A 113142-nucleotide genomic window follows, 5' to 3' on the forward strand; every position below is an offset into this window, starting at 1 on the left:
AGGGCAAGCCGCGACGCCGCAGTATGTGGTGACCGTGGCCGGACCGAAGCAGTACCGCCTTTCCGACGAAGCGCGCAGGACGATGGACCCGGTGGCCGAGGACACCCAGCTGTTCCAGGTGCTGAACATCGACCCGCAGCACCTGCGCTATGAAGCACGCACCGTGACCGGCCGTCTTTACGATGCCTTCGAATTGCGTCGTGATGCCAAGGGTGGAAAGCAGCGCACGGAGTTGACCGAAGGCCGCATCACGCCACGCGACTGCCCGCGTGCGCAGACCGCCAAGGGTCGCGCCGACCGCTGCTGGGAATGAGGAGACGCCGATGACCACACCCCGCCGCATCATTCCATTGGCTGCCATCGGCGCGTCCCTGCTGTTGCTGGCCAGTGCGGTAACCGCCGCCGATACCGTGCTGCATCCCTTCCTGGTCGCCCAGCCGGCGCAGGCCCCGCAGGAAGTGAACCTGGCGGTGGAGATCCCGGCCGGCAGCTTCACCAAGTACGAGATCAAGGAAGACGGCCTGGTGCACGTGGACCGCTTCCAGTCGATGCCGGTCGCCTATCCGGCCAACTACGGCTCGATGCCGCGCACCCTGGCCGGCGACAACGATCCGCTGGATGCACTGGTGTTGACCCGCGAACCGCTGCATCCGGGCGTGATCGTGCGTTTCCGGCCGATCGGTTACCTGAAGATGATCGATGGCGGCGAGCACGACGAGAAGATCATCGGGGTGCCGACCGACAAGGTCGACCCGACCTACGCCAACATCCGCGACCTGGCGGACCTGCCGGAGGCCGAACGGCAGCGGATCGAAGCGTTCTTCCGCGTCTACAAGGACCTGCCGGCCGGGCGCAACCCGGTGCAGCTCAATGGCTGGGGCAACGCCGCCGAGGCACGGTCAGTGATCCGCGAGGCCATGCAGCGGTTCAAGCGCTAGAACCCCGCCGTGGGTGGGTGGCCGGACGCGCGCATCACCTTCACCGCCCCTGGCTATCATGTCCGCCTTCCACATCGAAGGCGGTGCATGTGTCGGTAGCGTTGGTATGGTTCCGCCGTGATCTGCGGCTGCAGGACAATCCGGCCCTGCAGGCCGCGCTGGATGCGGGTCACGACGTGGTGCCGGTCTATCTCCACGCGCCGCACGAGGAAGGGGACTGGGTGCCTGGCGCGGCCTCCGATGCATGGCGCCACCGTTCACTGGGTGCCTTGGACGCCGACCTGCGCACGCGCGGTTCCTCGCTGGTGCTGCGTAGCGGTGACAGCCTGCCGGCCCTGCAGTTGCTGATCGGGCAGACCGGCGCCGAGGCGGTGTACTGGAACCGCAAGTACGAGCCGGCCACCCAGCCACGCGACGCCACCATCAAGCGCACGCTGCGTGAGCAGGGCATCGACGCGCAGAGCTGCAATGGCAGTCTGTTGTTCGAGCCCTGGGACATCGCGACACAGCAGGGTCAGCCGTACAAGGTGTTCACTCCGTACTGGCGCAACGTACTCAGTCATTGGCGCCTGCCGACGCTGAGTGCCGCGCCGAAGGCACTGACCGCGCACTCGGTCGACGGCCTCGCATTGGACGAGCTGCGGCTCGCGCCCACGCTGGACTGGGATTCCGGCTTCTGGGAGCACTGGCAGCCGGGCGAGGCCGGCGCGCTGGAGGCGTTGTCCGTGTTCGAGGACGGCGCGTTGCGCGGTTACCGCGAGCAGCGTGACCTGCCGGACCGGGTCGGCACCTCGCGGCTGTCGCCGCATCTGCATTTCGGCGAGATTGCACCGTGGCGCATCGCGCATGCGCTGGAGAGATTGCGCAGTGCCGGCACTGACGCCGACATCGACGGCTATCTGCGCCAACTGGGCTGGCGCGATTTCGCCTACCACCTGTTGCATCACTTCCCGAAGACGCCGACCGACAACCTCAATCCGCGTTTCGACCGCTTCCCTTGGGCCACGCCCACTGCAGCGCAACTGCATGACTGGCAGCGCGGCAACACCGGCGTGCCGATCGTCGATGCGGGCCTGCGCGAGCTGTGGCACACCGGCTACATGCACAACCGGGTACGGATGATTGTTGCCAGCTACCTGTGCAAGCACCTGCGTGCGCACTGGCTGCAGGGCGCGCGCTGGTTCTGGGACACCCTGGTCGATGCCGACCTGGCCAACAACACGATGGGCTGGCAGTGGGTGGCAGGCACCGGCGCCGACGCGGCCCCGTACTTCCGGGTGTTCAACCCGGTCACCCAGGCCGAGAAGTTCGATCCGCAGGCCCGCTACATCAGCCGCTGGGTGCCCGAACTGGCGGCGTTGCCGGTGAAGGCGCGCTTCGCGCCATGGCAGAACCCGCAGCTGCTGGCGGCGCATGCCCCGGGCTATCCGCGTACGCCGCTGGTGGATCTGGCCGCCGGCCGCGATGCTGCGCTGGCCGCCTACCGGCAGACGGGGGCTGGGTAAAGCGCGGGCTGAGCGTTCCAGTCAGTTAGCTGAACGCGGCCCTGTTGCGGCGACCGATCATCATCCCGACATCGCATCGGGCTGTTTATTCTCTCTGCGCCCGTAAGCCGCCGACCCGACCGGAAAACAAGGAGAACCACATGATCCGCAACACCACCCGCAACGTCGCACTGGCCCTGATGAGTGCGGCCGTCCTGTCGGCCTGCGCCACCGGCGGCTCCTATGTGCAGAGCGACCAGTACGGCAACCCGACCGAACAGCAGAACCGTACCGGCCGCAACGCGCTGATCGGTACCGCCATCGGTGTGGCTGCCGGCCTGCTGACCGGCGACAGCGCCACCGAGCGTCGTCAGCACGCACTGATCGGTGCCGGTATCGGTGCGCTCAGCGGCGCCGCCGTCGGCCAGTACCAGGATCGCCAGGAACGCGCGCTGCGCGAGCGCACCGCCAACACCGGCATCGATGTGCAGCGCCAGGGCGACAACATCATGCTGAACCTGCCGGACGGCATCACCTTCGACTTCGGCAAGGCCACCCTGAAGCCGCAGTTCTACGGCTCGCTCAACGGTGTGGCCGGTACGCTGCGCGAGTACAACCAGACCATGATCGAAGTGGTGGGCCACACCGACAGCATCGGCAGCGACGCGGTCAACAACCGCCTGTCGAAGGAACGCGCCGATTCGGTGGCGCAGTACCTGATCGGCCAAGGCGTGCAGAGCGTGCGCATCGAAACGCTGGGGGCCGGCAAGTCGTATCCGATTGCCGACAACAGCACCGATGCCGGCCGTGCCAAAAACCGTCGCGTTGAAATCCGCGTGATTCCGCTCAAGCAGTAACGCGTAGCGTTGTTGCTGTTCCGGCCTGGCCGGAACGAAAATGCCGCCCTTGCAGGCGGCATTTTCTGTAGGTGCCGAGCTTGCTCGGCACGCCGATAGCGCGTCCGGTTGCGGCTTCTCCGAACGGCGCCGACCAAGGTCGGCATCTACCGAAAGCCACGCAGCCGGAACGAAAATGCCGCCCTTGCAGGCGGCATTTTTGTGGGTGCCGAGCTTGCTCGGCACGCCGATAGCGCGTCCGGTTGCGGCTTCTCCGAACGGCGCCGACCAAGGTCGGCATCTACCGAAAGCCATCGGCCGGAACGAAAATGCCGCCCTTGCAGGCGGCATTTTTGTGGGTGCCGAGCTTGCTCGGCACACCGACAGCGTTCCCGTTCGCGGCTTCTCCGAACGGCGCCGACCAAGGTCGGCATCTACCGGACGCCCGGCGCAGTCGGAAGGAAATGCCGCAACTCATCTCCTGGTAGATGCCGACCTTGGTCGGCACCGTTCCAACCGCAGTCGGGCATGGCTCGACTCTACAGAAGCCGGTTACACCGCCGAGGCGGCGACCTTCTCCAGGATGCGCTTGCCGCTGCTCTCCAACGCCGCGTCTTCCTGGGCCTTCTGCTGCTGTGCCAGCTTCGCACCCGGGCACTGCGCCAGCATGTAGTTGGCGTCGAAGTTGAGCTTTTCCACCAGGAAATCGACGAACGCCCGCACCTTCGGTGAGACCAGGCGGCCACCGGCGAACACGGCGTTGAAGTCCACTTCCGGGCCGGTCCAGCCGGCCAGCACGCGCCGTACCATGCCGGACTCGACGAACGGCTTGGCCATCACATCACCGGTCAGCAGCAGGCCTTCGCCACACACCAGTGCACCATTAAGCGCAGACATGTCGTTGGCGGTCATCAGCGGGGTGACCGGGAAGTCACGCAGCTCGCCGCCGTTCTCGCCCAGCTGCCAGGTGAAGCGCGGTGAATTGCCAGTGTGATACGGCTTGCGCATCGCCAGGATGCGATGGAACTGCAGTTCTTCCGGATGCAGCGGCTCACCATAGCGCTCGATGTAGGCCGGGCTGGCGAACACCTGCGTGCGCAGGCTGCCCAGCTTGCGCGCGACTAGGTTGGAATCGGGCAGGGCGCCCACACGCAGCGCCAGATCCGCTTCGCCGGCAATCAGGTCCAGCTTCTCGTTGCCCATGTGCATGTCCAGGCGGATTTCCGGATACTGCGCATGGAACTGGCCCAGCAGCGGGGCGATCCAGGTGATGCCGATCGAATAGGGCACGGTGAAGCGCAGCCAGCCGCGCGGGCCGGACTGCAACTGGCTCACCGCGCTTTCGGCTTCTTCCAGCTCGCGCGCGATGCGCTGGCAATGCTCGTGGTAGATCGAGCCGGCTTCGGTCAGGCCGAGGCGGCGGGTGGTCCGGTGCAGCAGCCGCGCGCCCAGGCGCGTTTCCAGCTCCTGCACTTTGCGGCTGACCGTGGTCTTGGGCAGGCCGAGCGATTTGGCAGCGGCAATGAAACTGCCTTGCTCGACCACCTTGACGAAGATCAGCGTCTCGTTGAGATCGTGGGACATGGTCGGGGATCCTGGACGTCGGGGATGGGACAATCGTGACAGAACGATTGGACCGGGAGCGGGATGATTATTCCCCTTAATCAGGACTAATCAAGTAAAGGTTTGAGGTCTATCGTGGCGCCATTCGTGAAATGGAGCCCCCTCGCCATGAGCCTGCGCAACATTCTTGCCCGCTTCCGGCATGTCGGCCAGAACACCCTGGACCTGGCGATGACCGTCGAAGCCCGTCCGAGTTCCTTGGTACACAAGGACTTTCGTGAGTTTACCGCGCCCATGCGTCAGCAGCGTGGCGGTGCCATCCGCCTGGCCCCGCACAAGGGTGACCGGCTGCGCCGGATCGGGACTATCCCGGATTTGGGAGGAAATGTCCCGTGAATGGGATACTGACGCCCGAAGTCCTGGTCCTCGGCGGCACCGGTGCCGTCGGCCAGGGCGTGGTCGGCGCATTGCTGGAAGCCGGCAGCCCGGTGCTGGTGGTTGGCCGCGACCCGGGTCGGCTGGCGGCGCTGCATGAGCAGTTCGCTGATGAGCCTGGCCTGGAGACGCTGCTGGGCTCGCTCAGCGATGACGGCTCGGCACGTGCCTTGGCCGAACGCATCGCGCAGCGCCCGCGTCCGCTGGCGGCGGTCATCGCCGCAATGGGTGGCCCCTACCGTCGCGGCCGGGTGACCGACCGCAATGGCGATGAGCTGTTGGGGGCGATGCAGGCCGACCTGATGCCGCACGTGCACGCGGTGCGTCACCTGCTGCCACTGCTGCAGGACAACGTGCATGCACGCCGCTACGTGATGATCGGCAGCCCCGCCAACGCCAAGCCCTGGGCGGGCTACGGCGAGACCTCGATCACCACCGCCGCGCTGCGCATGTACGCGCAGGTGGTGCACCAGGAAGCGCAGGCACTGGGTGTGCGCGCGCAGATGCTGGAAGTCTGCAGTCCGGTGTGCACCCCGGCCAACGCGGCCAATGCGTGCATCGAGTGGCCAAGCTCGTTGCTGGTCGGTCGTCGTGTGGTCTCCCTGCTGGACGGCTGCCGCGACAACCGCGCCATCGTCCGCTGCGACAGCAGCGATGCCGAACTGCCTCGCGGCCTGCTGCACCTGGATGTCCCTCCACTGTGGCGCGATACCGCGGGCATCGCTTGACCTCGACCATGGTTGAGGTCGCAGTATGCGCCGCCGATTTTTGCAACACGTTCTCATATAGCTGTACCACCCCTCCGTACGGATGCATGCCATGACTTCCCCCAATACCACCCCACATCGTTTCGGCCATCGCATCGCGATGGTCGGCGTGTCGATCCTCGCCGCGGCCGTGCTTGCGGCCTGCAGCGGCGGCCATGCCGAAGAGGCCGGTGCTCCGCCGCCGCCGCAGGTCAGCGCCGCGCCGGTGCTGGTCAAGCAGGTCAGCCAGTGGGACGAGTTCAGCGGCCGCGTCGAAGCGGTGCAGAGCGTTGAACTGCGCCCGCGCGTGTCCGGCTACATCGACAAGGTCAACTACGTCGAAGGCCAGGAAGTGAAGAAGGGCGAAGTGCTCTTCACCATCGACGCGCGCAGCTACCAGGCCGAGTACGATCGCGCGGCCGCCGAGCTGGCCCGCGCCCGCACCCAGGCCACGCTGGCCCGCAGCGAGTCCGAGCGTGCCAAGCGGCTGTCCGAGCAGCAGGCGATCTCCACCGAGACCGCCGAGCAGCGCCGCGCGGCTGCCGACCAGTCCGGCGCCGCCGTGCAGGCCGCGCAGGCGGCGCTGGATGCCGCCCGCCTCAATCTGGAGTTCACCAAGGTGCGTGCGCCGATCGATGGCCGTGCCGGCCGCGCGATGGTCACCGCCGGCAACCTGGTCACCGCCGGCGACAGCGCCAGCGTACTGACCACGCTGGTCTCGCTGGATACCGTGTTCGTCTACTTCGATGCCGACGAAAGCACCTTCCTGCGCTACGCACAGATGGCACGCAAGGGCGAGCGCCCCAGCGAGCGTGACAGCGCGCTGCCGGTGAAGGTCGGCCTGTCCGGGGAAGAGGGCTACCCGCATGCGGGCAAGGTCGACTTCCTCGACAACCAGGTGGCCCGCAGCACCGGCACCATCCGCGTCCGTGCGCTGCTGGACAACGCCGACCGCCAGTTCACGCCGGGCCTGTTCGCCCGCGTGCAGCTGCTTGGCAGCGGCCAGTTCCAGGCCATGCTGATCGATGACAAGGCCGTGCTGACCGACCAGGACCGCAAGTACGTCTACGTGGTCGACAAGGATGGCAAGGCCCAGCGCCGCGACATCCAGCTCGGCCGCACCGCCGACGGCCTGCGCATTGTCGAGCACGGCCTTGCCGCCGGCGACAAGGTGATCATCGACGGCGTGCAGAAGGTCTTCATGCCGGGCATGCCGGTGCAGGCCAAGGCCGTGGCGATGCAGCCGCAGGCTGCGCCGGCACCGGGCCGCGATGCCACCGCCGCCCTGAACCACTGATCCGCCGGCTCCTGATCCGCGTCCCCGCTTAGCTGCCGGCGCCAGCGGCAGCCTTCCCTGCCTTCGTCATCCCGGCGAGGGGCAGGGTGGCTGTTGCCCGCCGAATGCCTTTCCCAGGAATTCCTCCATGGACTTTTCCCGTTTCTTCATCGACAGGCCGATCTTCGCGGCGGTGCTGTCGATCGTGATCTTCGCCGCAGGCCTGATCACGATTCCAATCCTGCCGATCAGCGAGTACCCGGAAGTGGTGCCGCCGTCGGTGGTCGTGCGCACGGTCTATCCGGGCGCCAACCCCAAGGTCATCGCCGAGACCGTCGCCACGCCGCTTGAAGAAGCCATCAACGGCGTCGAAGGCATGATGTACCTGAAGTCGGTTGCCGGCTCGGACGGCGTGCTGCAGATGACCGTCACCTTCCGCCCCGGTACCGATCCGGACGCGGCGGCGGTGAAGGTGCAGAACCGCGTGGCGCAGGCGCAGGCGCGCCTGCCCGAGGACGTGCGCCGGCAGGGCGTGACTACGCAGAAGCAGTCGCCAACCTTCCTGATGGTGGTGCACCTGACCTCGCCGCAAGGCAAGTACGACACCCTGTACCTGCGCAACTACGCCCGCCTGCACGTCAAGGATGCGCTGGCGCGTATTCCGGGCGTGGGTGACGCGCAGATCTTCGGTGGCGGCGACTACGCCATGCGTGCCTGGCTGGACCCGGACAAGGTGGCTTCGCGTGGCCTGACCGCCAGCGACGTGGTGCGTGCCATGCGCGAGCAGAACGTGCAGGTTTCGGCGGGCCAGCTCGGCGCCGAACCGTTGCCGAACAGCCAGTTCCTGACCCTGATCAACGCCCAGGGCCGCCTGAAGAGCGAAAAGGAATTCGGCGACATCGTGCTCAAGAGCGGCACCGATGGCGAGATCGTGCGCCTGGCCGACGTGGCCCGCCTTGAACTGGGTGCCGGTGACTACACCCTGCGCTCGCAGCTGGATGGCAAGAACGCGGTCGGTATCGGTATCTTCCAGTCGCCCGGTGCGAATGCGCTGGAGATTCGTGACCAGGTCATCTCGACGATGGACGAGATGCAGAAGACCATGCCGGCCGACGTGAAGTACGAAGCGGTGTATGACACCACCATCTTCGTGCGCGACTCGATCAAGGCCGTGGTCTCCACGCTGCTGGAAGCCATCGCCCTGGTGGTGCTGGTGGTGATCCTGTTCCTGCAGACCTGGCGTGCCTCGATCATCCCGTTGATCGCGGTGCCGGTGTCGGTGGTGGGTACCTTCGCCGCGTTGTACCTGCTGGGCTTCTCGATCAACACGCTGAGCCTGTTCGGCCTGGTGCTGGCGATCGGCATCGTGGTCGACGACGCGATCGTGGTGGTGGAGAACGTCGAGCGCAACATCGAGGAAGGCCTGTCACCCACCGCGGCGGCCCACCAGGCCATGCGCGAGGTCTCCGGCCCGATCGTGGCGATCGCGCTGGTGCTGTGTGCCGTGTTTGTGCCGATGGCCTTCCTGTCCGGCGTCACCGGCCAGTTCTACAAGCAGTTCGCAGTCACCATCGCCATCTCCACGGTGATCTCGGCGATCAACTCGCTGACCCTGTCGCCGGCCCTGGCCGCGCGTCTGCTGAAAGCCCATGGTGCTCCGAAGGATGCGCCGAGCCGCCTGATCGACCGCCTGTTCGGCTGGGTGTTCCGTCCGTTCAACCGCTTCTTCAAGTCCAGCTCGGAGAAGTACGAGCGTGGCGTAGCCCGCATCCTCGGCCGTCGTGGCGCGGTGTTCGTGGTCTACGCGATCCTGCTGGTCGGTACCGGCGTGATCTTCAAGCTGGTGCCGCCGGGCTTCATCCCGACCCAGGACAAGCTGTACCTGATCGCCGGTGTAAAGCTGCCGGAAGGTTCGTCGATCGCGCGCACCGATGAAATGCTGCGCAAGGTTGCCAAGATCGCCCAGGAAACCGATGGCGTGGCCCACACCATCTCGTTCCCGGGTCTGAACGCGCTGCAGTTCACCAACACGCCGAACACCGGTGTGGCGTTCATCCCGCTCAAGCCGTTCGCCGAGCGCCATGGCCGCACCGCCGCACAGATCAATGCCGAGATCAACCAGAAGATCGCCGGCCTGCAGGAAGGCTTCGCGTTCGCGATGATGCCGCCGCCGATCCTCGGCCTGGGCAACGGCAACGGCTACCAGATGTTCATCGAGGACCGTGGCAACCTGGGTTACGGCGCGCTGCAGAATGCGGTGCAGGCAATGCAGGGCACCGTTGCGCAGACGCCGGGCATGGCCTTCCCGATCAGCAGCTACCAGGCCAACGTGCCGCAGCTGGATGCCGAAGTGGACCGCGTCAAGGCCAAGGCGCAGGGCGTGCAGCTCACCGAGCTGTTCGACACCCTGCAGACCTACCTCGGTTCGGCCTACGTCAACGATTTCAACCAGTTCGGCCGTACCTGGCAGGTGATCGCCCAGGCCGACGGTCCGTTCCGCGAGACGGTCGAGGACATCGGCAAGCTGCGTACCCGCAACGACCGCGGCGAGATGGTGCCGATCGGTTCGATGGTCACCATCAAGCAGACCTTCGGCCCGGACCCGGTGCTGCGCTTCAATGGCTATCCGGCAGCAGACCTGGCCGGTGAGGCCGACCCGCGCCTGCTGTCCTCGGCCGAGGCGATGAACAAGCTGACCGAGATCGCCGGCAAGGTGCTGCCGGTGGGCATGACCACCGAATGGACCGACCTGAGCTACCAGCAGGCGACCCAGGGCAAGGCGGCCTTCATCGTGTTCCCGGTGGCGATCATGCTGGCCTTCCTGGTGTTGGCCGCGCTGTACGAGAGCTGGTCGCTGCCGCTGGCGGTGATCCTGATCGTGCCGATGACCCTGCTGTCCGCGCTGTTCGGCGTGTGGCTGACCGGTGGCGACAACAACGTGTTCGTGCAGGTCGGCCTGGTGGTGCTGATGGGCCTGGCGTGCAAGAACGCGATCCTGATCGTCGAATTCGCCAGAGAGCTGGAGATGGGCGGCAAGGGCATCGTTGAAGCCGCGCTGGAAGCCTGCCGCCTGCGTCTGCGCCCGATCGTGATGACCTCCATCGCCTTCATCGCGGGTACCGTGCCGCTGGTGCTGTCGCACGGCGCGGGTGCCGAGGTGCGCTCGGTGACCGGTATCACCGTGTTCGCCGGCATGCTGGGCGTGACCCTGTTCGGCCTGTTCCTCACCCCGGTGTTCTACGTGGCCCTGCGCAAGTTCGTCACCCGCAACGGCGGTGGCCAGCTGGTGCAGCACGGCGAGCCGACCATCCACCACTGACATGGAACCCCGTCGCCGCCGGTCAATGGCCGGCGGCGGCTTCCCCCTCACAAGGCATGCATCCATGAATACCCATCAGAACAAGATCGCGCTGGTCACCGGCGCCACCCGTGGCATCGGCCTGGAAACCGTGCGCCAGCTGGCCCAGGCAGGTGTGCACACGCTGCTGGCCGGTCGCAAGCGCGATACGGCGGTGGAGCTGGCACTGAAGCTGCAGGCTGAAGGCCTGCCGGTCGAAGCCCTGCAACTGGACGTGACCGACGCGGCCAGCATCGCCGAAGCGGTGGAGCAGGTGCGCCAGCGTCACGGCCGCCTCGACATCCTGGTCAACAATGCCGGCATCATGATCGAGAACCCGGCGCAGGCGCCGTCGGAGCAGTCGCTGGACACCTGGAAGCGTACCTTCGACACCAACGTGTATGCGCTGGTCGCAGTAACCCAGGCATTCCTGCCGCTTGTCAAGCAGGCCAAGTCCGGGCGCATCGTCAACGTGTCGAGCATGCTCGGCTCGCAGACCCTGCACGCGGATCCCTCATCGGGCATCTACGACTTCAAGATTCCCGCCTACAACGCGTCCAAGGCCGCGGTGAACAGTTGGACCCTGAGCCTGGCCTACGAGCTGCGCAACACCCCGATCAAGGTCAATACCGTGCATCCGGGTTACGTGAAGACCGACATGAACGGCGGCAACGGCGAAATCGAAATCGCCGAAGGCGCGCGCTCCAGCGTGCAGATGGCGCTGATCGGCGAATCCGGTGCCAGCGGCAGCTTCACCTACCTGGGCGAGGTGCTGCCATGGTGATCCGCACGTTGGCGATGGCCGTCTCCAGCCTGGTGCTGGCAGGCTGTGTCAGCGTCGGCCCCAACTACAAGGCCCCGGTGCAGGAACCGGTGGTCCTGCAGAGCGCACAGCAGCCGGTCTTCAGCAGCGTTTCGCCGGTGGCCAGCTGGTGGGCGCAGTTCGATGATCCGGTGCTGGAACAGCTGGTGCATGGCGCCCTGTCGGACAACCTGGACCTGCGCGTGGCCGTGGCCCGCGTCAGCCAGGCCCGCGCGGTGTTCGTCGAAAGCCGTTTCGACCAGGCGCCGCACATCACCGCTGGCGGCAGCTACGACCGCCGCAAGCAACCCGATCCGCAGCTGGGTGGGCAGCGGGTGTTCAGTGAAAGCTACCAGCTCGGCTTCGACGCCGGCTGGGAGCTGGATCTGTTCGGCCGCAAGCGCCGTGCCGCTGAGGCCGCACGCGCCGACCTCGGTGCCGAGCAGGCCAACCTGGCCGATGCGCAGGTACTGGTCGCCGCCGAAGTGGCACGCAATTACTTCGAGCTGCGCGGAACGCAGAAGCGCATCGCGGTGGCCCAGCACACGCTGGAAAACCTGCGCGATACGCAGAAGCTGACCGAGGCGCGCTGGGAACTGGGCGCGGGAAGCGAGCTGGATGTGCAGAGCAGCCGCGCCCGCCTGAAGGCGATCGAGGCCGACATCCCGTTGCTGGAAGTGGCCGAGGCGCAGTCGCGCAACCGACTGGCCGTGCTGCTCGGCCAGCGCCCGGAAGTGCTGACCGACATGCTCGCGCCGCACGACGTGCCGGCCTTCGCCAAGGCGCTGCCGCTGGGCGATACCCGCGAACTGCTGCGCCAGCGCGCCGACGTGCGCGCGGCCGAGCGTCGCCTGGCCGCTGCGACCGCACGCGTGGGCGTGGCCACCGCGGACCTGTTCCCGCGGTTGTCGCTGTCCGGCTTCGTCGGGTTCCTCGGCGGCGATGCCAGTGGCCTGGTCAATGGCAACAACAAGGCCTGGTCGCTGACCCCGTCGCTGAGCTGGGCAGCATTCGACTTCGGTACCGTGCGTGCACGCCTGCGTGCCAGCAAGGCTGAAGCCGAAGGCGTGGCCGCGCAGTACGAGCAGGCCGTGCTGCTGGCGCTGGAAGATACCGAGAACGCGCTGACCCGCTATTCCAAGCAGCAGGCACGGCTGGCGATCGTGGTCGAGCAGGCACAGGCCGCACGGCGTGCCGAATCACTGGCACAGATCCGCTATCGCGAAGGCTCGGAAGACTTCCTGACCCTGCTGGATGCGCAGCGCACGCAGCTGGCGGCCGATGACGCCCTGGCGGCGGCCGAGTCCGAAGTCAATGTCAGCGTGGTGGGCGTGTACAAGGCGCTGGGCGGCTGGGGGCAATCACCGCAGCAACCGAGCGTGGCGCAGGTGCAGTAACCGCAGGGGACGGAGGCAGTGCTTCCGTCCCCTCCTGCTTTCAGGGCCACTGATTGGCAGGCACCTCGCGCTCGCGCATGCGCACGATGCAGAAGCGATGGCCGGTCGGTGCTTCCATCACCCACCAGCGTTTGACGAAGCCTATCCGGCGCGCGCCGAGCTTCTCCAGGCGGTCGGCCTCGGCATCGATGTCGTCGCTCTCGATGTCCAGGTGCACCCGTGACGGGTGATCGACCCGCTGGACTTCCACGTTCAAGCCCGCCGGTGCACCCAGCAGGTCGGCATACTCGGCGCCCCCTTCGACACGCGCCGCCTGTGCCTGCAGGCCGAGCGCGGCGGCCCAGAAGCCGGCACCTGCGTCGGCGGGAAGGTCCTGGCAGTCGATGATGAATCCAGCCAGCCGGCTCTGGTGGGCCATGTCCTGCTCCGCAGTTCGGGGGAGGAGGCAGGGTAACGCGATGCGTTCCGCGTACATCTTCACCTTCGTGACGTTTCTGACTCTGCCGGAATCCCGGCCCGACGTGTAACAAGTGGGTCAGGCACTCGGGAGGACAGGCGATGGCGGATGGAAGGCGGGATACCCAACGGATGTTGTTCGGCGATCCGGGTCCACCCGGTGCGGGTCTGTCAGTGGCGGTCGTGGTGCTGCTGGTGCTGGCGACGATGGCGGCGGCGGTCGGTTTCCTGCGCCTGCAGGATTCGATGTTGGGGCTGGGCCTGATTGGCGTGGCCGTGTTCCTGGCGATCGGGGCCCGCATCTGCCAGGCGCGCGACCAGCATCAGGCGCTGTATCGCCTGCTGTCGCGGCAGCCACCGCCGTAGCGGCGGCTGCCGTGGCTGCTCAGTGCCTGGGCCAGTCCAGTTCGACCACCAGCGGGAAATGATCCGATGGCAGCACGCCACCGATGCGGCGGTCATCGGTCAGGAAGCTGCGCGCATGGAAGCCGCGCACCAGGACCCAGTCCAGCTGCACGGTGGCCTTGCCGGTGAAATCGTGGAAGGTCAGCCGCGGGCCCTGCGGAGCCTTCACCTGGGTACGGGTGTCCTGCAGCACGCGGGTGAATGCCTTGTAGGTGTCGCCGCCGGGTTCGCTGTTGAAGTCGCCGGTCAGCACGACGGGCAGATCGGCCGGCAGGTTGGCCACGCGCTTGCCGATCAGTTCGGCACCCCTGACCCGCCGCGGCTCGTCTTCGTCGCGGTAGGGCAGGTGGGTGTTCATGAAGTAGAAGCGGCGGCCGTCGTCGATGCGGCGGAACAGCGCCCAGGTGACCATGCGTGGATACAGGTTGCCCCAGGTGATGCTGCCGGGCACATCGGGCGTATCGGACAACCAGAAGTTGCCTGATTCCTCGATCGCCAGCACCTTGCTGTCGTAGAACACGCCCATGTGCTCGTCGCCGCTGCCGCCGCGGCGGCCCTCGCCGAACCAACGGTAGCCGGGGAGGTGTCCTGCCAGGTACTCGGCCTGCTCCTGCACCAGTTCCTGGGTGCCGATCACCGCCGGGTGCGCATCGAGGATGACCTTCACCATCGCGTCGCGACGGTCGGGCCAGCGCTTGCCCGGCTCGGTATCGGCCGGGGTGCGCACATTGAACGACATCACCTTCAACGGCGCGGGGGCTGCGGCCCAGGCGCTGGTCGCAGGCAGGGCAAGCGCCAGCAGCGCAGACAGTACAGGGCGACGGAAACGCGACAACATCGTGGAATCCCTCCATTCCATGAAAACGGTTTCATGGAGCATCGCACGGATTGCCTGTTCATGGCTGTGCGCGCGCTGGCGGTATCCGCCTGTCGCTGCGGCGTATTCAGCAGGGCCTTTGACAGCGCATTGACCCGCCCGCGCGGGCCTGCGTGCTAGAACGGCGCTGCCGGCCACTGAACCCGGCACCGCAGCAACCATCAACGGAACCACAAGGAGCTGTGCCATGACACGATTGATTCGCGCCCTGCAGGTGTCGCTGAACCTGCGTTCGGACAATTCCACGCAGTGCATCCGTTCCAAGTATCGCTACTGGAATATCTTCTGACCGGAAGGACTCCACGTATTCGATGACATCGCCAGGGAGGGTCGATGATCTTCCCTGGCATTGGAGGCAGGGCATGGATGAGCGTGCAGCGGATGCGGAAGTGGTTTCCATCGACGACCTGCTCGAACGCGTGCGTCGCGAAGGGCCGGTACTGCGCTTCAACAATGATGTTGTCGGCATCTTTGATCCGGCCTTGGCGGTCAGGATCGACAAGGCCAACACCGACCAGCACACCGTACCGGATTCACTGATTGATTTTCTTGGGCTGCGCAGTGGGAGGGACCCCGTTGCGTGGCGCGAGGTGCGGGCGTTGCTGAGCGAGCAGGCCGGGCGGCTGGCCAGTCCCGGCCACATGCGCGACCTCTACACGCGCATGCATGGCTTCCTTGCCCAGCGCGCGGACAGGCCGCATGACCTCAGCGAACTGAGCTGGTGGACGATCTCGCAGTCGCTGTTGCCGATGCTGATCGACGGCCTCAGTCGATCCGACGTCGATGCGCTCATCGGTGAGCAGAAGACCCGATACAACGCCATCGTGCTGCAGAACTTCTCGTTCTGGCGGCGGATCATCGACTTCCATCTTTCCCGCCGCGCGGCGCGCACGGTGTCGCGGCACATCCGGCGTCGTGCGCGCCAGACCGTGCCACGCGAGGACTTCCTGCAATCCCTGCTGCCGCTGGTGCAGCGGGTCGGGGTGGACCGCGTGGCCTATCTGGTGTCGATGGTGCTGGCCGGCATGTCGGGCCTGCCGGGCATCACGGCGGCCAGCCTGCTGTACGCGATGCATCGATTTCCGCACTGGCAGGCGCGCATCCGCGAGGAAACCTCGGCGCTGAGCCTGGAGCAGTTGTATGCGCTGCCGATCAAGTCGCTGCCGTGCACGTCGCGTTTCGTCAAGGAAACCCTGCGGCTGTGGCCGGGACTGTTCGCGCTGCATCGTCCGGCCTCGCATGATATCGATATCGAGGGCGTGTGCATCCGCAAGGGCGGGGCATACGAGTTGTCGTCCTACTTCCAGCATCATTCGCCGGAGTACTGGCAGAACCCGGACAGCTTCGATCCTGATCGCTGGTTGCCGGAGCGACGCCAGGCCAACAAGGGCGCCTACGTGCCCTTCGGATTTTCCTCGCGGGCCTGCATCGGCAGTGCGGTCGGCCACGCGCAGCTGCTGCTGTTCTGCGCATTGGTGACCCGCGATTTCGAGTTGACGGTGCAGGATGAGCCCACGCCGTGGATGCAGCTGGAAGGCTTCGCCATTCCGGTCGATTTCATCGGTACGCTGACGCCGCGGCACGCCTGACAGCATCTGTACTGCCTGGCTCAGTCTTCAATCTCGCCACGGCGGCCTGCCGCGCGCACCGCCTGCGCGGTGGTGGCCACGCCGAGCCGTTGTCGCGCTCGCCGCAGGTGGTTCTCCACCGTGCGTGCAGACAGCCCCAGCGTGGCCGCGATCTCCGCCTGGCGCCGTCCAGCGGCGACCCAGCGCAGCACCTCGCGTTCGCGTGCGCTCAACGCGCCTGCGCGAACATCCGCGGGCGCCTCGGCGAGCTGGCGCGCCGCACGGAAGGCTGACGTTCCGACCATTTCCAGCAGCAGGCGCGCGCTGGCGGATGCATCAATCGAGGTGCCGGCGAAACTGACCGCACCCTCCAGGCCGGTCGGGCCGAACACCGGCACCTGCAACCCATGCAGGCCATCGCCGCGCGGCTGCTTCACCACCTGATAGCGTTCGCCGCGCACGCCCTGGCGCTTGCTCCAGAAGAACGGCGCATTGCTGTCCAGTACATGGCGGTTGACCGGGCAGGCATGCAGGTAGCGGGCGAGTGCGGTATCGCTGCCGTCGCCGAACCAGTCACCCTCGATCCAGTACACGCGCTGCGCGTCGCGTTCCAGCCCGGTCCCGGTGGCAAACACCAGCAGTCGATCGTAGCCCAGGGGTGAGGCGGCGGCGCGCAGCACGCCGCCCACCGCGGGCAGTGACCGCGCCTGTTCCAGTTCCAGCAGCGGGGGCACCAGCGCAGGCATGGGTTCAGCGCCCCGCCAGTGCATCGAGCAGCGTACGTGCGGCCAGCTTGCCAAGCGCGTTGCCGGCCAGCGGGCTGTCGCCGGTCAACAGCAGGCGATCCTGCAGCACGCTGCCATCAATCCCCTCGTTGACGATCTGCACGCCCTGCTGCGCCAGTCGTTCACCGAAGAACCAACGCAGCTGCCCCGGCATGTAGCCGATCTCCGGTGTCTGCCGGTCCATTGCGTCGGGGAAGGCGCAGATGCGGTAACCACGGAACAGCGAGCCACCGTCGGCTTCGTCGACGCCCGCCGCCAGCAGCGCCGCCGGGCCATGGCAGAGCGTGATGATGTGGCGCTGCCCGGCCATGGCCCACTGCAGCGTGGCCTTCACCGCCGCGCTCTCCGGCAGGCCGATCAGTGCGCCGTGGCCACCGGGAATGAAGATGGCGGCATAGTCCGAATCGGCTCCCAGGCCGGCCACCACCTCATCCAGCTGCAACGGCTGGCGGAAGCGCGCCTCATAGCGTTCGTACAGGGCGCCGATCTCGCGGTCCTCGCGCGGGAAGGCCCACCATTCGAACTTGACGGCGTTGCCGGACAGCGTCGCCACGTCTATGTCGAAGCCGGCCTTGTCCAGGTGGTACATCGGCAGCAGGGTTTCCACCGGATGGTTGCCGGTGGAGAACAGATGGCCATTGGCGGTCGGCAGATAACGCTCGTCGGCGGCGATCATCAGCACCTTCCAGCGGCCGTCGCGGCGTGCATCCGGATAGTCGGCCCCGGACAGGTCGCTCTGGGGCGAGGTGAACTGCGACAGCGAGTACGGCGACGGGAAGAAGGCATCGCGCTCGGCCGGATCGGGGCTGGGCTGGCGGCTGGGCTCTTGCGTGTTCATGCGGACCTCCGTTGGGGGAAAGTGAGCCCAGCATAGGAGGCCGCGTGCGCAGGCGCGATGAGGGATTCCCCTCAATGGACCACCACCCGGATGCTGCATCGCGCCACCGGCCCGGTTGGACAGCGGGATTATGTCGTGTTATCTAGCCGGTGCCGGGATAATCCCGGCATAACCACACAGCAAGCAAAGGAATGAAAATGAAAAGATTCGCCCGAGCATTGCGCGTCACTCTGAATATCCATCCGAACGAGAAGAGCAGTGTGTGGAATACCTGGCCGCTCTGGGTCGAGTTCTGATCCCGCGGGGCAACCCCGCGATTGAGCGGTAGCAAGACGAAGGGACTCGTCTTTCGAGTCCCTTCCTGCCGGAGACGCACTGCATGCAAGGGATGTCGAATGAAGGCAGCGCCATTGCTGCCGAGCGCCTGGCTGCGCGCGTGGAGCGCGAAGGGCCGGTGCTGAAACTGGAAACCGGCGGTATCGGGGTGTTCTGCCCGGAACTGGCCGGCAAGGTCGACAAGGAGAATTCCGAGCACCTGTTCGTGGTCGAGTCGCTGGCCGACCTGTTCCGCCGGCACGAACGCGTGCGCTGGACCGAAGTGCGCAGCCTGATTGCCACGCGCAGTGCTGAGCTCACCAGTGCACAGACTCTGGAGGCGCTGCAGTCGCGCATGCGGCAGGCATTGGACGCACTGTGCGGGCGCGAGCTGGATGCCACGCCAGCCGTGTGGAAGGTGATGGCGCATCCGCTGGTGCCACTGGTGATCGATGGGCTCGACGCGCGCGGCACCGCGGCCATCGAACGCGCCCTGCATCTGCGCTATACCACCCAGGTCGAGCAGGTCATCCATCGGCGTCATCTGCTGCGCAACTTCCTCATCGGTCGCGGCGAATCGCGGGCGATCGCCGCCGAACTCAAGCGCCGGGTCCGCAGCGGACGTTCGGCGCTGGACTACGCGCAGTCATTGCTGAGCCTGCGCGAGCGCATCGGCCTGGACAAGGTCACCTACCTGGTCACCGTGCAGCTGATCGCCATTTCCGGCGTGCCTGGCATGATGGCCGCCTGCCTGCTGCTGGCGATGCAGATGCATCCGCGCTGGCGCCAGCGCATCGAGGAGGAATTCGCGCCGCTCTCGGATGCGGAGATCCATGCGCTGCCGATGGCCAGGATTCCCTGCACGATGCGCTTCCTGAAGGAAGTGATGCGACTGTATTCCACGCCCTTCAACAACCGTCGGGTGGCCGCCTGCGATCTGCAGGTGGAAGGGCAGGCCATCGCCGAGGGCACGGTGTTCGAGCTGAGTTCGTTCATCCAGCATCGCTCGGCGAAGTACTGGGATGATCCGCTGCAGTTCGATCCCGATCGCTGGCTGCCCGAACGGCGCAAGCGCACCGCCGGCATCTATGTGCCTTACGGCTTCCCCACGCGCTCCTGCGTGGGGTCGGCGGTGGGCAACGCGCAACTGGTACTGCTGTGTGCGCTGCTGGCGCGCGAATTCCGTTTCACCCCCAGCGCCGACTACCGGCCCGAGGTGCGCATGGAAGGCTTCGCGATTCCCGCGGCGCTGCACGGCACGTTCTCGCGCCATACGGCCGGTGCCTGATCTGCAGGGGCGGACGGCTTACTTTGCCGTACGCCCGTGTTCCTGCATGTCCTCATGCAGGATCCGCCGCAGCTCGACGATGGCCGGCGTGGCTTCCTGCACGCTGTGACCGGACACGATCACCTTCTCCGAAACGGCGTGTGGCAGGTGCGAGCTCCAGTAGGGCACCAGCCCGTCATCGGTTTTTTCCAGTGGGCCATCGGCCTTGGCGCGGGCGATGATCGAGTGGTAGTGCACCTTCGGTGACATCGGCAGGTCGGCCACGGCGCGGACGAACGGGTCGTCCTTGTCCAGGTTCTGGATGCTGTTCATCTGGTAGCCGTGCTTGCCATCGTTGCGATCGATCTGGCCGTCGTTGGCCAGCGTCGCCACGTCCTCCAGCACGGTCAGCGGCAGCCGTACCAGGCGGCCGATCCAGCGGCCGAGGCGGGTACCGGCCACGTCGGTGCCGCGATGCGGTGTGGCGATGAAAACCACCCGCGATACTTCCGGTTCCGGCAGGAAGGTCAGTACCGGCGCGCCCTTGGTGCGCAGCAGCTCGCGCTGGGCGGGCGTCATCTGCGCGGTGGCCAGCAGGGTGTCGACCAGGTGGTCGCCGGAGGAAGAGACCATCAACCGCGCGATCACCCCGCCCATGCTGTGCCCGACCAGCACCATGTCATGCGAGGCCTGCGCCTTGCCGCTGGGGTCGAAGTGCTTGAGCACTTCGGCCAGCGTGTGGCGCATCGCATCGTGGCTCATCGCGATGGGCATGTTGGTCGGGTAGTAGAACTGCCAGACCTGGAAGTCCTGGCGGATCTCGTCGTCGCGCATCAGTTCGTTGGCCACGTTCACCCAGGCCTCGGGACTGCTGGCCAGGCCATGGATCATCAACAGCACGCGGCGGTTCGGGTCGTAGGGCTGCATCATGTACAGATGCGGCGCGTCGATGCCGCCCTTGCCACCAAACAACGAGCGCAGCGACTGCTGGCTGAAGTTGGAGCGCGCCAGCCACAGTGCGTAGCCCGCAGTGAAGTTGGCCGCCAACGGCACCTGCTGGCCGTGCAGGGTTACTTCCGAGACCTGGTAGGGATCGTGGATCTCCAGTTCCGGCTCGTCGTCGTGCAGCACTTCCCACAGGTTCTTTCCCGAGAAGCGCAGCAGCACCGTCATCGAAGGCGAGGGCATCTCGCTCCAGCTCTGCGCGGCCGTGGTGCTTGCCTGCGCGGCGGGCGTCGCTGCCGAAGGCGGGGTGGCCGTGCTGCCAGCCGGATCGTCCATCACCGCCACCAGCTCGGCACCGAAGCCATCGCGGCGATGCACGCTGCGCAGCGTACCAGTGAACGACAGCGAGGCCGCCGGTACCAGCTCGGTGGGGGTGCGTGTATCCAGCGGCGATGCTTCGCCCGAAGGGGCCAGCACGAAGGTCCAGCGGCCGAGCTGGAAATGGCTGGCCTGGCTGTGCACGCGCCCGGTGGCGTACGCGTTGTACAGCTGCACCGAGGCTTCCTGCACAGCCAGGTTGTAGTAGTCGCGCACCTGGGTCTGGCGGTCCTCGAAACCACGCTGGTTGGCGGTGCGCTCGGTGAAGAACAGATAGGCATAGGCCTGGCGCGCGACCTGCATCCACGCATCGAGGCGCGGCTGGAAGTCGGCATCCAGTTCGGTGATTGCGGTCTTGGCGCGGCCGGATGCCGAGTACTCACGCTTCGGCGCCGGCAGGGTCATCGCATGCTGCAGCCACAGCTCGGCCAGGCTGGAGCGCTTGTCTTCCTCGCGCACCACGATGCTGCTTTCCATGGCCTCGATGCAGGGCAGGCCGGGCTTGGCACAGACGCCCTCATCGAGCCCGGCCACGCGCAGGGTCTCGGTGGTCGCCGCGCTGAGCTTGCCGGAGGTGAGGATGTCACCGCGCTTGAGCGCGATGTACTGGCCGGGCGTGACCGAGGCGACCTGCACCGACGGCCCGAACTGGCGCAGCGTCGCGCAGCCCCCCAGGGTGAGCAGCACGGTGATGATGAGGGTCGTGCGGCCGATGAAGCCCATGCCCGTGGTAGCCATACGATGCTCCTGCGCGGTGGCGTCACTCTAGCGGCCGGCCTGTCAAAGCGGAATAGACCGAACGGTCGGTTTGGGCCTGGCCGCCGTGGGCGATTCAGCCATTCCCGTGTGACACTGCGGCGAATGGAAGGGACACGGTGATCGCGATGGCCTGGCTGGAAACCCGCATTCCCCCGCCCGTGGTGATGCTGCTGTTGGCCGCTGCGGGCTTTGCAGCACGCTGGCTGTGGCCGGGTTTCCACCTTCGGGTGCCGGTGCCGGTTCTGCTCGCAGGCGTGACGGTGACGCTGGGTGTCGTGCTCAATCTGCTGCCCAAGCTGTCTTTCCAGCGCGCCGGTACCACCGTCAATCCTCTGCGACCTTCGGCGTCGAGCGCGCTGGTTACCAGCGGAATCTACCGCCGCACGCGCAATCCGATGTATCTGGGCCAGGCGTTGGTCCTGCTTGGCGCCATGGTGTACCTGCAGAACCTGATCGCGCTGCTGGTGGTGCCGCTGTTCCTGGTGTACATCACCCGGCTGCAGATCCTGCCGGAGGAGCGGGCATTGATGGCCCGCTTTCCCGAGGCGTACGCGCAATACCGTCATCGCGTGCCGCGCTGGCTGTAGCGTCGGCTACGCCATCAGCGGCTGATCTGGCACTTCACCGCAGCCGAATAACCCTCGTAGTCGTCGCCCGCGATCACGTGCAGGGTGTGGCGCTTGTCAATGCGCTTCACGTACGACGGCTCTTCGGTGTTGGCATGCTCGTTGACCTCGGTCACCGACCAGGCCTTGGCCAGGCGCTTGGAATCGACGCCGTTCAAGTACACGAAGAGGCTCTTCTCGCCTTCGGCCACGTTTACATCGGCACTGGTGACCGTGCCGCCAAACAGCGCGACCGGCTTGTCCTCCGGCTCGAAGGTGCCGCCCGGTTTCTTGGCCAGGCCGGCGGCCTGCAGCGCATCGATGGCGTCGGCCGCACTGAAGTTCGAGCCGGCCTTGCAGGCCAGCAGCGCTTCCAGCGTGGCGGTGCCGGGGGGCGCGATGGCCGGCGCCGCAGCGTGCGTGGCTGAGGCTGCGGCGAGGGTGGTGAGGAGCAGGACGAGCGTGGTTGTGGCGGTTTTCATTGCAGATCCTTCTGGCGGCAGCAGGCCGGGGCAATGCAGCGATGGAGCGAAAGCTCCATCCCGATTATGCCCCACGCTTCCCGCACGACGAGCAGGCACAAAAAAGCCGGAACCCCCTCGACGGGAGATCCGGCTTCTTGCGGCCTCGACAGGCCATACAGATGGTGGAGGTGGGCGGAATTGAACCGCCGTCCGAAGGCACTCCATCCCCAGCACTACATGCTTAGCTCACCGTTGGATCTCGTCCCCGAACAGCACGGTGCGCAAAGCGCATCCGGGAACCAGCCTGTTGTGTTCTAGTGCCGGACTGACAGGCAGCCATCCAGCGCGATTCCATGATAGTGACTCTACACCGCGAGCATGGACACAAGCGGTTTCGAGGCTTAGGCCTTAAGCGGCCAGAGCGTAGTTGTCGTCGTTGGCAACTAGAGTTTTGCAGCTGGATTTACGAGGAAAGCTACCCCCTCGGCATGCGCCAGGCGACTTCACAACCCCCGTCGAAACCAATGCACCCCCGGTTTCTTCAAGTTCTGCAAGGTACAAGGCCTGTTTCGTGTCGCCACGGCCAGTGCCTGCCCAACGCGGCCAATGCTACGCCAAAACAGCTGAACAGTCACCGTGGCAATCCACAACATGTTGTAGAGCCAGCGGCATAGCGGATTGGTAACGTCACTGGCACGAATTTGCGACACACTGGCGGCGACCATCCGGGCCAGGACAGACACGGAGACTGTGGGTGACCGATGCAAGCCAACAACGCAGCCTGCGGCAGCTGATCGGGCCGGTCGGTGCCGACTACCAGCGGCGCGCCCTGCCGCCCGGCTGGGTCTGGGCAGTGCTGGCGGTGTTGCTTGCGGCCACCGCGCTGACCGAGCTGCCGGCGACTGCGGCCGCGGCATTGGTGGCCAGTGCGGTGGTTGTGCACTGGTCGCAGCGCGGTCGCATCCATTGGCTGGGCTGGCGCCTGCCGGGCCTGGCAGTGTTGGCGGCCCTGCTGTGGGGGCCGGAAGTGCTGTCGCAATGGTTCGAGCACGGGTTGGCCGTGGTCCTGATGTCGTTGGCCAGCCTCAGCATCGGCGTGCATGTATGGCAGTCCCGACAGATGGCGCGGCAGCTCCAGGGCGCGGCCGATTCGCTGGATGACGCCCAGCTGCTGGCCCTGCTGCCGGCCGACGCGGCCCAGCTGGCGCAGCGGTGGCGCGCCGGCGATGACCGGCATGCGCCGGAACTGGCAGTGGTGATGCACCTGGCCGTGATGCACGCAGCGCTGGCACCGCGAATGCGCGGGCAGGGCGTGCTGGCAGGGTGACCGGTCGGCGGTTTCCGCCGCCGCGGTCAGGAACCTGACAATGGCTTGCGCAGGTAGATCCGCTCGTGCCCGGGCGGGCAATCGGGCAGCCGCCCATAGACGGTATAGCCCTGCCGCAGGTAGAAAGCTTCGGCCTGCCAGTCGAAGGTATCCAGCATCACGTTGCGGGCGCCAAGCTGGCGCGCGGCGGCTTCTGCTTCCGCCAGCAGGCGCTGGCCGATGCCTTGCCCGCGCAGTTCCGGATCCACCCACAGCACATGTACCTGCAGCCAGCCGGCACAGACGTCGGCCAGAACACCACCGCGCAGCGCGCCGTGCTCGTCATGCCAGGCCAGGCGGACTGGAGTCTCATCGAGTGAATCGCCGCCGTGGGCCTGGTTGAAGGCCAGCAGGCGCGCGCACAACGTGCGCGTTTCATCGGCGCTGGCAGTCACCATGGCGCCGATGGGGGCGGTCATGCGTCGCGGTTGCCGCGACGCATCACACGCTGCTTCTCGATCGCCCAGTCGCGGTCCTTGGCGGCATCGCGCTTGTCGTGGGTCTGCTTGCCCTTGGCCAGCGCGACTTCGAGCTTGATCTTGTTCTTGCTCCAGTACATCGCAGTGGGCACGATCGTGTAGCCATCGCGCTCGACCTTGCCGACCAGCTTGTCGATCTCGCTCCGGTGCAGCAGCAGCTTGCGCTCGCGCCGGTCATTGGCCACCACGTGGGTGGAGGCCTGGATCAACGGGGTGATCTGCGCGCCGATCAGGAAGATCTCGCCGTGCTTCACATAGGCGTAGGCGTCGATGATGTTGCCGCGGCCAGCGCGGATCGACTTCACCTCCCAGCCCTGCAGGGCCAGGCCGGCCTCGAAGCGCTCTTCGATGTGGTACTCGTGGCGGGCACGCTTGTTCAACGCGATGGTTTTGTTGGCCGTCGCGCTCTTTGCTTTATCCTTGCCGCTGTTCTTGCTCATTTCCGTATTGTCTCCGATTCGGGCCCGCCCGGTCGATTGCCGAAACGTCCTGTATTCATGCCTACTATCCGCCGCAGCGCCCTGGTCGAACATTCGGCCGCGCGCATGTTCGACCTGGTCAACGACGTCCAGGCCTATCCGCGCCGTTTCCGCTGGTGCTCGGCTGCCCAGATCCTGGAGCAGGGCGAGGACCGCCTGGTGGCGCGCCTGGACCTGGGCCTGGGCTCGTTCAGTACCTGGTTCCAGACTGAAAACACCCTGCAGCGCCCGCACAGCATCGACATGCAGCTGCGCGATGGCCCGTTCAAGCAGCTGCACGGCCGCTGGGAATTCCATGCGCTGGCCGAGGATGCGTGCAAGGTCACCCTGACCCTGGAGTTCGAACCCAGCTCGCGCCTGCTCGGTCCGGCCCTGGCGATCGGCTTCCAGGGACTGGCCGATCGCATGGTCAATGATTTCGTCCGCGTCGCCGACGAGGGCTGAGCGATGATCGAGGTCGAGGTGGTGCTGGCTTGGCCGGAGCGCGTGCTGTCGCGCCACCTGCAGCTGGAAGAGGGAGCGACCGTGGCCGACGCCATCGCCGCCGCTGCGCTGGAAGGTAGTGCCGACTGTCCGGCCGCCGCGGTGCATGGCGTGCTGGCCCGTCCACAGCAGGCGCTGCTGGACGGGGACCGCATCGAGCTGCTGCGCCCGCTGCTGGCCGACCCCAAGGACAACCGCCGGCGTCGCGCGCTCGGCGGTTGATCCCGGCAACCCGTCCCTGCGGACGGGCAGGCCTCAGCGGCCCTTCTTCTTCTTGTCCTTCGGCAGGTTGCGGCCGAACTGGCGCACCGTCTGCTGGGCCAGGGCCTTGTCGTTGCCCGGGAAGTAGTCGCCTTCCCAGCGGGTAACGGCGTCATTCTCGAAGAACACCACGAAGTTCTTCACTTCGGTGCGGCCGAGGCGGTTCACGCGCTGGCTGGAGGTGTAGTCCCAGCGCTGGGCGTGGAACGGGTCGGGGATGGACGGGGTGCCCAGCAGCGCGGTGACCTGCTGCTTGCTCTGCCCGACCTGCAGCTTGGCCACGGCATCTTCCCGGATCAGGTTGCCCTGATAGATGGGTTGCTTGTAGATGATGCCGCACCCGGTGGTGGACAGGGCGACGGCGGCGACCAACAGGAGATTGCGCATCGGGACTGGCGGTTGGGGAAATCAAACCGATGATACACTCCCGGCGTGCCACCGCGACCCAATCCGAGGCAGCTGGCGCTAAATCGCCAATGAACGGAGACCTATGGAAACCCACGACCTGCGTAAAGTCGGCCTGAAGGTGACCCATCCGCGGATGCGGATCCTGGCGCTGCTCGAACAGCGCAATGCCCAGCACCACCAGCACCACATGACCGCCGAGGACATCTACCGCCAGCTGCTCGAGCATGGCGACGAGATCGGCCTGGCGACGGTCTACCGGGTGCTGACCCAGTTCGAGGCCGCCGGCCTCGTGCTCAAGCACAATTTCGAGGGTGGCCAGGCCGTTTACGAGCTGGACCGTGGTGGCCACCACGACCATATGGTCGACGTGGACAGCGGCAAGATCATCGAATTCGAAAGCCATGAGATCGAGGAGCTGCAGCGCAAGATCGCGGCCGATCACGGCTATGAGCTGGAAGAACACTCGCTGGTGCTCTACGTGCGCAAGAAGCGCAAGTAGGCCGTTCCGGCCAGCCGCTAGCGACGAAACCCCGGGCTTGCCCGGGGTTTTTCGTTGCCGGGGTCAGGGCCCTTTCCCTCCAGGAAAGGGGGCCGGCCCCGGGCGCTCTGCGGGGTCGGATCCCTTTGCGCCAGCAAAGGGCTCTGACCCCTTGCAACCGAGCAGGATCTCCAGGTCCACCGCCTCGGCCATCGCCCGGTTGCCGGCATCCCCCGGGTGGAGGTGGTCGCCGGAGTCGTAGGCGGCGGCCATCCGTGACGGATCGGCCGGGTCGCGCAGCGCCGCGTCCAGGTCGATCACCGCGTCGAACGGGCTGTTGCTGCGCAGCCACGCATTGAGCTGTTGGCGCAGGGCCTCCTTGTCCGGGTGGTAGTAGTCGTCCAGCGGCGTGCCGGGCAGGGCGCCCGCGAACGGCATCAGGGTGGCGCCGAATATGCGTAGACCCCGCCGATGGGCCTGTTCGGCCAGGGCACGATAGCCGGCCTGCAGCTCGGGCAGGCTGGGCCGGGGCTGCGCGCGGGCGAAGGCAGTACCGGGCCAGCTGATGTCGTTGATGCCGATCAGCACGATGACGCTGGCGACGCCGGGCTGATCCAGTGCGTCACGCCGCAGGCGGGCCAGAACCGACTCGCCCATGCCGTCGCTCAGCAGCCGATTGCCGGAAATGCCCGCGTTGACCACCGCGACGCCGCGCGGTGCCAGACGCGCGGCCAGATGGTCGGTCCAGCGCTGGTCCTGGTCGAGGCTGGCGGTGGCGCCGTCGGTGATCGAGTCGCCAATCACCACCACGCTACGCGCACTGGCGGCGGCCTCGACCTCGATCCCGGTGAGGAACAGGCGTGCGGTAGTGGAACTGGCACCCTGCAGGTCGCGCGCCCGGGCCTGATTGCCGCCGGCGATCCAGCTGGTCTGGCGGCCGTCCCAATGGAACGCCTGCACCGGCGTCGGCCCCGGCACGAAGACGCTGACCTGCAGCGCCTGGTGGTCTTCCGTGGCCACCGCCAGCGGATCGCTCAGCCGTTCCTGACCGGCACCGATCAACACCCCAGGCTGGCCGTCGAAGCTGAGCGGTTGCGGGGTGGCGCCCGCGCCCGCGGCCACGCTGGCCGCCCCGATCCGCAGCGGCTGGGTGCCGTAGGCATTGCTCAGCCGCACCCGCAGCCGGGACCCGCCCAGGCTGATGCGCGCGGTCTGGCGGAAGGTCTGGTCCTGCAGCGTGGCCGGAACCAGGGTCGGGAACAGGAAATCCGCGTCCCAGACCGGTTGCGGGCTGGCCTGCCAGCTGGCGACCCAGTGCGGGGCGGATGCGGCACTGGCGACGCCGGACAGGGCGAGCAGGGCGGTGGCGGTGAGCTGGCTCAAGCGGTTCATCGGGCAATCCAGGTGGGAGGGAACGCCATGGTGATTCCGGGGTCATCTGTGAACTAGACTGCGCATGGACAATCATCTGTGAACTGGATTCATCGCCATGGCGCGACCCGACATCAACCGATCCGGCGAACTGGAAGTGTTCGTGCGGGTGATCGAGACCGGTGGCTTCTCCGCCGCCGCACGCACCCTGGACATGACGCCGTCAGCAGTGAGCAAGCTGGTGGCCCGGCTGGAGCAGCGGCTGGGTACGCGCCTGCTGCAACGCTCCACCCGCCAGCTGCAGCTGACCCCGGAAGGCTGCGCGTTCTACGAGCGCGGCCTGCGCGTGCTGGCCGACCTGGAGGAGGCCGAGCGCTGTGCCAGTGCCCATGCCGAGCCGCGCGGACGGCTGCGGGTAAACTCCAACGTGCCGTTCGGCCAGCATTTCCTGCTGCCGCTGCTGCCGGCATTCCTCGAACGCAACCCGCAGGTAGGCGTGGACCTGACCCTCAATGACGAGGTGATCGACCTGCTTGAGCAGCGCACCGACGTGGCGGTGCGGGCCGGTCCACTGAAGAGCTCCAGCCTGGTGGCGCGGCGGCTGGGTGCGACGCGGATGATGATCGTGGCTGCACCGGCCTACGCGCAGCGGCACGGGCTGCCACGCACTGCCGAGGAGCTGCAGTCGCACAACCGGCTGGATATCGGCCATGCGCGCGCGATGCAGGGCTGGCCATTGTTGCAGGACGGGCGCGAACGCATGCTGCTGCCCAGTGGCAACGCGCGCGCCAGCAACGGCGATGCGCTGCGCCAGCTGGTGCTGGGTGGGCTGGGCATGGCGCGGCTGGCAGCATTCCAGGTGCAGCAGGACATTGCCGCCGGGCGCTTGCTGCCGGTGCTGGAGGACGCCAATCCCGGTGACCTGGAAGAGGTGCACGCGGTGTTCCTGGGGCAGGGCGGCTACCTGCCGCTGCGGGTGCGCGCGTTTCTTGATTTCCTGGTGGAGAACGTCGATCTGACGCAGCCACAGGGGTAGTGCCGGCCGCTGGCCGGCAACCTCATGATCTTCATCCACCCGCATCGGGGTGCCGGCCAGCGGCCGGCACTACCGTGCGGAAGCCGAGCCAATGCTCGGCTCGGCCGGCGTTACACCTGCAGCAGCTTGCGTGCGGCGGCGCGCGCTTCCTTGCTCACTTCCACGCCGCCGAGCATGCGCGCCAGTTCTTCCTCGCGCGCCTTGCTGTCCAGCTTTTCCACTGCGCTCTGGGTCATGCCTTCCACCGGGGCCTTGCTGACCCGGTAATGGGCATGGCCCTTGGAGGCGACCTGCGGCAGGTGGGTCACGCACAGCACCTGGCGCTTCTCGCCAAGGGCGCGCAGCTTCTGGCCGACGATGTCCGCCACCGCGCCACCGATGCCGGAGTCGACTTCGTCGAACACCATGGTCGGCACTGCATCCAGGTCCAGCGCGGCCACTTCGATGGCCAGCGAGATGCGCGACAGTTCGCCACCCGAGGCCACCTTGCGCAGGGCACGCGGTGGCTGCCCGGCATTGGCCGCCACCAGGAATTCCACGCGCTCGGCACCCTGCGGGTCGGGCTTGCCGGCGTCCTGCGGTTCCAGCTCGATCAGGAACTGGCCGCCGCCCATGCCCAGCTCTGCGATGATGCCGGTGGTGGTGGCCGACAGCTCGGCAGCGGCGGCGCGGCGGCTGGCGGTCAGCAGCCCGGCCTGCACTCGCCAGGCCGCAGCGGCCTTGTCGATCTCGCCGGCGAGGCGCTGCAGGCGTTCGTCAGCACCACGCAGCTGTTCCACTTCGGCGTGCATGCGCTCGCGCTGCGCGCCCAGCTCGTCCATCGGCACACGGTGCTTGCGGGCCAGGTCGTGCAGGCGGCCGAGGCGACGCTCGTTCTCCTCGAACTGTTCCGGGTCGGCGTCGAGGTCGTCATGCACGCGGTCCAGCAGCGACAGGGCTTCGTGCAGCTGGATCGAGGCATTCTCGATCAGGCCGTCGACCTCGCCCAGGCGCGGGTCGTGTTCGATCAGGCGCGACAGCTCGTGGCGCACCTGCTGCAGCAGGTCCAGCGCGGAACTGCCGTCGTCGCCATTGAGCTGGTTGCTGGCCGCCTGGCAGGCACCCAGCAGGGCACTGGCATGGGCCTGGCGGCGGTGGCTGGCGCCCAGCGCGGCAATCGACTCCGGTTCCAGGTCTTCGCGGTCCAGTTCGCGCAGCTGGTGCTCCAGGAAGCCGATCCGGTCACTGACGTCGCCCTGCTGCGACAGCGCCAGCGATTCATCGACCAGGGCCTGCCAGGCCGCAGCGGCGCGGCGCACCTGGCGGCGCTCGTCCTCGTTGCCGGCATAGGCGTCCAGCAGGGCCAGCTGCGACGGGCGCGTCAGCAGGGCCTGCTGCTCGTGCTGGCCGTGGATCTCCACCAGCAGCGAGGCCAGGTCGCCCAGCTGCGCCAGGGTCACCGGGCGGCCGTTGATCCAGGCCCGCGAGCCGCCATCGGCACGGATCACGCGGCGCAGCTGGCACTGCTCCTCGTCGTCCAGCTCGTTGTCGGCCAGCCACTGGCGCGCGGCCTGCAGCTGGTCCAGCGCGAACTCGGCCGACAGCTCGGCGCGCGCGGCGCCGTGGCGGACCACGCCGCTGTCGGCGCGCAGGCCGGACAGGAAGCCCAGCGCGTCGACCATCAGTGACTTGCCGGCGCCGGTCTCGCCTGAAACCACGGTCATGCCTGGCCCGAACTCCAGTTCGGTGGCGCGGACGACGGCGAAATCCTTGATCGAAAGATGTCTGAGCATGGGTAAGGGGGTGTCAGCAGCCGCGCAACGCTAGCACGCGGGCGCGGGAGGTCCAATGACTTGCCAAGGTGATCCGCCGCCATTATCTAGTGTCCGTGTCTCACAGGTTGATTCCATGCACGGTTCTCCCGACCAGCTTGCCCCGCGTGCGCGCCATCTGCTGCGCACGCTGATCGCGCGTTACATCCAGGACGGTGAGCCGGTCGGCTCGCAGACGCTGGCGCGCGTGGCCGGGCTGGAGGTCAGTCCGGCCACCATCCGCAACATCCTGGGTGACCTGGAAGACCTCGGGCTGCTGGCTTCGCCGCACACCTCGGCCGGGCGCGTCCCGACCGCACATGGCTACCGGGTGTTCGTCGACAGCCTGCTGCAGATGCAGCCGCCGGGCGAAGGCGAGCTGGCCCGGCTGCGCCAGGAACTGGCCGGCGGCGGCAGCACCCAGGCCCTGCTTGGCAGCGCCTCGGAGCTGCTGTCGGCGATGAGCCACTTCGTCGGCGTGGTCAGCGCCCCGCGGCGCGAGCAGTTCGCGTTCCGCCAGATCGATTTCGTGGCGCTGGACGGGCGCCGGGTGCTGGCGATCCTGGTGTTCGCCGACAACGAGGTGCAGAACCGGGTCATCGAGACCCGCCAGGAGTTCGCGCCGGGCCAGCTGGAACAGGTCGCCAACTACCTCAACGCGCATTTCGCCGGCCTGCCGATGGCCGAGATCCGCACCCGCCTGCTGCTGGAACTGCGTGATGCCCGTTCGGAGCTGGAGCAGCTGCTGGCGCACAGCATCGAGCTGGCCGAGCAGGCCCTGCAGCCGGCGGCCGATGACATGCTGGTGGCCGGGCAGACCCGTCTGATGGGGGTGCAGGACCTGTCCGACCTGGAGCGCCTGCGCGAGCTGTTCGAGCTGTTCTCCAGCAAGCGCGAGATCCTGCAGCTGCTGGAGCGCACCATCCAGGCCCCGGGGGTGCGCATCTTCATCGGCGAGGAGACCGGGATGATGCCGTTGCAGGGGGTGTCGCTGGTCACCGCCCCCTATACCGCCAATGGCCAGGTGCTGGGCGTGCTGGGCGTGATCGGCCCCAAGCGGATGGCCTACGACCGGATGATCCCGCTGGTCCAGGCTACTGCCGATGTACTCGGCGCGGCGTTTTCGCCAGCCGGGCGCACTCCTGGAACATCCGACGCTTGAAACGCAGCATCCCGCCCACACTAGGGTGGGTGGAGGCGGAGACTGACCGCCAGGGACCCAGACATGAACCACGAACATCCAGATATCGAATCCCAGCAGACTGCCGCCGATGCGGCCGCCGCCGCCGGCGTCAACGACGAAGTGGAGCGCCTGCGCGCCGAGGTCGAGCAGATCAAGGCCGATGCGCTGCGTGAGCGCGCCGACCTCGAGAACCAGCGCAAGCGCGTTGCCCGTGACATCGAGCAGGCCCGCAAGTTCGCCAACGAGAAGCTGCTGGGCGAGCTGCTGCCGGTGTTCGACAGCCTGGATGCCGGCTTGAAGGCGGCCGGCGATGACCCGCATCCGCTGCGCGAGGGCCTGGAGCTGACCTACAAGCAGCTGCTGAAGGTTGCCGCCGACAACGGGCTGGTCCTGCTGGACCCGATCGGCCAGCCGTTCAACCCGGAACACCACCAGGCCATCAGCCAGGTGCCGGCCCCAGACGCCGCCCCGGGCAGCGTGGTGACCGTGTTCCAGAAGGGTTACCTGCTCAACGAGCGCCTGCTGCGGCCGGCGCTGGTGGTGGTGGCCGCCGACTGACCCCTCCAGGGCCGGAAGGCGGGAATGTCCCGTCACCCGGCCCGACGCTGAACGCGCCGGGCGACCGGAAACACAGCGTTCGGGAGATGGCTTGAATGTTCCACGAGCCTCCCCCACATCGTATTCATCCACCGGCCGAACGGCCGGACTGACCCCAACAAGCATCCTCAGGAGTCTCCCCCATGGGCAAGATCATTGGTATCGACCTCGGCACCACCAACTCGTGCGTGGCGATCATGGACGGCGGCAAGGCCCGCGTCATCGAGAATTCGGAAGGCGATCGCACCACCCCGTCGATCGTCGCCTACACCAAGGACGGCGAAGTCCTGGTGGGCGCCTCGGCCAAGCGCCAGGCCGTCACCAACCCGAAGAACACCTTCTACGCGGTGAAGCGCCTGATCGGCCGCAAGTTCACCGACGCCGAAGTGCAGAAGGACATCGCCCACGTCCCGTACAGCATCCTGGCCCATGACAACGGCGATGCCTGGGTGGCCACCAGCGACGGCAAGAAGATGGCGCCGCAGGAAATCTCGGCCAAGGTGCTGGAAAAGATGAAGAAGACCGCCGAGGACTTCCTCGGTGAGAAGGTCACCGAAGCGGTCATCACCGTGCCGGCCTACTTCAACGACAGCCAGCGCCAGGCGACCAAGGATGCCGGCCGCATCGCCGGCCTGGACGTCAAGCGCATCATCAACGAGCCGACCGCGGCCGCGCTGGCCTATGGCCTGGACAAGGGCGACAACAAGGATCGCAAGATCGTGGTGTACGACCTGGGCGGCGGCACCTTCGACGTCTCGGTGATCGAGATCGCCAACGTCGACGGCGAGAAGCAGTTCGAAGTGCTGGCCACCAACGGCGACACCTTCCTGGGCGGTGAAGACTTCGACAACCGCGTCATCGAGTACCTGGTTGAAGAATTCAACAAGGACCAGGGCATCGACCTGCGCAAGGATCCGCTGGCCCTGCAGCGCCTGAAGGACGCTGCCGAGCGCGCCAAGATCGAGCTGTCCAGCGCCCAGCAGACCGAAGTGAACCTGCCGTACGTCACCGCTGACGCCTCGGGTCCGAAGCACCTGAACATCAAGCTGACCCGCGCCAAGCTGGAAGCGCTGGTGGAAGACCTGATCAAGAAGTCGATCGAGCCGTGCCGCGTCGCCCTGAACGATGCCGGCCTGCGTTCGAGCGACATCAGCGAAGTGATCCTGGTCGGTGGCCAGACCCGCATGCCGAAGGTGCAGCAGGCGGTGACCGAATTCTTCGGCAAGGAACCGCGCAAGGACGTCAACCCGGACGAAGCCGTGGCACTGGGTGCTGCGATCCAGGGCGGCGTGCTGGGCGGCGACGTCAAGGACGTGCTGCTGCTGGACGTGACCCCGCTGTCGCTGGGCATCGAGACCATGGGCGGCGTGTTCACCAAGATCATCGAGAAGAACACCACCATCCCGACCAAGGCCTCGCAGGTGTTCTCCACCGCCGAGGACAACCAGTCGGCCGTGACCGTGCACGTGCTGCAGGGTGAGCGCGAGCAGGCCCGCTTCAACAAGTCGCTGGCCAAGTTCGACCTGTCCGGCATTGAGCCGGCTCCGCGTGGCCTGCCGCAGGTGGAAGTGTCCTTCGACATCGACGCCAACGGCATCCTGCACGTGTCGGCCAAGGACAAGAAGACCAACAAGGAACAGAAGGTCGAGATCAAGGCCGGTTCGGGCCTGTCCGAGGAAGAGATCGCACGCATGGTCGCCGACGCGGAAGCCAACCGCGAAGAAGACAAGAAGTTCCAGGAGCTGGTGCAGGCCCGCAACCAGGCCGATGCCCTGATCCACGGCACCCGCAGTGCCATCACCGAGCACGGCAGCAAGGTCGGCGGCGATGTCATCGGCAAGGTCGAGGCGGCCCTGGCCGACCTGGAAACCGCGATGAAGGGTGACGACAAGGCACAGATCGAAGCCAAGTCGAAGGTGCTGGAGGAAGCCGGCCAGTCGCTGTTCGCCGCTGCTTCGGCCGACCAGGGCGGTGCCCCGGGTGCCGACGCCGGCAACGCCGGCAAGGCGCAGGACGACGTGGTCGACGCCGAGTTCACCGAAGTCAAGGACGACAAGAAGTCCTGATCCGGACCGACACGGGACGCTGGCCATCAGCGTCCCGTTGTCGCATCAGGGTCCTGACCGCCCACCGGCGTGTCGGGGCGCCCGACGCAAGAGCGGACCTGGTTCCGCTCTTCCGCTTTGACGAATCCCGACTTTCCGGAACCAGATTCACCATATGAGCAAGCGCGATTACTACGAAGTGCTGGGCGTTGCCCGCACCGCCACCGACGACGAGCTGAAGAAGGCCTACCGTCGCTGTGCGATGAAGTTCCACCCGGACCGCAACCCGGGTGATGCGGCGGCCGAAGCCTCCTTCAAGGAGTGCAAGGAAGCCTACGAAGTGCTGTCCGATGGCAACAAGCGCCGCATGTACGACAGCCACGGCCACGCCGCGTTCGAGCACGGCATGGGCGGTGGTGGTCCGGGCGGCCCGGACATGAACGATATCTTCGGCGATATCTTCGGCAACATTTTTGGCGGGGGCGGCGGTGGGCCGCGCCAGGCCCGTCGCGGCGCCGACATCGGCTACGTGATGGAGCTGGACCTGGAAGAGGCGGTACGCGGCGTTGAGCGCCGCATCGAGATCCCGACCCTGGCCGAGTGCGGCGACTGCGATGGCAGTGGCTCCGAAGACGGCAAGGTCGAAACCTGCAATGTGTGCCATGGCCGCGGCCAGGTGCGCATCCAGCGCGGCATCTTCGCCATGCAGCAGGCCTGCCACAACTGCGGCGGCCGTGGGCAGATCATCGCCAAGCCCTGCAAGACCTGCCACGGCAACGGCCGTGTCGAGGAAGACAAGGTGCTGTCGGTGAAGGTGCCGGCGGGCGTCGATACCGGCGACCGCATCCGCCTGCAGGGTGAAGGTGAGGCCGGTCCGGCCGGTACGCCGCCGGGTGACCTGTACGTGGAAGTGCGCGTGCGCGAGCATGCGATCTTCCAGCGCGATGGCGACGACCTGCACTGCGAAGTGCCGATCCGCATCTCGCAGGCAGCGCTTGGCGACACCGTACGCGTGGCGACCCTCGGCGGCGAAGCGGAAATCCGCATCCCGGCCGAGACCCAGACCGGCAAGCTGTTCCGCCTGCGTGGCAAGGGCGTGCGTTCGGTGCGCAGCCGCAGCGAGGGCGACCTGTACTGCCGCGTGGTGGTGGAGACCCCGGTCAACCTCACCAACGAACAGCGCAAGCTGCTGGAGCAGTTCGAAGCCACCTTTGTCGGCGAGGAAGCACGCAAGCATTCGCCGAAGTCGGCGACGTTCATGGATGGCGTGAAGGGCTTCTGGGACCGGATGACGTCCTGAGTTTTTCAACCGAAGCGTTGAGCGGCAGCGCCGGGCCATGCCCGGCGTTTTCGTTTGCGATCAGCGGAAAAACGCCGCGGGCGTCTGCCCCAGTTGGCGCTTGAACATGCTGGTGAACGCGCTGGGGCTGTCGTAGCCCATCGCCAGCGCCACATCGATGACCTTGTCGCCGACTGCCAGCCGCTCCAGAGCGGCCAGCAGGCGCGCCTGCTGCCGCCACTGCCCGAAGGTCATGCCCAGTTCGCCGGCGAAATGGCGCTGGATGGTCTTCACGTCCACCTGCAGCGCCTGGGCCCAGTCCTGCAGCGTGGCGTCGTCGGCGGGATGCTTCTGGATGTGCTGGCAGATCCTCTGCAGGCGCGGGTCGGTGGGCGAGGGCAGGTGCAGCGGCAGCACGTCCATGCGGTGCAGCTCGTCCAGCAGCAGGCGCACCACGCGACCGTCGCGGCTGTCGTCCACGTGCGCGGACTCGATCAGGCTGGCCGCCAGCAGTAGTTCGCGCAGCAGCGGCGCCACCTGTACTGCGAACGCCCCATCCGGCAGTTGCGGCGCGAAGTCCGGTTCCACGTACAGGCTGCGCATGTGCACCTCGGCGATGCAGTCCACCGCATGCACCATGCCGGCCGGAACCCAGATCGCGCGGGTGGAGGGCACGACCCAGCGGCCACCGTCCGCGCGCACCACCATCAGGCCGGACATGGCGAAGACCAGTTGGTGACGGCGATGCCGGTGTGGCGCGATGTGGGTACCGGGCGGGTAGTGCCGGGCGCGGCTGGTCACCGGGCGGTGTACCGGCACTTCGTTCCACGGCGCGGTCTCGCGGATCGGGCAGGGAGTGTCCTTTTTGCGATAGGCCATGACCCGAACGCGGCAGAAGGGAGTGGGAGTCCACCGTAGCATGCGTGGCTCGCCCCCAACCTGACTGTGTCCATGTCGACCCTGGCTTCTCCCGCAACGCCCTCACGCCCGGTGGCTCCCGGCGTGCTGGCCGCCATCTCCACCTCGCATGTCGTCAACGACATGATGCAGTCGCTGATCCTGGCCATCTATCCGGTGATCAAGGGCGGCTTCAACCTCAGCTTCACCCAGATCGGCCTGATCACGCTGACCTACCAGCTCACCGCGTCGATCTTCCAGCCGTTGATCGGCATGGCCACCGACCGCCGCCCGGCACCGTATTCGCTGCCGATCGGCATGGCCTCGACCCTGTGCGGCATGCTGCTGCTCGGCTTTGCGCCGAACTACGCGGTGGTGCTGATGGCTGCGGCGATGGTCGGCATTGGTTCGGCCATCTTCCACCCGGAGGCCTCGCGCATCGCCCGGCTGGCCTCGGGCGGTCGCCATGGCTTCGCGCAGTCGGTGTTCCAGGTGGGTGGCAACTTCGGTACCGCGCTGGGGCCGTTGATCGCTGCGGCCGTGATCGTGCCGTATGGCCAGCGTGCCGCATCATGGTTTGCCGGCGCCGCGCTGATCGGCATCGCGCTGCTGACCTATGTTGGCCGCTGGTATGCACTGCACCTGGGCACACCGCGTCCGGCCAGCACCGCGTCTATGGCCCCGCGGCATCCGCCGCGCACCGTGGCCAAGGTGCTGGCGATCCTGCTGGTGCTGATCTTCAGCAAGTACTTCTACATGGCCAGCATCGGCAGCTACTTCACCTTCTACCTGATCCACCACTTCGGCATTCCGGTGGCACAGGCGCAACTGCATCTGTTCGCGTTCCTGGTGGCGTCTGCCGCCGGTGGTTTCCTCGGCGGCCCACTGGGTGACCGCATCGGCCGCAAGCCGATCATCTGGACCTCGATCCTCGGCGTGGCCCCGTTCGCGCTGATGCTGCCGCACGCCGATCTGCTATGGACCACAGTGCTGGCAGTGCTGATCGGCTTCGTGCTCTCCTCGGCGTTCTCGGCGATCGTGGTCTATGCGCAGGAAATGATGCCGCACCGCATCGGCATGGTGTCCGGCCTGTTCTTCGGCTTTGCATTCGGCATGGGCGGGCTTGGCGCGGCCGTGCTGGGCATGCTGGCAGACAGGACCAGCATCGAATACGTCTATCAGCTGACCGCGTTCCTGCCGCTGCTCGGTATCGTCGCAGCGTGGCTGCCACCGTCGCGGCCTGCTGCTCACTGAGGGGCTTGGGTTTGCAGGGCTTGCAGCCCTGCACCTGCAGAGGCAACGTCAACAGCAGAAGCTGGCTATCCGTGGGTTGGCGGGGTGGGTCCGGTTGCAGGGGACGCCGTAAACCCATCCCTGGGGGCTTGGCCGCGGCATCCATGCCGCGGACACCCCTGCAACCGGACCCACCCCGCCTTCGACAGGCTTCCGCGATCTGTCGGAACAGCTCGTGGGGTCAGATCCGTTTTCCGAAGGAAAACGGATCTGACCCCGATTTATTTCGGTATCCCACAGATGTGCCGACCAACGGTCGGCACCCACACCGCCCCGCCATCCCACGGAATGCGGCTCTTGATCTTGCTTCGGCTTCGCCTTCGGCAGGTGCAGGGCTGCAAGCCCTGCCGAAAACTCCCTTGGGCGTAGAATGCGGCCATGAGCGAATCCCTTGATAACCACCTGGTCCACGGCCGCCGCCAGCGGCCGGATGGGCCGTCGCCGATCGATGTCATCTCGGTCCAGTCGCAACTTGTGTACGGCCACGCCGGCAACAGTGCCGCCGTCCCGCCGATGCGCGCACTGGGCGTGCGCGTCGCCGAAATCCCGACCGTGCTGCTGAGCAATGCGCCGTTCTACGACACTACGCGGGGCCGCGTGCTGCCCGCCGACTGGTTTGCCGACCTGCTGCTGGGTACCCACGAGCGTGGCCTGCCGCAGCGGGCGAAGATGCTGGTGTCCGGTTACTTCGGCAGCACCGCCAACGGTGCGGCCTTCGCCGACTGGCTGGACAACATCCTGCCGGCCTGCCCACAGCTGCGTTACTGCCTGGACCCGGTGATCGGTGATACCCATACCGGACCCTACGTGGAACCGGGCCTGGAAGCGATCTTCGCCGAGCGCCTGCTGCCGCACGCCTGGCTGGTGACGCCCAATGCCTTCGAACTGAATCGCCTGACCGGCATGCCGGCACTGGCCGAGGCCGATGCCATCGCCGCCGCGCGCACGCTGCTGGATCGTGGCCCGCACTGGGTGATCGCGCACAGCGTAGGCGGCAACCCGGGTGAGCTGGTCACCCTGGCGGTCGGGCACGAGGAAACCTGGCGCTGGACCTCACCGCTGCTGCCGGTGGACGTGGCCGGTACCGGTGACGTGCTGATGTCGCTGGTGGTGTCGTTCCTGCTGCGCGGTGAGTCGATGCAGCAGGCGATTTCGCGCGCGATTGCCGGCACCCATGCGGCGCTGGAGGCGACCCTGGACAACGGCTTCGAGGAGTTTGACGTGATCGCTGCCGCGCCGGCGGCGCTGGCCGAAGGAACGCGCTTCCGCGCTGAACGCGTGGCATGAGCGGCCTGGATCCACGCACGCCGCGCACGGTCGGCATCGTCGGCAGTGCTGGTGCCTATGGGCGCTGGCTGTGCCGCTTCTTCCAGCAGCACCTGCAGCTGCAGGTGATCGGCCATGACCCGGCCGACCCGGACTCGCACACGCCGGAACACCTGCTGGCGCAGGCCGATGTACTGGTGTTCTCGGCACCGATCCGGCACACGCCGGCGTTGATCGCCGAGTACGTGCGGCAATCGGCGGGCCGCGAGCAGGGCAGGCTGTGGCTGGATGTGACCTCGGTAAAGGAGGCACCGGTGCAGGCGATGCTGGCCTCGCAGGCCGAAGTGGTCGGACTGCACCCGATGACCGCGCCACCCAAGGCGCCGACCCTGAAGGGGCGGGTGATGGTGGTCTGCGAAGCGCGGCTGCAGCATTGGCGGGCATGGGTCGATACGCTGTGCACCGCGCTGCAGGCCGAGTGCGTGCGCGCGACGCCGCAGCACCACGACCAGATGATGGCGCTGGTGCAGGCGATGGTGCATGCCACCCACCTGGCGCAGGCAGGCGTGCTGCGCCAGTACCAGCCGCAGCTGGGCGATCTGGCCGCGATGATGCCGTACCGTTCGGCGTCGTTCGAGCTGGATACGGCGATCATCTCGCGCATCCTGTCGCTGAATCCGGCGATCTACGAAGACATCCAGTTCGGCAACCCGTACGTGGCGCCGATGCTGGAGCGGCTGGTGGGGCAGCTGCAGGCCCTGCAGGTGCAGGTCGGACAGGGCGACGACGGCGCACGGGCTGCATTCCGTGAGCAGCTGCTGTCAGCCAATCGCAGTGCCTTCGGCGAGCAGGCCCTGGCGGATGGCAACTACACGTTCGAACGCGTGGGGTATCTGCTGGCCGATCTGACCGAGCGCAACGCGCTGTCGGTGCACCTGCCGGAGGACCGGCCTGGCTCGCTGCGCGAGCTGTTGAACGTGTTCGAGCAGCATGGCATCAGCCTGGCTTCGATCCATTCCTCACGCACGCCCGGGGGCGAGGTGCATTTCCGTATCGGATTCGTGGCCGGCAGTGATCCGACGGCGATCCGTCGGGCGGCGGCCGACGTGGACGCCAGCGGCATCGGACGGGTGCTGGGCTGAATTCATCCACAGGCGGTGTGGATGGTTTCTGAGCAAACGTGTGGATAACCCTGCGCAGCCCTTGTCAGGCAAGGCTGTCAAGATGCTTGGTGAAAAATTGATCACGCCTTCTTGTGGAGTCGAGCCGTGCTCGACTGCCCTTGGCAAAGCGCGTGTCGACCGAGGTCGACACCTACCAGAGCAGGGCGACACGGCCAGTGACCACCAAGGTGGGCAGCGCTAGATCATCAACCGCAGTTCGCCGCCGCTGGTGGTGAATTCGCGGCCATTGCGAACCAGATGACGCCCGTCATCCAGCTCGTAACGCGGCGTGGATTCAGAGTGATGCCCGCTGCCATTCGCCTCGGGCTTGAACTCGATGATGATGTGGCTTTCGCCATTGCTGTCGACTGCAGGGAACTGACGGAACGACATCGCGTACCTCCTTCAGTGGATGCTGCTGATGCGAGGCCAGCTTGGTCCGGCCGATGTTAGCCGGCCGTCATCAATCGATGAACTGCAGTCGTGCTAGTTCAGCGTACAGTCCGCCTTCGGCCAGAAGCTGGGCATGGGTACCTTCGGCGACGATGCGGCCCTGGTCCATCACCACGATGCGGTCGGCCTTGAGCACGGTGGCCAGGCGGTGGGCGATGACCAGCGTGGTGCGACCGGCCATCAGCCGCTCCAGCGCCTGCTGCACGCTGTGCTCGCTCTGTGCGTCCAGCGCGCTGGTGGCTTCATCGAGCAGCAGGATCGGCGCGTCCTTCAGCAGTGCCCGGGCAATCGCCACGCGCTGCTGCTGGCCACCGGACAGGCGCGCACCGCGTTCGCCCAACTCACTGTCGTAGCCCTGCGGCAACGCGCGCAGGAAGCCATCGGCCTCGGCCGCACGCGCGGCAGCTTCGACCTCGGCGTCACTGGCCTGCAGGCGGCCATAGCGGATGTTGTCGCGCGCACTGGCCGCAAACAGCGTCGGCTGCTGCGGCACCAGCGCCAGCTGCGCGCGCAGCTCGGCCGGATCGACCTGGCGTACGTCGATGCCATCCACGCAGATGCGGCCGCTGGCCGGATCGTGGAAGCGCAGCAGCATCGACAGCACCGTGCTCTTGCCCGCGCCCGACGGGCCGACCAGGGCCACCGTCTCGCCCGGGCGGACATGCAGGTTGAAGTGGTCCAGCGCGGCCTGGTCCGGACGTTGCGGATAGTGGAACACCACGTCGTCGAACTGGATTTCGCCGCGCAATGGTTGCGGCAGAACGTGCGGCTGCGCCGGCGCACGGATCTCGATGTCTTCCTGCAGCAGCTCGCCAATGCGGCCCATGCCACCGGCTGCACGCTGCAGTTCGTTCCACACTTCGGCCAGCGCGCCCACCGAGCCGCCGCCGATCAGCGCGTACAGCACGAACTGGCCCAGCGTGCCGGCACTGAGGCGCCCGTCGATGACATCGTGCGCGCCCAGCCACAGCACGCCAACGATGGCGCCGAACACCAGCAGGATGGCGCTGGCGGTGACCAGCGACTGCGCACCGATGCGTCGGCGCGCGGCGCCAATGGCATCGCCCAGTGCCTTGTCGAAGCGTCCGCGCTCGTAAGGCTCGCGTGCATGTGCCTGCACCGTGCGCACGGCGCCCAGCGTCTCGCTGGCCAGGCTGTTGGCATCGGCGATGCGGTCCTGGCTGCTGCGTGCAACCGTGCGCAGCTTGCGCGCGCCGATGATGATCGGCAGTACCGCCAGTGGGATGCCGAGCAGCGACCATGCCGCCAGCCTGGGGCTGGTGACGAACAGCATGGCCAGGCTGCCGACCACGGTGACGCTGCTGCGCAGGGCGACCGACATGGTCGAGCCGACCACGCTGCGCAGCAGTTCGCTGTCAGCGGTCAGGCGCGAGACCAGTTCGCCGCTGCGGCTGCGGTCATGGAAACCGGCACCGAGCTGGATCAGGTGTGCGTACAGGCGGCTGCGCAGGTCGGCCACGACTTTTTCGCCCAGCAGCGACACGAAGAAGAACCGTGCGGCCGTTGCCAGTGCCAGCACCACCGCCACCAGCATCAGCAGGGCGAAGGCACGGTTGATCTGGCCACCGCTGGTGAAGCCGTGGTCGATCATCTGCTTCACGGCGGGGGGCAGGCTCAGCGTGGCGGCCGAAGAGACCGCCAGCGCCAGCAGCCAGGCGGTGAACAGCCCGCTGTGGCGGCGCACGAACGGCCACAGCGTCCGCAGGCTGCCGAGGCGGCGCAGCGGTGGGGCCGAGGCAGGGGCGTCGTCCTTGTCAGTCATCTTGGTCGTCGTCTTGTATGCGGATACGGTCACGGGTGGCGTCGCGCAGGCGGATTTTCAATGCATCGACCTGATCGGCCGGCAATTCGACCCGCAGGCACACGCCGTTGGCATCGAACTGTTCATCGCGCTTCACGGCGCCGAAGCTGGGAAGGGTGGCATGCAGGGTGCCCAGATCCTCGAAGCCGGCCAACAGCTGCAGCCGGGCCATCGCCACCAGCGGCAAGCGCGGGGCGGTACGCAGGCATTCGGCGGCGGCGCCACCGTAGGCACGCACCAGTCCACCGGCGCCCAGCTTGATACCGCCGAACCAGCGCGTCACGACCACCATCACCCGGTCGAAGCCCTGGCCGTCGATCGCAGCCAGGATCGGCCGCCCAGCGGTGCCGGCGGGCTCGCCATCGTCACTGGAGCGGTAGTCCTGGCCGTGCCGGTAGGCCCAGCAGTTGTGGGTTGCGTCGGCTACGCCCACCTGTTGCAGGAACGCCAATGCTGCCGCGGCGCCATCGATCGGCGCGGCATGGGCAATGAAGCGGCTGTGTTTGACTTCCAGCGTGTGGCTTACCGGCTGGGCGAGGGTATCGGGCATTCCCGCCATTCTACGGGGTCGCCGGAGGTCACTGCCGGCTTCAGTCGTCCAGCAGCGGGCGCAGGTCGCGCGGCAGGCGTGCTTCCGGATACTGCTGCACATAGCGCTCCAGGCTGGCGCGGGCCAGGTCGCGCTGGCCGTCATCGCGGCGCGCGCGGATCTTCTGCAGCCACTGCCGTCGCGGCAGCTGTGCATCGGCGTCCACCTCGGCCTGCACGGCATCCGCACTGAGCCGCGCGTCGGCGCCGCGGCGCATGACGCCGGGCGCGGAGCGGCTCGGGGCCTGCCGCTTCATCGAGGTGATCTCTACCCGATCCAGTGCCTGCGCCCGTTCCGCATCGGCAGCGTTGGCCATTGGCGCCTCGGCGGTGCGTGCTTTCAGCGCCCCTGCCGGGGCCGGCGCCAATGCCGGTGCAGGTGCTGAGTAGGCAGCCGGTGCGGGAGGCGCGGGCGGTGCCGCTGCCGGTGCGGTGGCCGGAGCAGGCGGGAGCGCCGCAAAGGACGTATCGGCGGCCGCATCCGCCGCCATCGATCGTGCAGCCTGGGCCGGAGCTTCAGCAGTCTCGGTCGGCGCAGGCTTGGCTACCCGCGCGACGGACGGCGCCGGGGGAGCGGCAACAGGGGCCGCCTCGGGTGCTGCAGGTTCGGTGGCCGTTTCCGATGCGGCAACCGCGCTGTCGGCTGGACTGCTCCCAGCGGCCTGATCGGCGGCCGCGACGTCTGCCGCAGCGGGCGCCGCGGCAACAGCGGCCTCGCCTGCCGGAACCGGCGGCGGTTCCGGGCGCAGCTGCCAGGCGATGCCGATGGCGAACACCATCGAGGCGGCGATGCCGAACACCGCCGGCCAACGCGGACGTGTGCGCTGCCTGCGCGGCCCCTCGGCGGAGACAGCAGCATCGGCCGCCGGCGCGTCCACGGCAGCGCGGGCCGCGGCCAGGATGGCAGCGTCCAGTGCGGCGGGCGGAGCCTGCTCGGCGCGACGGCCGAGCAGCCGGGCCAGCTCGCGTTCTTCCGGCGTCAGCGGTTCGTCTCGGTTCATGCGTTCAATCCCGCACGCAGCTTGTCCATCGCATAGCGCAGCCGCGATTTCACGGTTTCCCGGCCTACGCCGGTGATCTGGCCGATCTCCTCCAGGCTCAATTCCTGATCCAGCCGCAGCTGCAGCACTTCGCGCTGCTCGGGCGGCAGTTGCTCCATCGCCAGCTGGATGCGGCGACGTTGTTCGAATTCGGAAAGCTCGGCTTCCGGGGTCTGCCCGTCCTCGATCGCGGCCAGGCGCAGGTCGGCGTCGGCCGGTGCGGCAGGGCGATGGCGAGCGGCCCGCCAGTGGTCGTTCAGGCGGTTGTGGGCGATGCGGAACAGCCAGGTGCTGAATGCAGCGTCAGGCTGCCAGCCCGCGCGCGCGCTGATCACCCGCTGCCAGACATCCTGGAAGATCTCCTCGGCCAACGCGTTGTCGCGCAGTTGCCGCAGCAGGAAGCCGAACAGGCGCTTGCGATGGCGTGCATACAGGCTTTCGAACGCGCGCAGGTCGCCACCGGCCCAGGCCAGCATCAAGGCTTCATCGGTTGGCAGTGCGCTGGCTTCCACGCCGTACAGGGTAAGGCCTGCAGGCGGTGGCGCATAGCCGGTGACGGGGGCGGGCAGGGCGAGGTTCATGGCGTGGAAGCGGCTACGGGCAGGAGGAAAAACGTACGGGCGCACGATTCGGGGTTTACGGGCTTCCATTGCCCCCCGGGTGGCGCGCTATGCTCGGCGGCTCAGGGGAGGCGACGCACAGACGGCGCCGAGAGATTGTCATTTGTCCACGCACGTTGAACCGGCGGAAGAGCCACCACACGAGGCCGTGCTGAGCACGGCGCTGGTGCGCGCATTGCATGCGCTGCTGCCGGACTCGGCCGTGGTCCGCGTTGGCTGGGATGACCCGCAGCTGGGCCGCGGACAGGGCGGCTGGCCGGCTGTCGCGGCGGCCGACGCGTTGACGGTGCCCGGCGTGGGCAACGGTTGCCATGGCTGGGAATATGACGGTGCCCGCCTGCAGTTGTCGGTCGAAGGCGCCGTGCCTTCAGCGGCGTGGTGGGGGCTGGCCCGGCAGGCCATGGAGCTGGCGCTGCAGCGCGGTCGCCAGGCCGGGCAGATCAAGGCGCTGGAAGAAGCTGAACGGCTGCAGCAGGCGCTGTTCCAGATCGCCGATCTGGCTGGCGCCGACCTGGAGATGTCGGAGATGCTGCGTCACGTGCACGGCGTGCTTGGCACACTGATGTACGCGGAAAACTGCTACATCGTCGAGTACGACGATGTCCGCGACCAGATCCGCTTCCTGTACTTCGCCGACCAGGTCGATGACTTCGTCGCCGATCCGTCGCAGAGCCATGACGCCGACGAGATGCCGCGCAGCCTGACCGTGGCGTTGCTGCGCCACGGCAAGCCGCTCAGCGGCCCCTCGCGCGAGTTGCTGGCGCGCGTGGTCGAGCAGGAGCACGACCCGCAGCGTGGACCGGAGAGCCTCGACTGGCTGGGCGTGCCGATGCTGCGCGATGGCCGGGTATGCGGCGCCATCGTGGTGCAGAGCTATGAGCTGGCGGCCCGTTATGGCGAGGCCGAGCGGGCGCTGCTGGGTTTTGTCGCGCAGCACGTGCAGACCGCGATGGACCGGCGCCAGGCGCAGGTCCGGCTGGAACAGCAGGTGGAGCGGCGCACGCTGGAGCTGCAGCGTGCCAACCACAGCCTGCAGGATGAAGTGGCCGAGCGCCGCCGCGCAGAGCAGCTGCAGACCGCGCTGTACAACATCGCCGAGATGGCGATGTCGGCCGACAGCCTGGCCCAGTTCTACGGGCAGGTGCATGGCGTGGTCGGGCGCCTGCTTGACGCGCGCAATTTCTACATCGCGCTGGTGAACGGGGCCGGCAGCGGCCTGGACTTCGTCTACTCGGTGGACGAGCACAACGCCAGCCGTGCGCCACGCCCGTTCAGCCGCGGCCTGACCGAGTACGTGGTGCGCAACCGGCGTCCGTTGCTGGCTTCGCGGCAGCAGATCGACGCACTGCTGGCCAGCGGCGAAGTGCGCGAATCGGGCGCACGTTCGCATTGCTGGCTGGGCGTGCCGCTGCTGCGCGATGACGAGGTGGTCGGCGCGATCGTGGTGCAGAGCTACAGCGAGAACAGCACGTTCAGCGTGCACGATCAGCGCTTGTTGACCTTCGTTGCACAGAACATCGGAACCGGGCTGGCGCGCCAGCGCGACCAGCAGCAGCTGCGTTCGGCGCATGCCGAGCTGGAAAAGCGCGTGGAGGAACGTACCCGCGAGCTGGCCGAGGTCAACGAGAAGCTGCTCGGGCAGATCGGCGAGCGCCTGCGTGCCGAGCAGCGCCTGACCCATCAGGCCATGCACGATGCGCTGACCGGCCTGCCCAACCGCCTGCACCTGCTCGATCGCCTGCAGGATGCGCTGGCGCTGGCCAAACGCGAGGGTGGGCCGGTGTTCGCCGTGCTGTTCCTCGACCTGGACCGCTTCAAGCTGGTCAACGACAGCATCGGGCACGCTGCCGGCGATCGCATGCTGGTGGAGGTGGCCAAGCGCATCGTATCGATGGCCGGCACCGATGACGTGGTGGCGCGGCTGGGCGGCGATGAGTTCGCGGTGCTGCTGCAGTGTCCGCAGGGGCTGGCACAGGCGCTGGAGTTCGGCCAGCGGCTGTTGCTGGCACTGCAGGAATCGATGTGGATCGCCGGGCGCGAACTGTTCCCGTCCGGCAGCCTGGGCATCGCCTTGTGGAACCCGCGCTACCGGACCGGTGAAGAACTGCTGCGCGACGCAGACGCGGCGATGTACCGGGCCAAGGCGCAGGGTCATGACCGCTGCGCGATCTTCGACGAAGACATGCGCGAAGAAGCGATGCGCAGCCTGGACCTGGAAGCGGATCTGCGGCGTGCGATCAACAACCGCGACTTCGTGCCGTTCTACCAGCCGATCGTGCGGCTGTCCGATGGCGAAGTGGTGGGGCACGAGGCCTTGCTGCGCTGGCAGCACGAGCGCCGTGGCCTGTTGCTGCCCGGGGCGTTCCTGGAGCTGGGCGAGGAAAGCGGCCTGATCGAGCAGGTCGACTGGCTGATCTACGAACAGGTCATCGCGGGACTGGCCGAAGGCGGCCACGGCTATGTCTCGGTGAACGTATCGCCACGCCATTTCCGCTCGGCCGAGTTCAGTGGCCGCCTGTTCGGTCTGCTCGATGCATGCGGTGCCGACCCGCGCCGGCTGCGCCTGGAGATTACCGAGGTGGCGCTGCTGGATGATGGCCCGCACACGCTGCGCATCCTGCAGGGCCTGCGCGAGCGTGGCATCCAGGTGCAGCTGGACGATTTCGGTACCGGCTTCTCGGCACTGTCCTACCTGCACCGCTTCCCGATCAGCACGTTGAAGATCGACCAGAGCTTCATCGCCGGCCTGCATGGGCCGGAAGTGCAGAGCACGCGCGCGCTGGTCGAGGGCGTGCTGTCACTGGCCCGCACCTTGGGCATCGAAACCATCGGCGAAGGCATCGAGACCGAAGCGCAGCGGCAGACGCTGCGCGAACTTGGTTGCGACTACGGCCAGGGCTACCTGCTGGGCCGTCCGGCGCCGTGGGAGGGCGCGGTGGCCTGAGCCACCGCGCCGGGTCGCCTCAGCGCAGGGCGGAGCGACGCTTCTCGTCGATCCACTTGGAAGCCTGGGCCGGCTGATAGTTCTGCATCCACTCCAGCATTTCCTCGATGTCCGAGCCGTACCACAGGTCCTGGCGCTGGTCCGGATGCAGGAAGCGCTCTTCCACCATGCGATCGATCATGCCGATCAGCGGGGCGTAGAAGCCTTCCACGTCGAGGAAGGCGCATGGCTTGTTGCCGATGCCCAGCTGGCGCCAGGTCAGCATCTCGAAGATCTCTTCCATGGTGCCGAAGCCGCCGGGCAGGGCGACGAAGCCATCGGCGAGGTCGAACATGCGCGACTTGCGCTCATGCATCGAACCGACGATCTCCAGTTCGGTCAGGCCGCGGTGGGCCACTTCCCAGTCGGCCAGCTGGCGCGGGATCACGCCGGTCACCTCGCCGCCGGCGGCGAGCACGGCATTGGCCACGGTTCCCATCAGGCCGACGTTGCCGCCGCCATACACCAGGCGCAGGCCGTCACGGGCGATGCGATCACCCAGGGCAATGGCGCGTTCGGTGTAGGCCGGCTTGCTGCCAGCGTTGGAACCACAGTACACACAGATCGATTTCATGGATCTTCCTGTCTCTTGGCCGGAAACGAAAACGCCCCGTCGCCAACCGCAGGGCGGTCAGGGACGGGGTGTCGGTGGATTATGAGGCCTTGACAGGCCTTCTGTAGAGCCGAGCCACGCTCGGCTGCGCTTCGTTCAGATCGCGGCAAAGGCTGAGTCGAGCATGGCTCGACTCTACAAACGCCAAGCAGGCTTACGCGGCAGCCGCCTGTTCGCGACGCGGGCCTTCACGCAGGGCGCGGCCCACCATGCCGACCAGCAGGTCCAGCTCATCGCTGTCCATGCCGAAGTGCGGGGTGAAGCGCAGCGAATTCTCGCCGCCGTGGATCACGTTGATGCCGTGCTGGCGCAGCCATTCCTCGGTGGAATTGGCGCCGTAGCACTTGAACTGCGGGGCCAGCTCGCAGGAGAACAGCAGGCCGGTGCCCTGCACCTTGGTGATCAGGCCACCCAGTTCGCTCTTGAGCTGTTCCAGCTTGCGCACGGCCTCGGCACCGCGTTCGGCGATGTTGGCACGCACCTGCGGGGTCAGCTGCGCCAGGGTGGCACAGGCCACGTCCAGCGCGCGTGGGTTGCTGGTCATGGTGTTGCCGTAGATGCCCTTCCGGTACAGCTGCGCGGCGTGCTCGGTCACCGCCAGCACTGACAGCGGGTACTGCGCGGCGTTGAGCGCCTTGGAGTAGGTCTCCATGTCCGGCGGATCCAGGCCTTCGAAGCCCGGGTAATCGACCACCGACAGCACGCCATGCGCGCGCAGACCAGCCTGGATCGAGTCCAGCAGCAGCAGGCTGCCGTGCGCACGGGTCAGCTCACGGGCCACGGCATAGAACGCCGGCGGCACCGAACGGCCCGGGTCGCCTTCGCCCATTACCGGTTCCAGGAACACCGCCTCGATGAACCACTGGTTGCGTGCGGCGTCCTCGAACACCTTGCGCAGGCCGGTCTCGTCGTACGGCGCCACGGTGATCACCGAATCCTCGCCGCGGTAGCTGGCCAGGTGCTGCATGTAGCTCTTGCGGCTGGAATCGGAATACAGGGCAGGGCGGTCGGTACGGCCATGGAAGCTGCCCTTGACCACCACGCGCTTGATCGTGGCGCCGGCGTGGCGCGCGCCCGGGTCGGTCTGCAGCTTGGCGTTGACGTCGGCGATGCGCGCGGCCAGGCCAACCGCCTCGGAGCCGGAATTCAGGCACATGAAGCGCGCGAACGGGCAGCCGCCACGGCGGTGGCCGATCTCGGCGCGCAGGGCCGTGATGAAGCGCTGCTGCGACAGGCTGGGGGTCATGATGTTGGCCATCACCTGTGGGCGTGCCATCGCCTCCAGCACGGCATCCGGGGTGTGCCCGAAGCCGAGCATGCCGTAGCCGCCGGCGTCGTACAGCACCGCGCCCTTCAGGGTGACCACCCAGGGGCCACGCGCGGCCAGCGCCACGTACGGGGTCACTGCATCATCGGCGTAGAAATTGACGAAGCCGTCCTGCATCGCGTCGATCTGCGCCTGTTCGTCCTGCGCCAGCAGCGGCCCCAGGTCGGCCTGCACGCGCGCGAACTCCTCGGCGGCGGCATCCACTGCGGCGATCAGCTGCGGGTGGCGGACGGACAGGGCGGTCAGGGTGGCGTCGTCCAGGCCGGTGGTGAGGCGGGTGCCGGGCTGGGTGCGCAGGGGGGCGAGGCGTTCGATGAAGCTCATTGCAGATCTCCTGAAACGATGGGTCGCACGGGCCTTCAAAAGCAAAACGCGCGTCAACGCGCGCTTGGGGGCAGGCTCGTGCAGCGGACTTCCGACTCGATGCTAGCACTTGTTTTTTTGCGCGATAACCCCGCAAAAACCTGCTGCATAGCAGCATTTTGCGCGACGTTCGCCGCGAAGCACGCCGGCTCGCAGACGCTGGACGTACAATGCGCGCCATTGTCGACCTGTTGCCGCCCACTGCCTTGAAGAAGTCCGATTTCAACTACGACCTGCCGGCCGAACTGATCGCGCAGGCGCCCCTGGCCGAGCGTTCCGCCAGCCGCCTGCTGCTGGTGCCGCAAGCCCCCGCCGCGTTCACCGACCTGCAGGTGCGTGACCTTCCGTCGCTGCTGCAGTCGGGCGACCTGCTGGTGTTCAACGACACCCGGGTGATCCCGGCGCGCCTGTTCGGGCAGAAGGCCAGCGGCGGCCGCGTGGAGATCCTGATCGAGCGCTTGCTCGGCGGCCAGCAGGCCCGTGCCCAGGTCGGCGCCAGCAAGTCGCCGAAGGCCGGCAGCCGCATCGCGCTGGATGCCGGTGGCGAAGCCGAGGTGCTGGGCCGCGATGGCGAGTTCTACGTGCTGCAGTTCCACGTGCCCGAGTCGCTGGAGCAGTGGCTGCTGCATGCCGGCCGCCTGCCGCTGCCGCCGTACATCCAGCGCGAGCCGGGCGTGGACGACCGCGAGCGCTACCAGACCGTGTTCGCGCGTGAAGTGGGCGCGGTGGCGGCGCCGACCGCCGGCCTGCATTTCGACGAGCCGCTGCTGGCCGCGCTGAAGGACAAGGGCGTGGAGTTCGGCCACGTCACCCTGCACGTGGGCGCGGGCACCTTCCAGCCGGTGCGTGCCGAAGACCTGAAGGACCACGTGATGCACCGCGAGTGGCTGAATGTCGGTGCCGAACTGGTGCAGCAGGTGCGGCGCACGCGCGCCGCCGGCGGCCGCGTGATCGGCGTCGGCACCACCGTGGTGCGCGCGCTGGAAAGCGCGATGCGCGATGGCGAGCTGCTGCCGTTCGCCGGCGAGACGCAGATCTTCATCACCCCCGGCTACCGCATCCGCAGCGTGGACGCGATGGTGACCAACTTCCACCTGCCGGAAAGCACGCTGCTGATGATGATCTCCGCGTTTGCCGGCAAGGAGCGCGTGTTCGAGGCCTACCAGCACGCGATCGAGCAGCGCTACCGCTTCTTCAGCTACGGCGACGCGATGCTGCTGTTCCCGCAGGCGGGGTAGCGCGCCCCGGGAGGGCAGGGGCCCCCTGTGGGTGCGCACCTTGGTGCGCACGCCTTCTTGGGAGACAATGGGCAACTATTTGCCCCAATGACCGCTCCATGTCCCGACTGCAGTTCCAGCTCCAGACCCGCGACGGCCGTGCCCGCCGTGGCCGCCTGACCTTCCCGCGTGGCACGGTGGAAACGCCGGCCTTCATGCCGGTGGGGACCTATGGCTCGGTCAAGGGCATCCTGCCGGACCAGGTGCGCGCGCTGGGCGCCGAGATCATCCTCGGCAATACCTTCCACCTGTACCTGCGCCCGGGCCTGGACATCATCGCCGACCACGGCGGCCTGCACGGCTTCTGCCGCTGGGATGGCCCGATCCTGACCGACTCCGGCGGCTTCCAGGTGTTCTCGCTGGCGCACCGCCGCAAGATCACCGAGCAGGGCGTGACCTTCGCCTCGCCGACCGACGGCGCACGGGTCTTCCTCGGTCCCGAGGAGAGCATGAAGATCCAGAAGGTGCTCGATTCGGACATCGTGATGATCTTCGACGAATGCACCCCGTACCCGGCCACCGAGGACGTGGCCCGCCGTTCGATGGAGTTGAGCCTGCGCTGGGCGCAGCGCAGCCGCAACGCGCATGACGAACTGGGCAACGACGCGGCCCTGTTCGGCATCGTCCAGGGCGGCGTGCATACCGACCTGCGCAGCCGCTCGGCCGATGCCCTGCAGGCGATCGGCTTCGACGGCTACGCCATCGGCGGCCTGGCCGTGGGCGAGCCGGAGCACGAGCGCAACGCCATGCTCGACCACCTGGACCCGGAGCTGCCGGGCGACCGCCCGCGCTACCTGATGGGCGTGGGCCGGCCGGAGGACCTGGTCGAGGGTGTCGCACGTGGCGTGGACATGTTCGATTGCGTGATGCCGACCCGCAACGCCCGCAACGGCCACTATTTCACCTCGTTCGGCACCGTCCGCATCCGCAACTCCCAGTACGCGCGCGACATGGACCCGATCGAGCCGGGTTGTGGCTGCGTGGCCTGCACCGGCGGCTACACCCGTTCCTACCTGCGCCACCTGGACCGCTGCAACGAGATGCTGGCGCCGATGCTGGGCACCCTGCACAACCTGTTCTACTACGAAAAGCTGATGGCCGACATCCGCGCGGCGATCGAGGCGGGAACCTTCCTGGCCTTCCGTGAGTCCTTCTACGCGGCACGCGGGGCGGTGGCCCCGCCGCTGTAACCCGAACGCCCCCTGCCAAACGGCCCAAGGACGAACGCCCGGGGCCGTGGCATACTTCAAGGCTGACCCAGATCCGCGGTCGACACCCCCGTCCCTGAAGGGACGGGAGCGCCGCCCAACCAAAGGACCAACGATGAACCTGCTTGCTTTCCTGATTCCCGCCGCCCACGCCCAGGCCGCCGGCGGCCAACCGCAGGGCATGGGCCTGACCACGCTGCTGTTCCCGATCATCCTGATCGCCATCATGTACTTCCTGATGATCCGCCCGCAGATGAAGCGGCAGAAGGAACACAAGTCCATGCTGGAGAAGATCAAGCGTGGCGACGAAGTGCTGACCAACGGTGGCATCGCCGGCAAGGTCACCGACATCGGCGACAACTTCATCACCATCGAAGTGGCCGAGAACGTGCGCATCCGCGTGCAGAAGGGCGCTGTCGGCAGCGTGCTGCCGACCGGCACCCTGGATTCGGCCAAGTAAGCCACTCCCTTTCCGAAGCACAACCGCGGCGCCGGGGATGGCGCCGCGCGGGACCCAAGCAATGCTCGAATTTCCACGCTGGAAGTACGTCGTCATCCTGATCGTACTGGCGCTCAGTGCGCTGTACGCGCTGCCCAACATCTACCAGAAGGACCCGGCCATCCAGATCACCGCCAACCGTGGCGGGCAGATCGACGATGCGCTGCGCGACCGTGTGCTGGCCGACCTGAAGAAGGCCGGGGTCACTGCCATCGGTGCCGAAAAGGAAGGGGAAAGCCTGATCGTCCGTCTGCCGGACCTGAAGTCGCAGTCTGCGGCCAGCGATGCCCTGCGCGACACCGTCGGCGAGAAGTACACGGTGGCCCTGAACCTGGCCTCGACCGTGCCGGACTGGCTGGCCCGGCTGGGCGGTCGCCCGATGGTGCTCGGCCTGGACCTTCAGGGTGGCGTGCACTTCGTGCTGCAGGTCGACCAGAAGGCCGCCCTCGACAAGCGCCTGGATGCCTACACCGAAGACGTGCGCAGCACCCTGCGTGACGCCCGCATCGCCTACCAGTCGGTGGAGCGCCGTGCGGACAACAGCATCGTGGCCAACCTGAGCCCGTCCGCCGGTGACGACGCCGCGCAGCGTGCCCGTGCCGCCCTGGTCAAGGCACAGCCGACGCTCGGCTATGACGTCAGCGGCAACCGCATCACGGTCACCGTGCCGGAGACCGAGATCACGCAGATCGCCAACGGCGCCATCGAGCAGAACATCAACACCCTGCGCAACCGCGTGAACCAGCTCGGCGTGGCCGAGCCGATCATCCAGCGCCAGGGTGCCGACCGTGTGGTCGTGCAGCTGCCGGGCGTGCAGGACACCGCCGAAGCCAAGCGCATGATCGGCGCCACCGCCACCCTGGAGTACCGCGCGGTGGTCGAGGGCAATGCGCAGGACGCCATCAATTCCGGCCGCATCCCGCCGGAAGCGAAGGTCTACCAGCAGCGTGATGGCCGCGGCCCGATCCTGCTGAACAAGCGCGTGATCGTCACCGGTGACCAGATGGTCGGCGCGCAGGCGGTGACCGATTCGAACAGTGGCTCCCCGGCCGTCAGCGTGACGCTGAACAATGTCGGCGGCCAGCGCATGTTCGACTTCACCAGCGCCAACGTGAACAAGCCGATGGCGGTGGTCTACACCGAACGCGTGCCGACCGTGACCGTCGTCGACGGCCAGGAAGTGCGTGGCTTCAAGGTCAACGAGGAAGTGATCTCGGTGGCCAACATCAACGGCGTGTTCGGCAAGAACTTCCAGACCACCGGCCTGCAGAAGAAGGAAGCCGAGGACCTGGCCAAGCTGCTGAAGTCCGGCTCGCTGGCCGCGCCGATGGACTTCGTCGAAGAGCGCGTGGTCGGCCCGAGCCTGGGCGCCGAGAACGTCAAGAACGGCATGCGCGCGGTGGTGTTCGCGTTCCTGTTCACCCTGGTGTTCTTCAGCATCTACTACCGCATGTTCGGTGTGATCACCTCGGCGGCGATGCTGTTCAACCTGCTGATCGTGGTGGCGGTGATGTCGCTGTTCGGCGCGACCATGACCCTGCCGGGCTTCGCCGGCCTGGCGTTGTCGGTGGGCCTGTCGGTGGACGCCAACGTGCTGATCAACGAGCGTATCCGTGAAGAACTGCGCGCCGGCGTGCCGGGCAAGACCGCGATCGTGACCGGTTACGAGCGTGCCTCGGGCACCATCCTCGACGCCAACCTGACCGGCCTGATCGTCGGCGTGGCGCTGTTCGCATTCGGTACCGGTCCGCTGAAGGGCTTCGCGCTGACCATGATCATCGGTATTTTCGCCTCCATGTTCACTGCGATCACCGTGTCGCGTGCGCTGGCGACGCTGATCTACGGCCGTCGCAAGAAGCTCCAGAACGTGGCCATCTGACGGGACGACACGCACAATGAAACTGTTTCCGCTGCACATCCTCCCGAACGACACCAAGATCGACTTCATGCGCTGGCGCCATGTCGCCATGGCAGTCACCATCGTGGTGTTCCTGGCCTCGGTCGCCATCATCGGCATCAAGGGCTTCAACTACGCACTGGACTTCACCGGCGGCACCCTGATCGAAACGCGTTTCGAGAAGGCCGTGGACGTCGAGCAGGTCCGCGCCAAGCTGGAGCAGAACGGCTTCGACGGTGCCCAGGTGCAGAGCGTCGGTGGCAATACCGACCTGCTGATCCGCCTGGCGCCGCACGGCGAGCATGCGCCGGGCACCGGTGATGCCGCTGCCGAGGATAAGGCCACCGCCGCGGCCGTGGTGAAGGTGCTGTCCAGCGCCGACAACCAGGCCACGGTGATGAGTACCGCATTCGTCGGCCCGCAGATCGGCAAGGACCTGGCGAAGAACGGCCTGTACGCCACCATCTTCATGCTGGCCGGCTTCCTGATCTACATCGCGGTGCGCTTCGAATGGAAGTTCGCGGTCACCGCCAGCATCGTGGCGATGTTCGACCTGATCGTGACGGTCGCCTACGTGTCCCTGCTGGGCCGTGAGTTCGACCTGACCGTGCTGGCCGGCCTGCTGTCGGTGATGGGCTTTGCGATCAACGACATCATCGTGGTGTTCGACCGCGTCCGCGAGAACTTCCGCAGCCTGCGCGTGGACTCGATGGAGGTGCTGAACCGTTCGATCAACCAGACGCTGTCGCGTACGGTGATCACCGCGGTGATGTTCTTCCTGTCGGCGCTTGCCCTGTACCTGTACGGCGGTGCGTCGATGGAAGGCCTGGCCGAGACGCACATGATCGGTGCGGTGATCGTGGTGCTGTCCTCGATCCTGGTCGCGGTGCCGATGCTGACGATCGGCTTCCTGCGCGTCAGCAAGCAGGACCTGCTGCCGAAGGCGAAGGACGTCGAGGCCCTGGCCCGTCGCCCGTAAGCATCTGCTGCATGCGGCACACAGAGAACCCCGCGCAAGCGGGGTTTTTTTGTGTGCAGGGCTTGCAGCCCTGCACCCACGGTAGTGCCGGCCGCTGGCCGGCAACAGCAACAGCAACAGAGTGCATTCCGTGGTTGGGCGGGACGGTGTCGGAGTGCGGGGACGCCGCAAGTACGTCCGTGTAGGCTTGGCAGCCGCATCCATGCGGCTGACACCCCGCACTCCGACACCGCCCCGCCTCTGACAGATTCCTGCGGCTGTTGGTAGGTGTCGACCTTGGTCGACACATCTGTCAGATATCGATAATCAAACTGGAATCAGATCTACCGTGTCGACCAAGGTCGACACCCACCAGAGAAGAATGCTGTCCCGACAGGTCGCGGAAATCTGTCGAAGGCGGGGTGGGTCCGGTTGCGGGGGCGTGAGCCGCATGGATGCGGCGACCGAGCTTACATGGACGTACTTGCAGCGCCCCCCGCAACCGGATCCACCCCGCCAACCCACAGGAACCCCGCTTTTGACGCTGCTGTTGAGGTTGCCGGCCAGCGGCCGGCACTACCGCGGGTGCAGGATGCAACCCTGCAAAACAAACCCCACCCTACGCCAGCGTCGGTTGTGCAATCGTCCCCCGCGCACTACGATCCTGCGGTTCGCGCGCGCAGGCGCGCGCCCGTATTCCTGCTGAGCGCCCCGTGCGCCGCATCTGCCAACCCGAGGTATCCATGGTCATCAAACCGCGCGTCCGCGGCTTCATCTGCGTCACCACCCACCCGACCGGCTGCGAGGCCGCGGTCAAGCAGCAGATCGACTACATCCGCGCGCGCCCACCGATCCAGAACGGTCCCAAGCGGGTGCTGGTGATCGGTGCGTCGACCGGCTACGGCCTGGCCGCGCGCATCACCGCTGCCTTTGGCAGTGGCGCCGCCACCCTCGGCATCTTCTTCGAACGGCCGGGCAGCGAGACCAAGCCGGGCACGGCGGGCTGGTACAACTCGGCTGCGTTCCACAAGTACGCCGACGAAGCCGGCCTGTATGCCAAGAGCATCAACGGCGATGCCTTCTCCGATGAAGTGAAGGCGAAGACCATCGAAATGATCAAGGCCGATCTCGGCCAGGTCGACCAGGTTGTCTACAGCCTGGCGGCGCCGCGCCGCAAGCATCCGAAGACCGGCGAGATCATCAGCTCCTCGCTGAAGCCGATCGGCGAGCCGATCACCCTGCGTGGCCTGGATACCGACAAGGAAGTGCTGACCGAGACCCACCTGCAGCCGGCTACCCCGGAAGAGATCGCCGGTACCGTCGCGGTGATGGGCGGTGAAGACTGGCAGATGTGGATCGACGCGCTCGCCGATGCCGGCGTGTTGGCCAACGGCTGCACCACCACCGCCTTCACCTACGTGGGCGAAGAGATCACCCAGGCGATCTACTGGAATGGCTCGATCGGTGCGGCCAAGAAGGACCTGGACACCAAGGTGCTGGGCCTGCGCGAGAAGCTGGCCAAGATCGGTGGCGATGCACGCGTATCGGTGCTGAAGGCGGTGGTGACCCAGGCCAGCTCGGCCATTCCGACCATGCCGCTGTACCTGTCGCTGCTGTTCAAGGTGATGAAGGAAAAGGGCACCCACGAAGGCTGCATCGAACAGCTGGACGTGCTGTACGACATCCTCTACGGCGGCAAGGCCGACGGCGTGGCGATCGATCGCCTGCGCCACGACCTGGTCGATGGCGATGGCCGCACCGTTGCGCTGATCGATGAGGAAGGCCGCCTGCGCGCCGATTACAAGGAAATGGCCGCAGATGTGCAGGGCAGGGTGGTCGCGCTGTGGCCGCAGGTGACCAACGAGAACCTGTACGAGATCAGCGACCTGGCCGGCTACAAGGCCGACTTCCTGCGCCTGTTCGGCTTCGGCGTGGAGGGCGTGGACTACGAGGCCGACGTCAATCCGGACGTGAAGATCGAAAATCTGGTCGACATGACCTGATCAACGAAAAGGCCGGCGAACGCCGGCCTTCTCGTTTGTGTAGAGCCGAGCCATGCTCGGCTGCTCTTCGCTTGAGTCCCGCAGCCGAGCGTGGCTCGGCTCTACAGAGAGGCGTCACCCGAACTCGAAGCCCATCTCCGGCAGCGCCGGGCCGACGAAGTCGCCCTGCACGTAATCCACGCCGGCACTGAACAGCAGCGTCATCGAGTTGGCATCGCTGACGAACTCGGCAATGGTGCGGATACCCGCTTCCTGTGCGCGCGCGGTGATCTGGCTGATGCGGTCGATGTTCTCGCGCGTGGCGGCCAGGTCGCTGGTGAAGCCCCGGTCCAGCTTGAGGAACTGCGGCTGGAAGTGGGCCAGCAGCTGGAATGAATCCAGCCCCGAACCGAACTGCTCCAGGCCGATGCGGCAGCCCAGCGGCGCCACTTCGGCTAGGAACTGCTGCGCACTGCGCAGGTGGGTGAAAACCTTCGCTTCCGGCGCATGCAGCCACAGCCGTTCGCCGGGCACGCCCTGTGCCTGCAGTTCGCGGCGCAGCGTGGCGATCATCTGCGGGTCCTCGAACGATTCCGGCGTCACCTTCACCAGCACCTGCGTGGCGTTGCCTTCGCGTGCCCGCTGGCCGAGCACCGCGATGGCCTGCGAGACCACCCAGCGGTTGATGTCGGCCAGCAGGCCGTGTTCCTCGGCGATGCCCAGGAACGCGGTCGGGCTCAGCAGCTCGCCATTGTTCTCCAGGCGCAGGTAGGCCTCGTACAGCTCCAGTGGCTCGCCCTGCAGGTTCAGCACCGGCTGGTAGTGCAGCTGGAAGCCGTCGCCAGACAGCGCCTCGCGGATGCGCGCAACCCAGCGCTGTACGCGTTCTTCCTCGACACGGTCGGCGGCAGCCGGGTCGAAGATGCGGCAGGTGTTGCCCAGTTCGGCGGCGGCCTGGGTGCAGTCGCTGGCGCGCGCCAGCACCTGGCCGATGCTGGCGATCTTCTCGCCCACCTGCACGCCACCGATGCTGACCGTCACCGTGGCCGAGCGTGCGCCGATGCTGAAGACATGTGCGGCATAGGCTTCGCGGATGCGCTCGGCCAGCGCCACGGTCTGCGCGTAGGGCCCGGCCTGCAGCACGGCGAAATTGTGTTCGCCGAAGCGGGCCAGTTGCGCGTCCTCGCCGACCACCTCGGCCAGCAGGGCGGCGAGAGCGCCGATCAGGATGTCGGCCGATGCCAGGCCGATATCCGGCAGCAGGCGCGCGTAGTGGTCAGGCTCGATCAGCAGCAGGCCGAACTGACCCTCGCTGCGCCCGGCCTGGGCCACCGCGCTTTCCAGCTGCAGCATGAAGGTCGGGCGATTGAGCAGGCCGGTGACCTGGTCGCGCTGGCGCAGGTCCTCGACCTCGCGTGCCAGCTCGGGGTCGAACTCCATGCGGCGGCGGAGCACCACCTGCAGGCAGGACTCGCCCTCGTAGGTGGCCGCGGCAAATTCCATCGTCGCCGGGAAGGAACTGCCGTCCTCGTGGCGCGCGTCGAGCTGGTACTGCGGCGGCGGCGCCTCGCCACGGCTGAGGCCTTTGAGCAGCTGTTTGAAGCCCTCCACGTGCTGGGCGGCGACCATGTCCAGCAGCGAAATGCCTTCGATGTCCTCGAAATGCTCGTAGCCGAACATCTCCAGATAGGCGTCGTTGGCGCGGATGTGCATGCCTTCATGCACATAGGCGATGGGGTCGCGCGAGGAGGCGATCAGCGCGTCGCAGCGGCGCTCGGTCTCGCGCATCTGCGCCTCGATCCGGCGCAGGCCGCGACGCGCCTGCAGGTCGACCCACTGGTCGCGGACCACGGCGAGCAGATGCTCGGGGCGCTGGCGCAGGGCGAGGGCGCGGATGCCATGGCTGCTGGCCTGCACCAGTTCGTCCTCGTCGATGCGCTCGGCCAGCAGCACCAGCGGGATGTCCTTGCCGCTGGCGGCGATGTGCTGGGCCGCCAGCTGCAGCGGGATGCCCTGCGAAGGCGAGGCCAGCACCAGGTCGATGGCCTGGCTGGCCAGCACCTGGGCCAGCTCGGCCGCATCCTGCGGGCGCCACGGACGTACCGCGATGCCGCTGTTGCGCAGGGTGCTGACGATGGCTTCGGCATTCTCGCCGCTGTCATCGACGATCAGCAGGCGGATGGTGATGTCGTTCGCGTTCTGCATGCACTGCTCCCCAATCTGCGAATCTAGATACACGATGCGCGGCGAACCGTCCATGCGCGCACCCCTGGCGCGCGTCGAACGGCGAAGTGGTTCACACCACGCCGCCCGCTGCGTGGCCGCTGGCCCAGGCCCATTGGAAGTTGTAGCCGCCCAGCCAGCCGGTCACGTCCAGCACCTCGCCAACGAAGTGCAGGCCGGGCACGCGCTTGGATTCCATCGTCGAGGATGACACTTCGGCGGTGTCCACGCCGCCCAGGGTGACCTCGGCGGTGCGGTAGCCTTCGGTGCCGCTGGCCACCAGCGGGAATGCGCCCAGCAGCTGCGCGACCTGGCGCAGCACCGGCTCGTCCAGCTGGCGCACGGGCCGGTCGGGCAGCCAGTGCTCGCACAGGCGTTGCGCCAGCCGCTTCGGCAGTACCTCGCCCAGCACCGTGCGCAGCTCGGCGGCCGGGCGGTCGCGCTTCATCTGGCGCAACCACTCGCCGGCATCCTGGCCCGGCAACAGGTCCAGCTCCAGCGCATCGCCGGGCTGCCAGAACGACGAAATCTGCAGGATGGCCGGGCCGCTTACGCCACGGTGGGTCAGCAGCATGAAGTTCTGGAAACTCTTTCCGTTGCAGCGCGCCTCGATCGGCAGTGCGACGCCGCTGAGGTCGGCCAGCCGCTCCTGGTGCTTGCCGCTGAGGGTCAGCGGCACCAGCCCGGCGCGGGTCGGCAGTACCTGGTGGCCGAACTGGCGGGCCACCTCATAGCCAAAGCCGCTGGCCCCCATGCTGGGAATCGACAGGCCACCGGTGGCAACCACCAGCGAGGCGCAATGGAACAGGCCCTGGGTGGTGTGCACGCGGAAACCATCGCTGCCGTGCTCGATGCGCTGCACGCTGCACTCGGTACGGATCTGTACGCCGGCCGCCTGGCACTCGTCCACCAGCATCTTCACGATCTGCTTGGACGAGATATCGCAGAACAGCTGCCCCAGTTCCTTTTCGTGATAGGCGATGCCGTGCTTGTGCACCAGCTCGATGAAATGCCAGGGCGTGTAGCGGGCCAGCGCCGACTTGCAGAAGTGCGGGTTGGCCGACAGGAAGTTGGCCGGGGTGGTGCCGGTGTTGGTGAAGTTGCAGCGGCCACCGCCGGACATCAGGATCTTCTTGCCGACCTTGTTGGCATGGTCGATCACCTGCACCTGGCGGCCGCGCTGGCCGGCAGTGATCGCGGTCATCAGCCCGGCTGCGCCGGCACCGATGACCACCACATCGCAACGGATGGTGCTCATGCCTTGGCGCGCTTGCGCCAGTCCGGGATCACGTCGAGCTGGATCTGGTCGTTGAGCAGCTGCACTTCGCCGTCCTGGATCAGCACGCTCCAACGCATGGCACGCTGGATCTGCTGGCCCCAGCGCTCGACGAATTCGCCGTCCAGAGCGACCACCGAAAGATTGTCGAAGCGCGCCAGGCCCTTGCCCTGCTTGCTCCACCAGATCTCCGAGGCGTTGCCGCCGTAGTTGACCACCTGCACCTGGCGGCTGCGATTGCTGGCCTTGCGGATGCGCGATTCGTCCGGATGGCCCAGGTCGATCCACTGCAGGATGTCGCCGGTGTAGTCGTGTTCCCACAGATCGGGCTCGTCATCGGTACTCAGGCCGCGGCCGAACTCCAGGCGATCGCCGGCGTTCAGCGCGAAGGCGAGCAGGCGCACCATCAGGCGCTCGTCGGTCTCGGACGGATGCTGGGCCAGGGTCAGGTTGTGGGTCGCGTAGTAGCCGCGATCCATGTCGCTGATCTGCAGTTCGGCCTTGCGGATGGTGGCGGTAAGAGCCATGGGGGATCCGTGGACTAAAGAGGACAATGATAGAGGTTTGCTCCGGGGGTGTCCGTGGCCGGACTGTCTGCGCACCGTCAACGGTGGCACTCTTGCGCTCTTTCCCGTGGCCGGAGTGGACGCCATGAGCTTGATGAGCTTGCCCAGCCGGTTGCAGCTGCCGCCCGGCCCCTGGGCCACCCTGCTGGATGGCCTGTGTGCACGTTTTCCGCGCATCGCGCGCGCGCAATGGCAGGATCGCTTCGCGCGCGGCCGCGTGCTGGACGCACAGGGCAGGGCGCTCACTGCGGACATGCCCTGGCAGGTCGGGCTGGACATCCAGTACTTCCGCGAGGTGGCCGACGAACCGGTGATCCCCTTCACCGAAACCATCGTCCATCTGGATGCGCACCTGCTGGTGGCCGACAAGCCGCATTTCCTGCCGGTGACACCGGCGGGCGGGCATGTACGCGAGACGCTGCTGGCGCGGCTGGTCGCCCGCACCGGCAATGCCGATCTGGTGCCGCTGCACCGGCTGGATCGGCTGACGGCCGGGTTGGTGCTGTTCTCGACCCAGCGTGCGTCGCGCGATGCTTACCAGCGCCTGTTCCGTGAGCGGCGCATCGAAAAGACCTATGAGGCCTTGGCACCGGCGCTGCCGGGGCGGGAGTTTCCGCTGCAGCGGTACAGCCGCCTGGTGCCGGGCGAGCCGTTCTTCCGCATGGCCGAAGTGCCCGGCGAGGCCAATGCGCGCAGCCGGATCGAGCTGATCGAGGCCGAAGGGCCGATCTGGCGCTACCGGCTGCTGCCGGAAACCGGCCGCAAGCATCAGCTGCGCGTGCACATGGCCATGCTGGGGGCGCCGATCATGGGTGACGACCTGTACCCGCAGCTTCGGCAACGGGCACCGGACGTAGCCGAGGCGCCGCTGCAGCTGCTGGCGCGGGCCCTGGCTTTCGATGACCCGTTGAGTGGTGCACGACGGATGTTCAGCAGCGGCCGCAGCCTGAGCCTTCCGGCTTAGGGCGGCCAGGCGCTCAGCGGGCCGGGCGTCGCGCCAGCCAGCGGTCCAGCTCGGCGGCGAACAGCTGCCGGTCGCGGGGGCCCAGGGGCGGCGGTCCGCCGGTCTGGACCCCGGCGCCGCGCAGTTCCTCCATGAAATTGCGCATCGACAGTCGCTCGGCCATGTTGTTCGGTGTGTACAACTGGCCGCGCGGGTTCAGCGCGACGGCCTGCTTCTCCAGCACCAGCGCGGCCAGCGGGATGTCCTGGGTGACCACCAGGTCCCCCGCGGCGACCCGCTCGACGATGGCGCTGTCGGCCACGTCCAGCCCCTGCGGCACCTGGATCGAGCGCAGCCAGCGCGAGGGCGGGGTGCGGATCCACTGGTTGGCGACCAGGGTCAGTTCGATCCCGACCCGTTCAGCCGCACGGAACAGGATGTCGCGGATGACGGTCGGACAGGCGTCCGCATCCACCCAGATGCGGGGAGAGGCGTGTTCAGCGGGGATTTCAGCTTCAGTCATTTACCCAGTGTAGGGTAGGAAAAACCTGAATGGGGACTCGGAGTTAGCCGCGAGAGGCTGCCAACCCTTGTCACGCCTAGCGGGTGACGTATTCCCATGAACGTCGGGGCTATCGCTTTTTGCAGAAAACACGCGTATCGTGCGACCCACTGTGTTTGCTAGGGTCACCGTGAATCGTGGCCTGGTGCAGTTGATCTCACGATCCGCTCATCGATCCGCTTTACCAACGCCTGCAACTCAGTCTCGGCCCCGATACCCGGTGGCTGCGATTTTTTTCAACATGTGTTTCAGGAGTTAGTAAAAATGTCTGAACGTCAGACCGGTACCGTCAAGTGGTTCAACGACGCCAAGGGCTTCGGCTTCATCACCCCGGAAAGCGGCCCGGACCTGTTCGTGCACTTCCGCGCGATCCAGGGCACCGGCTTCAAGACCCTGCAGGAAGGCCAGAAGGTTACCTTCATCGCCGTCCAGGGTCAGAAGGGCATGCAGGCTGACCAGGTGCAGGCGGTCTAATCCGTCTGCTACCGTTGGGTAGCCAGAACGCCGGAAGCGAAAGCTTCCGGCGTTTTTTATTGCCCGCCTTTTTTTTGTAGAGTCGAGCCATGCTGGACTGCGCCCAAAGACAGTCGAGCATGGCTCGACTCTACAAAGGACATGCAGCCGGCGCGGTACGATGCGCGTCTCCCCAAGGGATCACCCCCATGCGCATCGTCCACCATCTGGAAAACTCCCGTTCGCTGCGCGTGCTGTGGATGCTGGAGGAGCTGGGGTTGGACTACGAACTGCGCCGCTATCCGCGCGATCCGAAGACGCTGCTGGCGCCGCCGGAACTGCGCAACGTGCATCCGCTCGGCAAGTCTCCGGTACTGCAGGATGGTGAGCTGGTACTGGCCGAGTCCGGCGCGATCCTCGACTACCTCGCTGATCGTTACGACACGCAACGCCAGCTGTCGCCGTCACCAATGCCGGCCGACGGGGCCGAACGCATCGCTTACCGCTACTGGCTGCACTACGCCGAAGGCTCGGCGATGCCACCGTTGCTGCTGACCCTGGTGATGGGCCGCATACGCAACGCGCCCATGCCGTTCTTCGCGCGCCCGATCGCACGCAGCATTGCCGACAAGGCCGAGCGCGGCTTCATCGGCCCGCAGCGGCGCCTGCACCTGGACTGGATGGAGCGCCGCCTGGCCGAAAGCCCGTGGTTTGCCGGCGAGCGTTTCAGTGCGGCCGACATCCAGATGAGCTTCCCGATCCAGGCCGCTGCCGCGCGCGGTGGTGGCCTGGACGACAAACCGGCACTGCGTGGCTTCCTCAAGCGTATCGGTGAACGCCCGGCCTACCAGCGTGCCGAGGCCCACGGCGGCCACCTGCAGGCGCTCGGCGGCAATTGAGGAGGGCGGTCGTCGCCCTCATCTCCAGCACCATGGATACCGACACTCCCCGTTTCGACAACCGCCTGCTGCACACCCTGCCGGGCGACCCCGAATCCGGCCCGCGCAGGCGCGAAGTGCTGGGCGCGGCCTGGTCGCCCGTGATGCCGACCCCGGTGACGGCGCCCACGCTGTTGGCCTGGGCGCCGGACGTCGCCGAAATGCTTGGCTTCGATACCGCTGAAGTCGAAAGCGAAGGTTTCGCGCAGGTATTCGGCGGCAATGCGCTGTACGCCGGCATGCAGCCGTGGGCAGCCAACTACGGTGGCCATCAGTTTGGCCACTGGGCCGGCCAGCTCGGCGACGGGCGTGCGATTTCGCTGGGTGAGCTGGTTGCGCCGGATGGCCAGCACTGGGAGCTGCAGTTGAAGGGGGCCGGGCCAACGCCGTACTCGCGGGGGGCCGATGGACGGGCAGTGCTGCGCTCATCGATCCGCGAATTCCTGTGCAGCGAGGCGATGCATCACCTTGGCGTGCCGACTACGCGCGCGTTGTCACTGGTCGGCACCGGTGAGGACGTGGTGCGCGACATGTTCTATGACGGCCATCCGCGTGCCGAGCCAGGCGCCATCGTATGCCGGGTCTCGCCGTCGTTCCTGCGCTTCGGTTCGTTCGAACTGCCGGCCTCGCGCGGTGAAACCGCCCTGCTGCAGCAGCTGGTGGATGCCTGCATCGCCCGCGACTTCCCCGAACTGCAAGGGCAGGGCGAGGCGCTGTACGGCGACTGGTTCGCGCAGATCGCGGTGCGCACCGCCGAGATGATCGCGCACTGGATGCGTGTCGGCTTCGTGCACGGCGTGATGAACACCGACAACCTGTCCGTGCTCGGTGTGACGCTGGATTACGGCCCCTATGGCTGGGTCGAGGACTTCGATCCGGACTGGACGCCGAACACCACCGACGCCCAGGGGCGCCGCTACCGCTTTGGCACCCAGCCGCAGGTGGCGTACTGGAACCTGAGCCGATTGGCGCAGGCGCTGTCGCCGCTGTTCGCCGATGTCGCACCGCTGCAGGCAGGCCTGGCGGCCTACCAGTCCACGTTCGTGGCCTGCACGCGTCGCGATGCTGCAGCGAAGCTGGGGCTGGCTGCTGCCGACGATGATGACCTGCAGCTCTACCAGCGCTGGCAACAGCTGATGCAGGAGGGCGCAATGGACATGACCCTGGCCTGGCGCGCACTGATGCGCATCGACCCGGCGGCAGCAGATGCGACGATTCTGGACGCGGTGTACTACGACGAGGCGCGGCGACAGGCAGTGCAGGCACCGCTGCAGCACTGGCTGCAGGACTACGCAGCGCGCCTGCGCCGCGATCCGCTGGCGGCCAGCGAACGCCAAGCGAAGATGGCAGCGGCCAACCCGCTGTACGTGCTGCGCAACTGGCTGGCCCAGGAAGCGATCGACCGCGCAGAGCAGGGGGATCTCGGCGGCGTCCATGCACTGCAGGACGTGCTGCGCGACCCGTACACCGAGCGTGCCGGCCTGGAACACTTCGCTGGCAAGCGCCCGGCGTGGGCCGACAATCGCGCCGGTTGCTCGATGCTGTCCTGCAGTTCCTGAGGGTGGGTTTCGGCAGGGCTGCGCCCTGCACCTGCGGAGGCCAGATCAACAGCCAGAGCAAAAGCGGATTCCGTGGTTTGGCGGGGCGGTGTCGGAGTGCGGGGACGCTGCAAGTACGTCCCTGTAAGCTTGGCAGCCGCATCCATGCGGCTGACACCCCGCACTCCGACACCGCCCCACCCCCGACAGATTCCCGCGGCTGTGGGTAGGTGTCGACCTTGGTCGACACATCTGTCAGATATCGAATGAAATTCCGGGGTCAGATCCGTTTTCCTTCGTAAAACGGATCTGACCCCATGAGCAATTCCGACAGATCGCAGGAAACTGTCGAAGGCGGGGTGGGTCCGGTTGCGGGGAGGTGAACGCCATGGATGGCGCGACCGAGCCTACACGGACGTATTTACGGCGTCCCCCGCAACCGGACCCGCCCCGCCATCCCCCGGAATGCAGGCTGTTGCTGTTGCTGTTGCCGTTGCCGTTGCCGTTGCTGTTGAGGTTGCCGGCCAGCGGCCGGCACTACCGCAGGTGCCGGGCGCAGCCCGGCCGGACACCACCAACAGGCAGGCGGCGCCCGGAACAGGTACCCTATGCCGCCATCAGATAGCCAATGTGACATGACCGACGCCATCGTCGCTCCGCAGTGGGCCTCCCGCCTGCGCGACATCGCCGACTTCCCCAAGCCCGGCATCCTGTTCAAGGACATCATGCCGCTGCTCGCCCATGGCGAGGATTTCCGCGGCGCGATCACCGCGATGGCCGACCGTTGGCGCGACCAGAAGCTGGACGCAGTGGTCGGCATCGAATCGCGTGGGTTCATCCTCGGTGCCGCGATGGCGCTGGAGCTGGGCGTCGGCTTCGTGCCGGTGCGCAAGCCGGGCAAGCTGCCGGGCCAGGTCCTGCGCGAAGAATACACGCTGGAATACCGCAGCGACTGCATCGAAGTGCATGCCGATGCGCTGCCGGCTGGCGCCCGCGTGGTGATCATCGACGACGTGCTGGCCACCGGCGGCACGCTGGTCGCTGCGCTGTCGCTGGTGCGCCGCCTGGGCGTTGAAGTGGTCGGCGCCGGTGTACTGGTCGAACTGGACGGCCTCGGAGGTCGCGCCCGCTGGGAATCGGACCTGCCGCTGCACACCGAACTGGTGTTCTGACCGAAGGGTGGGTGCCAACCAGGGTTGGCACCTGCCAGCGTGAATGGCCGGGAGCCGGTCGTTGCCAACCTTGGTTGGCAGCACTTTTCGCGACGGGTGCCATGGACGGGCCAACCAAGGTTGGCCGCTACCAGGCCAGATCGTTACCAACCGTGGTTGGCAACGCTGCTTCAATCACATCATCCGCACGCGGAAACGACGGCCCTTGATCTTGCCGGCTTCCAGCTTGGCCACGGCCTTGTTGGCCTGCTCACGCGCGATCGCCACATAGGAGCGGGTCGGGAAGATCGCGATCTTGCCGATGAACTTGCTCGACAGGCCGGCATCACCGGTCAGCGCACCGAGGATGTCGCCCGGGCGCAGCTTGTCGGTCTTGCCACCGTCGATGCGCAGCGTGCGCATCGCGGCCTGCGGCAGTTCGGCCGGGCGCGAGGTTGCCAGCGGCGTCTTCTGCCAGTCCAGCGGCTGCCCCATCTGCGCTTCGATGGCGTCGGCGCGGGTCTTCTCGCGGCCGGCCACCAGGCTGATCGCCAGGCCGCTGGCACCGGCGCGCCCGGTACGGCCCACGCGGTGCTGGTAGCTCTCCACGTCGGTCGGCAGTTCGTAGTTGATCACCGCCGCCAGCTCTTCCACGTCCAGGCCGCGCGCGGCGACGTCGCTGGCGACCAGCACGTTGCAGCTGCGGTTGGCCAGCAGCAACAGCACTTCCTCGCGGTCGCGCTGCTCCATGTCGCCATGCAGGGCCAGTGCGGAGAAGCCGAACTGCTGCAGCGAGTTGGCCACTTCGTCCACGTCCTTGCGGGTGTTGCAGAACACGACCGCCGATTCCGGCGTGTACTTGAGCAGCAGGCCGGCCAGCGCCTTCTGGCGGTGCGCCGGTTCCACCTCGCAGAACAGGTGGCGGATGGCGGGGGCCTGGTCGGCGCCTTCCACGGTCACTTCCACCGCGTCGCGCAGCAGGTCACGCGCCATGGCGCGGATGCTGTCGGGGAAGGTGGCGGAGAACAGCAGGCTCTGGCGATCCTTGTGGGTGCGGCCGGCGATCTCGCGGATCGGCTCCTCGAAGCCCATGTCGAGCATGCGGTCGGCCTCGTCCAGCACCAGCGTGCGCACCGCGCCCAGGTTCAGCGCGCGCTTGCGTGCCAGCTCCTGCACGCGGCCGGGCGTGCCGACCACCACATGCGGATCGTGGCCTTCAAGCGACGCCAGCTGCGGGCCCAGCGGCACGCCGCCCACCAGCAGCAACAGCTTCAGGTTGGGGATGCCGGTGGCCAGCTTGCGGATCTGCTTGCCGACCTGGTCGGCCAGTTCGCGGGTCGGGCACAGCACCAGCGCCTGCACGCGGATCAGGCTGGGGTCGATGGACTGCAGCAGGCCAAGGCCGAAGGCGGCGGTCTTGCCGCTGCCGGTGGGTGCCTGTGCGATCACATCACGGCCATCGAGGATGGCCGGCAGGCTCTGCGCCTGCACGGGGGTGAGGGTGGTGTAGCCGAGGGCATCCAGGCCGGGCTGCAGGGCCGGGCTCAGCGGCAGGGTCGAGAAGTCAGTCATGGCGCATTGTACCTGCCTGCGCGGCCGGTCCCGCCTGATCGGATGGGGTCGAATCCCTTTCCGCAGGAAAGGGCTCCGACCCCATCGGAGTCGTCATCCACGCAGGGCGTGAATACACCCGGGGGCATCCACGCATGGCGTGGATCTACGGGTGGATGCCGACCTGGATCGGCACGCTCCTGCTCAGCCAAGCACCGCCAGTACACCCTGATGGATCGCCAGGCCACCGAACAGCAGCCAGGCGAACAGGATCAGCGCCAGCAGCAGCGGCTTCAGCCCGGCCTGGCGCAGCGCCGAGACGTGGGTGGTCAGGCCCAGCGCGGCCATCGCCATCGCCAGCAGCACGGTATCCAGCTGCACCAGCCCCGCCTGCAGGCCCGCCGGCAGCAGATGCAGCGAGTTGAACCCGGCCACCGCCACGAAACCAAAAGCGAACCACGGCACCACGATGCGCGCCTTGCTGCCGTCGGCGCTGGCCTTGCCGCCACGCGCCAGCCACAGCGACAGCGCGACCAGGAACGGCGCCAGCAGCATCACCCGCACCATCTTGGTGATCACCGCCGTGTCGGCCGCTGCTTCGTTGACCGCGCGGCCTGCCGCCACCACCTGTGCCACTTCATGCACCGTCGCACCGGTGAACAGGCCGTACTGCCGCGCGTCCATTGCCAGCCAGCCGTGCGACTGCACCAGTGCATACAACGCCGGGTAAAGGAACATCGCCAGCGTGCCGAACACCACCACCGTAGAGACCGCGACGGTGACCTGCGCAGCGCGGCCGCGCACCACCGGCTCGGCGGCCATCACCGCCGCCGCGCCGCAGATCGCGCTGCCGGCGCCGATCAGCATCGCCGCTTCGCGCTCCATCTTGAACACGCGCATGCCCAGCCAGCAGGCCAGCCCGAAGGTGCTGGCGACCACCAGCACGTCCATCAGCACGCCGGCCACGCCGACGTGGCCGATGTCCTGGAAGGTCAGGCGCAGGCCGTACAGCACGATGCCGGCGCGCAACAGCCAGTGCTTGGAGAAGCCGACACCGGCCGCGCTGCTCGGCGCCAGCCGCGGGTAAAGGGTGTTGCCGACCACGATGCCGGCGACGATGGCCACGGTCAGCGCGCTCAGGCCATGCGCCTGGAGCCAGGGAAGCTGGGCCAGGTACAGCGACGCCGCCGCGATCAGGCCCACCAGCAGCAGGCCGGGCAGGCGAGGCTGCCAGCGTTGGCGCAGGGCGGGCAGGGACCAGGAGGAGAGAGCGGTGGCGTTCATGGCGCGACAGGACTGGAGTGATGGGCCAAGCGTGCGCCTGTGTCACTGACCTGTAAAACGAATAATATGGGTGAAACCTACCTATAAAGCGGGTACATTCCATGCGCCTGACCTTGCGCCAGCTGCAGGTCTTCGTCGCCATCGCCGACCATGGCACCACCACTGCCGCCGGCCAGGCCGTCGCGCTCTCGCAGTCGGCCAGCAGCGCCGCCCTGCAGGAGCTGGAGGCGCACTTCGGCACCCCGCTGTTCGACCGCATCGGCCGCCGCCTGGCGCTGAACGGGCACGGCCGCGCGCTGCTGGAGCCGGCGCGCACCTTGCTGGTCAACGCCGCCGATCTGGAGCGGCAGCTGGCCGCCGGCGGCGACCCGTCGCAGGGCGCACCGCTACGGCTGGTGCTGGCCGCCAGTACCACCATCGGCAACTACCTGCTGCCGCCACGCATCGCCGAACTGCTGCGGCAGGCGCCGCAGGCCGAGGTCGATCTGCGCATCGACAACAGTGCCGGCGTGGTCGCCGCGGTACAGCGCCTGGACGTCGACGCCGGCCTGATCGAAGGCCCGTGCCATGAGCGTGGCCTGCAGGTGACCGCCTGGCAGCAGGACCCACTGGTGATCGTGGCTGCCGCCGATGCCCGCGCACGCTGGTCGCTGGATGAACTGCGCCGCGCACGCTGGCTGCTGCGTGAGCCTGGCTCCGGCACCCGCGAAGCCGTGGAACAGGCCCTGCTGCCGCACCTGCGTGGCTTCGCGCAGACCCTGCAGCTGGGCAATACCGAAGCGATCAAGCAGGCCGCCATCGCCGGCCTCGGCCTGGCCTGCCTGTCGCGCCACGCGCTGGAAGAGCCGCTGGCCCTGGGCCGCCTGCGCGTGCTCGAGACTCCGCTGCCGGCCCTGCAGCGCACCCTGTGGCTGGTGCGCCACCCCGGCAAGCAATGGCTGCCGGGGTTGCAGGCGTTGCTGGGGGAGGTGGGGTAGCCATCAGATTTCCAGTCGACTCCATCCATCGACCCTTCTTGTAGCGCTCATCCACGCATGGCGTGGATCTACCGTGTCGACCAAGGTCGACACCCACCAGAGCAGAATGTAGTTCCGACAGATTGCAGGAATCTGTCGAAGGTGGGATGGGTCCGGTTGCGGGGGTGTCCGCGGCATGGATGCCGCGGCCAAGCCCCCAGAGACGGGTTTACGGCGTCCCCCGCGACCGGACCCATCCCGCCATCCCACAGGAAACCAGCTTTTGACGTTGCCGTTGAGGTTGCCGGCCAGCGGCCGGCACTACCGCGGGTGCCGGGTGCAACCCGGCCGACGCCCCCAACCCGTACAATATCCGGATGCCTCTGATTACTCTGCAGAACGTCGACTTCAGCGTCGGCGGCCCGTTGTTGCTGGAAAAGGCCGAACTGTCGATCGAGCCGGGCGAACGCATCGCCCTGATCGGCCGCAACGGCGCCGGCAAATCCACCCTGCTCAAGCTGCTGTCCGGCGACCACAAGCCCGATGACGGCGAAGTCCGCGTGCAGCAGGGCGTGCGCGTCACCCGCCTGGAGCAGGAAGTGCCACACGGCGCCGCCGGCTCGGTGTTCGACGTCGTTGCCGATGGTCTCGGTGAACTGGGCCAGTGGCTGGCCGAGTTCCACCATCTCAGCCATGCCGAGGTCTTCGATGGCGAAGCGCTCGGCAACGTGCAGGCCAAGATCGACGCCGCCAACGGCTGGGGCCTGGACCAGCGTGTCAGCGAAACGCTGACCAAGCTCGACCTCGACGGCGATGCCGAATTCGGCCGCCTGTCCGGCGGCATGAAGCGCCGCGTGCTGCTGGCCCGTGCACTGGTCTCCAGCCCGGACGTGCTGCTGCTGGACGAACCGACCAACCACCTGGACATCGAAGCCATCGACTGGCTCGAAGCGTTCCTGAAGGGCTGGAGCGGCAGCGTGGTGTTCGTCACCCATGACCGCCGCTTCCTGCGTGCGCTGGCCACCCGCATCGTCGAGATCGATCGCGGCCAGGTCACCAGCTGGCCGGGCGACTGGGCCAACTACGAGCGCCGCCGCGAGGAACGCCTCAATGCGCAGGCGCAGGAAAATGCCCGCTTCGACAAGCTGCTGGCGCAGGAAGAAGTCTGGATCCGCCAAGGCATCAAGGCCCGTCGTACCCGCGACGAGGGCCGCGTGCGCCGCCTCAAGGCGATGCGCACCGAACGCTCGCAGCGCCGCGACCTCAGCGGTAACGTCAAGATGGAAGCCGCGCAGGGCGTCAGCTCCGGCAAGAAGGTCATCGACGTCAAGGACATTTCGTTCGCCTTCGGCGAGCGCACCATGGTCCGCGATTTCACCACCACCATCCTGCGTGGCGACCGCATCGGCCTGATCGGCCCCAACGGCAGCGGCAAGACCACGCTGCTGAAGCTGCTGCTGGGTGAACTGCAGCCGGCCAAGGGTGAGGTCAATGCGGGCACCAACCTGCAGATCGCCTATTTCGACCAGTACCGCGCGGTGCTGCGCGAAGACTGGAGCGCGATCGAGAACGTGGCCGAAGGCCGCGATTTCCTCGAGTTCAACGGCAAGCGCAAGCACGTGCATGCCTACCTGCAGGACTTCATGTTCACCCCCGAGCGCGCGCGTGCGCCGATCACCCGCCTGTCCGGTGGCGAGCGCAACCGCCTGCTGCTGGCCAAGCTGTTCGCGCAGCCGTCCAACCTGCTGGTGATGGACGAACCGACCAACGACCTCGACGTGGAAACCCTGGAGCTGCTGGAAGAGCTGCTGGGCGAGTACACCGGTACGCTGCTGCTGGTCAGCCACGACCGTGACTTCATCGACAACGTGGTGACCTCCACGCTGGTGATGGAAGGCGACGGCGTGATCGGCGAGTACGTCGGTGGCTACAGCGACTGGCAGCGCTATGCGGCCAGCGTGGCTGCACCTGCCGCGGCCCCGGCTGCCAAGCCGGCGACTGCTGCACCGGCCGCTGCTGCGGCCGCGACTCCCGCAGCCCCCAAGCGCAAGCTGGCGTACAAGGAAGCGCGCGAGCTGGAGCAGCTGCCAAAGACCATCGAGAAGCTGGAAGGCGATGTCGAAGGGCTGACCTCAGCGATGAACGACCCATCGTTCTACACCCGCAGCAGTGCTGAAGTGACGGCGCACACCCAGCAGCTGGCCAAGGTGCAGGCCGAACTGGATGCCGCTTACGCGCGCTGGGAAGAGCTGGAAGGCTGAGCGTTGACCGGCGCCAGCGATCGCGCCGATTGATGTAGAGCCGAGCCCACGCTCGGCTCAGCAGATCCACGCCATGCGTGGATATCCGGAATCTGTGCGGACCAACGGTCCGCACCTACCAACCGACGGTCCGCGCCGACCGGGGGGCGGCCGTCATTTGACCCCGTGCAGATCCCGCAGCTGGCTCGGCCGGCTGCCGAAGTACGCCGCCAGATCGGCGATGTCCTGATCACTCAGGTCCTTCGCCTGCGGCGTCATCAGCGCATGCTGGCGGTCACCGGCGCGGTAGGCCTGCAGCGCGTGCGCCAGGTAGTCACCGTACTGCCCACCCAGCTTCGGATAGGTCGGATCGATCGGCGCATTGCCGTCGGCCCCATGGCAGTCGATGCAGCTCTGGTTGGTGGCTTTGCCCTTCACCTTGGCGCGGGCCTCACCGGCGGCCTCGCGACCTGCCGGCAGGCCGGCGGAGGACGATGAACCGTGCTCGCCGCTGGCATGGCCCGGGTCGGCGGCCGATTTTTCGCTGTTTTCCACCTGCGACTGTGAGCAGGCGGCCAGCAGCAGGGCAACGGACAGGGCGATGGCGTGACGCATCGGATGCGCGGCTTTCGACATGGGCGGGCCTTACTTGACGGTGGACAGGTAAACAGAGAGATCGGCGATCTCCTGTTCGCTGAAACTCATCGACTGCGCCTGCATCGTCGGATGCCGGCGCTTGCCCTGGCGGTACTCGGTCAGGGCCTGGGCCAGGTACTGCTGGGTCTGGCCGCCGATCTTCGGCACCCGGTAACTGGGGTAGGCGTTCTTGTAGCCGGTGATCCCGTGGCAGCCCTGGCAGGTGTAGGCCAGGACGCGGCCATTGTCGAAGTTGCCGGTGGGTGCGGCGGGCGCTGGCGCAACGGCGGGAGCCGGGGCCGGGGCGGGTGTGGCAGGAGCAGGAGCGGGCTGTGCGGCGGCCCCAAGGGGCAGGAGGACGGCCAGAGCGAGACAAGCGGCGAGCGGCTGCGGGCGCATGGTGTCGTTTCCGGGGATTCGGGTCTGGTCGTTCCGGCGTGGGGTACGGAACGACCCGAGTATAGCCTCAGGTTTCATCTAGCTGAAATGGGGTCGGGCCGACCGGCGGCGTGAAGGCACCATGACCTTTGGGATATGGTGTTGCCGTGAAGTGGTGCATTACTTTGCTACCACACCTGTCCACGCATCCTTCAGGGACCCGACGATGTCGCACCCAACCTTCCTGTCCGGCCGTCGCAGCGGAATCTGCGCTGCCGCACTGCTGATCTCCACCTCCCTGCTGCTGGGCGGTTGCGCCGCAGGGCCCAATTCCGAAGCCAAGGCTGCCGAGACCAAGGAGGAAAAGAAGGTCGATGCGGTCCCGGTCGAGGTGGCGGTGGCCAGCCATCGTGCCGTCGCGGCCAGCTACACCGGCACTGCCGCGCTGGAACCACGCGCCGAGTCGCAGGTGGTCGCCAAGACCTCCGGCGTGGCGCTGGCGGTGCTGGTCGAGGAAGGGCAGCGGGTCACCGCCGGCCAACCGCTGGTGCGGCTGGACCCGGATCGTGCACGGCTGGCCGTTGCACAGAGCGAAGCGCAGATGCGCAAGCTGGAAAACAATTACCAGCGCGCACAGAAGCTGGTCGGCCAGCAGATGGTCAGCGCCGCCGATGTCGACCAGCTGCGCTACGACCTGGAAAACGTCCGCGCGCAGTACCGGCTGGCCACGCTGGAGCTGTCCTACACCACGGTGGTGGCGCCGATCTCCGGCGTGATCGCATCGCGCTCGATCAAGACCGGCAACTTCGTGCAGATCAACACGCCGATCTTCCGCATCGTCGACAACTCGCGGCTGGAAGCCACCCTCAACGTGCCCGAGCGTGAACTGGCCACCCTGCGCGCCGGCCAGCCGGTGACGCTGGCGGCCGACGCGTTGCCGGGGCAGAGCTTCACCGGCACCGTTGATCGCATCGCGCCGGTGGTGGATTCGGGCAGCGGCACGTTTCGCGTGGTCAGCGCCTTCGACGGCGCCGCACACGCGCTGCAGCCCGGCATGTTCGGTCGCATCCGCATCGACTACGACCAGCGTGCCGATGCGCTGGTCGTACCGCGCCTGGCGTTGCTCGACGACGGTGAGCCGGCGGTGTTCCGCGTGCGCGAAGGCAAGGTCGCACGCGTTCCGGTCAAGCTGGGTTACGCCGAGGGCCCGTGGGTGGAGATCCGTGATGGCCTGGCGCCCGGTGATCAGGTGGTCACCGCCGGCAAGGTCGCCCTGCGCGACGGCACAACGGTGCAGGTGATTGCCGATCCGAAGGCGAAGACGGTCGCTGCGGCCGCCAAGCCCGCAGACAAGGCCGGGAGCAAGCAATGACCGCCCCGGGCCACGACCACGGTGCCTCGCCGGCGAGCGACGGCGCCGCCGGCGGCATGCGCGGCGGCCTGGTGGAGTTTGCCACCCGCCGCCGCGTGACCATCGCCATGTGCACGGTCACGCTGCTGCTGTTCGGCCTGATCGCGCTGGGCAATCTCAAGGTCAACCTGCTGCCCGACCTGAGCTACCCGACGCTGACCGTGCGCACCGAATACACCGGTGCAGCGCCGACTGAAATCGAAACCCTGATCACCCAGCCGGTCGAAGAAGCGGTCGGCGTGGTCAAGAACCTGCGCAAGCTGAAGTCGGTCTCGCGCACCGGCCAGAGCGACGTGGTGCTGGAATTCGCCTGGGGCACCAACATGGACCAGGCCAGCCTGGAGGTGCGCGACAAGATGGAAGCGCTGAACCTGCCGCTGGAGGCCAAGGCCCCGGTGCTGCTGCGCTTCAATCCGTCAACCGAGCCGATCATGCGCCTGGTGCTGTCGAACAAGACGGCGCCGACCAGCGATGCCGATGCGGTGCGCGAGCTGACCGGCCTGCGCCGCTATGCCGATGAAGACCTCAAGAAGAAGCTGGAGCCGGTCACCGGCGTGGCGGCAGTGAAGGTGGGCGGCGGCCTGGAGGACGAGATCCAGGTCGACATCGACCAGCAGAAGCTTGCCCAGCTGAACCTGCCGATCGACACCGTCATCAAGCGCCTGAAGGACGAGAACATCAACATTTCCGGCGGCCGCCTGGAGGAGGGCTCGCAGCGCTTCCTGGTGCGTACCGTCAACCAGTTCGCCGACCTGGAGGAGATCCGCAACCTGCTGGTGACCACCCAGGCCGCCAATGGCAGCGCGGCGGACTCGGCGCTGCAGCAGATGTTCAACATCGCCGCGTCGACCGGTTCGGCGGCCGCCATCGCGGCGGCGTCGGCGGCACAGAGCGCATCGTCCGGCGGTGGCTCCAGCGTGGTTGCCAACGGCGTGCCGGTGCGCCTGAAGGACGTGGCCACCGTGCGCCAGGGCTACAAGGAGCGCGAAGCGATCATCCGCCTGGGCGGCAAGGAGTCGGTCGAGCTGGCCATCTACAAGGAAGGCGACGCCAACACCGTGTCCACCGCTGAAGCGCTGCGCAAGCGCCTGGAGCAGATCAAGGGCACGTTCCCGTCCGATGTCGAGCTGACCACCATCGAGGACCAGTCGCGCTTCATCGAGCACGCCATCGCCGACGTCAAGAAGGATGCCGTGATCGGCGGCCTGCTGGCGATCCTGATCATCTTCCTGTTCCTGCGCGATGGCTGGAGTACGTTCGTGATCAGCCTGTCGTTGCCGGTCTCGATCATCGCCACGTTCTTCTTCATGGGCCAGCTCGGCCTGAGCTTGAACGTGATGTCGCTGGGTGGCCTGGCATTGGCCACCGGCCTGGTGGTGGATGACTCGATCGTGGTGCTGGAGAGCATCGCCAAGGCCCGTGAGCGTGGCCTGGGCATCCTGCAGGCGGCGATCGCCGGCACCCGTGAAGTGAGCATGGCCGTGGTCGCCTCGACCCTGACCACCATCGCGGTGTTCCTGCCGCTGGTGTTCGTCGATGGCATCGCCGGGCAGCTGTTCCGCGACCAGGCGCTGACCGTGGCGATCGCCATCGCGATCTCGCTGCTGGTGTCGATGACCCTGATCCCGATGCTGAGCTCGCTGAAGGGGCGGCCGCCGCTGGCGTTCCCGGAAGAGGCGCCGAACGCAGCATGGCAGCCGCAGAAGCGTTGGCAGAAGCCGGTTGCACTGGGCCGCCGTGGCGTGCTCGCCAGCGTGCGCTGGAGCTTCTATGCGCTGGCCTGGCTCGTGGTGCGCCTGTGGCGCGGCGTGGTGGCGGTGGTCGGCCCGGTGATGCGCAAGGCCAGCGACCTGGCGATGAAGCCCTATGCAGGCGCCGAGCAAGGCTACCTGCGCCTGCTGCCGAGTGCGCTGGCGCATCCCGGCAAGGTGCTGGGCGTGGCAGCCATCATTTTCGTGGCGACCATGGCGCTGGTGCCGATGCTTGGCGCCGACCTGATCCCGCAGCTGGCGCAGGACCGTTTCGAAATGACGGTGAAGCTGCCGGCCGGCACGCCGCTGAAGCAGACCGATGCGCTGGTGCGCGAGCTGCAGCTGGCGCATGGCAAGGGCGAAGGCGTGGCCTCGCTGTATGGCGTCAGTGGCAGCGGCACCCGGCTGGATGCCAGCCCGACCGAAAGCGGCGAGAACATCGGCAAGCTGACCGTGGTGATGGAAGGTGGCGGCAATGCGCACACTGAAGCGGCGATCACCGAGCGCCTGCGCGGCACCATGAGCCAGCACCCGGGTGCCCAGGTCGACTTCGCGCGGCCGGCGTTGTTCAGCTTTTCCACGCCGCTGGAAATCGAACTGCGCGGGCAGGACATGGCGACCCTGGAAGTGGCCGGCCAGCGCCTGGCGGCGATGCTGCGCGGCAACGCCCACTACGCCGACGTGAAGTCGACGGTGGAAGAGGGCTTCCCGGAAATCCAGATCCGCTTCGACCAGGAGCGCGCCGGTGCGCTGGGCCTGACCACCCGCCAGATCGCCGACGTGGTGGTGAAGAAGGTGCGTGGCGACGTCGCCACCCGCTACAGCTTCCGTGACCGCAAGATCGACGTGCTGGTGCGCGCCCAGGAAGGTGACCGCGCCAGCGTGGAGAGCATCCGCCGGCTGATCGTCAATCCGGGCAGCACCCGCCCGGTGACCCTGGACGCGGTGGCCGACGTGGTCGCCACCACCGGCCCCAGCGAGATCCATCGTGCCGACCAGACCCGGGTCGCGGTGGTATCGGCCAACCTGCGCGACATCGACCTCGGCGCCGCCATGCGCGAAGTGCAGCAGATGGTGGCCGAGCAGCCGCTGGGCGCGGGCGTCGGCCTGCACATCGGCGGCCAGGGCGAGGAACTGGCGCAGGCGGCGAAGTCGCTGATCTTCGCCTTCGGCCTGGCGATCTTCCTGGTCTACCTGGTGATGGCCTCGCAGTTCGAATCCCTGCTGCACCCGTTCGTGATCCTGTTCACCATCCCGCTGGCGCTGGTCGGCGCGATCCTGGCGCTGATGCTGACCGGAAAGCCCATCTCGGTGGTGGTGTTCATCGGCCTGATCCTGCTGGTCGGCCTGGTCACCAAGAACGCGATCATCCTGATCGACAAGGTCAACCAGCTGCGCGAGGCCGGCGTGGCCAAGCATGAGGCGCTGGTGGAAGGTGCGCGCTCGCGCCTGCGGCCGATCATCATGACCACGCTGTGCACGCTGTTCGGCTTCCTGCCGCTGGCGGTGGCGATGGGCGAGGGCGCCGAAGTGCGTGCACCGATGGCGATCACCGTGATCGGTGGCCTGCTGGTGTCGACGCTGCTGACGCTGCTGGTGATCCCGGTGGTGTACGACCTGATGGATCGTCGCGGCGACGCCTACTACCGTGAGCGCGGCCGCAAGCACGTCGGTGAAGGCCTGCATGGCGACGAGGGCGGCACAGCGGGTGTGGAGGAACCGGCATGAGTGTTGCCGAGTTTTCCATCCGCCGTCCGGTCACCACCATCATGTGCTTCGTGTCGCTGGTGGTGATCGGCCTGATCGCTTCGTTCCGGCTGCCGCTGGAGGCGTTGCCGGACATCTCCGCGCCGTTCCTGTTCGTGCAGATTCCCTACACCGGCTCGACCCCGGAAGAAGTGGAACGGACCATCATCCGTCCGGTCGAGGAATCGCTGGCGACGATGACCGGCATCAAGCGCATGCGCTCGTCGGCCACCTCCGAGGCGGCGCTGATCTACATCGAGTTCAGCGACTGGGACCGCGACATCGCCATTGCCGCGTCGGACGCGCGCGAGCGTATCGACGCGATCCGCAGCGACCTGCCCGACGACCTGCAGCGCTACAACGTGTTCAAGTGGTCCAGCAGCGACCAGCCCGTGCTGAAGGTGCGGCTGGCCAGCACCACCGACCTGACCACCGCCTATGACATGCTCGACCGTGAGTTCAAGCGGCGCATCGAGCGTATACCCGGCGTGGCCCGCGTCGATATCACCGGTGCGCCGCCGAACGAGGTGGAGATCGCCATCGATCCGAACCGGCTCAACGCGCATGGGTTGAGCATCAACGAGCTGAGCGAGCGCCTGCGCACGCTGAACTTCTCGATCTCGGCCGGGCAGATCGATGACAACGGCCAACGCGTGCGCGTGCAGCCGGTAGGCGAGATCACCGACCTTCAGGAGATGCGCGACCTGGTGATCAACGCCAAGGGCCTGCGCCTGGGCGACATCGCCGACGTGCGCCTGAAGCCGGCGCGGATGAACTACGGGCGCCGCCTGGACGGCAACCCGGCGGTGGGCCTGGACATCTTCAAGGAACGCAGCGCCAACCTGGTGGACGTTTCGCGTGCGGCACTGGCCGAGGTCGAGGCGATCCGCGCGCAGCCGTCGATGCGCGACGTGCAGATCAAGGTGATCGACAACCAGGGCAAGGCAGTGACGTCCTCGCTGCTGGAGCTGGCCGAGGCCGGCGCGGTCGGCCTGATCCTGTCGGTCACCGTGCTGTTCTTCTTCCTGCGCCATTGGCCGTCGACGCTGATGGTGACCCTGGCCATTCCGATCTGCTTCACCATCACCCTCGGCTTCATGTACTTCGTCGGGGTGACACTCAACATCCTGACCATGATGGGCCTGCTGCTGGCCGTCGGCATGCTGGTCGACAACGCGGTGGTGGTGGTGGAGAGCATCTACCAGGAGCGCGAGCGCATGCCGGGGCAGCCACGGCTGGCCTCGATCATCGGCACCCGCAACGTGGCCATCGCGCTCAGCGCCGGCACGCTGTGCCACTGCATCGTGTTCGTGCCGAACCTGTTCGGCGAGACCAACAACATCAGCATCTTCATGGCGCAGATCGCGATCACCATCTCGGTCTCGCTGCTGGCCTCGTGGCTGGTGGCGGTCAGCCTGATCCCGATGCTGTCCGCGCGCATGGCCACGCCCAAGCTGGTGCACTCGCAGACCGGCCTGATCGCGCGCCTGCAGCGACGCTATGCGCAGCTGCTGGACTGGTCACTGCATCACCGCGGTTGGAGCCTGCTCGGCATCCTGCTCGTGGTGCTGGTCAGCCTGGTGCCGATGAAGCTGACCAAGGTCGACATGTTCGGTGGTGAGGGTGGCAAGGACATCTTCATCGGCTACATGTGGAAGGGCGCCTACACCTACCGCCAGATGTCCGAGGAAGTGGCGCGGGTGGAGAACTGGATCGACCAGAACCGCGAGCGCCTGCACGTGAAGCAGGTGTATTCCTGGTACAGCGAGCAGGAAGGCAGCTCCACGGTGGTCACCCTGGACGAAAAATACGCCAAGGACATCAAGTCGCTGCAGGAGGAACTGCGCAAGGGCCTGCCGAAGTCGGCACGCACCGATTACTTCGTCGGCAACCAGGGCGGCGATGGCGGTGGCGGCAGCAACCAGGGCGTGCAGGTGCAGCTGGTGGGTGATTCCAGCTCGATGCTGCAGGAGATCGGCCAGGAAGTGGTGCCGTTGCTGGCGCAGCGTGCCGAGCTGCGTGACGTGCGCATCGACAACGGCGAGAAGGGCGGCGAGCTGAAGGTGCGCGTCGACCGCGAGCGTGCCGCAGCGTTCGGCTTCAATGCCGAGCAGGTGGCCAGCTTCGTCGGCCTGGCGCTGCGCGGCGCGCCGATGCGCGAGTTCCGCCGCGGTGACAACGAAGTGCCGGTGTGGGTGCGCTTTGCCGGCGCCGAGCAGAGCAGCCCGGAAGACCTGGCCGGTTTCAGCGTGCGCACCGGCGATGGCCGCAGCGTGCCGCTGCTGAGCCTGGTCACCGTGGACGTTGGTTCGTCGGCCACCCAGATCGGCCGCACCAACCGCCAGACCACGTTGACCATCAAGGCCAACCTGGCCGAGAAGGTCACCGCGCCGGACGGGCGCAAGGCGATCGAAGCCGTGCTCAAGCCGATGAACTTCCCGGCCGGCTATGGCTTCACTTTCGACGGCGGCGACTACGGCAACGACGACGAGGCCATGCAGCAGATGGTGTTCAACCTGCTGATCGCACTGGTGATGATCTACGTGGTGATGGCGGCGGTGTTCGAGTCGCTGCTGTTCCCGGCGGCGATCATGAGCGGCGTGCTGTTCTCGATCTTCGGCGTGTTCTGGCTGTTCTGGATCACCGGCACCTCGTTCGGGATCATGTCCTTCATCGGCATCCTGGTGCTGATGGGCGTGGTGGTGAACAACGGCATCGTGATGATCGAGCACATCAACAACCTGCGGCGCAGCGGCATGGGCCGCACCCAGGCGCTGGTGGAAGGCTCACGCGAACGCCTGCGCCCGATCATGATGACCATGGGCACGGCGATCCTGGCGATGATCCCGATCTCGCTGACCGATACGCAGATGTTCGGCAATGGCCCGGAGTATTCGCCGATGGCGCGCGCGATTGCGGGCGGCCTGGCGTTCTCGACGGTGGTCAGCCTGCTGTTCCTGCCGACGATCTATGCGGTGCTCGATGACCTGCGCAATGCCGTGACGCGGTTGATCCGCCGTGCACGCGGGCTGGAGAGGATGGAGCCGGGCGCTGCCCGGCTGTAATGCGCGCCAACGTGTTGTGGTGTGGGGGAGGCCGGTCGTAGTGGGGCGGTCTCCCCCTTTTTTTCTGCTCGCCGCGTCGCGGCGTCGCCCGAGCATGGGCTCGGGCGCTACAGATTCTGTGGCCGGTTGAGAGGCTTACCCCGCCACCTTGCCCCACACCTTGAAGGTGGTCAGCCACAGGCCGAGCATGCTGCCGATGTTGGTCAGCATGAAGGTCAGCACCACGCGGGTAACGCGATTGCGGTACCAGCCCTTCAGGCTCTGCGCATCGTCGCGCAGCTTCAGGAAGTCCTCGTAGGCCGGCTTGCGCAGGCGCGCTTCCACCAGCGCCGAGAATGCGCCGGTCGGGATGCTCAGGCGGAACGGCTTGAACGGGGCCACCGCGATCGCGGTAAGAATGCTCAGCGGGTGACCGCCTGCCAGCAGGCAGCCCAGGCCCGCCAGGCCGCCGGTATACATTGCCCAGGTCGCCAGCAGCTCGGTGCCCACGCCCAGGCCGCCGCGGTAGAAGCCCACACCGATGCCGGTCGCCACGATCGCCAGGATGCCGAGCGTGAACCACGGGATGTTGCGCTTCTTCGGCACCGCCTCCAGCTCGGCGCGCAGCGGCGCCGGTGCCTCGGTATCGGTTTCCAGGTAGCGCGCCAGCCCGGCCAGGTGACCGGCACCGACCACCGCCAGCACTTCACGCTGCTGCGGGGTGTGCTCCTCGCGCAGGCGCGTGGCCATGTAACGGTCGCGCTCACCGATGATGGTCTCGTACAGCGCCGGGCTCTCGCTGGCGAACTCACCAAAGCTCGATTCCAGCATGTCGCCCTGCTTGAGCTTTTCGATCTCGTTCTCGCCCACTTCCTCGGACGAGAACAGGCCAGCGCCCAGCCCGGCAACCAGCTTCAGCTTGCCGAAGAACCCAAGCCGCTGCGACGCCCGGCGGAAGGTCAGGCCGACCTCGCGGTCGATCAGGTGCACCGGCAGGTCGCGTTCGCGCGCCAGTTCCACCGCGCGTTTCAGTTCCGCGCCCGGCTCGATGTCGAGCTGTTCGGCCAGGCGGCGCTGGTAGGCGGACAGGGCCAGGTTGGCGGCGAACAGGGCGACGCGGCCCTTGCGGATCACCTCGACCAGGTCGAGCTTGGCCAGCGTGTCCGGGTCGCTCAGTGCCTGCAGGCGCTGCGGGTCCAGCTCGACGGCAACCGCATCGAAGCGGCCGCTGTCGATGGCTTTTTCCACGGCCTCGACGCTGGCGCGTGAGACATGGGCGGTGCCCAGCAGGGTGTAGCGCACGCCGTCGCGTTCGACGACGCGCACCGGCTGGCCGGCGAACAGGTCGTCACCGGTCTCGGGAAGGGTTTCGGTCATGGGTTCATTCATTGGAAGGTGCGGTGTCGGCGCCATCGCCGAGCGCGCGCTGCATCTGCACGGTATCCAGCCAGCGGCCATGCTTGCGGCCGAGGCCACGGAACACGCCGACCAGCTCGAAGCCGAAGCGTTCGTGCAGCTTGATTGAAGCGGTATTGGTCGGTTCGCCGATCACCGCCACCATCTGCCGGTAGCCACGCGCCACGCAGGCGTCGATCAACGCCTGCAGCAGGCCGGTGCCGACGCCCTTGCCCTGGAACGCGGCATCGACGTAGACCGAGTTCTCAACGGTCCACTGGTAGGCGACGCGGGTGCGGTAGGTGTTGGCGTAGGCATAGCCGGCCACCTGGCCGTCGATCTCGGCGACCAGGTAGGGGAAGCCGCGATCGACGATGTCACGCATGCGGCGCAGCATCTCGGTCGCGTCCGGAATGTCGTACTCGTAGGTGTTGACGAAGTCAGTCACTTCCACCGCGTAGATCGCGGTGATCGCGTCGATGTCGGCCGGGCCGGCATCACGGATGAGGACGGCCATGCGCGGGCTCCGGCTCAGTCGATGTAGCGCTTGAGCAGGTCGCCGTAGGCATCGATGCGGCGATCACGCAGGAAAGGCCAGATGCGGCGCACATGCTCGCTGCGCTGCAGGTCGACGTCGCACAGCAGCACGGTGGCCTCGGTGCCGGCCTCGGCCAGGAACTCGCCCTGCGGGCCCAGCACGTGGCTGTTGCCCCAGAACTGGATGCCCGACGCGCCCAGCGGCGAGGCCTCGTGGCCGACGCGGTTGCAGCTCAGCACCGGCAGGCCGTTGGCCACCGCATGGCCGCGATGGCTCAGCACCCAGGCGTCGCGCTGGCGGGTCTTCTCGTCCTGCACGTCGTCCGGATCCCAGCCGATCGCAGTCGGATACAGCAGCAGCTCGGCGCCGGCCAGCGCCATCAGGCGCGCCGCTTCCGGGTACCACTGGTCCCAGCACACCAGCACGCCCAGGCGGCCCACCGAGGTATCGATCGGCGTGAAGCCGATGTCGCCCGGGGTGAAGTAGAACTTCTCGTAGAAGCCCGGGTCGTCCGGGATATGCATCTTGCGGTACTTGCCGAGCAGCGTACCGTCCTTCTCGAACACCACGGCGGTGTTGTGGTACAGCCCGGCAGCGCGGCGCTCGAACAGCGAGCCGACCAGCACCACGCCATGCTGCTTCGCCAGCGCGCCCAGGCGCTCGGTGCTCGGGCCCGGAATCGGCTCGGCCAGGTCGAACTCGTCCACCGATTCGTGCTGGCAGAAGTACGGGCCGTTATGCAGTTCCTGCAGCAGCACCAGCTTGGCACCCTGCGCAGCCGCCTCGGCCACGCGTGCTTCGATCACCGCCAGGTTGGCGGCGGCATCACCGTGGTTGCGCTCCTGGATCAGGGCGACGGTAAGGGGGCTGCGCGAGTTCATGCGGGGCGTTCCTGCGGGGGAAAACCAGCATGTTAGCGCGGATGGGCGGCGACGGCGTGTCGCGCGCTGAATGGCGCAGCGGGTAGTGCCGGCCGCTGGCCGGCAATCCCGTGGATCCATCAGGCATTGCAGGGTTGCCGGCCAGCGGCCGGCACGACCGTTACGCCTTCAACAGCCCGGCCGGCAGCTGCATGGTGATGCAGTGCAGGCTGCCGTTCTGCCAGATCAGCGAGCGGCAGGGCACCTGCACGATCTCTCGGCCCGGGTGCGCCTGTGCCAGCACGTCGCGGGCCAGGTCATCGGCCGGGTCGCCATAGGCCGGCATCAGCACCGCGCCATTGACGATCAGGTAGTTGGCGTACGAGGCAGCCAGGCGACGGCCTTCGTCGATCACCGGCCGGGCCCACGGCAGCGGGAACAGGCGGTACGGCTGGCCATCCTTGGTGCGTAGCGCGGCCAGCTCATTGCCCATCGCCTGCAGTTCGGCGTAATGCGAGTCGCTCTCGTCGTCGCAGGCCTGGTAGACGATGCTGTCAGCGGAGGCGAAGCGGGCGAGGGTATCGATGTGCGCGTCGGTGTCGTCGCCTTCCAGGTAGCCGTGGTCCAGCCACAGCACGCGGTCCTGCTGCAGCCAGTCGGCCAGGTCGGCGCTCAGGCTGGCGCGGTCGCGATCTGGGTGGCGCTCGTGCAGGCACTTCCAGGTGGTCAGCAGGGTGCCTTCACCGTCGGTCTCGATGCCGCCGCCTTCCAGCGCGAACGGAATGCTGCGGACCGGCGCATCGTTGAATACGCCGGCCTGGTCGAGCACGCCCACCAGCTGGTCATCCAGGGTGGCGTCGAACTTGCCGCCCCAGCCGGTGAAGCGGAAATCCAGCAGCTGGAAGCCGCCGTCGGCACGGCGCAGGGTGATCGGGCCGGAGTCGCGCAGCCAGGTATCGTCGTAGGCCGCCGTGGTGAAGTGGACCTTGTCCATGTCGATGCGGTTGGAGCGCAGTCGCATCTCGGCGTAGGTCTCCACATCGTCGTCGGCCACGCAGATCAGCACCGGCTGGAAGCGGGTGATGGCCGCGACCAGGGCGATGTAGGTCTCTTCCACCTGGCCCAGGCGGTCAGCCCAGTCGGTATCGGCGGTGGGCCAGGCAATCAGGACGCCGCTCTGGGCTTCCCACTCGGCAGGAAAACGAAGGGTCTGGTTCATGGTCTCGCTACACAGGCCCGCCCACGGCGGGTAATGGGATCAACGGATCGGCGGTTTCGGGCCGATTTCGTTCGGGTCCGCCTGGTTGGCCACCACGTCGATCACCTTCTGCTTCTCGAAGTAGACGGTGAACTGCGGGTACACCCAGCGGTTGATGGTCGGCCATTGCCGTTTCTGCCCGCCACGCGGCTGCAGCTGCTCGCTGGGCGCGCCGAACTGCGCCTGCACCTGCTGCATGCTCTGGCCGCGCACGGGCAGGGCACCGGCCGGCTTCTCGCGGGCGCGGTCGACAAGCAGGGTATCGGCCAGTGCCGGTGTGGCGGCGGCCAGGGTGGCCATCACGGCCAGGGCGGACAGGTAACGCTTCATCTCGATCTACTCCCCAGTGGTCAAGAAAGGCGATTACAGCAAAAACGGCAGGAAAAAGCCGCATAAACAAAAAACCGCCCGAAGGCGGTTTCTTGCATCGGGTCGGCCCCGCGTAGGGCCAGCCGCAGCCGGAAGGCTGTGAGGCTTAGCGCTGACGCGCCTTGAAACGCGGGTTCGACTTGCAGATGACGAAGATCTTGCCACGACGACGCACGACCTTGCAGTCACGGTGACGGGCCTTCGCCGACTTCAGGGAGGACAGGACTTTCATGGCATACCTCGGCGTAAACAGTAGTTGTTCGGGTGGAGCGTGGCCGCGATATGCGAAAGACAATCGGCAGTTGACGCTCGTTCAAGCCCGCCATTCTACCGGGCTTTTCCTCGTGGTTTCAAGTGGTTGCACAAAAGATCCCGCTGGGGGCGTCTGGCAGGGGCTAGAATGGCCTCTTCACACGCTCTGGGACCCCCATGAATCCACTCGCTCCCGTCCTGACCATCGACGGCCCATCCGGGGCCGGCAAGGGTACCATCAGCCGCATCATCGCGCGCCGGATGGGCTGGCATTACCTGGATTCGGGCGCGCTGTACCGGGCGGTGGGCGTGGCCGCAAGCTGGGCCGACATCGATACCTCCGACGCCTCGGCGCTGGTGCGTTGCACCTTCGACACCCACGTTCAGTTTGTCGAGCAGGGCGATGCCATGCGGGTCATGGTCAACGGCACCGATGCCACCGACGAGCTGCGCCTGGAGACCACCGGTGCGCTGGCCTCGGCCATTGCCGCCATTCCCGAGGTCCGCGCTGCCCTGAAGGAGCGCCAGCGCGCATTCAGGGAGCTGCCGGGCCTGGTCGCCGACGGCCGCGACATGGGCACGGTGATCTTCCCGGACGCCTCCTACAAGGTCTTCCTGACCGCCAGTGCCGAGGAGCGCGCCGAGCGCCGGCATAAGCAGTTGAAAGACAAGGGGGTTTCTGTTAACTTTGATGACCTCCTGCGCGAGATCATGGCCCGCGACGCCCGTGATGCCCAGCGTACCGTGGCGCCCCTGAAGCCGGCAGACGATGCTGTCCTCATCGACACCACAGGCATCGGCATCGATGATGTCGTTGCCAGAGTGATGGATCTGCTTCCGGTTCCGGCTGCCTGATCCGTTCGCGCGGGAGCGCTGCCAGCAGCATCGGCGGTGGTCGCGCATAGCAGTGCTGTACCAGCTCCGTCGCGCAATGATGCGTGGCGGTTTTCCTACTACACACGACCTGCGTTTCCGGGGTCGACCAACAGGCGGGCGGTCGCCATTCCCCTGAAGGGGACGCCACCGACCCATGTGTCCAACAGAGTAAATCTAATGACCGAATCATTTGCCGAACTGTTTGAAGCCAGCCAGGCCAATCTGGCCAAGCTGAAGCCGGGCGCCATCGTCAGCGGTACCGTTGTTGAAGTCCGCGGCGACGTCGTGGTGATCAACGCTGGCCTGAAGTCCGAAGGCATCGTGCCGATCGAACAGTTCCGTAACGACGCTGGCGAAATCGACGTCGCCGAAGGCGACATCGTCAAGGTCGCCCTCGACTCGATCGAGAACGGCTTCGGCGAAACCGTCCTGTCGCGCGAGAAGGCCAAGCGCGCGATGGTGTGGGACGAGCTGGAAGAAGCGTTGGAAAAGAACGAAACCATCACCGGCCGCATCAGCGGCAAGGTCAAGGGTGGTTTCACCGTGGACATCAAGGATGTCCGCGCCTTCCTGCCGGGTTCCCTGGTCGATGTGCGCCCGGTGCGCGATCCGGCCTACCTGGAAGGCAAGGAACTCGAGTTCAAGCTCATCAAGCTGGACCGCAAGCGTAACAACGTCGTGGTCTCGCGCCGCGCTGTCGTCGAAAGCGAGCACTCGGAAGAGCGCGAGCAGCTGATGGACAAGCTGCAGGAAGGCGCGATCCTGAAGGGTGTCGTCAAGAACCTGACCGATTACGGCGCGTTCGTGGACCTGGGCGGTATCGACGGCCTGCTGCACATCACCGACATGGCGTGGAAGCGCGTGCGTCACCCGTCGGAAGTCGTGAACGTCGGCGACGAGCTGGACGTCCGCGTGCTGAAGTTCGACCGCGAGCGCAACCGCGTTTCGCTGGGCCTGAAGCAGCTGGGCGAGGATCCGTGGGACAACATCGGCCGTCGTTACCCGGCCAACAGCCGCGTCTTCGGCAAGGTCTCCAACGTCACCGATTACGGTGCGTTCGTTGAGATCGAGCCGGGCGTCGAAGGCCTGGTGCACGTCTCGGAGATGGATTGGACCAACAAGAACGTCAACCCGTCCAAGGTTGTCCAGGTTGGTGATGAAGTCGAAGTGATGGTGCTGGACGTCGATGAAGAGCGTCGCCGTATCTCGCTGGGCATGAAGCAGGTTGCCGCCAATCCGTGGGAAACCTTCGCTGCCACCCACAAGAAGGGTGACAAGGTGTCGGGCCAGATCAAGTCGATCACCGACTTCGGCATCTTCATCGGCCTGGACGGCGGCATCGACGGCCTGGTCCACCTGTCCGACATCAGCTGGAACACCACCGGCGAAGACGTCGTTCGCAACTTCAAGAAGGGCGATACCCTGGACGCCGTCGTCCTGGCTGTCGATCCGGAGCGCGAGCGCATCTCCCTGGGCGTGAAGCAGCTGGAGCAGGATCCGTTCGGCCAGTACATGGCTGCCAATCCGAAGGGCTCCAAGGTCGAAGGCGTGGTGAAGGAAGTCGACGCCAAGGGCGCGATCATCGAGCTGGCTGACGGCATCGAAGGTTACGTCTCGGCCCGCGACATCGCCAACGAGCGCGTTGACGACGCCACCCAGCACCTGAAGGTCGGCGACAAGGTCGAAGCCAAGTTCGTGGGCATGGACCGCAAGGGCCGTACCCTGCAGCTGTCGATCAAGGCCAAGGACGACGCGGAAATGCGCGAAGTGCTGGAGGAATACCAGTCCTCTTCGGCTTCCAGCGGCACCACCCAGCTGGGCGCGCTGCTGCGTGCACAGCTGAACGGCAACAAGTCCGAGTAATCGGCCTTACGCTGTTCGTTGTTTCCTGGACGGCCCGGGCATTGCCCGGGCCGTTTCAGGCTGAGATGCCCCTGATGTGAGCCGGTAATGACCAAATCCGAACTGATCGAAATCCTTGCGCGCCGCCAGGCGCACCTGAAGGCCGATGATGTCGATCTGGCGGTGAAGTCGTTGCTGGAAATGATGGGCGGATCGCTGTCCGCCGGGGATCGCATCGAAATCCGTGGATTTGGCAGCTTCTCGCTGCACTATCGTCCGCCGCGCCTGGGTCGCAACCCGAAGACCGGCGAATCGGTTGCCCTGCCGGGCAAGCATGTCCCCCATTTCAAGCCGGGCAAGGAACTGCGCGAGCGGGTCAGCAGTGTGCTGCCGCTGGACGCCGATCCGGCCTGAGCCTTCCGTCGCGCCACCGCGTGCGAATCCAGCCGCGAGTCGGATAAGCTACGGACTCCTGCCACTGGAGCTGTCGCATGAAGGTTTTTCGTCTGCTGGTCCTGCTGGCGGTACTCATTCTTGGGTTGATCATCGGTGCCATGAACATGGACGAGATGACCATCAACCTGCTGTTCACCCAGCTTAAGACCTCGGTCGGCGTGGCCATCATTGCCGCGTTGCTGATCGGCGTCATCGTTGGCGCTGGCCTGGTGCTGGTGAGCGTGGTCATTCCGCTCTACAGCCAGCTGCGCCGCGCCAACAAGTCCGCTGCCGCCACGCCGGCACCGGTTGCTTCCCCTCAATCTTTTGATGGACGCTGATCGAAGATGGATTTCGTCACCGAGTGGTTCTGGTTCTTCCTGTTCGTTCCGCTGGCCGCCCTGGCTGGGTGGGTGATCGGGCGGCGCGGTGGTCAACGCCACGGTGACAGCCAGGTCAGCCGCCTGTCGAGCACCTATTTCCGTGGCCTGAACTACCTGCTCAACGAGCAGCCGGACAAGGCCATCGAGCTGTTCCTGCACATCGCCGAGCTGGACAAGGAAACCTTCGAGACCCAGGTCGCGCTGGGCCACCTGTTCCGCCGCCGCGGCGAAGTCGACCGCGCCATCCGCCTGCACCAGGGCCTGGTCAACCGCCACGACCTCAGTGATGCACAGCGCGTGCAGGCCCTGCTGGCGCTGGGCGAGGACTACATGAAGTCCGGCCTGCTGGACCGTGCCGAGACCGTGTTCACCGAGCTGGCGCAGCTGGATCAGCGTGCACCGCAGGCACTCAAGCACCTGATCGGCATCTACCAGGCCGAGCGCGACTGGGAAAAGGCGATCGACAACGCGACCCGTTTCGAGGACGTCACCGGCGAGCCGATGGGCAAGCTGATCGGCCAGTTCGAATGCGAACTGGCCGAACGTTTCCGTGGCGCCGGCAAGCTGGAAGAAGCGAGGGCAGCGATCGCCCGCGCCTACCAGGCCGACGCGATGTCGGTGCGCGCCGGCATCATCGAGGGCCGTCTGGAAACCGACGCGGGCAATCCAGAGGCCGCCGTGCGCGCCTTCGAGCGCGCCGCGCGCAACGATCCCGAATACCTGCCGGAACTGCTGCCGGCACTGATGCAGAACTATCGCAGGGTCGGCGATCTGGCAGGTGCACGCGCGTTCCTGTCGGAGATGACCGAGCACTACCGCGGCATCGCCCCGGTACTGGCGCTGACCCGGTTGATGGAAGAGCAGGAAGGCGTGGCGCCGGCCCGTGCCTACCTCGGTCGCCAGCTCAAGGATCGCCCGTCGGTACGTGGCGAATCCGCGCTGATCGATCTGACCCTCGCCGAGGGAGCCGATTCCACCGCCACCCTGCATGACCTCAAGCACATCACCGACCAGCTGCTGGTGCGCAACCCGGCCTATCGCTGCACGCGCTGCGGCTTCGGTGCGCGTACCCACCACTGGCAGTGCCCGAGCTGCAAGGAGTGGGGAACGGTCAAGCCGCTGCTGAACTACGCGGTGCTCTGATCCATGCCCTGGCTTGTGATGGGCGCGCTGCTGGGGCTCGCCCTGCTCAGTGCGTTGCTGACCTGGGCTGCGCGGGGCTATGCACTGCGCCAGCAGTTGATGGACCAGCCGGGCGAGCGTCGCAGCCATAGCGTTGCCACCCCGCGCGGTGGCGGCATCGCCATCGTCATCAGCCTGCTGGTGACCGCCGGCGTGGCCATCTGGGCCTGGCCCGAAAGCACGCCGACGGTGCTGGTGGCCAGCCTTGGGCTGGTGCTGGTGGCCGGTATCGGCTGGTGGGACGACCACAAGCCCCTGCCGGCGATGCGTCGCCTGCTGGTGCATTTCATCGCCGCAGCGCTGTTGGCCGGCCTGGTCAAGGTGAATGGTGGCAGCTGGCTGTTGGCGGTGCTGGTGCTGCTGTTCACCGCGTCGCTGATCAACATCTGGAACTTCATGGACGGCATCAATGGCATCGCCGCCAGCCAGGCCGTTGTGGCGATGCTGGGGCTGGCGCCGGTACTGCCGTGGCCCTATTCACTGGCCGCCGTGGCGCTGGGCCTGGCCTGCCTTGGATTCCTGCCGTTCAACTTCCCTCGCGCCCGGATCTTCATGGGCGATGTTGGAAGCGGCGCGCTGGGGTATGCGGTCGCAGTGGTGCTGGCGATCGCCAGCGTGCGTACCGATATCAACTGGATCCTGCTGCTGGTACCGGTTTCGCCGTTCCTCGTGGACGCGGGCTTCACACTGCTGGCGCGCATCATTTCCGGACAACGCTGGATGGAACCCCATACCCAGCATGTCTACCAGCGCGCGGTGCAGGCAGGAGCCAGTCACCCGCAGGTGACAGGGATGTACTTTGCTTTGGGTCTGTTCAGTATTACAGTGTTCAATGTCTGCTCCAATTTGCAGCCGAGGTGGGAGGCTGTCGTGGCGATCGCGTGGTTCATCGCGCTGAGCGTCCTCTGGCTCCTCCTGCGCAATGGAATGCGCCACCGACAAGGAATTACCTGAATTATGGCTTCACCCTGGCGGGACAGAATCCTCGGCCTGATGCCGCGTTCGGCCATCGTCTGCCACGACCTCTTCATGGTCTGGGCATGCTGGCAGCTGCTCCATGCAGGGCGTTACTCGATCCTGCCCAACGCCCCGGCGCTGCCCCTGTGGAACGTCGATACCACCCTGGTCCTGCTGCTGCAGGGCCTGGTGTTCTGGCGCGTGGGCCTGTACCGCGGCCTGTGGCGGTTTGCCAGCGTCAGCGACCTGCTGAACATCTTCAAGGCCAGCTTCATCGGCATGGTGGCCATCATCCTGGTGCTGATGTGGAAGCGCTTCGACGGCGTACCCATGTCGGTGCTGGTGATCTACCCGTTCGCGCTGTCGGCACTGCTCGGCGCGCCGCGCCTGCTGTACCGCGCCTGGAAGGACTACCAGGCACTGCAGTCCGATTCCAGCGCCCGCCGCGTGCTGATCCTCGGCGCCGGCCAGGCGGCCGAGACCCTGGTGCGCGACCTGCGCCGCTCCGGCAACTTCGAGCCGGTCGGCCTGCTCGACGATGCACCGCACCTGCGTGGCGCCAAGCTGCAGGGCCTGCCGATCCTGGGCACGCTGGATGACGCGCCGACGGTGGTCCGCGAGACCGCTGCCAAGCTGCTGGTCATTGCCATGCCGTCGCTGGACGCCGCAGGCATGCAGCGCGTCGTCGCGATCTGCGAAAGCACCGGCGTGCCGTTCCGTACCGTGCCCAAGCTCAGTGACATCCTGCAGGGCCAGTCGCTGCCGGGCCAGCTGAAGGAAGTGGCGATCGAGGACCTGCTGGGGCGCAAGCCGATCATGCCGGACTGGAACCTGATCCGCGGCTGGTTGGGTGGGCGCACCGTGATGGTTACCGGCGCCGGTGGTTCGATCGGCTCGGAGCTGTGCCGCCAGTGCGCGCGGCATGGTGCCGGTCGCATCATCCTGCTGGAGATCAGCGAGCTGCTGCTGCTGACCATCGAGGGCGAGCTGCGTCGCAGCTTCCCCGATGTCGAGATCGAGGCGGTGCTGGGCGACTGCGGTGACCCAGCGGTGATCCGCCACGCGCTGTCGCTGCACCCCGTCGATACTGCTTTCCATGCGGCCGCCTACAAGCATGTACCGGTGCTGGAACGCCAGCTGCGTGAAGCAGTGCGCAACAACATCCTGGCGACCGAGAACGTCGCGCGCGCCTGCCTGGAAGCCCGCGTGGAGCATTTCGTGTTCATCTCCACCGACAAGGCGGTCGACCCGGTCAATGCGCTGGGCGCGAGCAAGCGCTACGCCGAGATGATCTGCCAGAGCCTGGACCAGAAGTCCACGCATACCCGTTTTGTCACGGTGCGCTTCGGCAACGTGCTGGCGTCGGCCGGCAGCGTGGTGCCGCTGTTCCGCGAGCAGATCCTGCGCGGTGGCCCGGTCACGGTCACCGACCCGGAAGTCAGCCGCTACTTCATGACCATTCCCGAGGCCTGCCAGCTGATCCTGCAGGCGGCCGCATCGGCGTCGCATGGTGCGATCTATACCCTCGACATGGGCGAGCCGGTGCCGATCCGCGTGCTGGCCGAACAGATGATCCGCCTGACCGGCAAGCAGCCGTACAAGGACATCCAGATCATCTATACCGGCCTGCGTCCGGGCGAGAAGCTGCACGAGACGCTGTTCTATTCGGACGAAGATTACCGCTCCACCGCGCACCCGAAGATTCTTGAAGCCGGCGTGCGTACGTTCTCGCGCGACCTGGTGCTGGGCAACGTTCCGCGCCTGCGCGAGGCGATTGCCAGCTACGACACCGCCCGCATCCAGGAAATCCTGTTTGCGACGATGCCGGAATTCTCGCCAATCGAACAGGATGCTTACATTTCATCCGCTAAAGTCGTGCCTTTTCCGGCACGTGAGGCCAACAGGCACCAATGAGCAAGCGAATTCGCAAAGCAGTTTTCCCGGTGGCAGGATTGGGGACGCGTTTTTTGCCAGCAACCAAGACTGTGCCGAAGGAGATGCTGCCGATCATTGATCGGCCGCTGATCCAGTACGCGGTGGATGAGGCGATCGAAGCCGGCTGTGACACGCTGGTGTTCATCACCAACCGCTACAAGCACGCCGTTGCCGACTATTTCGACAAGGCGTACGAGCTGGAGCAGAAGCTTGAGCGCGCTGGCAAGCAGGAGCAGCTGGAACTGATCCGGCACGTGCTCCCCAATGGTGTGCGCGCGATCTTCGTGACCCAGGCCGAGGCGCTGGGCCTCGGGCACGCGGTGCTGTGTGCCAGGTCGGTGATCGGTGACGAGCCGTTTGCCGTACTGCTGCCCGACGACCTGATCTGGAACCGCGGTGCGGGCGCGCTGAAGCAGATGGCCGACCTCAACGAAGCCAGTGGCGCCAGCGTGATCGCGGTCGAAGACGTGCCGCACGATAAGACCGCCAGTTACGGCATCGTCGCCACCGACGCGTTCGATGGCCGCAAGGGCCGTATTTCGCAGATCGTCGAGAAGCCGAAGCCGGAGGACGCGCCGAGCGACCTGGCGGTGGTGGGTCGTTACGTGCTCAGCCCGAAGATCTTCGAGCTGCTGGAACAGACCCAGACCGGTGCCGGCGGCGAGATCCAGCTGACCGATGCGATTGCCGAGCTGCTGAAGACCGAAGAAGTCGATGCCTATCGTTTCGAGGGCACCCGCTTCGACTGCGGCACGCACCTGGGTCTGGTGGAGGCGACGATCCGCTTCGCGCTGGACAACCCGAAGCTGGCTGGCCCGGCGCGGGAGAAGCTGGCGGCGATGCTGGCGGAATAAGGGTTTTATCAAGCGCTCCGTGCGGCGCCTTGATTGATACGTGGGGGAGAGGGCGGATGGCCCTCTCCAAAACACGCCAAAGCCCTTCCATGGTGCTCGATGGCGCCATCCATGGCGCCAACGGTTTTGGAGAGGGCCATCCGCCCCCTCTCGACAGTTTCCGTGTGGCGCGGACGGGAAGGGCGGAATCAAAGGCAGAAGCAAAAGCAAAAAGGCAGCCATTGGCTGCCTTTTTTCGTGGGTTGGGGTCAGATCCCTTTGCGCATCAAAGGGATCTGACCCCAGCCTTTGACCCTGCCTTTGCTCATCCCTCCGCCGCGGGGAGGCTGGAAGGGCCGGGTTGGCAGGGCTGCCCGGGACCGTTGGCGCCATGGATGGCGCCATCGAGCCCCCATGGAAGGGTTCACGGCGTGTCCCGGGCAGCCCTGCCAACCCGACCCACGCCATGAAGCCCAACGAGGCAACGCCTTGAACCTTACAGCGCCTCGAAAATACCCGCCGCACCCATGCCGGTGCCGATGCACATCGTCACCATGCCGTACTTCTGCTGGCGACGACGCAGGCCGTGCAGCAGGGTTGCGGTACGGATCGCGCCGGTCGCACCCAGCGGGTGGCCCAAGGCAATCGCGCCGCCCAGCGGGTTGACCTTGGCCGGGTCCAGGCCGCAGTCACGGATCACCGCCAGCGACTGCGCGGCGAAGGCTTCGTTGAGCTCGATCCAGTCCAGCTGGTCCTGGGTCAGGCCGGCCTGCTTCAGTGCCTTCGGGATCGCGGCGATCGGGCCGATGCCCATCGCTTCCGGGCGCACGCCGGCCACCGAGAAGCTGACGAAACGGGCCAGCGGGGTCAGGCCGTAATCCTTGATCGCCTGCTCCGAGGCCAGCAGCACGGCGCCGGCGCCGTCGCTCATCTGCGACGAGTTGCCGGCGGTGACGGTGCCGCCGAACTGGCCGTTGCGGAACACCGGGCGCAGCTTGGCCAGGCCTTCGGCCGAGGAGTCCGGGCGGGGGCCTTCGTCGGTGTCGGCGATCTTGTTGCGGGTGATGATGCGCTGGCCGTCGGCCAGGTCCGGCAGGTGCGAGACGATCTCGTACGGGCTGATCTCGTCCTTGAACTCGCCGTTCTGGATCGCGGCCATGGCCTTCTGGTGCGAGGCCAGGGCAAAGGCGTCCTGGTCTTCGCGCGAGACCTTCCACTCTTCGGCGACCTTCTCGGCGGTGATGCCCATGCCGTAGGCGATGGCAACGTGGTCGTTGTCGAACACGCTCGGCGCCATGGCGATCTTGTTGCCCATCATCGGCACCATCGACATCGACTCGGTGCCGCCGGCCAGCATCAGGTCGGCGTTGCCCAGGCGGATCGCGTCGGCGGCCTGCGCCACGGCCTGCAGGCCGGAGGAGCAGAAGCGGTTCACGGTCTGTGCGGCGATGGTGTTCGGCAGGCCGGCCAGCAGCACGCCGATGCGGGCCACGTTCATGCCCTGCTCGGCTTCCGGCATGGCGCAACCGATGATGGCGTCATCGATGCGGTTGACGTCCACGCCCGGGGCCTGGGCGACGACGCTGCGCAGCACGTGCGCAAGCATGTCGTCGGGGCGGGTGTTGCGGAACATGCCCTTGGGCGCCTTGCCAACCGGGGTACGGGTGGCGGCGACGATGTAGGCGTCCTGGATTTGCTTGGTCATTGCAGTGATCTCTTGAATTTTTTAGCCGGAGTGCCGACCAACGGTCGGCACCCACCGGAAGCAGGGATGGGCGATCAGTTACGCAGCGGCTTGCCGGTCTTCAGCATGTGCGCGATGCGGGCCTGGGTCTTTTCCTGCTGGGCCAGTTCGACGAAGTGCTTGCGCTCCAGGGTCAGCAGCCACTCTTCGTCGACCAGGGTGCCGCGGTCGACCTTGCCACCGCACAGCACGGTAGCGATGCGCTCGGCGATCTCGTAGTCGTACGGGCTGATGAAGCGGCCTTCCAGCATGTTGACCAGCATCATCTTGAAGGTGGCGATACCCACGTCACCGGCCACCTGGATGCGGCGTGCCGGCAGCGGCGGGCGGTAACCCGCTTCGGCCAGGGCGCGTGCTTCGGCCTTGGCGATGTGCAGGGCCTCGTAGCTGTTGAACACCACCTTGTCGGTGCTGCGCAGCAGGCCCAGTTCCTTGGCGTTGACCGCCGAGTTGGACACCTTGGCCATCGCCACGGTCTCGAAGGTCTTCTTCAGTTCGGCGAACACGTCGCCGCCCGGACCCGCGGCCTGCGAGGCGCGCACGGCCAGTTCCTTCAGGCCACCACCGGCCGGCAGCAGGCCGACGCCGGCCTCGACCAGGCCGATGTAGCTTTCCAGGAAGGCCACGGTCTTGGCGCTGTGCATCTGGAACTCGCAGCCGCCACCCAGGGCAAGGCCGCGCACGGCAGCCACCACTGGCACCAGCGAGTACTTGATGCGCTGGCTGGTGCGCTGGAAGTTGGCAACCATTTCTTCGAACTGGTCGACCTTGCCGGCCTGCAGCAGGCCGAGGGCACCGGCCAGGTCGGCACCGGCGGAGAAGGGTTCCTTCTGCTGCCAGATCACCAGGCCCTGGAAGTCCTTCTCGGCGCGGCTCACGCATTCCTGCAGGCCGTCCAGCACCTGGTCGGACACGGTGTTCATCTTGGTCTTGAAGCTGACCACGGCGATGCCATCACCGTCGTGCCACATGCGCAGGCCGTCGTTCTCGAACACGGTCTCGCCCGGCGCGAACGTTTCGCCCAGCAGCGGATCGGGGAAGCGCTGGCGCTGGTACACCGGCAGCGACGAGCGCGGCAGCTTGGCGTTGCGCGACGGGCTGTAGCTGCCCTCGGCGGCGTGCACGCCATCGCGGCCATCGAACACCCAGTCCGGCAGCGGCGCGCTGCTCATGCTCTTGCCGGCCACGATGTCATCGGCGATCCACTGTGCGACCTGCTTCCAGCCGGCAGCCTGCCAGGTCTCGAACGGGCCCAGCGACCAGCCGTAGCCCCAGCGGATGGCCAGGTCGACGTCGCGCGCGGTCTCGGCGATGTCGGCCAGGTGGTAGGCGCTGTAGTGGAACAGGTCGCGGAAGGTCGCCCACAGGAACTGCGCCTGCGGGTGCTGGCTCTCGCGCAGCTTGGCGAACTTCTCGGCCGGGTTCCTGATCTTCAGGATCTCGACCACTTCCGGCGCGGCAGCGCGATCGGCCGGACGGTAGTCCTGCTTCTCCAGGTCCAGCACCACGATGTCCTTGCCGACCTTGCGGAAGATGCCGGCACCGGTCTTCTGGCCCAGTGCGCCCTTGGCGATCAGCGCGTCCAGCCACTTCGGCGACTTGAAGAATTCATGCCACGGGTCGTTCGGCAGGGTATCGCCCATGGTCTTGATGACGTGGGCCATGGTGTCCAGGCCGACCACGTCGGAGGTGCGGTAGGTGGCCGACTTCGGGCGGCCGACCAGCGGACCGGTCAGGCCGTCCACTTCATCGAAGCCCAGGCCGAACTGCTGGGTGTGGTGGATGGTGGACAGGATCGAGAACACGCCGATGCGGTTGCCGATGAAGTTCGGGGTGTCCTTGGCGTACACCACGCCCTTGCCCAGGGTGGTGACCAGAAACTCTTCCAGGCCTTCCAGCACGGCGGCGTCGGTGGTGGTGGCCGGGATCAGCTCGGCCAGGTGCATGTAGCGCGGCGGGTTGAAGAAGTGCACGCCGCAGAAGCGGTGGCGCAGCTGCTCGGGCAGCACGTCGGCCAGCTTGTTGATGCCCAGGCCCGAGGTGTTGGAGGCCAGCACCGCGTGGTCGGCCACGAACGGCGCGATCTTCTTGTACAGGTCCTGCTTCCAGTCCATGCGCTCGGCGATGGCCTCGATGATCAGGTCGCAGTCCTTCAGCTGCTCCAGGCCGGACTCGTAGTTGGCCGGAGTGATGGCTTCGGCCAGCGACTTGCTGGCCAGCGGTGCCGGGCTCAGCTTGCCCAGGTTGGCGATCGCCTTCAGCACGATGCCGTCGGCCGGACCCTCCTTGGCGGGCAGGTCGAACAGCACGGTGTCGACGCCAGCGTTGGTGAGGTGGGCAGCGATCTGGGCACCCATGACGCCGGCACCCAGCACGGCGGCGCGGCGGACTTGCAGGGAATTGGACATGGTGTAGGGCCTTTGTTGGTCAGCAGTTACTGGGTGGAATCAAAGGGAAGCGGGCAGGGCGCTGGCGCGAGCGGCGGCGCGGAACCCGGCTTCGGCGAAATGGATCAGTTCGTGGGCGGCATGGGCACGATGCGCCGCTTCAGTGACACCGGCGGGACGCTTGATCAGCCCGAAGTCGGCCATGGCATAGGTGAGCGAGCCGGCCAGGAAATCCAGGCGCCAGTACAGCTCTTCCTTGCTCAGGTCGGGTACGCACTCGCCGATGGCCTTGCCGAACGCACGCAGCACGTGGCCGTAGTGGTCGGACAGGAACTTGCGCAGGTTGTCGTTCTTCTCGGCGTAGGCGCGGGCGATCACGCGCACGAAGGCACCGCCGTTCTGGCGGTCCTGGGCCAGCGCCAATGCCGGCTCGACGAAGGCGGCCAGCACCGGGCGCAGCTGCCCGGGGTGTTCGCTGCGGGCGCGTTCGAGCTGCGACAGGCGGGCGCCGGTCATCTCGTCCATGCGGCGGCGGAACACCTCGTTGACCAGGTTCTCCTTGGAGCCGAAGTGGTAGTTGACCGCTGCGATGTTGACGTCGGCCTGGCTGGTCACCTGGCGCAGCGAAGTGCCGGCGAAGCCGTGCTGTGCGAACAGCTCCTCGGCCGCGCCGAGAATGCGGTCCTTGGTCGAGAAGTGGGCGGGTTTGGCCATCGGCGGGCGGACCTTAATCAAACGATTGTTTGATACTAGGACCAGACGGTAGCGTATGGCATTTTGCAGTGCAGCAAAAATGGCCCGGACGGTCAGAATCCACTCAGCTGGGTGAATGGGGTAGGGGTCGGATCCCCGCAGGGGCTCCGACCCCGACACTGGGCCGGAATGGGGTCAGAGCCCCTGTGGGGATCTGACCCCTGCCATGAGGGTTTGCCGGCCGGCGACCGGCACTACCATGCCGCCGCTTTATCTTTTACAATTCGCCTACGTTTATCAGGCTAAGCCCGCGTCCCGACGCGGGTTTTTTTCATGTTACCCTTCGGGCCATCAGCGGCCCGATTCCATTGGAGACATCCCATGGCGCTGGAGCGCACCCTTTCGATCATCAAGCCGGACGCCGTTGCCAAGAACGTCATCGGCGAAATCTACGCCCGCTTCGAGAAGGCCGGCCTGAAGGTCGTGGCCGCCAAGTACAAGCAGCTGTCGCGCCGTGAAGCCGAAGGCTTCTACGCCGTGCACCGCGAGCGTCCGTTCTTCAACGCGCTGGTCGAGTTCATGATCTCCGGCCCGGTGATGATCCAGGCCCTGGAAGGCGAGAACGCCGTCCTGGCCCACCGTGACCTGCTGGGCGCCACCAACCCGAAGGAAGCCGCGCCGGGCACCATCCGCGCCGACTTCGCCGAATCCATCGATGCCAACGCCGCCCACGGCTCGGACTCGGTCGAGAATGCCGCGATTGAAATCGCCTACTTCTTCGCCGCCACCGAAGTCGTTTCGCGCTGAGAGTAATGCCGTGAACGAGGTCGTACAGTCCCCCGCCATCCAGCCGCTGCCGAAGTCGGCACCCACGGCTGGCAAGCAGAACCTGCTCGACCTCGATCGCGCGGGCCTGGAGAAGTTCTTCGTCGAGGTTCTCGGCGAGAAGAAGTTCCGTGCCCATCAGGTGATGAAGTGGATCCACCATCGCTACGTCACCGATTTCGATGAAATGACCGACCTCGGCAAGGTCCTGCGCGCCAAGCTGCAGGCCCATGCCGAGGTGCTGGTTCCGAACATCGTGTTCGACAAGCCCTCCGCCGACGGCACCCACAAGTGGCTGCTGGCGATGGGCGTGGATGGCAAGAACGCCATCGAGACCGTGTACATCCCGGACAAGACCCGCGGCACGCTGTGCGTGTCCTCGCAGGTCGGTTGCGGCCTGAACTGCACGTTCTGCTCCACCGCCACCCAGGGCTTCAACCGCAACCTGACCACTGCCGAGATCATCGGCCAGGTGTGGGTTGCCGCGCGCCACCTGGGCAACGTGCCGCACCAGATGCGCCGCCTCACCAATGTGGTGATGATGGGCATGGGCGAGCCGCTGATGAATTTCGACAACGTCGTGCGCGCCATGAGCGTGATGCGCGACGATCTGGGCTACGGCCTGGCCAACAAGCGCGTGACCCTGTCGACCTCCGGCCTGGTGCCGCAGATCGACCGCTTGTCCGCCGAGAGCGACGTGTCGCTGGCAGTGTCGCTGCATGCGCCGAACGATGCGCTGCGCGAGACCCTTGTGCCGCTCAACAAGAAGTACCCGATCGCCGAGCTGATGGCCTCGTGCGCACGCTACCTGCGCGCCAACAAGCGCCGCGAATCGGTCACCTTCGAATACACCCTGATGAAGGGCATCAACGACAAGCCCGAGCATGCCCGCGAATTGGCCCGCCTGATGCGCCAGTTCGACAACGCGGTGCAGGCCAAGGATTCGGGCAAGGTCAACCTGATTCCCTTCAATCCGTTCCCGGGCACCCGCTACGAGCGTTCGGAAGAAGCGCACATCCGCGCCTTCCAGAAGATCCTGCTCGACAGCAACGTGCTGACCATGGTCCGCCGCACCCGTGGCGACGACATCGACGCCGCCTGTGGCCAGCTCAAGGGCCAGGTGATGGACCGCACCCGCCGCCAGGCGGAGTTCAACAAGACGCTGCAGGCGGGGAAGGGGAGCGATGCCGCGGCCTGACCGCCTCTGGCTGGCGCTTCTCGCAGGCGTGCTGGCCGTTGCGGTCGGCGGCTGCAAATCCCATCCCAAGGCCAAGCTCGGCCCGAGCCAGGCGCCGGTCTATTCGGTGGGTGACCCGGAAAGCGTGCGGCGCGAAGTGCGCTGGCGCGACCTGTTGACGCTGGCGACCCGCGACATGCAGGTCGGCAATCTCGATGCCGCCGAGCGCAAGGTGCGCGAAGCACTGAAGCTGGCGCCCGAGGCGCCCGATGCGCTGGTGCTCCAGGCCGGCATCGATGACCGTCGTGGCCGCACCCGCCAGGCCGGTGAGAACTTCCGCAAGGCCGCCGAACTGGCGCCGCAGCGCGGCGACGTGCTCAACAACTACGGTGCCTGGCTGTGCCAGCAGGGCCAGCCGGCCGAATCGCTGGTCTGGTTCGACCGCGCGTTGCAGGCGCCGGGCTATGCCACCCCGGGCGAAGCCCAGGCCAATGCCGGCAGCTGCGCACTGGATGCGGGCCAGCTTGAACGTGCCGAACGCGACCTGCGTGCGGCGCTCGTGGCGGCCCCGGCCAACCCGGTCGCGCTGGAGTCCATGGCCCAGCTGAGCTACCGCCAGGGCCGCTACATGGAGGCCCGGGCCTTCGCCGAACGTAGGATTGCGGCTGCACCCGCAACGCGTTCCGTGTTACAACTTGCGTCTCAAATCGAAGTGAAGCTGGGCGATCGGGCGGCATCTGATCGTTATCTGCAGCGGATTCGACAGGAATTTCCGCAGGACGCGGGCTCCTAACTCCAGGGTTGATGCATTGTGATTGATGACCAGACTGTGAGCGCTCTCGAGACTGCGGCCGGCTGCGGCACCCGCCTGCGCCAGGCCCGCGAAGCGGCCGGACTGACCCTCGAAGATGTCGGCTCGCGCCTGCGCATGCCGGTCCAGGTGGTCAAGTCGCTGGAAGAGGAACAATGGCAGAAGCTGGGGGCGCCGGTGTTCGTGCGTGGCCAGCTGCGCAGCTATGCGCGCCTGCTCGACGTGGATGTCGGCCAGCTGCTGGAACAGGCCCAGGTCGGCCCGGTGGTTCCGCCCACCTTGGTCAGCCATACCCATACCCCGCGTGCGCGCCGCATCGCCGAGAACCTCGGCCGGCGCGTGCTGTATGTCGGCATCACCGCGGTGCTGGCGGTGCCGGTGTGGTTCGCCACCCGTGGCCACTTCGACGGCAGCGCGACCCCGTCGCCGAGCACCGCCTCGCTGGATGTGATCCCGGCCGCCGTGCCGGTCACCCCGTCCACGGCCGGTGCCGAGGCTGTCGCGCCGGCCGAAGCGGCCACCGCCCCGGCCAGCAAGCCGGCGGCCACCCCGTACGTGGCCTCGCTGGCCCCGGTGCCGCGCCCGGCGCCGGCTCCGGCGGCTGCCGGCAACGCGCTGGAAATGCAGTTCAGCGGCGACAGCTGGGTCGACATCGGCGGCCCGGACGGCAGCACCGTCGAGAAGGCGCTGATCAGGTCCGGCGAGACCCGCAGCTTCACGCCGGGCCAGGTGACCCGGGTGACCCTGGGCAACGCCTCGGCGGTCCAGGTTCAGCAGAACGGCGCTATCGTCGATCTGACCCCCTACCAGCGAGCCAACGTGGCACGCTTTCAGGTATCCTCTGAAGGCTCCGTTGTCCCGGTTTCGCACTGAGGCGCGGTTTCACCACCTTCGATAATCCCAATGGTCCCTCCCGACGGGCGGGGCGAGAGTACGCATGGCGATCGACGATCTGCTCGACGAGCACGAACAAAGTGAACGCGTCCGCAGCTGGCTGCGGAAGAATGGCGCCAGCATCCTCGGTGGCGTAGTCATCGCCATCGGTGCCATTGCCGGCTGGCAGTGGTACCAGAAGGATCAGGGCGGCAAGCTGGCCTCGGCCAATGTCGAGTACCAGAAGGCCCTGCAGGGCCTGCAGCAGAACAAGCTTGACGACGCCGCCAAGGCGGTCAAGGCGCTCGAAGCCGGCCCGTCCAGCATCTACGGCGACCTCGCGGCGCTGCAGCTGGCCAAGGCCCAGGTCGACGCCGGCAAGAATGAAGAGGCACTGGCAACCCTGCGCAATGTGAAGGTCGAAGGTGACCTGCAGCGCGTGGTCGACCAGCGTGTGGCCCGCCTGCTGGTGGCCACCGGCAAGAGCGACGAGGCCATCAAGCTGCTGGGCAGCGCCACCGACAGCAGCAGCCTGGAAATCCATGGCGATGCGCTGATGGCGCAGGGCAAGCGCGATGACGCCCGTGCACAGTACGAGAAGGCGCTGAAGACGCTGGACGTGGCAGCGCCGCAGCGGCGCCTGCTGGAAACCAAGGTTATGGACGCCGGCGGCACCGTCGCCGCCCCTGCGGAGTCGGTTTGATGAGTCAGAAGGTCATGATCACCCGCGTCGCCACCGTGCTCCTGATGGGCATGGCCCTGACCGGCTGCAGCACCATGAAGGGCTGGTTCGCCGGCAAGGACGCGGCCGCGAAGAAGGCACAGGAACCGGCTGAGCTGGTCAAGTTCGAGCCGACCCTGAAGGTCAGCAAGGCCTGGTCGGTCAACCTCGGCAAGGGCGAGCGCCGCATCGGCGTGCGCCAGGGCCCGGCAGTGGCCAACGGCCACGTGTTCGCTGCGGCGATCACCGGTGGCGTGCACGCCATCGACCTGCAGACCGGCAAGAAGGTCTGGACCTGGGAGCCGAAGAAGGAAAAGAAGAAGGCCAAGCTGCGCCTGTCCGGCGGCCCGGGTGTCGGTGAGAACCTGGTCGTGATCGGCACGCTGGATGGCCAGGTCATCGCGCTGGACATCAACGACGGCAGTGAGAAGTGGCGCGCCCGTGTTCCGGGTGAAGTCATCGCCGCGCCGGCCGTTGCCCAGGGCATGGTCTACGTGCGCAGCAACGACGGCCGCGTTACCGGCTTCGATGCCGGCAACGGCACCCAGAAGTGGTTCAACCCGAGCGAGCTGCCGGCGCTGACCGTGCGCGGCAACGCGCCGGTGGTGACCGGCCCGGGCGTGCTGTTCATCGGCAAGGACGAGGGCGCGGTTGCGGCCCTGGCCCAGCAGGATGGCCGCACGCTGTGGGAACAGAACCTCGGCAACGGCGAAGGCCGCACCGAGCTGGAGCGCATGGCCGACGTCGACGGCGCGCCGGTGCTGGAGGGCAACACCCTCTACGTGAGCAGCTTCAAGAACCAGACCATGGCCATCGAAGGCCCGACCGGTCGCCCGCTGTGGGCGCGCGACCATGGCGGTGCCGGTGGCGTGGCGGTGTCGTCGGGCAATGTGTTCGTCACCGACAACAAGGGCGGCGTGTTCGGCCTGGACAAGGCCAGCGGCGCGGCCATGTGGTCGCAGACCGCGCTGGCCCGTCGTTCGCTGACCGGCCCGGCGCTGCACGGCGACTACGTGGTGGTCGGCGACTACAAGGGATACGTGCACTGGTTGCAGGCGTCCGATGGTGCGATGGCGGCACGGGCAAAAAGTGGCGGCGACGCCCTGCTGGCCCAGCCGGTCGTCGCAGACGGGGTGCTGCTGGTGCAGAACGTTGATGGCAAGCTGACCGCCTTCCGGTTGGCAAATTAAAAATTGGAGTAATCGCGATGCTGCCTTTGGTCGCCCTGGTTGGACGGCCGAATGTCGGCAAGTCGACTATTTTCAATGCGCTTACCCGCACCCGTGACGCGCTGGTCCATGACCAGCCGGGCGTCACCCGCGACCGCAACTACGGTGTCTGCCGGCTGGACGAGGACAATCATTTCCTCGTCGTCGACACCGGCGGTATCGCGGAAGAGGAAGAGGGTCTGGCAGGGGCTACCACCCGCCAGGCCCGCGCCGCTGCGGCGGAAGCCGACCTGATCCTGTTCGTGGTCGACGCCCGTGAGGGTACCTCGGCGATGGACGACGAGATCCTGGCCTGGCTGCGCAAGCTGTCGCGCCCGACGCTGCTGCTGATCAACAAGATCGACGGCACCGACGAGGACACCGTGCGTTCGGAGTTCGCCCGTTACGGCTTCGGCGAGATGCTGACCGTGTCGGCCGCGCATCGCCAGGGCCTGGACGACCTGCTGGACGAAGTGATCCAGCGCCTGCCGGAAGAAGGCAGCGGCGAAGAGCTGGACAACGATCCGAACCGCATCCGCATCGCCTTCGTCGGTCGCCCGAACGTGGGCAAGTCGACCCTGGTCAACCGCATCCTCGGCGAGGAGCGCATGATCGCCTCCGACGTGCCGGGCACCACCCGCGACTCGATCGCGGTGGACCTGGAGCGTGATGGCCGCGAGTACCGCCTGATCGATACCGCCGGCCTGCGCCGTCGGTCGCGCGTGGACGAGGTCGTCGAGAAGTTCTCGGTGGTCAAGACCATGCAGTCGATCGAGCAGTGCCAGGTGGCCGTGCTGATGCTCGACGCCACCGAAGGCGTGACCGACCAGGACGCCACCGTGCTCGGTGCCGTGCTCGATGCCGGCCGCGCGCTGGTGATCGCCATCAACAAGTGGGATGGCCTGACCGAGTACCAGCGCGAGCAGGCCGAAACCATGCTGTCGCTGAAGCTGGGCTTCGTGCCGTGGGCCGAGTCCGTGCGCATATCGGCCAAGCATGGTTCCGGCCTGCGTGAGCTGTTCCGCGCGGTGCACCGCGCGCACGAATCGGCGAACAAGACGTTCACCACCAGCGAAGTGAACAAGGCGCTGGAAGTGGCCTACGAGACCAATCCGCCGCCGACCATCCGCGGCCACGTCTCCAAGCTGCGTTACGTGCATCCGGCCGGTTCCAACCCGCCGACCTTCATCGTGCACGGCACCCGCCTGAAGGAACTGCAGGAGTCGTACAAGCGCTACCTGGAGAACTTCTTCCGCAAGCGCTTCAAGCTGATCGGCACGCCGGTGAGCTTCATCTTCCGCGAGGGTACCAACCCGTACGAGGGCAAGAAGAACGTCCTCACCGAGCGGCAGGTCAAGGCCAAGCGGCGCTTGATGAAGCACGTCAAGGGCAAGTGATTCACGAGAAGGCGGCCGCAGGGCCGCCTTTTTCGTTGCGGAGAATGGGGTCAGATCCCATTTCCTCCGGAAAAGGGATCTGACCCCGGGTGCAGGGCGGGCGCTACCGCAGGCCTGCGGTGGACCCGTAGAGCCGAGCATAGGCTCGGCTCTACAGATGCTGGTCAAGGCGGCCTGCCGCCACGTGCGCGATAATGCGGCCATGAGCATCCAAGATCTTTCCCCCGCGCAGGCGCGCGAGCGCCTGGCCCATGGCGCGGTGCTGATCGATGTGCGCGAGGCGCACGAACGGGCCGGCGGCATGGCCGAGGGCGCGCGCGGCGTGGCCAAGGGCGAGCTGCAGGCCGACCCGGCCGCGCATCTGCCAAAGCACGACCAGGAAATCCTGTTGATCTGCCAGAGTGGCAAGCGCTCGGCCGATGCCGCGCAGTTCCTGCGGGAGACCGGCTACACCCACGTCGCTTCCGTGACCGGCGGCACCGTGGCCTGGCGCGAGCAGTCGCTGCCGCTGGTGCAGCCGCTGGCCAGCGCCGCCGACCGCGACTTCTACGATCGCTATTCGCGCCACCTGCTGCTGCCACAGGTGGGCGAGGCCGGCCAGCGCCGGCTGCAGCAATCACGCGTGCTGGTGCTGGGCGCGGGTGGGCTGGGCGCGCCGGCGGGCTTCTACCTGGCCGCCGCCGGGGTAGGGCACCTGCGCTTCGCCGACCATGATCGGGTGGAGCGCAGCAACCTGCACCGCCAGATCGTGCATACCGAAGCCAGCGTCGGCCAGCTCAAGGTCGATTCGGCGCGCGAGCGGCTGCTGGCGCTGAACCCGTCGATCGACGTCGAGGCGGTGCCTGAGTGGGTCACTTCCGAGAACGTGGATGCGCTGCTGGAGGGCGTGGACGTGGTGCTGGATGGGTCGGACAACTTCCCGCTGCGCTACCTGCTCAACGACGCCTGCATCAAGCACGCCACGCCGCTGGTGTATGCCGCCATCGAGCGCTTTGACGGCCAGGTAAGCGTGTTTGACGCTGGCCGCCAGCGCGGCGTGGCGCCGTGCTACCGCTGCCTGTTCCCGGAGCCACCGCCGCCGGAGTTCGCGCCGAACTGTTCCGAGGCCGGTGTGCTGGGCGTGCTGCCCGGCCTGGCGGGCGTGCTGCAGGCCACCGAGGTGCTGAAGCTGCTGCTGGGTATCGGTGAGCCGCTGGTCGGCCGCCTGCTGCGCTTCGACGCGCTGGGCATGCGATTTCGTGAGACCGGCATCCGGCCGGACCCGCAGTGCCCGGTGTGCGCGCCGGGCGTGCCGTTCCCGGGATATATCGATTACGCCGCGTTCTGCCGGGGTGGGTGAACCCGGCCGGGCGTCATCCACGCATGGCGTGGATCCACGGCGGGGAACCTGGCCGGGGATTCATCCACGCATGGCGTGGATCTACTGTAGAGCCGAGCCCATGCTCGGCTGCTTCTGGCCTCGGCACGAAGAGCAGCCGAGCGTGGGCTCGGCTCTACAGGTTGTGGTTGTGCCAACCAAGGTTGGCACCCACCGACGCGGATGCATGGTTTCGGGATGATGCTGGGGGTCACTTCCGGTATCGTTCCATCTCCAAGACAATCCGGCGCAACATGCGTGCTATTGCCGTCATCGGCATTGCTCTATTGTTGAACCCGATTCTGGATCTTGGGGAAAACACCGCATGGCGGTAGAAGCAGCGACCAGCGAGCTGGTCAAGGTCGTCGCCCTGTTGGGCGCGGCGGTGGTGATGGTGCCTTTGTTCCGTCGGGCCGGCCTGGGCTCGGTGCTGGGCTACTTCGCCGCCGGCCTGGCGATCGGGCCGTTCGGGCTGGGCTGGTTCTCCGACCCGCAGGCCATCCTGCATACCGCCGAACTCGGCGTGGTGATGTTCCTGTTCGTGATCGGCCTGGAAATGCGGCCCTCGCACCTGTGGAGCCTGCGCAAGGAGATCTTTGGGCTGGGCACGCTGCAGATCGTCACCTGTGCGCTGGTGCTGACCAGCATCGCCAAGCTGTTCGGCCTGCCGTGGCAGGTGGCCTTCATCGGTGCCACCGGCTTTGTGCTGACCTCCACCGCAGTGGTGATGCAGTTGCTGGCCGAGCGCGGCGACATCGCGCTGCCGTCGGGGCAGAAGATCGTTTCGATCCTGCTGTTCGAAGACCTGCTGATCGTGCCGCTGCTGGCGCTGGTGGCGTGGATGGGCCCGAGCGCGGGCAGTGCCGACGGCGAGGGCTCGCGCTGGCTGTCGGTGGCGATCGGCGTGGGCGCCATCGTCGGCCTGGTGCTGGTCGGCCGCTTCCTGCTCAATCCGCTGTTCCGCGTGCTGGCCGAATCGAAGGCGCGCGAGGTGATGACCGCCGCCGCGCTGCTGGTGGTGCTGGGCGCGGCGCTGCTGATGCAGCTGTCCGGCCTGTCGATGGCGATGGGCGCGTTCCTCGCGGGCGTGCTTCTGAGCGAGTCGACCTTCCGCCACCAGATCGAGGCGGACATCGAACCGTTCCGCGGCATCCTGCTGGGCCTGTTCTTCCTCAGCGTGGGCATGGCGCTGGATCTGGGCGTGGTGGCTGGCAACTGGCAGCTGATCCTCGGCCTGGTGCTGGCGCTGATGGTGGCCAAGGCGCTGTGCATCTACGTGGTCGCGCGCATCATGGGCAGCGACCACGCGCAGGCGCTGGACCGGGGCGTGCTGATGGCGCAGGGCGGCGAGTTCGCCTTCGTGCTGTTCTCTGCCGCGGCATCGGCCGGTGTGATCAACCTGGAGATCAATGCCAACTTCACCGCGGTGGTGGTGTTGTCGATGGCGTTGACCCCGCTGGTGGTGCTGGTCTACAAGCGCATCGCGCCGAAGCCGACGGTGAACATGGACGGCGTGGACGAGGCCGAGGGCCTGTCCGGCAGCGTGCTGCTGATCGGCTTCGGCCGCTTCGGCCAGGTCGCCAGCCAGTCGCTGCTGGCGCGCGACGTGGACGTGACCATCATCGACAACGACGTGGAGATGATCCAGAGCGCCGCGCGCTTCGGTTTCAAGATCTACTACGGCGACGGTACGCGACTGGACGTGCTTCATGCCTCGGGCGCGGCCACCGCGCGTGCGATTGCGGTGTGCGTGGACAAGGCCGAGGCCGCCGACCGCATCGTCGAACTGGTGTCGCACGAGTTCCCGCAGGCCAAGCTGATGGTGCGCTCGTTCGACCGCGAGCATTCGCTGCGGCTGATCCATGCCGGTGTCGATTTCCAGATCCGCGAGACGTTTGAATCGGCGGTGTTGTTCGGCCAGGCCGCGCTGGTGGAACTGGGTGCGGATGAAGACGACGCGGTGGAGATTGCCGAGCAGATCCGGCGCCGCGATGCCGAGCGTTTCGAGCTGGAGATTGCCGGTGGTGGCTTGAATGCCGGCGCCAAGATGGTGTTCGGCAATTCAGGCCAGGGCGTGCCGACGCCGACGCCGTTCACCGCGCCGAAGCGGGCAAGCAAGACGTTGAACCCGCAGGACGTGCCGGAAGAGGAAGAATAACGTTTGCGGGTCGGATCCCTTTCCAGCGGAAAGGGCTCTGACCCGCTACGTCGTGCTGGGGTCAGAGCCCTTTGCCTGTGGCAAAGGGATCCGACCCCGTCAGGACCCCATCCTGCGGTGGGCGAGGGGGCCTGAATCAGGGACAATAGTGTCCCCGCCGCCCCACGCCTGCCCCCGATGACTGATTCCGCCGCCCCGCATCCTGCCCGCATCCTTGATGGCCGCCGCATCGCCGAGGACCTGCTCGACAGCCTGAAGGTGCGCGTCGACGCCCGCGTGGCCGCCGGTGGCAGCCGCCCGGGCCTGGCCGTGGTGCTGGTCGGTGGCGACCCGGCCTCGACCGTGTACGTGCGCAACAAGCGCCGTGCCGCCGAGAAGGTCGGCATCGAAGCGCATGACTACGACCTGCCGGCCGGTACCACCGAAGCCGAGCTGCTCGACCTGATCGACCAGCTCAACGCCGACCCGAAGATCAACGGCATCCTGATCCAGCTGCCGCTGCCGGGCATCCCCGACGCGCGCCGGCTGATCCAGCGCATCGACCCGCGCAAGGACGTGGACGGCTTCCACCCGGAAAACGTCGGCCACCTGGCCCTGCGCGAGTTCGGCCTGCGCCCGTGCACCCCGCGCGGCATCACCACGCTGCTGGGCCACACCGACCAGCCGGTGCGCGGCCGCAACGCCACCATCGTGGGCGTGAGCAACCATGTCGGCCGCCCGATGGGCCTGGAGCTGCTGATTGCCGGCTGCACCGTGACCAGCTGCCACAAGTTCACCCCCAAGGACGTGCTGGAACAAGCCGTGCGCAACGCCGACATCCTGGTGGTGGCGGTCGGTCGCCCGGGCATCGTGCCGGGCGAGTGGGTGAAGCCGGGCGCGGTGGTGATCGACGTGGGTATCAACCGGTTGGATGACGGCCGCCTGGTGGGCGACGTCGGGTTTGAGGCCGCCGCCCAGCGGGCGAGCTGGATCACCCCGGTGCCGGGTGGCGTGGGCCCGATGACCGTGGCTACGTTGATGCAGAACACCCTGGAAGCGGCGGAAGCGCTGAGCTGACCTGCGATTGGGGAGATCTGCTGTTGGTGGGTGCCGACCGTTGGTCGGCACAATGCCGGGCAGGCCGATGACCCGCTCCTGGTAGGTGCCAACCTTGGTTGGCACACATCCATCAGGGCCATCGGCCCATCTGGGGTGCCGGGGCCGGACGGATCGTGCCAACCAAGGTTGGCACCCACCCAAGGCAAATGCCGGGTGGCTTGGATGCCCTGCATGATCCGCTCCTGGTAGGTGCCAACCTTGGTTGGCACACATCCATCGGAGCCATCGGCCCATCTGGGGTGCCGGTGCCGGACGGATCGTGCCAACCAAGGTTGGCACCTACCAAAGGCGCTCCAGGGCGGCCCGATTGATCCTCTTAAGGTGGTGCCGACCGTGGTCGGCGCAATGCAGGGGCACAGGTGTCTGAAGGGTAGTGCAGACCAACGGTCCGCACCCACCAAAGGCAGGCCGATGACCCGCTCCTGGTAGGTGCCAACCTTGGTTGGCACGATCCGTCCGGCACCTGGACCCCAGGTGGGGTGAAGGCCTCTGGCTGTTTGTGCCAACCAAAGTTGGCACCTACCAAAGGCGCTCCAGAGCTGCCCGAGTGATCCTCTTAAGGTGGGTGCCGACCGTTGGTCGGCACAATGCAGGAGACACAGGTGTCTGAAGGGTAGTGCGGACCAACGGTCCGCACCCACCAAAGGCAGGCCGATGACTCGCTCCTGGTAGGTGCCAACCAGGTTGGCACCTACCAAAGGCAGTATGCCGCCGGCCCGGATGGCCCCCTGAACCAATCACCGCCGGCGCGACACTGCGTCGCATCTACCCCCTGCCACGCGACGCGAAAACAGGGTAAAATGTCGCGCTTCCCCACATCTCGGGTATGCCGATGCTGCGCATCCAGGCTGAAGCACTCACTTACGACGACGTCTCGCTCGTCCCCGCCCACTCGACCATCCTGCCCAAGGACGTCAACCTCGAAACGCGGTTGACCCGAGACCTGAAGCT

Annotated in this window: 99 protein-coding genes and 1 other RNA gene (2 of these 100 cut by a window edge); 62 read left to right on the forward strand and 38 right to left on the reverse strand. The window is 66.9% G+C overall.

The window, feature by feature from the left end; all coding sequences use genetic code 11:
- From AC5P98_RS05110 to AC5P98_RS05125, 4 genes are all read left to right on the forward strand, one after another.
- Nucleotides 1-313, forward strand: partial view of a purple acid phosphatase family protein gene (locus AC5P98_RS05110; protein WP_234413165.1) — the end only. 1037 nt of this gene lie to the left of the window's left edge; the window shows 313 of its 1350 coding nt (coding positions 1038-1350); its start codon lies beyond the left edge, outside the window; it ends in the stop codon at nt 311-313.
- A 10-nt stretch (nt 314-323) separates the two neighbouring features.
- Complete coding sequence (locus tag AC5P98_RS05115; protein WP_049405742.1) at nt 324-938, forward strand: inorganic diphosphatase; 615 nt, start codon at nt 324-326, stop codon at nt 936-938.
- Between the two features lie 89 nt (nt 939-1027).
- Nucleotides 1028-2443: a cryptochrome/photolyase family protein gene (locus AC5P98_RS05120; RefSeq protein ID WP_049405744.1), complete on the forward strand. Its 1416-nt coding sequence runs from the start codon at nt 1028-1030 to the stop codon at nt 2441-2443.
- Nucleotides 2444-2583: 140 nt separating this feature from the next.
- On the forward strand, nt 2584-3279 hold the full coding sequence (locus AC5P98_RS05125; protein ID WP_014646784.1) for a YiaD family glycine zipper/OmpA-like lipoprotein: 696 nt from the start codon (nt 2584-2586) through the stop codon (nt 3277-3279).
- Between the two features lie 531 nt (nt 3280-3810).
- Here AC5P98_RS05125 and AC5P98_RS05130 read toward each other — a convergent pair.
- Nucleotides 3811-4842, reverse strand: a complete 1032-nt coding sequence (locus tag AC5P98_RS05130) for a LysR family transcriptional regulator (protein WP_032959145.1) — start codon at nt 4840-4842, stop codon at nt 3811-3813.
- 147 nt (nt 4843-4989) lie between these two features.
- Here AC5P98_RS05130 and AC5P98_RS05135 point away from each other — a divergent pair, with 147 nt between their 5' ends.
- The 6 genes from AC5P98_RS05135 (at nt 4990) to AC5P98_RS05160 (ending at nt 12814) form a co-directional block, all read left to right on the forward strand.
- Entirely contained in the window at nt 4990-5217 is a 228-nt protein-coding gene (locus tag AC5P98_RS05135) for a hypothetical protein (RefSeq protein ID WP_041863314.1), read from the forward strand.
- A complete protein-coding gene (locus AC5P98_RS05140) occupies nt 5214-5984 on the forward strand; it encodes an SDR family NAD(P)-dependent oxidoreductase (RefSeq protein WP_014646786.1) in 771 nt (256 codons plus the stop codon). The genes AC5P98_RS05135 and AC5P98_RS05140 overlap by 4 nt, the downstream gene beginning before the upstream one ends.
- Nucleotides 5985-6075: 91 nt before the next feature.
- Complete coding sequence (locus AC5P98_RS05145; RefSeq protein WP_014646787.1) at nt 6076-7299, forward strand: efflux RND transporter periplasmic adaptor subunit; 1224 nt, start codon at nt 6076-6078, stop codon at nt 7297-7299.
- Nucleotides 7300-7426: 127 nt separating this feature from the next.
- Nucleotides 7427-10597, forward strand: coding sequence for an efflux RND transporter permease subunit (locus tag AC5P98_RS05150; protein ID WP_014646788.1), 3171 nt, complete (start codon nt 7427-7429; stop codon nt 10595-10597).
- A gap of 64 nt (nt 10598-10661) precedes the next feature.
- Entirely contained in the window at nt 10662-11399 is a 738-nt protein-coding gene (locus tag AC5P98_RS05155) for an SDR family oxidoreductase (protein ID WP_014646789.1), read from the forward strand.
- On the forward strand, nt 11393-12814 hold the full coding sequence (locus tag AC5P98_RS05160; protein WP_049404691.1) for an efflux transporter outer membrane subunit: 1422 nt from the start codon (nt 11393-11395) through the stop codon (nt 12812-12814). The genes AC5P98_RS05155 and AC5P98_RS05160 overlap by 7 nt, the downstream gene beginning before the upstream one ends.
- Before the next feature lie 40 nt (nt 12815-12854).
- Here AC5P98_RS05160 and AC5P98_RS05165 read toward each other — a convergent pair whose 3' ends face one another.
- A complete protein-coding gene (locus tag AC5P98_RS05165) occupies nt 12855-13232 on the reverse strand; it encodes a VOC family protein (RefSeq protein WP_014646791.1) in 378 nt (125 codons plus the stop codon).
- Nucleotides 13233-13372: 140 nt separating this feature from the next.
- Here AC5P98_RS05165 and AC5P98_RS05170 point away from each other — a divergent pair, with 140 nt between their 5' ends.
- Nucleotides 13373-13636, forward strand: coding sequence for a hypothetical protein (locus AC5P98_RS05170; protein WP_032959134.1), 264 nt, complete (start codon nt 13373-13375; stop codon nt 13634-13636).
- 19 nt (nt 13637-13655) lie between these two features.
- Here the strand turns inward: AC5P98_RS05170 and AC5P98_RS05175 are convergent, their stop codons facing one another.
- The gene (locus tag AC5P98_RS05175; protein ID WP_049404689.1) at nt 13656-14513 is read right to left on the reverse strand and encodes an endonuclease/exonuclease/phosphatase family protein; all 858 of its coding nucleotides are present in this window, start codon (nt 14511-14513) and stop codon (nt 13656-13658) included.
- A 401-nt stretch (nt 14514-14914) separates the two neighbouring features.
- On the opposite strand from AC5P98_RS05175, the gene AC5P98_RS05180 reads away from it, so the two are divergent.
- A complete protein-coding gene (locus AC5P98_RS05180) occupies nt 14915-16141 on the forward strand; it encodes a cytochrome P450 (protein WP_049404686.1) in 1227 nt (408 codons plus the stop codon).
- A 20-nt stretch (nt 16142-16161) separates the two neighbouring features.
- Here the strand turns inward: AC5P98_RS05180 and AC5P98_RS05185 are convergent, their stop codons facing one another.
- Nucleotides 16162-16866, reverse strand: a complete 705-nt coding sequence (locus AC5P98_RS05185; RefSeq protein ID WP_049404684.1) for a PA1136 family autoinducer-binding transcriptional regulator — start codon at nt 16864-16866, stop codon at nt 16162-16164.
- A gap of 4 nt (nt 16867-16870) precedes the next feature.
- Complete coding sequence (gene hchA, locus AC5P98_RS05190; RefSeq protein ID WP_049404683.1) at nt 16871-17743, reverse strand: glyoxalase III HchA; 873 nt, start codon at nt 17741-17743, stop codon at nt 16871-16873.
- A 379-nt stretch (nt 17744-18122) separates the two neighbouring features.
- Here hchA and AC5P98_RS05195 point away from each other — a divergent pair, with 379 nt between their 5' ends.
- Nucleotides 18123-19346, forward strand: coding sequence for a cytochrome P450 (locus AC5P98_RS05195; RefSeq protein WP_065427886.1), 1224 nt, complete (start codon nt 18123-18125; stop codon nt 19344-19346).
- 18 nt (nt 19347-19364) lie between these two features.
- On the opposite strand, the gene AC5P98_RS05200 is transcribed toward AC5P98_RS05195, so the two are convergent.
- Complete coding sequence (locus tag AC5P98_RS05200) at nt 19365-21386, reverse strand: esterase/lipase family protein (protein WP_049404679.1); 2022 nt, start codon at nt 21384-21386, stop codon at nt 19365-19367.
- Between the two features lie 146 nt (nt 21387-21532).
- Here AC5P98_RS05200 and AC5P98_RS05205 point away from each other — a divergent pair, with 146 nt between their 5' ends.
- Nucleotides 21533-21994: a methyltransferase family protein gene (locus AC5P98_RS05205; RefSeq protein ID WP_032959162.1), complete on the forward strand. Its 462-nt coding sequence runs from the start codon at nt 21533-21535 to the stop codon at nt 21992-21994.
- A gap of 14 nt (nt 21995-22008) precedes the next feature.
- Here AC5P98_RS05205 and AC5P98_RS05210 read toward each other — a convergent pair whose 3' ends face one another.
- Nucleotides 22009-22494, reverse strand: coding sequence for a hypothetical protein (locus tag AC5P98_RS05210; protein ID WP_032959123.1), 486 nt, complete (start codon nt 22492-22494; stop codon nt 22009-22011).
- A 162-nt stretch (nt 22495-22656) separates the two neighbouring features.
- Nucleotides 22657-23010: a transfer-messenger RNA gene (gene ssrA / locus AC5P98_RS05215) on the reverse strand.
- 220 nt (nt 23011-23230) lie between these two features.
- Here ssrA and AC5P98_RS05220 point away from each other — a divergent pair.
- Nucleotides 23231-23803 carry a hypothetical protein gene (locus tag AC5P98_RS05220; protein ID WP_032959122.1) on the forward strand — a complete coding sequence of 191 codons (573 nt, stop codon included), beginning with the start codon at nt 23231-23233 and terminating at the stop codon, nt 23801-23803.
- Between the two features lie 26 nt (nt 23804-23829).
- Here the strand turns inward: AC5P98_RS05220 and AC5P98_RS05225 are convergent, their stop codons facing one another.
- Nucleotides 23830-24261, reverse strand: a complete 432-nt coding sequence (locus AC5P98_RS05225; RefSeq protein ID WP_014646804.1) for a GNAT family N-acetyltransferase — start codon at nt 24259-24261, stop codon at nt 23830-23832.
- A complete protein-coding gene (smpB, locus tag AC5P98_RS05230) occupies nt 24258-24761 on the reverse strand; it encodes an SsrA-binding protein SmpB (RefSeq protein ID WP_005409231.1) in 504 nt (167 codons plus the stop codon). The genes AC5P98_RS05225 and smpB overlap by 4 nt, the downstream gene beginning before the upstream one ends.
- A gap of 57 nt (nt 24762-24818) precedes the next feature.
- Between smpB and AC5P98_RS05235 the strand changes: the two genes are divergently transcribed.
- Together AC5P98_RS05235 and AC5P98_RS05240 are read left to right on the forward strand one after the other, a co-directional pair.
- Nucleotides 24819-25244, forward strand: coding sequence for a type II toxin-antitoxin system RatA family toxin (locus AC5P98_RS05235; RefSeq protein ID WP_032959119.1), 426 nt, complete (start codon nt 24819-24821; stop codon nt 25242-25244).
- A 3-nt stretch (nt 25245-25247) separates the two neighbouring features.
- Nucleotides 25248-25505 (forward strand): RnfH family protein, encoded by a 258-nt coding sequence (locus AC5P98_RS05240; protein WP_014646806.1) that lies wholly within the window; start codon nt 25248-25250, stop codon nt 25503-25505.
- Nucleotides 25506-25538: 33 nt separating this feature from the next.
- On the opposite strand, the gene AC5P98_RS05245 is transcribed toward AC5P98_RS05240, so the two are convergent.
- On the reverse strand, nt 25539-25931 hold the full coding sequence (locus AC5P98_RS05245) for an outer membrane protein assembly factor BamE (protein ID WP_014036847.1): 393 nt from the start codon (nt 25929-25931) through the stop codon (nt 25539-25541).
- Between the two features lie 103 nt (nt 25932-26034).
- On the opposite strand from AC5P98_RS05245, the gene fur reads away from it, so the two are divergent.
- Entirely contained in the window at nt 26035-26451 is a 417-nt protein-coding gene (gene fur, locus AC5P98_RS05250) for a ferric iron uptake transcriptional regulator (RefSeq protein ID WP_014646807.1), read from the forward strand.
- Nucleotides 26452-26514: 63 nt separating this feature from the next.
- Here the strand turns inward: fur and AC5P98_RS05255 are convergent, their stop codons facing one another.
- Nucleotides 26515-27822, reverse strand: a complete 1308-nt coding sequence (locus AC5P98_RS05255; RefSeq protein ID WP_049407705.1) for an SGNH/GDSL hydrolase family protein — start codon at nt 27820-27822, stop codon at nt 26515-26517.
- A gap of 97 nt (nt 27823-27919) precedes the next feature.
- On the opposite strand from AC5P98_RS05255, the gene AC5P98_RS05260 reads away from it, so the two are divergent.
- A complete protein-coding gene (locus AC5P98_RS05260; protein WP_032959114.1) occupies nt 27920-28837 on the forward strand; it encodes a LysR family transcriptional regulator in 918 nt (305 codons plus the stop codon).
- A gap of 110 nt (nt 28838-28947) precedes the next feature.
- On the opposite strand, the gene recN is transcribed toward AC5P98_RS05260, so the two are convergent.
- Nucleotides 28948-30609, reverse strand: a complete 1662-nt coding sequence (gene recN, locus AC5P98_RS05265) for a DNA repair protein RecN (RefSeq protein WP_049407703.1) — start codon at nt 30607-30609, stop codon at nt 28948-28950.
- Nucleotides 30610-30724: 115 nt separating this feature from the next.
- Here recN and hrcA point away from each other — a divergent pair, with 115 nt between their 5' ends.
- From hrcA to dnaJ, 4 genes are all read left to right on the forward strand, one after another.
- Entirely contained in the window at nt 30725-31789 is a 1065-nt protein-coding gene (gene hrcA / locus AC5P98_RS05270) for a heat-inducible transcriptional repressor HrcA (protein ID WP_010484463.1), read from the forward strand.
- A gap of 63 nt (nt 31790-31852) precedes the next feature.
- Complete coding sequence (grpE, locus tag AC5P98_RS05275; protein WP_014646812.1) at nt 31853-32368, forward strand: nucleotide exchange factor GrpE; 516 nt, start codon at nt 31853-31855, stop codon at nt 32366-32368.
- Nucleotides 32369-32550: 182 nt separating this feature from the next.
- Nucleotides 32551-34473 carry a molecular chaperone DnaK gene (gene dnaK, locus AC5P98_RS05280; RefSeq protein ID WP_032959111.1) on the forward strand — a complete coding sequence of 641 codons (1923 nt, stop codon included), beginning with the start codon at nt 32551-32553 and terminating at the stop codon, nt 34471-34473.
- A gap of 154 nt (nt 34474-34627) precedes the next feature.
- Entirely contained in the window at nt 34628-35752 is a 1125-nt protein-coding gene (gene dnaJ / locus AC5P98_RS05285) for a molecular chaperone DnaJ (protein WP_014036853.1), read from the forward strand.
- Nucleotides 35753-35812: 60 nt separating this feature from the next.
- Here the strand turns inward: dnaJ and AC5P98_RS05290 are convergent, their stop codons facing one another.
- Nucleotides 35813-36610: an AraC family transcriptional regulator gene (locus AC5P98_RS05290; RefSeq protein ID WP_014646814.1), complete on the reverse strand. Its 798-nt coding sequence runs from the start codon at nt 36608-36610 to the stop codon at nt 35813-35815.
- Nucleotides 36611-36682: 72 nt separating this feature from the next.
- Here AC5P98_RS05290 and AC5P98_RS05295 point away from each other — a divergent pair, with 72 nt between their 5' ends.
- The 3 genes from AC5P98_RS05295 (at nt 36683) to AC5P98_RS05305 (ending at nt 40329) form a co-directional block, all read left to right on the forward strand.
- Nucleotides 36683-37882 carry an MFS transporter gene (locus AC5P98_RS05295; RefSeq protein WP_049407698.1) on the forward strand — a complete coding sequence of 400 codons (1200 nt, stop codon included), beginning with the start codon at nt 36683-36685 and terminating at the stop codon, nt 37880-37882.
- Between the two features lie 417 nt (nt 37883-38299).
- Nucleotides 38300-39208: a pyridoxal kinase gene (gene pdxY, locus AC5P98_RS05300; protein ID WP_014646816.1), complete on the forward strand. Its 909-nt coding sequence runs from the start codon at nt 38300-38302 to the stop codon at nt 39206-39208.
- On the forward strand, nt 39205-40329 hold the full coding sequence (locus tag AC5P98_RS05305) for a prephenate dehydrogenase (protein ID WP_049405982.1): 1125 nt from the start codon (nt 39205-39207) through the stop codon (nt 40327-40329). Before pdxY ends, AC5P98_RS05305 begins: the two co-directional genes overlap by 4 nt.
- A 219-nt stretch (nt 40330-40548) precedes the next feature.
- On the opposite strand, the gene AC5P98_RS05310 is transcribed toward AC5P98_RS05305, so the two are convergent.
- The 5 genes from AC5P98_RS05310 to AC5P98_RS05330 form a co-directional block, all read right to left on the reverse strand.
- Nucleotides 40549-40743, reverse strand: a complete 195-nt coding sequence (locus AC5P98_RS05310; RefSeq protein WP_014646818.1) for a hypothetical protein — start codon at nt 40741-40743, stop codon at nt 40549-40551.
- Between the two features lie 70 nt (nt 40744-40813).
- Nucleotides 40814-42586, reverse strand: coding sequence for an ABC transporter transmembrane domain-containing protein (locus AC5P98_RS05315; RefSeq protein WP_032960563.1), 1773 nt, complete (start codon nt 42584-42586; stop codon nt 40814-40816).
- Complete coding sequence (locus tag AC5P98_RS05320; RefSeq protein WP_049405984.1) at nt 42579-43175, reverse strand: IMPACT family protein; 597 nt, start codon at nt 43173-43175, stop codon at nt 42579-42581. Before AC5P98_RS05320 ends, AC5P98_RS05315 begins: the two co-directional genes overlap by 8 nt.
- 40 nt (nt 43176-43215) lie before the next feature.
- A complete protein-coding gene (locus AC5P98_RS05325) occupies nt 43216-44214 on the reverse strand; it encodes a hypothetical protein (RefSeq protein WP_049405986.1) in 999 nt (332 codons plus the stop codon).
- Nucleotides 44211-44729: an RNA polymerase sigma factor gene (locus AC5P98_RS05330; protein WP_229653773.1), complete on the reverse strand. Its 519-nt coding sequence runs from the start codon at nt 44727-44729 to the stop codon at nt 44211-44213. Before AC5P98_RS05330 ends, AC5P98_RS05325 begins: the two co-directional genes overlap by 4 nt.
- Nucleotides 44730-44976: 247 nt before the next feature.
- Between AC5P98_RS05330 and AC5P98_RS05335 the strand changes: the two genes are divergently transcribed.
- Nucleotides 44977-47817, forward strand: coding sequence for a bifunctional diguanylate cyclase/phosphodiesterase (locus AC5P98_RS05335; RefSeq protein ID WP_049419552.1), 2841 nt, complete (start codon nt 44977-44979; stop codon nt 47815-47817).
- Nucleotides 47818-47836: 19 nt separating this feature from the next.
- Here AC5P98_RS05335 and AC5P98_RS05340 read toward each other — a convergent pair whose 3' ends face one another.
- Both AC5P98_RS05340 and AC5P98_RS05345 read right to left on the reverse strand, forming a co-directional pair.
- Nucleotides 47837-48430 (reverse strand): LOG family protein, encoded by a 594-nt coding sequence (locus AC5P98_RS05340; RefSeq protein ID WP_014036864.1) that lies wholly within the window; start codon nt 48428-48430, stop codon nt 47837-47839.
- Between the two features lie 193 nt (nt 48431-48623).
- Entirely contained in the window at nt 48624-50120 is a 1497-nt protein-coding gene (locus AC5P98_RS05345; protein WP_049408221.1) for an aminotransferase class III-fold pyridoxal phosphate-dependent enzyme, read from the reverse strand.
- 209 nt (nt 50121-50329) lie between these two features.
- Between AC5P98_RS05345 and queA the strand changes: the two genes are divergently transcribed.
- The 6 genes from queA to fabV all read left to right on the forward strand — a co-directional run bounded on the left by queA (nt 50330) and on the right by fabV (nt 58001).
- Nucleotides 50330-51397, forward strand: a complete 1068-nt coding sequence (gene queA / locus AC5P98_RS05350) for a tRNA preQ1(34) S-adenosylmethionine ribosyltransferase-isomerase QueA (RefSeq protein ID WP_049408219.1) — start codon at nt 50330-50332, stop codon at nt 51395-51397.
- 98 nt (nt 51398-51495) lie between these two features.
- Nucleotides 51496-52626 (forward strand): tRNA guanosine(34) transglycosylase Tgt, encoded by a 1131-nt coding sequence (gene tgt, locus AC5P98_RS05355; RefSeq protein WP_014646826.1) that lies wholly within the window; start codon nt 51496-51498, stop codon nt 52624-52626.
- Between the two features lie 133 nt (nt 52627-52759).
- Entirely contained in the window at nt 52760-53104 is a 345-nt protein-coding gene (gene yajC / locus AC5P98_RS05360) for a preprotein translocase subunit YajC (protein ID WP_014036867.1), read from the forward strand.
- Between the two features lie 61 nt (nt 53105-53165).
- The gene (gene secD, locus AC5P98_RS05365) at nt 53166-55022 is read left to right on the forward strand and encodes a protein translocase subunit SecD (protein WP_014646827.1); all 1857 of its coding nucleotides are present in this window, start codon (nt 53166-53168) and stop codon (nt 55020-55022) included.
- Between the two features lie 16 nt (nt 55023-55038).
- Nucleotides 55039-56019 (forward strand): protein translocase subunit SecF, encoded by a 981-nt coding sequence (secF, locus tag AC5P98_RS05370; RefSeq protein WP_014646828.1) that lies wholly within the window; start codon nt 55039-55041, stop codon nt 56017-56019.
- Between the two features lie 722 nt (nt 56020-56741).
- The gene (gene fabV, locus AC5P98_RS05375; RefSeq protein ID WP_041863324.1) at nt 56742-58001 is read left to right on the forward strand and encodes an enoyl-ACP reductase FabV; all 1260 of its coding nucleotides are present in this window, start codon (nt 56742-56744) and stop codon (nt 57999-58001) included.
- A 114-nt stretch (nt 58002-58115) separates the two neighbouring features.
- Here fabV and AC5P98_RS05380 read toward each other — a convergent pair whose 3' ends face one another.
- The 3 genes from AC5P98_RS05380 to AC5P98_RS05390 all read right to left on the reverse strand — a co-directional run bounded on the left by AC5P98_RS05380 (nt 58116) and on the right by AC5P98_RS05390 (nt 62006).
- On the reverse strand, nt 58116-60185 hold the full coding sequence (locus AC5P98_RS05380) for an EAL domain-containing response regulator (RefSeq protein ID WP_049404199.1): 2070 nt from the start codon (nt 60183-60185) through the stop codon (nt 58116-58118).
- A gap of 91 nt (nt 60186-60276) precedes the next feature.
- The gene (locus AC5P98_RS05385) at nt 60277-61461 is read right to left on the reverse strand and encodes a BaiN/RdsA family NAD(P)/FAD-dependent oxidoreductase (RefSeq protein ID WP_049404191.1); all 1185 of its coding nucleotides are present in this window, start codon (nt 61459-61461) and stop codon (nt 60277-60279) included.
- A complete protein-coding gene (locus AC5P98_RS05390) occupies nt 61458-62006 on the reverse strand; it encodes a YaeQ family protein (protein ID WP_014646832.1) in 549 nt (182 codons plus the stop codon). Before AC5P98_RS05390 ends, AC5P98_RS05385 begins: the two co-directional genes overlap by 4 nt.
- 133 nt (nt 62007-62139) lie before the next feature.
- On the opposite strand from AC5P98_RS05390, the gene AC5P98_RS05395 reads away from it, so the two are divergent.
- Nucleotides 62140-63009, forward strand: a complete 870-nt coding sequence (locus tag AC5P98_RS05395; protein ID WP_014646833.1) for a pseudouridine synthase — start codon at nt 62140-62142, stop codon at nt 63007-63009.
- A gap of 13 nt (nt 63010-63022) precedes the next feature.
- Here AC5P98_RS05395 and AC5P98_RS05400 read toward each other — a convergent pair whose 3' ends face one another.
- Nucleotides 63023-63511: a YaiI/YqxD family protein gene (locus AC5P98_RS05400; RefSeq protein WP_049404194.1), complete on the reverse strand. Its 489-nt coding sequence runs from the start codon at nt 63509-63511 to the stop codon at nt 63023-63025.
- Between the two features lie 303 nt (nt 63512-63814).
- Between AC5P98_RS05400 and AC5P98_RS05405 the strand changes: the two genes are divergently transcribed.
- From AC5P98_RS05405 to AC5P98_RS05420, 4 genes are all read left to right on the forward strand, one after another.
- Entirely contained in the window at nt 63815-64024 is a 210-nt protein-coding gene (locus AC5P98_RS05405; protein WP_005416210.1) for a cold-shock protein, read from the forward strand.
- 188 nt (nt 64025-64212) lie between these two features.
- Nucleotides 64213-64902 carry a glutathione S-transferase family protein gene (locus AC5P98_RS05410; protein ID WP_014646835.1) on the forward strand — a complete coding sequence of 230 codons (690 nt, stop codon included), beginning with the start codon at nt 64213-64215 and terminating at the stop codon, nt 64900-64902.
- 32 nt (nt 64903-64934) lie between these two features.
- The gene (locus tag AC5P98_RS05415; protein WP_049404197.1) at nt 64935-66500 is read left to right on the forward strand and encodes a protein adenylyltransferase SelO; all 1566 of its coding nucleotides are present in this window, start codon (nt 64935-64937) and stop codon (nt 66498-66500) included.
- A 614-nt stretch (nt 66501-67114) separates the two neighbouring features.
- Nucleotides 67115-67651, forward strand: coding sequence for an adenine phosphoribosyltransferase (locus tag AC5P98_RS05420; protein WP_049405272.1), 537 nt, complete (start codon nt 67115-67117; stop codon nt 67649-67651).
- Between the two features lie 174 nt (nt 67652-67825).
- Here AC5P98_RS05420 and dbpA read toward each other — a convergent pair whose 3' ends face one another.
- Both dbpA and AC5P98_RS05430 read right to left on the reverse strand, forming a co-directional pair.
- The gene (gene dbpA / locus AC5P98_RS05425) at nt 67826-69202 is read right to left on the reverse strand and encodes an ATP-dependent RNA helicase DbpA (protein ID WP_049405270.1); all 1377 of its coding nucleotides are present in this window, start codon (nt 69200-69202) and stop codon (nt 67826-67828) included.
- A 183-nt stretch (nt 69203-69385) separates the two neighbouring features.
- Nucleotides 69386-70465, reverse strand: coding sequence for a YeiH family protein (locus AC5P98_RS05430; protein ID WP_032960449.1), 1080 nt, complete (start codon nt 70463-70465; stop codon nt 69386-69388).
- 101 nt (nt 70466-70566) lie between these two features.
- Here AC5P98_RS05430 and AC5P98_RS05435 point away from each other — a divergent pair, with 101 nt between their 5' ends.
- Both AC5P98_RS05435 and AC5P98_RS05440 read left to right on the forward strand, forming a co-directional pair.
- A complete protein-coding gene (locus tag AC5P98_RS05435; RefSeq protein ID WP_014646840.1) occupies nt 70567-71442 on the forward strand; it encodes a LysR substrate-binding domain-containing protein in 876 nt (291 codons plus the stop codon).
- A 356-nt stretch (nt 71443-71798) separates the two neighbouring features.
- Entirely contained in the window at nt 71799-73682 is a 1884-nt protein-coding gene (locus AC5P98_RS05440; RefSeq protein WP_014646841.1) for an ATP-binding cassette domain-containing protein, read from the forward strand.
- Nucleotides 73683-73835: 153 nt separating this feature from the next.
- Here the strand turns inward: AC5P98_RS05440 and AC5P98_RS05445 are convergent, their stop codons facing one another.
- Nucleotides 73836-74297, reverse strand: coding sequence for a c-type cytochrome (locus AC5P98_RS05445; RefSeq protein WP_005416218.1), 462 nt, complete (start codon nt 74295-74297; stop codon nt 73836-73838).
- Between the two features lie 9 nt (nt 74298-74306).
- Entirely contained in the window at nt 74307-74696 is a 390-nt protein-coding gene (locus AC5P98_RS05450) for a c-type cytochrome (RefSeq protein WP_014646842.1), read from the reverse strand.
- 205 nt (nt 74697-74901) lie between these two features.
- On the opposite strand from AC5P98_RS05450, the gene AC5P98_RS05455 reads away from it, so the two are divergent.
- Genes AC5P98_RS05455 through AC5P98_RS05465 form a run of 3 tightly spaced genes read left to right on the forward strand, consistent with a single transcriptional unit; the run spans nt 74902 to nt 82648 of the window.
- Nucleotides 74902-76047: an efflux RND transporter periplasmic adaptor subunit gene (locus tag AC5P98_RS05455; protein ID WP_049403875.1), complete on the forward strand. Its 1146-nt coding sequence runs from the start codon at nt 74902-74904 to the stop codon at nt 76045-76047.
- A gap of 56 nt (nt 76048-76103) precedes the next feature.
- Nucleotides 76104-79565, forward strand: a complete 3462-nt coding sequence (locus tag AC5P98_RS05460) for an efflux RND transporter permease subunit (RefSeq protein WP_425603917.1) — start codon at nt 76104-76106, stop codon at nt 79563-79565.
- Nucleotides 79562-82648, forward strand: a complete 3087-nt coding sequence (locus AC5P98_RS05465; protein WP_014646844.1) for an efflux RND transporter permease subunit — start codon at nt 79562-79564, stop codon at nt 82646-82648. Before AC5P98_RS05460 ends, AC5P98_RS05465 begins: the two co-directional genes overlap by 4 nt.
- Nucleotides 82649-82783: 135 nt before the next feature.
- Here the strand turns inward: AC5P98_RS05465 and AC5P98_RS05470 are convergent, their stop codons facing one another.
- The 6 genes from AC5P98_RS05470 to ykgO form a co-directional block, all read right to left on the reverse strand.
- Nucleotides 82784-84004, reverse strand: coding sequence for a TraB/GumN family protein (locus tag AC5P98_RS05470; RefSeq protein ID WP_014646845.1), 1221 nt, complete (start codon nt 84002-84004; stop codon nt 82784-82786).
- A gap of 4 nt (nt 84005-84008) precedes the next feature.
- Nucleotides 84009-84539, reverse strand: a complete 531-nt coding sequence (locus tag AC5P98_RS05475) for a GNAT family N-acetyltransferase (RefSeq protein ID WP_049404550.1) — start codon at nt 84537-84539, stop codon at nt 84009-84011.
- Between the two features lie 14 nt (nt 84540-84553).
- A complete protein-coding gene (locus tag AC5P98_RS05480) occupies nt 84554-85441 on the reverse strand; it encodes a carbon-nitrogen hydrolase (protein ID WP_049419256.1) in 888 nt (295 codons plus the stop codon).
- A 160-nt stretch (nt 85442-85601) separates the two neighbouring features.
- Nucleotides 85602-86639 (reverse strand): agmatine deiminase family protein, encoded by a 1038-nt coding sequence (locus tag AC5P98_RS05485; protein ID WP_032960746.1) that lies wholly within the window; start codon nt 86637-86639, stop codon nt 85602-85604.
- 39 nt (nt 86640-86678) lie between these two features.
- Nucleotides 86679-86978, reverse strand: a complete 300-nt coding sequence (locus tag AC5P98_RS05490) for a hypothetical protein (RefSeq protein WP_227837998.1) — start codon at nt 86976-86978, stop codon at nt 86679-86681.
- Nucleotides 86979-87153: 175 nt separating this feature from the next.
- Nucleotides 87154-87279: a type B 50S ribosomal protein L36 gene (ykgO, locus tag AC5P98_RS05495; protein WP_005409283.1), complete on the reverse strand. Its 126-nt coding sequence runs from the start codon at nt 87277-87279 to the stop codon at nt 87154-87156.
- 197 nt (nt 87280-87476) lie between these two features.
- Between ykgO and cmk the strand changes: the two genes are divergently transcribed.
- From cmk to galU, 8 genes are all read left to right on the forward strand, one after another.
- Nucleotides 87477-88154 (forward strand): (d)CMP kinase, encoded by a 678-nt coding sequence (cmk, locus tag AC5P98_RS05500; protein ID WP_014036894.1) that lies wholly within the window; start codon nt 87477-87479, stop codon nt 88152-88154.
- Between the two features lie 198 nt (nt 88155-88352).
- Complete coding sequence (rpsA, locus tag AC5P98_RS05505) at nt 88353-90038, forward strand: 30S ribosomal protein S1 (protein ID WP_005416230.1); 1686 nt, start codon at nt 88353-88355, stop codon at nt 90036-90038.
- Nucleotides 90039-90125: 87 nt separating this feature from the next.
- A complete protein-coding gene (locus tag AC5P98_RS05510; RefSeq protein WP_005409286.1) occupies nt 90126-90431 on the forward strand; it encodes an integration host factor subunit beta in 306 nt (101 codons plus the stop codon).
- A gap of 77 nt (nt 90432-90508) precedes the next feature.
- The gene (locus tag AC5P98_RS05515) at nt 90509-90793 is read left to right on the forward strand and encodes a LapA family protein (protein ID WP_014646849.1); all 285 of its coding nucleotides are present in this window, start codon (nt 90509-90511) and stop codon (nt 90791-90793) included.
- Between the two features lie 6 nt (nt 90794-90799).
- Nucleotides 90800-91978, forward strand: coding sequence for a lipopolysaccharide assembly protein LapB (lapB, locus tag AC5P98_RS05520; protein ID WP_014646850.1), 1179 nt, complete (start codon nt 90800-90802; stop codon nt 91976-91978).
- A 3-nt stretch (nt 91979-91981) separates the two neighbouring features.
- The gene (locus tag AC5P98_RS05525; RefSeq protein WP_046430191.1) at nt 91982-92971 is read left to right on the forward strand and encodes an MraY family glycosyltransferase; all 990 of its coding nucleotides are present in this window, start codon (nt 91982-91984) and stop codon (nt 92969-92971) included.
- Nucleotides 92972-92974: 3 nt separating this feature from the next.
- Nucleotides 92975-94888 (forward strand): polysaccharide biosynthesis protein, encoded by a 1914-nt coding sequence (locus AC5P98_RS05530; protein WP_014646852.1) that lies wholly within the window; start codon nt 92975-92977, stop codon nt 94886-94888.
- Nucleotides 94885-95763, forward strand: coding sequence for a UTP--glucose-1-phosphate uridylyltransferase GalU (galU, locus tag AC5P98_RS05535; protein ID WP_032960751.1), 879 nt, complete (start codon nt 94885-94887; stop codon nt 95761-95763). Before AC5P98_RS05530 ends, galU begins: the two co-directional genes overlap by 4 nt.
- Nucleotides 95764-96238: 475 nt before the next feature.
- Here the strand turns inward: galU and AC5P98_RS05540 are convergent, their stop codons facing one another.
- The 3 genes from AC5P98_RS05540 to AC5P98_RS05550 all read right to left on the reverse strand — a co-directional run bounded on the left by AC5P98_RS05540 (nt 96239) and on the right by AC5P98_RS05550 (nt 100587).
- Entirely contained in the window at nt 96239-97447 is a 1209-nt protein-coding gene (locus AC5P98_RS05540; RefSeq protein ID WP_495229898.1) for an acetyl-CoA C-acyltransferase, read from the reverse strand.
- 74 nt (nt 97448-97521) lie between these two features.
- On the reverse strand, nt 97522-99894 hold the full coding sequence (locus tag AC5P98_RS05545) for a 3-hydroxyacyl-CoA dehydrogenase/enoyl-CoA hydratase family protein (protein ID WP_049404578.1): 2373 nt from the start codon (nt 99892-99894) through the stop codon (nt 97522-97524).
- 39 nt (nt 99895-99933) lie between these two features.
- Complete coding sequence (locus tag AC5P98_RS05550; RefSeq protein WP_014646856.1) at nt 99934-100587, reverse strand: TetR/AcrR family transcriptional regulator; 654 nt, start codon at nt 100585-100587, stop codon at nt 99934-99936.
- Between the two features lie 360 nt (nt 100588-100947).
- Between AC5P98_RS05550 and ndk the strand changes: the two genes are divergently transcribed.
- The 11 genes from ndk to guaB form a co-directional block, all read left to right on the forward strand.
- On the forward strand, nt 100948-101373 hold the full coding sequence (gene ndk / locus AC5P98_RS05555) for a nucleoside-diphosphate kinase (protein ID WP_005409295.1): 426 nt from the start codon (nt 100948-100950) through the stop codon (nt 101371-101373).
- A gap of 10 nt (nt 101374-101383) precedes the next feature.
- Complete coding sequence (gene rlmN / locus AC5P98_RS05560) at nt 101384-102589, forward strand: dual-specificity RNA methyltransferase RlmN (protein ID WP_005409296.1); 1206 nt, start codon at nt 101384-101386, stop codon at nt 102587-102589.
- A complete protein-coding gene (gene pilW / locus AC5P98_RS05565; RefSeq protein WP_041863329.1) occupies nt 102576-103361 on the forward strand; it encodes a type IV pilus biogenesis/stability protein PilW in 786 nt (261 codons plus the stop codon). The genes rlmN and pilW overlap by 14 nt, the downstream gene beginning before the upstream one ends.
- 18 nt (nt 103362-103379) lie before the next feature.
- The gene (locus tag AC5P98_RS05570) at nt 103380-104252 is read left to right on the forward strand and encodes a RodZ domain-containing protein (RefSeq protein WP_032960759.1); all 873 of its coding nucleotides are present in this window, start codon (nt 103380-103382) and stop codon (nt 104250-104252) included.
- A 64-nt stretch (nt 104253-104316) separates the two neighbouring features.
- Nucleotides 104317-104955, forward strand: coding sequence for a YfgM family protein (locus AC5P98_RS05575; RefSeq protein WP_032960761.1), 639 nt, complete (start codon nt 104317-104319; stop codon nt 104953-104955).
- Nucleotides 104955-106163 (forward strand): outer membrane protein assembly factor BamB, encoded by a 1209-nt coding sequence (gene bamB / locus AC5P98_RS05580; RefSeq protein WP_014036904.1) that lies wholly within the window; start codon nt 104955-104957, stop codon nt 106161-106163. Before AC5P98_RS05575 ends, bamB begins: the two co-directional genes overlap by 1 nt.
- A 17-nt stretch (nt 106164-106180) precedes the next feature.
- On the forward strand, nt 106181-107578 hold the full coding sequence (gene der, locus AC5P98_RS05585; RefSeq protein ID WP_014646861.1) for a ribosome biogenesis GTPase Der: 1398 nt from the start codon (nt 106181-106183) through the stop codon (nt 107576-107578).
- A 202-nt stretch (nt 107579-107780) separates the two neighbouring features.
- Entirely contained in the window at nt 107781-108917 is a 1137-nt protein-coding gene (gene moeB, locus AC5P98_RS05590) for a molybdopterin-synthase adenylyltransferase MoeB (RefSeq protein ID WP_049404583.1), read from the forward strand.
- 343 nt (nt 108918-109260) lie between these two features.
- A complete protein-coding gene (locus AC5P98_RS05595) occupies nt 109261-111093 on the forward strand; it encodes a monovalent cation:proton antiporter-2 (CPA2) family protein (protein ID WP_046430199.1) in 1833 nt (610 codons plus the stop codon).
- Nucleotides 111094-111270: 177 nt separating this feature from the next.
- Entirely contained in the window at nt 111271-112149 is an 879-nt protein-coding gene (folD, locus tag AC5P98_RS05600; RefSeq protein ID WP_005416247.1) for a bifunctional methylenetetrahydrofolate dehydrogenase/methenyltetrahydrofolate cyclohydrolase FolD, read from the forward strand.
- Between the two features lie 874 nt (nt 112150-113023).
- On the forward strand, nt 113024-113142 hold the beginning of the coding sequence (guaB, locus tag AC5P98_RS05605) for an IMP dehydrogenase (RefSeq protein ID WP_049404104.1). Its footprint extends 1339 nt past the window's final position; the window shows 119 of its 1458 coding nt (coding positions 1-119); the start codon lies at nt 113024-113026; its stop codon lies beyond the right edge, outside the window.

It is taken from the genome of Stenotrophomonas sp. YJH_SMC_135 (assembly GCF_059372355.1).

Excerpts from the sequence above, each read along its gene's own strand:
- AC5P98_RS05210 (WP_032959123.1), bottom strand. The coding sequence starts at position 22,494 with ATGAAAACCGCCACAACCACGCTCGTCCTGCTCCTCACCACCCTCGCC.
- AC5P98_RS05180 (WP_049404686.1), top strand. The coding sequence starts at position 14,915 with ATGGATGAGCGTGCAGCGGATGCGGAAGTGGTTTCCATCGACGACCTG.
- bamB (WP_014036904.1), top strand. The coding sequence starts at position 104,955 with ATGAGTCAGAAGGTCATGATCACCCGCGTCGCCACCGTGCTCCTGATG.
- pilW (WP_041863329.1), top strand. The coding sequence starts at position 102,576 with ATGCCGCGGCCTGACCGCCTCTGGCTGGCGCTTCTCGCAGGCGTGCTG.
- fur (WP_014646807.1), top strand. The coding sequence starts at position 26,035 with ATGGAAACCCACGACCTGCGTAAAGTCGGCCTGAAGGTGACCCATCCG.
- AC5P98_RS05595 (WP_046430199.1), top strand. The coding sequence starts at position 109,261 with ATGGCGGTAGAAGCAGCGACCAGCGAGCTGGTCAAGGTCGTCGCCCTG.
- lapB (WP_014646850.1), top strand. The coding sequence starts at position 90,800 with ATGGATTTCGTCACCGAGTGGTTCTGGTTCTTCCTGTTCGTTCCGCTG.
- rpsA (WP_005416230.1), top strand. The coding sequence starts at position 88,353 with ATGACCGAATCATTTGCCGAACTGTTTGAAGCCAGCCAGGCCAATCTG.
- AC5P98_RS05490 (WP_227837998.1), bottom strand. The coding sequence starts at position 86,978 with ATGGCCACCCTGGCCGCCGCCACACCGGCACTGGCCGATACCCTGCTT.
- AC5P98_RS05205 (WP_032959162.1), top strand. The coding sequence starts at position 21,533 with ATGGCCTGGCTGGAAACCCGCATTCCCCCGCCCGTGGTGATGCTGCTG.
- AC5P98_RS05240 (WP_014646806.1), top strand. The coding sequence starts at position 25,248 with ATGATCGAGGTCGAGGTGGTGCTGGCTTGGCCGGAGCGCGTGCTGTCG.
- fabV (WP_041863324.1), top strand. The coding sequence starts at position 56,742 with ATGGTCATCAAACCGCGCGTCCGCGGCTTCATCTGCGTCACCACCCAC.
- AC5P98_RS05550 (WP_014646856.1), bottom strand. The coding sequence starts at position 100,587 with ATGGCCAAACCCGCCCACTTCTCGACCAAGGACCGCATTCTCGGCGCG.
- AC5P98_RS05315 (WP_032960563.1), bottom strand. The coding sequence starts at position 42,586 with ATGACTGACAAGGACGACGCCCCTGCCTCGGCCCCACCGCTGCGCCGC.
- AC5P98_RS05480 (WP_049419256.1), bottom strand. The coding sequence starts at position 85,441 with ATGAACTCGCGCAGCCCCCTTACCGTCGCCCTGATCCAGGAGCGCAAC.
- AC5P98_RS05165 (WP_014646791.1), bottom strand. The coding sequence starts at position 13,232 with ATGGCCCACCAGAGCCGGCTGGCTGGATTCATCATCGACTGCCAGGAC.
- AC5P98_RS05290 (WP_014646814.1), bottom strand. The coding sequence starts at position 36,610 with ATGGCCTATCGCAAAAAGGACACTCCCTGCCCGATCCGCGAGACCGCG.
- AC5P98_RS05415 (WP_049404197.1), top strand. The coding sequence starts at position 64,935 with ATGGATACCGACACTCCCCGTTTCGACAACCGCCTGCTGCACACCCTG.
- AC5P98_RS05150 (WP_014646788.1), top strand. The coding sequence starts at position 7,427 with ATGGACTTTTCCCGTTTCTTCATCGACAGGCCGATCTTCGCGGCGGTG.
- AC5P98_RS05510 (WP_005409286.1), top strand. The coding sequence starts at position 90,126 with ATGACCAAATCCGAACTGATCGAAATCCTTGCGCGCCGCCAGGCGCAC.
- AC5P98_RS05325 (WP_049405986.1), bottom strand. The coding sequence starts at position 44,214 with ATGAACCGAGACGAACCGCTGACGCCGGAAGAACGCGAGCTGGCCCGG.
- cmk (WP_014036894.1), top strand. The coding sequence starts at position 87,477 with ATGAATCCACTCGCTCCCGTCCTGACCATCGACGGCCCATCCGGGGCC.
- AC5P98_RS05320 (WP_049405984.1), bottom strand. The coding sequence starts at position 43,175 with ATGCCCGATACCCTCGCCCAGCCGGTAAGCCACACGCTGGAAGTCAAA.
- dbpA (WP_049405270.1), bottom strand. The coding sequence starts at position 69,202 with ATGACTGACTTCTCGACCCTGCCGCTGAGCCCGGCCCTGCAGCCCGGC.
- grpE (WP_014646812.1), top strand. The coding sequence starts at position 31,853 with ATGAACCACGAACATCCAGATATCGAATCCCAGCAGACTGCCGCCGAT.
- AC5P98_RS05525 (WP_046430191.1), top strand. The coding sequence starts at position 91,982 with ATGCCCTGGCTTGTGATGGGCGCGCTGCTGGGGCTCGCCCTGCTCAGT.
- queA (WP_049408219.1), top strand. The coding sequence starts at position 50,330 with ATGCGCGCCATTGTCGACCTGTTGCCGCCCACTGCCTTGAAGAAGTCC.
- AC5P98_RS05155 (WP_014646789.1), top strand. The coding sequence starts at position 10,662 with ATGAATACCCATCAGAACAAGATCGCGCTGGTCACCGGCGCCACCCGT.
- AC5P98_RS05170 (WP_032959134.1), top strand. The coding sequence starts at position 13,373 with ATGGCGGATGGAAGGCGGGATACCCAACGGATGTTGTTCGGCGATCCG.
- AC5P98_RS05530 (WP_014646852.1), top strand. The coding sequence starts at position 92,975 with ATGGCTTCACCCTGGCGGGACAGAATCCTCGGCCTGATGCCGCGTTCG.
- dnaK (WP_032959111.1), top strand. The coding sequence starts at position 32,551 with ATGGGCAAGATCATTGGTATCGACCTCGGCACCACCAACTCGTGCGTG.
- hchA (WP_049404683.1), bottom strand. The coding sequence starts at position 17,743 with ATGAACACGCAAGAGCCCAGCCGCCAGCCCAGCCCCGATCCGGCCGAG.
- yajC (WP_014036867.1), top strand. The coding sequence starts at position 52,760 with ATGAACCTGCTTGCTTTCCTGATTCCCGCCGCCCACGCCCAGGCCGCC.
- AC5P98_RS05395 (WP_014646833.1), top strand. The coding sequence starts at position 62,140 with ATGAGCTTGCCCAGCCGGTTGCAGCTGCCGCCCGGCCCCTGGGCCACC.
- recN (WP_049407703.1), bottom strand. The coding sequence starts at position 30,609 with ATGCTCAGACATCTTTCGATCAAGGATTTCGCCGTCGTCCGCGCCACC.
- dnaJ (WP_014036853.1), top strand. The coding sequence starts at position 34,628 with ATGAGCAAGCGCGATTACTACGAAGTGCTGGGCGTTGCCCGCACCGCC.
- AC5P98_RS05390 (WP_014646832.1), bottom strand. The coding sequence starts at position 62,006 with ATGGCTCTTACCGCCACCATCCGCAAGGCCGAACTGCAGATCAGCGAC.
- AC5P98_RS05175 (WP_049404689.1), bottom strand. The coding sequence starts at position 14,513 with ATGTTGTCGCGTTTCCGTCGCCCTGTACTGTCTGCGCTGCTGGCGCTT.
- folD (WP_005416247.1), top strand. The coding sequence starts at position 111,271 with ATGACTGATTCCGCCGCCCCGCATCCTGCCCGCATCCTTGATGGCCGC.
- AC5P98_RS05380 (WP_049404199.1), bottom strand. The coding sequence starts at position 60,185 with ATGCAGAACGCGAACGACATCACCATCCGCCTGCTGATCGTCGATGAC.
- pdxY (WP_014646816.1), top strand. The coding sequence starts at position 38,300 with ATGAGCGAATCCCTTGATAACCACCTGGTCCACGGCCGCCGCCAGCGG.
- AC5P98_RS05330 (WP_229653773.1), bottom strand. The coding sequence starts at position 44,729 with ATGCTGGCCTGGGCCGGTGGCGACCTGCGCGCGTTCGAAAGCCTGTAT.
- smpB (WP_005409231.1), bottom strand. The coding sequence starts at position 24,761 with ATGAGCAAGAACAGCGGCAAGGATAAAGCAAAGAGCGCGACGGCCAAC.
- AC5P98_RS05295 (WP_049407698.1), top strand. The coding sequence starts at position 36,683 with ATGTCGACCCTGGCTTCTCCCGCAACGCCCTCACGCCCGGTGGCTCCC.
- AC5P98_RS05115 (WP_049405742.1), top strand. The coding sequence starts at position 324 with ATGACCACACCCCGCCGCATCATTCCATTGGCTGCCATCGGCGCGTCC.
- AC5P98_RS05445 (WP_005416218.1), bottom strand. The coding sequence starts at position 74,297 with ATGTCGAAAGCCGCGCATCCGATGCGTCACGCCATCGCCCTGTCCGTT.
- AC5P98_RS05310 (WP_014646818.1), bottom strand. The coding sequence starts at position 40,743 with ATGTCGTTCCGTCAGTTCCCTGCAGTCGACAGCAATGGCGAAAGCCAC.
- AC5P98_RS05225 (WP_014646804.1), bottom strand. The coding sequence starts at position 24,261 with ATGACCGCCCCCATCGGCGCCATGGTGACTGCCAGCGCCGATGAAACG.
- AC5P98_RS05195 (WP_065427886.1), top strand. The coding sequence starts at position 18,123 with ATGCAAGGGATGTCGAATGAAGGCAGCGCCATTGCTGCCGAGCGCCTG.
- tgt (WP_014646826.1), top strand. The coding sequence starts at position 51,496 with ATGTCCCGACTGCAGTTCCAGCTCCAGACCCGCGACGGCCGTGCCCGC.
- AC5P98_RS05235 (WP_032959119.1), top strand. The coding sequence starts at position 24,819 with ATGCCTACTATCCGCCGCAGCGCCCTGGTCGAACATTCGGCCGCGCGC.
- AC5P98_RS05470 (WP_014646845.1), bottom strand. The coding sequence starts at position 84,004 with ATGACCGAAACCCTTCCCGAGACCGGTGACGACCTGTTCGCCGGCCAG.
- galU (WP_032960751.1), top strand. The coding sequence starts at position 94,885 with ATGAGCAAGCGAATTCGCAAAGCAGTTTTCCCGGTGGCAGGATTGGGG.
- AC5P98_RS05455 (WP_049403875.1), top strand. The coding sequence starts at position 74,902 with ATGTCGCACCCAACCTTCCTGTCCGGCCGTCGCAGCGGAATCTGCGCT.
- moeB (WP_049404583.1), top strand. The coding sequence starts at position 107,781 with ATGAGCATCCAAGATCTTTCCCCCGCGCAGGCGCGCGAGCGCCTGGCC.
- AC5P98_RS05410 (WP_014646835.1), top strand. The coding sequence starts at position 64,213 with ATGCGCATCGTCCACCATCTGGAAAACTCCCGTTCGCTGCGCGTGCTG.
- AC5P98_RS05400 (WP_049404194.1), bottom strand. The coding sequence starts at position 63,511 with ATGACTGAAGCTGAAATCCCCGCTGAACACGCCTCTCCCCGCATCTGG.
- AC5P98_RS05540 (WP_495229898.1), bottom strand. The coding sequence starts at position 97,447 with ATGACCAAGCAAATCCAGGACGCCTACATCGTCGCCGCCACCCGTACC.
- AC5P98_RS05475 (WP_049404550.1), bottom strand. The coding sequence starts at position 84,539 with ATGGCCGTCCTCATCCGTGATGCCGGCCCGGCCGACATCGACGCGATC.
- AC5P98_RS05430 (WP_032960449.1), bottom strand. The coding sequence starts at position 70,465 with ATGAACGCCACCGCTCTCTCCTCCTGGTCCCTGCCCGCCCTGCGCCAA.
- AC5P98_RS05515 (WP_014646849.1), top strand. The coding sequence starts at position 90,509 with ATGAAGGTTTTTCGTCTGCTGGTCCTGCTGGCGGTACTCATTCTTGGG.
- AC5P98_RS05485 (WP_032960746.1), bottom strand. The coding sequence starts at position 86,639 with ATGAACCAGACCCTTCGTTTTCCTGCCGAGTGGGAAGCCCAGAGCGGC.
- AC5P98_RS05420 (WP_049405272.1), top strand. The coding sequence starts at position 67,115 with ATGACCGACGCCATCGTCGCTCCGCAGTGGGCCTCCCGCCTGCGCGAC.
- AC5P98_RS05145 (WP_014646787.1), top strand. The coding sequence starts at position 6,076 with ATGACTTCCCCCAATACCACCCCACATCGTTTCGGCCATCGCATCGCG.
- AC5P98_RS05160 (WP_049404691.1), top strand. The coding sequence starts at position 11,393 with ATGGTGATCCGCACGTTGGCGATGGCCGTCTCCAGCCTGGTGCTGGCA.
- der (WP_014646861.1), top strand. The coding sequence starts at position 106,181 with ATGCTGCCTTTGGTCGCCCTGGTTGGACGGCCGAATGTCGGCAAGTCG.
- AC5P98_RS05440 (WP_014646841.1), top strand. The coding sequence starts at position 71,799 with ATGCCTCTGATTACTCTGCAGAACGTCGACTTCAGCGTCGGCGGCCCG.
- AC5P98_RS05305 (WP_049405982.1), top strand. The coding sequence starts at position 39,205 with ATGAGCGGCCTGGATCCACGCACGCCGCGCACGGTCGGCATCGTCGGC.
- AC5P98_RS05125 (WP_014646784.1), top strand. The coding sequence starts at position 2,584 with ATGATCCGCAACACCACCCGCAACGTCGCACTGGCCCTGATGAGTGCG.
- hrcA (WP_010484463.1), top strand. The coding sequence starts at position 30,725 with ATGCACGGTTCTCCCGACCAGCTTGCCCCGCGTGCGCGCCATCTGCTG.
- AC5P98_RS05130 (WP_032959145.1), bottom strand. The coding sequence starts at position 4,842 with ATGTCCCACGATCTCAACGAGACGCTGATCTTCGTCAAGGTGGTCGAG.
- AC5P98_RS05385 (WP_049404191.1), bottom strand. The coding sequence starts at position 61,461 with ATGAGCACCATCCGTTGCGATGTGGTGGTCATCGGTGCCGGCGCAGCC.
- AC5P98_RS05435 (WP_014646840.1), top strand. The coding sequence starts at position 70,567 with ATGCGCCTGACCTTGCGCCAGCTGCAGGTCTTCGTCGCCATCGCCGAC.
- secD (WP_014646827.1), top strand. The coding sequence starts at position 53,166 with ATGCTCGAATTTCCACGCTGGAAGTACGTCGTCATCCTGATCGTACTG.
- AC5P98_RS05340 (WP_014036864.1), bottom strand. The coding sequence starts at position 48,430 with ATGAAATCGATCTGTGTGTACTGTGGTTCCAACGCTGGCAGCAAGCCG.
- AC5P98_RS05135 (WP_041863314.1), top strand. The coding sequence starts at position 4,990 with ATGAGCCTGCGCAACATTCTTGCCCGCTTCCGGCATGTCGGCCAGAAC.
- AC5P98_RS05245 (WP_014036847.1), bottom strand. The coding sequence starts at position 25,931 with ATGCGCAATCTCCTGTTGGTCGCCGCCGTCGCCCTGTCCACCACCGGG.
- ndk (WP_005409295.1), top strand. The coding sequence starts at position 100,948 with ATGGCGCTGGAGCGCACCCTTTCGATCATCAAGCCGGACGCCGTTGCC.
- AC5P98_RS05255 (WP_049407705.1), bottom strand. The coding sequence starts at position 27,822 with ATGAACCGCTTGAGCCAGCTCACCGCCACCGCCCTGCTCGCCCTGTCC.
- AC5P98_RS05460 (WP_425603917.1), top strand. The coding sequence starts at position 76,104 with ATGCGCGGCGGCCTGGTGGAGTTTGCCACCCGCCGCCGCGTGACCATC.
- AC5P98_RS05260 (WP_032959114.1), top strand. The coding sequence starts at position 27,920 with ATGGCGCGACCCGACATCAACCGATCCGGCGAACTGGAAGTGTTCGTG.
- AC5P98_RS05200 (WP_049404679.1), bottom strand. The coding sequence starts at position 21,386 with ATGGCTACCACGGGCATGGGCTTCATCGGCCGCACGACCCTCATCATC.
- secF (WP_014646828.1), top strand. The coding sequence starts at position 55,039 with ATGAAACTGTTTCCGCTGCACATCCTCCCGAACGACACCAAGATCGAC.
- AC5P98_RS05345 (WP_049408221.1), bottom strand. The coding sequence starts at position 50,120 with ATGAGCTTCATCGAACGCCTCGCCCCCCTGCGCACCCAGCCCGGCACC.
- AC5P98_RS05545 (WP_049404578.1), bottom strand. The coding sequence starts at position 99,894 with ATGTCCAATTCCCTGCAAGTCCGCCGCGCCGCCGTGCTGGGTGCCGGC.
- ykgO (WP_005409283.1), bottom strand. The coding sequence starts at position 87,279 with ATGAAAGTCCTGTCCTCCCTGAAGTCGGCGAAGGCCCGTCACCGTGAC.
- AC5P98_RS05405 (WP_005416210.1), top strand. The coding sequence starts at position 63,815 with ATGTCTGAACGTCAGACCGGTACCGTCAAGTGGTTCAACGACGCCAAG.
- AC5P98_RS05185 (WP_049404684.1), bottom strand. The coding sequence starts at position 16,866 with ATGCCTGCGCTGGTGCCCCCGCTGCTGGAACTGGAACAGGCGCGGTCA.
- AC5P98_RS05575 (WP_032960761.1), top strand. The coding sequence starts at position 104,317 with ATGGCGATCGACGATCTGCTCGACGAGCACGAACAAAGTGAACGCGTC.
- AC5P98_RS05465 (WP_014646844.1), top strand. The coding sequence starts at position 79,562 with ATGAGTGTTGCCGAGTTTTCCATCCGCCGTCCGGTCACCACCATCATG.
- AC5P98_RS05450 (WP_014646842.1), bottom strand. The coding sequence starts at position 74,696 with ATGCGCCCGCAGCCGCTCGCCGCTTGTCTCGCTCTGGCCGTCCTCCTG.